Raw genomic sequence first — 109,818 nt, 5'->3', positions numbered from 1 at the left:
GGGTCCAGTCCGGTCATGCCCACGTACACGAAGGGCTTTCCCAACTGCCAGTCGGGGTTGGCGCGGCGAAAGCGCCCGTGGTTCCAGACGCGGTCGTCCAACGCGACCACGTAGACATGGTGGTGGCCTTTGCGGGGCATCAGCCACTCCCCGGCACGCGTCGCCTGCTCAGCCGTTCGAGGGCCGCCCGCTCAGGCCGCGCCGCGGAAGCAGGAGAGGCCCCAGGGTGTCAGCTTTACCGGCAGATGGTAGTGCTGAGTGGGATCGGCGATGCCAAACCGGAAGCACTGGACCTCCATGAAGGCCGGCTCGGGCAGCACCTGTTCACGGCCGCGGTAGTAGTCGCCGACATGCAGCCGCAGCTCGTACACGCCGATGTCGAAGGCCTGCGCGTGCCCTTCGATGCCGCTCACGACGCCGTTGCGGGCCACGCTGCCGGACATCATCGGCACCCATTTCTCGGGCCGTCCCCGCTCGGAACTTTCCTGCCGAAGGATCTCCACCTTCATCCCGGCAGCCACGACGCCATTGGCGACATCGACGACGTGAATCGACACAGCTTGCATCTTTTACCTTTCTTCCTCGCGCATTGGAAATTCTGTGGACGCGGCCGAGGCCTGCTCATCGGCGTGCACGGCCTCGGCCCTGGCCGAGCGGGGCAGGGCCACCCGGACCTCGCTGGCGCGGGCCCGCAGTTGGCCACACCCGCCGTCCACATCCTGTCCGGCCGAGTCGCGCAGCTTGGCCAGGATTCCACGCTGCAGCAGCGTGCGTGCGATCTGCCGGCAGTGTTCCCACGGGGGGCGGCGGAAGTCGGTGCCGTCCACCGTGTTGAAGGGAATCATGTTGAGCACCCCGTACCGTCCGCTCAAGAGCTTCACGATGCCTTCGATCTCGTCAGGCCCGTCGTTCACGCCTTCGAGCAGCGTCCATTGGTACTGCACGGGGTAGCCGGTGGCGCGGGCATAGCGGTCGGCCTCACTCACCAGCTCCTCGGGCGTGAGGCCCGGCGCGCGCGGAAGCAGCGTGCGGCGCAGTGCGGCCCGCGTGGTGTGCAGCGAGAGCGCCAGCGCCGGCCGAACGGCGCCCTGCAGCAGGCGCTCGAACACCCTCGGATCGCCCACGGTGGAGAACACCAGGTTCTTGTGGCCGATATTGCCCGCGGTGCCGAGCAGCTCGATCGCCTCCATCACGTTGTCCAGGTTGTGGGCCGGCTCGCCCATGCCCATGAACACCACCTTGCGTACCGGCCGGCGCCGCCTGGCGAGGGCGACCTGGGCGACGATTTCGCCGCTGGAGACCTGGCGCAGCAATCCGGCGCGGCCGGTCATGCAGAACTGGCAGCCCACCGCGCAGCCCACCTGCGAAGACACGCACAGGCCGTCGCGCGGCAGCAGTACGCTTTCCACCATCTGGCCATCGGCCAGCGCCACCAGGAGGCGCTCGGAACCGTCCGCACCGGGATGGATGGAATGGATGCGCGCCAGGGCCGCCAGTTCGGCTTCGATGGCGGGCAGGGCGGCCAGCAGCGAGGCGGGAAAGAAGCTCTGGGCCGGGCGCTTGCCGCTGTTGCGGGGTAGCGCATGCGACCAAAGGCGCAGCACGCGGTGCTCATGGCTGGGCCCCCCGCCGGCTTCGCGCAGGCGCTGCTTCAGATCGTGGATTCGCATTCAACCGCCTCGGGCAAGGGCGCTGCCGGCTGGGGCGCCGGACGAAGGAATGAAGAGCTCGCGGGGCATCCCCGGATTGTGCCTGCCGCCGAGCGCCGGGACGCCGCCCCAGAGCTCGCTGAAGTCGCTGTCTGTCGGGTGCTCGCGATGCTGCCAGTCCTGGATGAACCGGCGGGTGTTGCAGGCGAGGAGCTCGGCCGCATCGTCGGCCGTCTCGAAGTCGCCGACATCCATTGGCGTTGTTGGGGCGGGGACCGGTCACCGCGTCCCGGCGGAGGTGTGCGCCGAATGGGCGTGGCAATACACCGAGGACACCCAGGTCGGGCTCTTCCATCGGCCGCTACATTCGTCCGAGGTCTCGGAGGTCGGATCGCAGCGCGCTGGCGTCCGAGTGCTGAAGCGGCAGGTTGATCAACAGTTCGAGTCGGCGCTGCAAGGCAAACAGGGTCTGCATCGCAGCGTGCGATGCGCGCGCCGGATCGTCGACGGCAGCCACGTCCTCGAAGGACCACAAGGCCGAGATGGGCTGGCCCGGCCAGCTCGGTTCGCTGGTCAGTACCTTCTCGTCGAGGGTGACGACGAAATCCATGCGCGGCGCGCTCGTGCGCGTGAAGTCGGTCCAGGGCCGAGGCCCCGCCGTCGCCAGGGGAATGCGCGCGTTTTCGAGCGATGCCAGGGCAGCCGGGTGAATCGCCTTCGCCAACTGGCCCGGTTGGCCGCACGATTCGGCGGCGAACAGGTGGCCGCCGATGCGCATGAGGCAAGACTGCGCCAGCACGCTTCGCAGCGAATTGCGCCTGGACACGAACAAGATGCGCTTCAACACTTCCCCACGACTATATCGATCCTGGTGCACGATGGCATGAACGCCATTGCTCCACGAAACGGCTGTTCTGCTTGTGACGTTTTCCGCAAAGAGCCGGGAACGATGCGCTGCCACGTAGCGAAGCATCCGCCTGTGCCATCAGAATCCGCCCAAACGAACACTTTCGGATTCATCCATGGCAACCAAGCGCGCTGTCTTCCTGTTCGCCGCCCTCGGCCTGCTTTCCCTGGCCGGTGCCGTGCTGTCCCTCGTGACGAACCGGCTGGAGGTGGAACAGAAGTATCTGGGGGTGACGCTGGGCCTCTTCCTGGCCCTGCTGAGCGTTGCGAGGGTGCAGGAATTGCGCCGCGCGGTTCAGCGGACGCCGGTGCGGCGCCAGACCTTCAGTTCGACCCGCAAGCCGCAGCTCACGCGGCGCATCGCCAGCCTGGATGACCGGGAAGAGGAAGAGCTGGCGGCCCGGCTCGCGCAATTGCGTGCGCGGGCCCGGCCAGCCTCCCCCGTGCAGCAGCCGGACTTCGACGTGGCCGAAGAAGGTCCGGCCTCGAGCTTCGCGGGACTGGACCCCGTGCCCTCCCGGCTGGACCAGCGCGGCGACGAGTTGCGCGCCGACATCGCGCGCCTGCGCGAAGGCAGCCGCGCAAGGCGGACGCACCCCGAGCCGGCAGCATCGGCCTCGGTCAGCGTGGCGCCACCGGGCTTCCTCGACGAACTCAGCGTGGCGCGGTCCCGCACTGCCGCGCCGGCGCCCCTGACGCCGCAACCCCTGCCGTCGACGCCCAAGCCTGCACCTGCGAGGGAGGTGCAAGACGACCATGGACTGGAAGACCTGTTTCCGCGCACCCAACTGTCCGGGCTGGAAGTGACGCACGTGCAGACGCTGGAAGAGCAGGGCGATCCCTTCGAGAAGACGCAATTCACCGACTTCGGCCATGCCGATCACGAGCAGTTCGCCTCGACGGAGTACCTGGGGCCGGCCGGCCCGCGCAAGTGACCTGCCTCCCTGCGCCCGGGCTGGGCTCGCATCGGTCAGAAGGCCGGATCAATAAGCCGAAAGACAGCTAGGCAGTCCGCCCGCCCGCAGCAACACTTGGCCCCGTCGCGAAAGCAGCAGCGGGAGCGGGCGCATGTCCAAGAACATCGTGTTTTGTGCCGATGGCACCTGGAGCGGCCTGGGCCAGGGGGACGGCGACGACCGCGTGCAGGCGGCAGCCACCAATGTGCTGCGGCTGTTCGCGGCGCTCGACGGGCGCATCACCGAAGATTCGATGCGCAAGCGGGACGAACAGGAAAAGACAGTCACGGGTGAGGCCGGCGAACCGGTGCAGGTAGCGAAGTACCTGCACGGCGTCGGCGATTCGAGCAATGCCATCCGCAAGATCCTGGGCGGCGTGTTCGGCGAGGGCTTCATCGAGCGCATCGTGCGCGGCTACACCTACGTGTCGCGCAACTATGCCGCGGGCGATCGAATCTTCCTGGCCGGGTTCAGCCGCGGTGCCTACACGGTGCGCGCGCTGGCCGGAATGATCACGAAGATGGGGCTGCTGCCAGCGAAGGCGATGCAGGACGAGAGAGGGCAGCACGACCCTGAGCGCGCCTATCGGCTGGGCATTCACGTCTGGGCACGCTATCGCGAGCAGGCAGGCAAGCACAGCACGCTGCTGGGCTACCTGAGCGAGTTCAAGGGCGAGTCGATCGCGCTGGACCAGCTCGTGCGGGACGTGCCGATCGACACCGTCGCGGTGTGGGACACGGTGGGCTCGCTGGGGATTCCAGTGCATGGGGGCAAGGATGCGAACCGCGTCGACATCTTCCAGTTTGCCGACCTGATGCTGTCGCCCCGTGTCGGTGCGGGCTTTCATGCCCTCGCCATCGACGAGCAGCGCGCGGACTTCGCGCCCACGCTGTGGGAGCCGCGCGAGGGCGTGGTGCAGCGGTGGTTCTGCGGCGCGCATTCGGACGTCGGGGGCGGCGGGGCGCCCGGCAGCTTCTTCTCCGTGAACTCGCTGCGCTGGATGATCGCGAAGCTGGCTTCGCGCGGCGTGCTGTTTGCCCAGGCGCAGTTGCAGCCAGCGCTGCCGGCCGGCTTCTGCGCAGTGCATGCCTCGCATCTGGACCCGCCCTTCGACCTGCTGCCCCACGCGCTGCGCCAGTTCCCGCCCGATGCGCTCTTCCACCCGAGCGTGCAGGTCTTCCTCAGCAACTTTCCCGCGTATTCGACGGAGGCGCTCGAGGCCTGGCTGCAAGGCGGCGGCCGGCAGCTGGAGGCGGACAGGCTCAGCGAGTGAGCAGCAAGGCGAGCGCCGTGGGGCGCTTGCGACGGTGCATCTTTCCTGCGCACTAGAATGGCCGAAAACATGGCTGCCGCGTTCCAGGCTTCGCTCGGGACGTTCGGCAAGTCGGGTCAGCAGGGAGAACAAGATGCGAACGACGGTTATCGTCGACGACCACCCGGCCATTCGCCTGGCGGTGCGCTCGGCACTGGAATCCAGCGGTGTGTTCAAGGTGGTGGGCGAGGCCGACAACGGCCCCGCGGCGCTCAGCGTGATCCGCGCGAAGTTGCCCGCGCTGGTCATCCTGGACCTGGACCTTCCCAAGTTGAGCGGCCTGGAACTCATGGGTCGCCTGAGAGTTTCCAACCCGGACATTCATGTGCTGGTGCTGTCTGCCCAGCAGGAGTCCGTCTTCGCTGCGCGCGCGCTCCTGGCCGGTGCCAGCGGCTTTCTGAGCAAGTCGGAAGACCTGTCGGCCATCGTGCAGGCCGCCCGCTCGGTGCTGGCCGGCTACAGCGTCTTTCCGAAATCGGCGCTCTTTGCCGGGCCGCGACCGCCAAGCGGCGCGCAGGCCGGGTTCATCGACTCCTTGTCCGACCGCGAGGTCACCGTGCTGCAGTACCTGGCGCGGGGCCTGAGCAACAAGGAAGTCGGCGAAGCCCTGCAAATCAGCAACAAGACCGTGAGCAGCTGCAAGTCGCGGCTGCTCGAGAAGCTGAAGATCTCCACGATGGTGGAGCTGGTGGACTTCGCGCGCGCCCATCGCCTGGCCCTCTGAGGCTTCAGCTACCCCATGGATGCAAGGCCTGGCGTGCGCCTCAGGCACTGGCGCACGGTTGCGTGGGTTCTGGCAGGCGCCAGCCTGCTGGCAGCGGGCGTGTCCGTTGCCAGCGGCCCCTGGGACGCCTGGGGGCTGGGCGCAGTCTGGCTCGCCGCGGCCCTGGCATGGGCGCTGTGCCTCGCACTGATCGCGGATGGCCGCCAACGGCTGAGCGTCGAGACCGCGCGCCATCATGCGATGAAGATGGCGATGCGGGAGCAGCAGCGCTTCCAGCGTGCGGTACTTGAAGGCATGCCGCACGCCATCGCGGTGCGCGACGCGCAGGCCCGCCTGAGCTTCTGCAACGGCGCCTACCTGAAGCTGCTGGGCGTGTCGTGGCCGATGGTCACCGGAAAAAGCCTGCCCGAAGCCGTTGCCGAAGGCGAGAACGCCGGGCTGGCCCGTGACATTCACCAGGGCTACCTGCATCTGCTCGCCGAGGGCTCGGCGATAAGCGATGACCTGGACCTGCGCGTGGGCGGCGAAATGCGGCGCGTGATCCACTGGGCGTCGCCGATTGCGGTGCGGCCCGATGGCGCGCCGCAGGGCCTGGTGAGCGGTGTGGTCGACATCACCGCGCGCCATCGGCTGGCGCAATTGGTCGAGTCGGCCCGCTCGAAGGCCGAGGCGGCAAGCCGCGCGAAATCGGGCTTTCTGGCCACCATGAGCCACGAGATCCGCACGCCGATGAACGCTGTGCTCGGCGTGCTGGAGTTGCTGCTGCGCGAGGGCCGTCTCGCGCAGCCCGACCGCGACTCGGCCGAACTCGCGCTTGGCGCCGCGCACGCGTTGCTCAGCCTGATCGACGACGCGCTGGATCTCTCGAAGGTGGAAGCCGGGGCGCTGGACCTGGTGGCGCGGCCAATGCGGCTTTCGCGGCTCGTGCGCGAGGTGGCCGACGTGTTCCAGGGCCTGGCGTCGCAGCGGGGGCTTCGCTTCGAAATCGAGATCGACGAATCGCTCCAGGCCTGGCACGAGGCGGATGCAGCGCGGCTGCGTCAGATCCTCAACAACCTCGTGAGCAACGCAATCCGTTTCACCGACGCGGGCGAGGTCGCCATCCGGCTGGCCAGCCAAGGCGTGGCCGGCGGCGCGGAGTCGGTGCTGCTGGAGATCGCCGATACCGGCATCGGAATGGATCCGGAAGACGTCCGAAAGCTGTTCCGCCCCTTTTTCCAGGCGACGGCGGCCGGCGCGCGCACGCAGGGCGGCACCGGCCTGGGCCTGACCATCGCCCAGCGGCTCGTGGAGCGCATGGGCGGGGAGATCGCGGTGGACAGCCGGCGCGACAAGGGGACCAGCATTCGGGTGCGCCTGCCCTTGACCGTGTCGGCCCCGCCGGAACCCGGGGCGGAGACAGACGACGAAGACAGGAGCGGTCCACCTGCGCCCATGCCTGGGCGCCTGCACATCCTCGTGGCCGATGACCATCCGGCCAACCGCCTGCTGCTCCAGCGCCAGCTTGCCTTTCTTGGCTTTGAAGCGGTGGTGGCGGAAGACGGCCGACAGGCCCTGGCCATCTGGCAAGGAGGCGGCATCGATGCCGTCATCGCCGACTGCGCCATGCCGGTGATGGATGGCTACACGCTCGCAGCCCGGATCCGCGCGATCGAACAAGAGCGGGGCGGGCTGCGCTGCCCGATCCTGGGCTGCACCGCCCACGTGCGGGAGCAGGACCGGCACCTGGCGCTCGATGCCGGCATGGACGAATGCCTGGCCAAGCCGCTGGCCCTGGACGAGTTGCGGCGCGCCTTGCAGCGCCGCCTGCTGGATGCGCGGGTCCGAACGGTGCCGCAGCATCCGGCTGCCGACCTCGATGGCGCACTGAGGACCGTCGCGGGCGGCGACCCCGGGGTCGAGGCCGAGTTCCTGGCCACCCTGCTGCATGCTAACGTGGGCGACCTGGTCAGCTTGGCCGGCCTGGTTCGCACCGGCGCGGGGGCGCAGGCTGCGTCCCTGGCGCACCGCATCAAGGGGGCAGCGCGCCTGGTTCGGGCACGGCAGGTGCAGGTCGATTGCGAAGTGCTGGAGGCCGCGGTTCTGGCCGACCGCCGGGATGAAGCGCTGCATGCCCTGGCCGCGCTTCAGGCCAGCGTCGGCGAATTGAACAATGCGATCTCGAAGCGACTGCGGGAGGGCGGGTCGCTGGCACACTAGCCACTGGCCCCACCACACCTGCAGCCATGTACCTGCCACCTCAATTCAATGCCAAGGACCGCGCCGTGGCCGTCGAGCTCATGCGCGCCAACGCCTTCGCCAGCCTGATCACCACCGACGACGAGGGGCTTCCCTTCGTCAGCCATCTTCCGCTGGTGCCGGAAGAGCGCGGCGACGGCGAGCTGGTCCTTTGGGGGCACTGCGCCAAGCCCAACGCGCAATGGCGCCATCTCCAGGCCAGGCCGCAGGCGGTGGTCACCTTCCTCGGGCCGCATGCCTATATGTCGCCCTCGGTTTACCCGGACCTGGCGAGGGTGCCCACCTGGAACTACCTGGCGGTGCACTGCACCGTGCAGGCCCGGCTGGTGGAGACACCGCCGGAAAAGGACGCGCTGCTCAAGCGCCTCATCGGCGAGCACGAGCCGCCCTACGCGCAGCAATGGCGCGACCTGGGCGAGGAGTTCCAGCTGAAGCTGCTGGCCGGCATCGTGGGCTTCGAGCTGCGCGTCACCCAGCTGCAGTGCAAGATCAAGATCAACCAGCACCGTCCGGAATCCCACGTGGCACTGCATGCCCGCTATGCCTCGGGGTCGCCCGACGAGCAGGCACTGGCCGGCTGGATGCGCCGCCTGGGCCTGCAGGTGGACGCGATGCCCTCGCCGAAGGAGCTGGACTCGTGATCCGCATCTTCGGGCTGTTGGGGCTGGTGCTGGCGCTGGTGATCGTCGGCCTGCTGCTCAGGAAGCAGTTGGGCACCACCGTCGCGCCCGCCCTGCCTTCCGCGACGGGGCAGGCAGCGCCGGCGGCGGCAACGTCGAACCCGCGCCAGGTGCAGGAGCAGTTCAAGCAGTCGCTCGACGCCGCCATGCAGCAGCCGCGCGCGCTGCCCGACGAGGCCAAGTGAGCAGCGCAAGCCCTGCCAAGGACGGCAAGGATGCGCACTGGATGGCGCTGGCGCTGGCCGAGGCGCGTGCTGCCATGGACGCGGGCGAGGTTCCGGTTGGCGCAGTGCTGGTCAAGGATGGGGCGGTGCTGGCCACCGGCCGGAACGCGCCGGTGGCCGGGCACGACCCGACCGCACATGCCGAGATCCAGGCCCTGCGTGCCGCCGCCCGGGCGCTGGGCAACTACCGGCTCGACGGCTGCGAGCTCTTCGTCACCCTCGAGCCCTGTGCCATGTGCGCCGGTGCGATGCTGCATGCGCGGCTGTCGCGCGTCGTCTTCGGCGCGGCCGATCCCAGGACCGGGGCGGCCGGCTCGGTGGTGGACCTGTTCGCCCAACCGCAGCTCAACCACCAGACGCAGGTACAGGGCGGCGTGCTGGCCGAGGATTGCGCGCAGCTGCTGCAGGGCTTCTTCCGTGGCCGTCGCGAAGTGGCGAAGGCCGCCGCCCAGCCCCTGCGCGACGATGCCCTGCGCACACCCGAGTCCTGCTTCGACGGCCTGGCACCGTCCCCCTGGACGGAATGCCAGCTCGCGGACCTCGCGGCCTTGCAGGGATTGAGGATGAGCTACCTGGACACAGCACCGGATGCGGCACCCGGTCCGGCCTGCGTCTGCCTGCACGGCGCCGGACTGTGGAGCCACCATGAGCGCGGCCTGATCGAAGCGCTGCTCGCGGCCGGCGTGCCGCGTGTGCTGGCACCTGACCTGGTCGGCTTCGGCAAGAGCGACAAGCCCAAGCGCGAGGCCTTCCACACGGCCGACTGGCACCGGGATGTCCTGCAGCAGTGGCTTGAGCGAGTGGGTGTAGAGCGGGCCGTGCTCGTCGTCGCCGAGAGCATGCGAGGCCTTGGCGAGGCCCTGGCTGCCGCCGCGCCCGGGCGCGTGGCGCAATTGCTGATCGCCCCGGAAAGCCCCGCGCCGGAACTGGAAGACGCCCGGCGCGCGCCATTTCCCGATCGCGGCTACGAGGCCGCCTTGCGTGTCTTCGGCAAGCCCCGCAAGGCGCGGCAGGTCGCGCCCGGGGAAGCGAGGGCGCTGGCCCGGCGCGCAATGGGATACTTCGCCGCGACATGAGCAAGAAAAAGCACATCTACATCTATTCCCCCTCCAGCGCCGTGCGCGACAAGGCGGCATTCAAGCGCGGCGTGAAGCGCCTGAAGGCGCTGGGCCACGAGGTCGAGGTCGACGAGGCCGCACTGAAGAGCCAGCAGCGCTTTGCCGGCGACGACGCCACCCGCCTGGCGGCCATCGGCCGGGCCGCGGCCAGCGGCGCCGACGTGGCGCTCATCTCGCGCGGCGGCTACGGCCTGACCCGCATCCTCGACGCACTGCCCTACAAGGCGGTGGCCAAGGCCATCGACCGCGGCACCGAGTTCGTGGGCCTGTCCGACTTCACTGCCTTCCAGTTGGCCATGCTGGCCAAGACCGGCGCGGTGACCTGGGCGGGTCCGGCGCTGGGCGAGGACTTTGGTGCCGAAGCCGGCGCCGACGACATCATGGAGGCTTGCTTCGACGACCTGCTGCACGGGCAGGGCGAAGGCACCGGCTGGCGCCTGCCGGCGCGCGACGCGGCCGTGGGCGAGAAGCTGCGCGCCATCCATGGCGCCACGCTGTGGGGCGGCAACCTGTGCGTGCTGACGGCCCTGCTGGGCACGCCGTACTTCCCGGCCGTGGACAAGGGCGTGCTGTTCCTGGAGGACGTCAACGAGCACCCCTACCGCGTCGAGCGCATGCTCGACCAACTGCGGCACGCCGGTGTGCTGGCGCGGCAGAAGGCCGTCGTGCTGGGCCAGTTCACGGGCTACAAGAAGGTGCCGCACGACCGGGGCTTCGGCCTGCCGGGCGTGGTGGAGCGGCTGCGTGGCCTGCTGAAAGTGCCGGTGCTGACCGGGCTGCCCTTCGGCCATGTGCCGACCAAGGTGCTGCTGCCCGTCGGCGCCCAGGTCGAGCTCGCGGCGGACGGCCGCGACGTGTTCATGGTCTGGGGCCACCGCCACCATGGCCATGACGACCACGACCACGACCACGCACACCACCATTGAGGCGGCTGATGCCGGCGTGACGGGCTGATCTTGGGGAGGCGGCCTGCCGCGGGCGGGCAGGCGCGATGGGTCAGGAGGGGATGCGCCTATGGGTGCGCGGACCCATGGCATCGGGGAGGCGACCCCGGAACATGCTGTTGATCTGCTTCATCTGGTGGCGGGCCGAGCCTTCGCTGTCGATGTCGCCCAGGGCGGTCATCACGTCCTGGCGCAGGTACCACAGCGCTTCCAGGTCGTCGGCGAATTGCACGCGCTGGGCCACCCGACCGACCGAATGGCCACCGTGCAGGCGCAGCATGTTCAGCATGGCCACGCGGATCTCGCCGGCGCGCCGTTCCTCCGATTGGCGAAGGCCAAAAGTCGGGATCGGCAGAAAGCGAATGAGCTTACGCAGGGTCACCATGTTTACGAACTGTCTAGAGGTCAAACGTCCTGTTGCGTGGTGAACATTAACGGTGGTGGGGTGGCCTAGACAAGATGGTTAACAGTTAATCTTGTTCAAAAACAACATAGTTCACACAAATGCTCATGAGGCTTCAGAGGAAAGCCAACCTTCGTATTACTTTTTCTCGCTATCCCCAACATTGAGGAGAAGTGTTGTGCCAAATCGCCAGAGCGCCACGGTTTCTCGATGTTTTGCAAGCGGGCAGGGCGACATTTCCGTGCGGAATGTGACTATTTGCCATAATCACCCAGGCGATCGCAAGGAAGGGATCGCGAGGAAGCATTACTAATACATGGGCGCTCAAACGACGGTTGTATTTGCCGATCTGACCGGCAGCACGCGCGTATTCGAAGCCATGGGCAATGCGCGGGCTACCGAGACGGTCACGCGGCTGATCCAGTGGATCGGGAGCGTGTGCGAAGCCCACGGTGGCCGGGTCGTGAAGTCGCTTGGTGACGGCGTTTTCGCCGTCTTTACCAGTGGCGGCACCGCCACCGGCGCCGTGCTCGAGCTCCAGCGCAATCACCAGAAGCGCCTCCTGACCTGGCCCGCACCCCTGCGCATGGAGCTGCAGATCGGCGTGGCCAGCGGCGAAGTGGTGGAGGTCGATGGCGACTGCTACGGCGACGCGGTCAACCTGGCTTCCCGCCTGAGCGACCTGGCCGGGCCGAGCCAGATCTGGGCCACCGAGGCAGTGATCGACCAGTTGGGCGGCGTCGACGCGCGCCATCGCAACCTGGGTCCCATCAACATCCGCGGCAAGAACGAGATGCCGGTGGTCTACCGCATCGACTGGCAGGACGAGGTCACGGAGTTCCTCACCATGCCCGCAACCCTGGTGCCACCGCAGCGCGTTCCCGATTCCACCTTCGGCCAGATCGAGCTGAGCTGGCTGGACGTTCGCACGTCCTTCCGGGCCACGCAGCTGCCCATCCACCTGGGGCGGGTGGACGAGGCGCAGTTCGTGGTGAACGATCCGCGGGTTTCACGCCTGCATGCGCGCATCGAGGCGCGCAGCGGCAGCTGCGTACTGGTGGACGTGAGCACCTATGGCACCTGGGTGCGCTTTCATGGCACCGCAGGCGCCAGCGGCGAGATCGCGCTGCGCCGCGAGGAGTGCGTTCTGCACGGCAGCGGCGAGATCGGCCTGGGCGCGCCCTTGAGCGACTTCAGCGCGCCCACCATCTCCTTCAACACCACCGGCGGCAACCTCGACCTGGCCCGGCGCAACGCGCGCTGAACTGCGTCCGCAACCATTTTCAACTGCCGGCCTTGCGCCGGCAGTCGCGCCTCTCAAGGCCGCGTGCCTGGCGCCGTTGGGCCGGGGATTGGAGTCCGTGAATCAGGGTGCCGGTACCACGACGTACTGCACTGCGGTGCCCACGTACTGCGGCTGGTAGTACACGCCGCCACATTGCTGATAGACCACGGCGCCGGCCTGCACCGGAACACAGGCAGGCGGCAGGGTGCGCGTCATCGAGCCGATAACCGCGGCCGTGGTGGCGACGGCGGCAGTGGCCACCGCGGCGGTGGCCACCGGGTGCCAGTTGCGGTCCACATCCACATCGACGTTCACATTGCGGTTCACGTTGGTGTTCACGTTCCGATTGACGTTGGCATTGACGTTTCGGTTGACGTTCGTGTTGGCGGTGGCGCCCACGTTGCGATTGACATTGGCACTGGCACTGCGGTTGACCGAGGTGCGTGTGCCGCCGCTGACCATGCGGTCGGCCATGGCCTCCTCGGCCAGCGACACGAACAGGGCACTGGCCAACAGGGTGGAGAGCAAATAGCGCGTCTTCCAGAGCTTGCGATTCATTTGGCGCTCCCTTTCTTCACTTGGCGGCCGGCTGCTGCTGTGCATTCTTGGGAGCCTGCGTGATGCGCATCGCTCCCTTGGCGGGCGTGTAGGTGAATTCGCCGGGCCGCGGACGGATGCTGGTGTACCAGCTCAGGTTGGCGATGTACTGCGGCTGCTGGACTTCGTCGGTGGTGGTGATGACCAGCTTGCGCGGTAGCGGCTGCTCGCCCTTTTGTATCCACACCTGCCAGTCCACGGCGTCCTGGCGCAAAGCGAAGTGCTCGACTTCCACGCCGTCGATGTAGGCCGGGCCGATCAGGATGGCCGAGGTGAGATTGTTGACGCTGTCCTCGGTGGTGCCCCAGGTGAACAGGTCGCCCAGCGGCATGTCGATGTCGTACTCGTCGAGCATCTTCCTGAGGACGCTGCCCACGGTGCCGGAGGCCGGCATGCTGGCGTAGTAGTTCATTCGCGGCGCCACCTGGGTGAGCGTCTTGCCGTCGTAGTAGAAGTCGCGCCAGACGCGGTCGCTGCGAACGAAGGCGCGCAGCTTGTCGGGTGCCACGAAGCGATAGCCCACCACGCCGCCGAACTGGATCTTCTGGCCCGTGTCCATCACGTCGTCGATGGTGGTCTGCGAAGTCACCTGGAAGGTCTTGAGCGAGCGCAGGTAGGCGCTCATTTCCTTCATCCGGGCGATGACGGCGGGGTTCTTCTCCGGCGCAGGTGTGGCCGCGGCCGGCCTGGCGGCGGCGTCTGCGCTCGTGCTGGAAGCAGCTGGCGCCGCGGTGGGGGCGCCTGGCGTGCTCGAGCAGCCGGCGAGCACCAGGCCGCCGCATACCAGGGCCGCGCAGGCCAGTGGCCGGCGCAAGCGCGCAAGCTGCGCAAAAAGAGATGGCTTCGTCAATTGAACCTCCTTGTTCTTTCATCCAATGACGCGGCGCAGTCTCGCAGTGGCACCTGAGGCTGTCAATCGAACATCCAGTGCAAATTCGTGTCCGATCCCCTGAGCCGGAACCTGAACAGGCAAGTGCGACAAGGGCCGGGTTCGCTCGGCGGTGCAAATCCGAACACCCCCATGCGTCGATTTGCCTAGACTTTGATTCCAAGCATTTGCACGAAGACAACGCCTGGGGACGATCACCATGGATTGGAAGACACACGAGATCAGCAACCAGTTCGACGAACTGTCGGACTACAACCTCTACGGCACCGACGTGGCGCTGCGCGAAGCCATGGAGCGAGGCGGTGCAGACTGGGCCGACGCTTCGCTGGCGGACTATGGCGGCAGGCTGGGCGAGGCGAAGACCTGGGCATGGGCGGCCGAAGCAAACCGGTTCACGCCGGAGTTCGAAGGCTTCGACGCGCGTGGCCGTCGGATCGACCAGGTCCGGTTCCATCCCTCGTGGCACGAACTGATGCGCCTGCACCGCGAGGCCGGCTCCATCTCGACGGCCTTTCGCGATGCACAGCGGCGGGGCCGCTGGACCGCCTGGGCCGCGCACTTCTACATGGAGGGACAGGTCGAGGCCGGAGCCATGTGCCCGCTGTCCATGACGCAGGCCTCCATCCCCGTGCTCAGCAAGGAGCCCGGCCTTTGGGCGCGCTACGGCGACAAGCTGATGAGCGACAGCTACGACCCCCGCGACATCCCCATCGAGCAGAAGTCCTCCATCTGGATCGGCATGGGCATGACCGAGAAGCAGGGCGGATCGGATGTTCGGGCCAACACCACCACCGCCACGCCCGTCGCCGCGGGCGGCCGCGGCGGCGAGTACCTGGTTCGCGGCCACAAGTGGTTCTTCTCGGCGCCCATGTGCGACGCGCACCTGGTGGTGGCACGCACTGCCGAGGGCGGACCCTCCTGCTTCTTCGTGCCCCGCTGGAAGCCTGACGGGAGCAAGAACCCTATCCTCATCCAGCGCCTGAAGGACAAGGTGGGCAACCGCAGCAATTCCAGCAGCGAGGTCGAGTTCCAGGACGCCTGGGGCATCCTCATGGGCGAGGAGGGCCGAGGCATTCCCACCATCATCGAGATGGCGACCTACACGCGGCTGCACTGCGTGCTGGGCAGCGCGGCGATGCTCAGGCAGGCGGCGGTGCAGGCGATTGCGTACGCACGCCAGCGCAAGGCCTTCGGCAACGTGCTGGTGCGCCAGCCGCTGATGCGCGGCGTGCTGGTCGACCTGGCGCTGGAAAGCGAGGCCGCGTTGCAGTTGGCGATGCGACTGGCGCAGGCCTACGAGAACGGCGACGACCCGGCACAGCGCGCATGGAAGCGCGTGATGACGCCGGCGGCCAAGTTCTGGGTCTGCAAGCGCGCGGTCGAGCTCACGGGCGAAGCCATGGAGGTCTTCGGCGGCAACGGCTACGTGGAGAACGGCCCCATGGCGCGCCTGTTCCGCGAGGCGCCGGTCAACTCGATCTGGGAAGGCTCGGGCAACGTGATGTGCCTGGACGTGATGCGTGCCATCGGCCGCGAACCGCAGGCCGCCTTCGAGCTGCTCGATGCGCTGGCGCAAGGTGCGCAGGGTGATGCGCGCATCGTGGGCGAGCTGCAGGCGCTCCGCGAGATGCTCGCCACGCCGCCTGAACAGCTCGAAGGCCTGGGCCGCCGCTTCGCGCAGCGTCTGGTGCTGGCCGCGCAGGCCTCGCTGCTGCGCCAGAATGCGCCGGCCTTCGTGGCCGACGCCTTCGTGGCGACTCGCTTCGACCCGCAGTGGGGCCGTGTGGCGGGGGCCGTCGATACGCGCGGAATCGACATCGACGCGCTGCTGCAGCGGGCCTTGCCGGCTTGATGGAGAAGCGTCGGCGCGCGTCGCGCGCCGGGGTCGTCACCAGGTCGGCTCGCGCTCCGGCGCCGAGGTGATGCGGTGGATCGACAGGTCGGCGCCGGTGTACTCTTCTTCGCTCGAGAGGCGCAGGCCCAGCAGGGTCTTGAGTGCACCGTACACGGCGCCGCCCGCCACCAGTGCCCATGAAACGCCCAGCAGTACGCCGATCAGCTGCGCGGAAAAGCTCACGCCGCCCAGGCCGCCCAGCGCCGTCTGTCCAAAGATGCCGGCGGCAATGCCGCCCCAGGCGCCGCACAGGCCGTGCAGCGGCCACACGCCCAGCACGTCGTCGATCTTCCATTTGTTCTGCGTGAGCGTGAAGGTCCAGACGAAGAGGCCGCCTGCGACCGCGCCCACCACCATGGCGCCCAGGGGGTGCATCAGGTCGGAGCCGGCGCAAACCGCCACCAGGCCGGCCAGCGGGCCGTTGTGGACGAAGCCCGGGTCGTTCTTGCCGATCAACAGCGCGGCCAGCGTGCCGCCGACCATGGCCATGAGCGAGTTCACCGCGACCAGGCCGGAGATCTTGTCGAGGGTCTGCGCGCTCATCACGTTGAAGCCGAACCAGCCCACGGTCAGTACCCAGGCGCCCAGCGCCAGGAAGGGAATGCTGGAGGGCGGATGGGCGCTCAGGGAGCCATCGCCGCGGTAGCGATTGCGCCGGGCACCCAGCAGCAGCACGGCCGGCAATGCCAGCCAGCCGCCCATGGCATGCACCACCACGGAGCCGGCGAAGTCATGGAACTCGTGGCCTGTGAGGCCGGAGATCCAGGCCTGCACGCCGAAGTGCTTGTTCCACGCGATGCCTTCGAAGAAGGGGTAGACGAAGCCGACGATCACGGCCGTGGCGATGAGCTGCGGCCAGAACTTGGCACGCTCGGCGATGCCGCCGGAAATGATGGCGGGGATGGCGGCCGCAAACGTGAGCAGAAAGAAGAACTTCACCAGTTCATAGCCGTTCTGCCTGGCCAGTTCTTCGGCGCCCACGAAGAAGTGCGTGCCGTAGGCGACGCCATAGCCCACCAGGAAATAGACGACGGTGGAGACCGAGAAGTCGACGAGGATCTTCACCAAGGCATTGACCTGATTCTTCTTGCGGACCGTGCCCAGCTCAAGAAAAGCGAAGCCGGCATGCATGGCCAGCACCATGATCGCTCCGAGAAGGATGAATAGCGTGTTTGCGCCCTGAGTTGGTGCGTTCATGAAGTTTGGTGATGAAAATGCTCTTGAATGGTGCGAGACGGTGTCTGCGTCGACGTGAAGCGCCGATTGAAAGCAATATTGGTGCCCAAGGCCCGCGACTGGTGCGCAAGGCTGCTTCCTGGTGCGCACCGGGACGATGCGCTCCGCCGACTCAGCCTGCCCGGCGGAAGCTCAAGTTGATGCGCCGACGGCCGAGCAGCCGATGCTCGCCGTCGCTCACTGTCGCCACGCCGTGATAGCGCAGCCGGGAGGCGCCGCCCCATACGAGCGCGTCCCCGTGCGACAGAGGCACCTTGAGCGTCCTGTCGCCGCGCGCCAGGCCGCCGAGTTGGAACACTGCCGGCAGCCCGAGGGAGAGGGAGACCAGCGGATGGCCGGCCACATCGCGTTCGTCCTTGTCCTGATGCAGGCTCAAGCGTGCGCCGGGCGCATAGACGCTCACCAGGCAGGCGTCCGGCTCGAAGCCTTCGAAGCCGGCGCGCGACGCTGCCGCGCGGGCCAGTCGTGCGAAGCTGTCGGGCAGGGCGGGCCAGGGCCGGCCACTGTCGGGGTCGAGTCGTTCGTAGCGGTAACCGCTGCGGTCGCTCACCCAGCCCAGCCCGCCGCAGTTGCTCACCGCCACCGACATGCGCAGTCCTCCGGGCGTCAGCATGTGCCGCGGCGGCGCCTGCTCCAGCACCTCGTTCAGGGCCTGGACGATGCCTGTCTCGTCATCCAGCGCGGCGCCGGGCAGCAGCACGGCACCAGGCGCCAGCCCGATGCAATCCGGTGAAGGGAACAGCGAAGCCATGCCCAACGCCCTCAGGCGCCACCGGACACCAGATGCCGAAGACGGGCGATCACGCCCGTGGGTTCGTTGGCGCGTGCGCCGATGGCTCGCTGGCGGTAGTACTGGCGCTCCTGCTCGAGCACCGACAGCAGGGCGGCATAGGTGCGCTCGCTGTAGATCCAGACGCCAGACACCGCGAAGTGCCCGGGCTTGGCATCGGACTTGGGCGTCATGTGCACGTCCACTGCGCCGATGCGGCTCATGGTTTCGGAGCGGGACGCGGCCACCTCGGCACCGCCGCCCATCAGGTCGATCTGGCGCGACAGGACGAAGCTGACGGCCTGGATCTGCTGGAAATTCTGGGAAATGAAGTCGCAGATTTCCAGGAAGATCAGGCGCCCCACGTGCCGCGGTTCCTCGCGCACCAGGCGGGTGGGCGCAAAGGCTTCGATGTGCAGCTCGGTGCCGTTCTTGAGCAAGGGCACCGGATCCAGCTTGGCCAGCAGCGCGTTGCCGGCAAACACCCAGATGGGCTGGCCGAGCGAGTAGGGCGCACCGTCGGTGCCAGTGATCGTGAGGATGCCGGAGGTCATGAAGATGCGAAAAGCAGCATTAGCGAAGTGTTGTTGGCGTGTTGTTGTGTTATGAATGCTTTTTAACTACGCATGCGTCGAAACCGGCAAGTATTCGACTATAGGTTCGGCGCTTCGCCGAGTCAGTAACTCGGACTTCGCGCGGTCATCGGTGCAATGGAAGAATTCACGAACCGTGAATCGCAGATTCACGGCTTGCGTTCCCCGCAACCTGTCCCACGGAAGGCTGAACATGGACCCCATCACTTCCATTGATCGCTACGAACCCGACTACACGCGAGAGTGTGAAGTCTGCGGCAGCACCCCGGTTGTCAGTGGCACGCGCGCCGGCAAGACAGTCTACGTCGCCACGATGTGCGGCCCGTGCCTGTGGAGCGAGCCCAAGGCGGGCGATCCAGGTACGTGGAATGCGGCACCTTCGGACGGTGCGGCTTGACGGACGGCAGCATGCGCTTCGGTCTGGTCGCGCATCGCATCCATCGGCAGGACGCCGATGGGGCATTGGCCCGCTGGGCGCGCGGGAGCGAGGCGCAGGTCCGCGCCCTCGGCCTCGGGCTGCATGCGGTGGGCGGCACCTATGACGCGCTTGCGCGCCTGGGCCTGCTGCAGCACGGCGTGCCGACGGTGCGCCTGCCCACGGGCATGCAGGGCGGCGTGATGCGGCTGGCTTCCTGCATCGCCGGCGGGCTGGCGCCCGAGCATGCGCTGGACGGCGTCATCTACTTCGTCGACCCGGTCGATCCCTCGTCCCTGTACCCGGAGACGCTGGCGCTCAAGCGCCAGTGCGTCATCCACGGCAAGCCTTTCGTCTCCACGGCGCGCGGCGCCCAGGAATGGATGGCGGTGGAATGCGTGCACGCCGGGGTGGGCGACGCTGCCGTGCTGTCGCAGGCGCTGGATGGGCAGACCGTGGCGCTGATCGCGCACGATGCGCTCAAGCAGCGGATGGTCGAGTTCGCAGCGAAGCATTTCGAACTGCTCTCGCGCTTTGCATCGCGCGTGGGCACCGGGACCACCGGCAGCCTGCTCAACGAGCTGGCCTGGTCGCGCGGCTGGCCGGCGGGCCAGCCGTGGGTGACGCGCTACCAGAGCGGGCCCATGGGCGGCGACGCGCAGATTGCCGAACTTGTGCTCGACCGGCGCTGCCACAAGACCATCTTCTTCGAAGACCCGCATGTGGCACGCCAGCACGAGGCCGACATCCAGTTGCTGGAGCGGGCGGTGTGCACCGCGACCGAGCACACGAGCTGCTTCAATTCGCCCGCGATGGCCGAGCGCTGGGCCGCAGCGCTCGCGCCCGCGGGCAGCTGAACCCGGAGTTCAGCCCCGGCTGGGGCAGTCGCTGTCGCGCACCGTCACGTTGAGCTCGCGCTCTCCGACCATGTACAGATGGCGGAATGTGATGCCGCGACCCATCATGGCGCGCGTGTTCGGCGTTGCGCAGTTCTTGGCAGTGACTCGATTGCGCAGGGCCGCCGGGTCGAGCCGGGTGGCCTGCATGTAGTGGTAGGTGGCTACGCGGCTGGCCGGCTCGTACTCGGCGCCCACCAGCACCGACTGGTCTTCCATCTGCAGCGGCACGCGCTGCATCACGACCTGCACGCCGCTTTTCATGCCGGCATCGAGCTCGGTCTCGCTCATGGAGGCCAGGCGCTGGGAATCATCGCCGGCCGATGCCAGGGGAAGCGCGCAGAGCAGCACCAGCGCCGCCGGGAGACGGCGAAGCGGCACGGCATAGTGCGTGAGTGATCCCATGGCAGCCCCCTGTTTGCGTTCGCGGGCTACAAAGTATGTCTTTAGTTCTCAAAGGCGTCAACGCGCCGTGAGCCGTCCAAAGGGCGTAGGACGTGGGCAGGCAAGGCCTTCAGTCGTAGGCCACGGTCAGCAGCGCGGCGGCCGGGCCCGGTGCCCGCATCGGCGCCAACGAGAGGCTGCCCCCATCGCGCCCAACTGCGAATTCACCGAGCGGCGCAACGCCGCGCCGGCGGCCACCGCTGTCGGTAAAGGCCATTGCGAGTGGCTGCGCGCCAAGCGACTGGATGGACACCCGCGCGCTGGGCCGGTCGATCCACTGCCGTTCGAACACCACATCGCTGCCCGTTCCGGCATGGATCCGGCCAATCGCCGGCGGCGCCGCGGCATGGGTGATTTCATAAGGCTCGGCCACGATGGCGCCGACGAAGTGGATCGTTCCATCCGCCGCGAGCACTTGCCCGTGCCCTGCGGCAGCGAGCAGAAAGGTAGGTACGGTGAGCGTACGGACCCGGTGAAAAACCGACATCTTCATAGCTGCAACTCCCTGTTGGGGTCCGGTGCGAACCCGGCTTCATGAAAGCACCGGAATGGAAAAAGTGCAACTAGACGTTAGATTGGTTTTTTTGCGTAGCCATTGTCGAAGTGTCAACCGCGCGCCCGGGCACACGCTTTTGCCGCCGTTGCAATTTGCGTCAACGTCCTGCCCAATGCGCTCCTTGCCCGAAGGCCAGGAGGTGCATTCCGATGACGACCACCACGTCCAAGCGTGTCTTCAACTTCAGCGCCGGCCCCGCCACGCTGCCCGAGGCGGTGCTGCGTCAGGCGGCCGACGAGATGCTCGACTGGCATGGCAGCGGCATGTCGGTGATGGAGATGAGCCATCGCGGCAAGGAGTTCATCGCCATCCACGCCGAGGCCGAGAAACTGCTGCGCGAACTGATGGGCGTGCCCTCGAACTACAAGGTGCTGTTCCTGCAGGGCGGGGCGATCGGGCAGAACGCGATCGTGCCGATGAACCTGCTGCGCGGGCATGCCGGCTTCGACGTGGTCGACACCGGCGAGTGGTCGCTCAAGACCATCAAGGAAGGCAAGAAGTACGGCCAGGTGAACATCGCGGCCAGCAGCGCCGCCGACGGCTACAAGCACATCCCGCCGCGCGACAGCTGGAAGCTGGACCCGGGTGCGGCCTACGTGCACATCTGCTCCAACGAGACCATCGGCGGCGTGCAGTACCACGCCGTTCCCGACACCGGCCAGGTGCCGCTGGTGGCCGACATGTCCAGCGACTTCATGTCCCGCCCGGTCGACGTGAGGCGCTACGGCCTCATCTACGCCGGTGCGCAGAAGAACGTGGGGCCGGCGGGCGTGACGATGGTCATCGTTCGCGACGAGCTGATCGGCCAGGCGCTGCCCATCACGCCCTCGGCCTTCGACTACAAGGTGCAGGCGGACGCCGATTCGATGTTCAACACGCCGCCCACCTACACCATCTACATCGTGGGCCTGGTGGTGCGCTGGCTGCAGGCGCAGGGCGGGCTGGCCGCCGTAGAGGCGCGCAACAGGGAGAAGGCGGGGCTGCTCTACCAGTACCTGGAAGGCACGCAGTTCTACTTCAACCCGGTGGCGCCGGCCGACCGCTCGCTGATGAACGTGCCCTTCAAGCTGCGCGACCCCTCGCTGGACGACGCCTTCCTCAAGGGCGCCGAGGAGCGCGGCATGGTGCAGCTCAAGGGACACCGCTCGGTGGGCGGCATGCGTGCCTCGCTCTACAACGCATTGCCGCTGGAGGCCGTGGCCGCGCTGGTGGCCTACATGAAGGAATTCGAGGCCCGCCATGGCTGAGGGAGACGTTGCCGAAGGCAGCCGATTCCAGGTGCTGGTGCTCAACGAGATCGCGCCACGCGGGCTGGCCCGCCTGCCCACGGCGCGCTACTTTGCAGGCAAGGGCGTGCCGGCACCCGATGCGGTGCTGGTGCGCTCGGCCGACATGCATGCCATGGACATTCCCGCCAGCGTGCGCGCCATCGCGCGCGCCGGCGCCGGCACCAACAACATCCCGGTGGCGGCCATGAGCGCGCGCGGCGTGCCGGTGTTCAACGCGCCGGGCGCCAATGCCAACGCGGTCAAGGAACTGGTGCTGGCCGGCATGCTGATGGCCGCGCGCAAGCTGCCGGGCGCGCTGCGCTTCGTCGCCGGAGAACTCGGCGAGCTGCGCGGCGACCTCGACAAGGCGGTGGAGCAGGGCAAGAGCGCCTTCAACGGCTTCGAGCTGGCGGGCCAGACGCTGGGCATCGTGGGCCTGGGCAAGGTCGGCTGCCTGGTGGCCGATGCGGCCATCAAGCTGGGCATGGACGTGCTGGGCTACGACCCCGACATCACGGTCGATGCGGCATGGAGCCTGCCTTCGCAGGTACGGCGTGCCGGCAGCGTGTCGGAGGTGCTGCGCAATGGCCAGTTCGTCACGCTGCACGTGCCGCTGGTCGACGCGACGCGGCACCTGGTCAATGCCGAGAACATCGGCCTGATGCCGCGCGGCGCGGTGCTGCTCAATTTCTCGCGCCAGGGCGTGGTGAGCGACGAGGCGGCGCTGGTCGCGCTGGAAACCGGCGCTTTGGGCTGCTATGTGTGCGACTTTCCCAGCGCGGCCCTGCTGCGCAACGAGCGGGTGATCTGCCTGCCGCACCTGGGCGCGAGCACCCGCGAGGCGGAGGAGAACTGCGCCGTGATGGTGGCTGACCAGCTGCGCGACTTCCTGGAGAACGGGAACATCGCCAATGCGGTCAACTTTCCATCGGTGGGCATGGCGCGCGAGTCGGCCTTCCGCGTGGCCATCGCAAACGCCAACGTGCCGAACATGCTGGGCCAGATCTCCACCGCCATGGCGCAGGCCGGCCTGAACATCCACAACATGGTCAACAAGTCGCGCGGCGACATGGCCTACACGCTGGTGGATGTGGACAGCGGGGTGCGCGAATCGCTGCTGGCCGAGCTGGCCGCCATCGAAGGGGTGCTGTCGGTGCGCTACCTGCCTGGGCCCCGCCGGGACCAGTAGCGGATGCCGCGCCTGGCCAGCCTCGCCATGCTTTCGTAGTGCCGCCAGCACGCTGGCCGCCTGCTGGCCGCACCATCGATCGCGCGCCGCCACTGCGGATCGGCGGCGGCTTCTTCTGCTAGGGTTCGCCCCCGTGACGGAAAGTACTGCCCCCCAACTTCAGGTGGCCGCGCCCCGCCAGGGCTTCACCTGGGTGGACGCGGTGGTGATGCTCGCCCTGGTGGCGCTGTTCTGGAGTGCGCTGCACTTCGGCAAGGGCATGCTGGTTCACTTCGATGCGTCGAAGCAGGAAAGCGTCGACCTCTCGGTCTCCGGGATTCCCTACTACGCCGGGCGCACGCTGCTGCGCATGTGGATCGCCTTCGCCTTCTCGCTGGCCTTCGCGATCTCCGTCGGCTACCTGGCCGCCAAGAGTGCGCGGGCTCGCATGTTCATCCTGCCGGCGCTGGACGTGCTGCAGTCGGTGCCGGTGCTGGGCTTCCTCTCGGCCACGGTCACGGGCTTCATGGCGCTGTTCCCGGGCAGCCTGATGGGGGTGGAGTGCGCGGCCATCTTCGCCATCTTCACCGGCCAGGTGTGGAACATGGCCTTCGGCTTCTACCACTCCATGGTCACGGTGCCCACCGACATGCAGGAGGCCGCCACCACCTACCGCCTGACGCGCTGGCAGCGCTTCAGCACGGTGGAACTGCCGGCCTCCACGCACAGCCTCATCTGGAACTCGATGATGTCCTTCGGCGGCGGCTGGTTCTTCGTGGCGCAGAGCGAAGCCATCTCGGTGATGAACCGCGACATCCAGCTGCCCGGCCTGGGCTCGTACATGGCGCAGGCGCTGAGCCAGGGCGACCACCATGCGGCGCTGTGGGCGGTGATCGCGATGGTGGTGCTGATCCTGGCCAGCGACCAGCTGGTGTGGCGGCCACTGCTGGCCTGGGCCGACCGCTTCAAGATCGAGCTGACGGTCTCGCAGATGCCGGCCACGTCCTGGGTCTACAACCTGCTGCGCGGCGCCTACCTTTTCACCTGGCTGGGCGAGCACGTGTGGCGGCCCCTGGGCGAGCTGGCCGGCAGGCTTGGAAGCCGCGAGCCGCCCCAGGCGCAGCCCCGCCGTGTGCTGCGCCCGGATCGCCTCTGGCGCGGCGTGGCCGTGCTGGTGGTCGGCTGGCTGGTCTACCAGGTTCTCAGCGAGCTGGTCGTGGCCGCCGAAGAGCTGCGCGGCGCGCTGTCGTGGAAGGAGTTCGGGCACATCGCCTGGCTGGGTCTGCTCACCATGCTGCGGGTGCTGGCCATGACGGTGCTGGCCACGCTGATCTGGACGCCCGTGGGCGTGTGGATCGGCTCCAAGCCCAAGGTGGCGCGCCTGGCGCAGCCGCTGGCGCAGATCGGCGCCTCCTTTCCCGTGAACATGACCTTCCCGCTGGTGGTGGGCTGGTTCGCGGCCTCGCACATCTCGCTGGACTGGGGCAGCATCCTGCTGATCGCCATGGGCACGCAGTGGTACATCCTGTTCAACGTGATCGCGGGCGCCATGGCCATTCCCAACGACCTGAAGGAAGCGGCGAAGGTCAACGGCCTGCACGGCTGGCCGCTGTGGCGCACGCTCATCCTGCCGGCCATCTTTCCCTTCTGGGTCACGGGCGCCTGCACGGCGGCCGGCGGGGCCTGGAACGCCAGCATCGTGGCCGAGCTGGCCACCTGGGGCAACACCACGCTGCGCGCCCAGGGCCTGGGTGCCTATATCGCAGACGTCACCCGCAGCGGCGACACGCCGCTGATCATCGCCAGCATCGCCGTGATGTCGCTGTTCGTGGTGCTGATGAACAAATTCATCTGGCGCCCGCTCTACGCCTATGCCGAGCGCCGCTTCCGCCTCGATTGAACGCACTCCCATGAACGACACGCCACCCATCGCCGAACTGAAGGCCGTCTCCAAGTCCTACCGCACCGCGGGCGGGCACGAGCTCAAGGTGCTGGACGACATCGACCTGTCGGTGCACGAGGGCGAACTGCTCGCGCTGCTGGGACAGTCGGGCTCGGGCAAGTCCACCATCCTGCGCTGCCTCACGGGGCTGGTGGAGCCCACCGCCGGCCGAGTGCTCGCCTCGGGCAAGCCGCTGGCGGGTGTGAACAGCGATGCCTCCATCGTGTTCCAGACCTTCGCGCTGTACCCCTGGCTCACGGTGGCGCAGAACGTGGCCGTGGGCCTGATGTCGCGCCGCATGAGCCGGGCCGAACGCGACTCGGCGGTGGAACGCGCCATCGACCTGATCGGCCTGGGCAATTACCACGCGGCCTATCCGCGCGAGCTGTCCGGCGGCATGCGCCAGCGCGTGGGCATGGCGCGGGCGCTGGTGTCGCAGCCGCGCCTGCTGTGCCTGGACGAGGCCTTCAGCGCGCTGGACGTGCTCACGGCGGAGAACCTGCGCCAGGAACTGATCGCGCTGTGGCGCTCCAGGGAGCACGAGCTCAGCTCCATCTTCATGGTGACGCACAACATCGAGGAGGCGGTGGAGATGGCCACGCGCGTGGTCGTGCTCTTCCCGCATCCGGGGCGCCTGGGGCTGGTGCTGGAGATTCCGTTGCCCTACCCGCGCGATACGAAGAGCTCGGAGTTCCAGCGGCTGGTGGGCATCATCCACGAGTGCATCACCACCATGACGCTGCCCGACCTGCCGCCCGAGCCGCCGCCCGCCGCAGGGCAGCCCATCTCGCGGGCGCACACGCGCATGGAGTCCATTCCCTACGTGCCAGTGGCGCAGATCCTGGGCCTGATGAAGATCCTGCACGACTCGCCCGAACTGTCGAACATCTACGAGATCTCCGACGAGATCGGCACCGACTTCGGCGAGACCATCTCCATCGTCAAGGCGGCGGACATCCTGGACCTGGTGGACACGCCCAAGCACGACGTGCTGCTCACCGAGCTGGGCCGGCGCTTCGTGGTGGCGGACAGGGAAGGGCAGCGGCAGATCTTCGCGCAGCAGGTGGACAAGCTTCGCCTCTTCCACATCATCCTGGCGCTGCTGGCCGAGCACGAGGAGGTGGAGGCGGAGCGCATCGTGAAGGACATCGCCACCGCCTTGCCCTACGACAACCCCGACAGGACCTTCGAGACCATGATCGCCTGGGGCCGCTACGCCGGCCTGATGGACCTGAACCCGAAGACGCAGATGGTCTTCGTGCCCCGGGACGAGGAGGCCACCGGCCATGCCGCCGCGAATTGACAGCGCCGAACTGCGGATGCGCGCGCCGCCGGCCGCGGTGTACGCCGCCTTCGCGTCGGCGCAAACGATGCAGGCCTGGCTGCCGCCGGAAGGCATGCGCGGCGAGATGCTGGCCTTCGACTTCCGCGAAGGCGGCGGCTATCGCCTGCGGCTGGTCTACGAGGCGCCCCATCACACGCCCGGCAAGACATCGCAGGATGCCGACGAGGTGCAGGTTCGTTTCTCCACGCTGCAGCAGGACCGACGCATCGTGCAAAACGTCGTCTTCGACAGCGAGGACGCGGCCTTCGCCGGCGAGATGCGCATCACCTGGACCTTCGAGCCCGACGGCGCAGCGCACACGCTTGTCACCGTGCGCTGCGAGAACGTGCCGCCGGGCATCCGGGAGGAAGACCATCAGGCGGGCCTTCGATCGAGCCTGGAGAAGCTCGCTGAGTTCGTCCAGACGCGCTAGGAACGAGCCGGCCGGGCCTGCGAATGCGGGGTGGCGGGCAATGAGGTACAACGCCGGCTTCGCCTCTTCTGCGATGCGCCCCTCACCATGAACACCGGCACCTGGCTCGTCTACTTCCTCGCCACCATCGGCCTGTCGCTTTCGCCCGGGCCCAACGGCCTGCTGGCCCTCACGCATGGCGCCATGCACGGGCGTCGCAAGGCCATGTTCACCATCTTCGGCGGTGCGGCGGGCTTCGTCGTCGTGATCGCGCTGTCGATGTTCGGCATCGGCGCGCTGCTGAAGACCTCACTGGTGTGGCTCACGGTGCTCAAGGTGCTGGGCGGCGCCTACCTGGTGTGGCTGGGCATCCAGGTGTGGCGTGCGCCGCCGCTGGGCGTGGACCCGCAGGTGCAGGCCCCCGCGCGCAGCGGCGCGTCGATGGCGGGGCAGGGTGCGCTGTCGGCGCTGACCAACCCCAAGGCGGTGCTGTTCTTCGCGGCCTTCCTGCCGCAGTTCATCGATCCGGCGCGCAGCCTGCTGCTGCAGTTCGCGATCATGGCCGGCACCTTCGCCTTCATCGAGATCGCGACCGAGTTCCTCATCGCCAGCATGGCGCACCGCATCAGCCCCTGGCTGCGCCGGGTGGGGCGGCGCTTCAACCAGGTGTGCGGCGGCATCTTCATCGGCATCGGCGTGGTGCTGCCGCTGCGCAACTGACAAGGGAACTGGCAAGCCATGGAGATCCTGCAGACTTTCGAAGGCGCGCTCAGCGCCACCACGCTCGCGCTCTTTGCCGTCGTGGCCCTGGTGGCCATCGCCACGCCCGGGCCGACCGTGCTGCTGGCCTTGTCCAACGGCTCGCGCTTCGGCGTGCGGCGCTCGCTGCCCGGCATGCTGGGCGCGGTGCTGTCCGACTTCGTGCTGGTCGGCGCGGTGGCCCTGGGCCTGGGCGCCTTGCTGGCGGCCTCGGAGTTCTGGTTCTCGGTGCTCAAGTGGGTGGGCGCCGCGTACCTGGCCTGGATCGGCTGGCGCATGCTGCGCTCCACCGGCTCGCTCGAGCTGCCGACGGCCGACGCCATGGTAGAAAGCGCGGCGGCCCGGGTCATGGCCAAGAGCTTCCTGGTCGCGGTCACCAACCCCAAGGGCTACCTGTTCTGCTCGGCACTGCTGCCGCAGTTCATCGACCCCTCGGCGGCCCAGTGGCCCCAGTACCTGGCGATCGGCATCGTGTTCGCGCTGCTCGATTTCGGTGTGATGCTGGCCTATGCGCTGGTCGGCGCCCGGGCGGTGCGGCTGCTGCGGCGCCGCACCGTGATGTGGCTGGACAGAACCTGCGGCGCCGCGATGCTGGCGCTGGCGGGCTCGCTGATGTTCTATCGCCGCGCTTCGGCCAGCTAGCAGACCCTGCAGGCTTGTCCGAGGAGCACTTCGCGACGCAACTTTGTCATTGGGGCCAGACTGTGGCGCAAGGGTAGGCCCCGACCCGTGGCAGGCGTTGCTGCAGGACTGGCCGTTTGGATGATCTCCAGTACTCGAAGCCGCCGTCGCACCTGACTTTTGCTCGAGCATCGCCTACTTTCGCAGGGGGAAGGAATTCCAAGTGCCCTAGCGCATCATGGGGACCCACCGGCGTAACATCCATGCCGTCGCCGCTTTGGCCGACGACCGGATTTAGATGATGCCAGGTGCCAGCGGAGTAACGTCTTGCGGCTCACAAAGCGATCGTTCGGGTCTTTCCTGCTGTGCCTCGCGACCCTGTTCGCGTCGACGCTGGCGTGGGCGCAGTCCGGCGGTTTCGTCGGCATCGTCGAGGGCAGTGCCACCCTGATCCGCCAGACCACGCGCTATGCGCTCGCCGAGAGTGTGGCGCTGAACGATCAGGACATCATCGAGACCACGCCCGGCGCCTTCGTCCAGCTCGAGCTCCCCGGGGGTGTTCTTGTCGGCATGGGTGAATCGACGCGCCTGATGCTTCGCCCCCGCGTCGGCAAGGGAATGGCACCGCCGTCGCTCTACCTGCTCCAGGGATGGCTCAAGACCACGGGCGGTGGCACCTTCGGCTACACCAGCCCCGGCTTCGAGATCGCGACACAGGCCGCCAGCACCGTGGTCTACACGAAGGGCGCCCAGTACGAGATCTTCATCGAAAGCGGCAGCGCCAGGCTGACGCTGCGAGACGGCGCCCCAACCGTCTCGCAACTGGCGGCCGGCGATTTTGCGCAGAGGCGCGAAGGCACAACCCCGACGGTCGCGCGGCGCGCCACGCCCGAATTCCTGGCCCGGGTGCCACGCCAGTTCCGCGACCGGCTGCCGGCGCGCGGCGAGCAGTTTGCCAGGCGAAATGCCGCACCCAAGGCGCTGGGCGAGATCGACTATGCCGACGTGGCCGACTGGCTGCGCACCGAACCGGCGCTGCGCCTGCCGCTGCTGCCGCTGTGGAAGGCCCGCGCAGCGGACCTGAACTTCCGCGCGGGGGCGAAGGCCGACCTGGCGCAGCACCCCGAATGGGAGCAGGTTGCGGACCCCGAGGGCTATGCCCGCAAGCTGGCCCTGGAGGCGGAGCGCCGTCGCGCGCGCGAGGCAGCGCGACAGGCGGCCAAGGCAGCTGCTGCTGCCGCTGCGGCAGCGAAAAGCAGCGCCGACCCCGAAACGAAGTGAACCGGCGCGCGTCTTGCCGCAACTCAGGGAAACAGACGGACAGGACTGGAGAACCCCATGCGCCTATTGTTCAAGTTCAACCTGATCTTCCTGGTGGTCTTCGTTGCCGGCGTGCTCGGCGCGGGCAAGATCTCCTATGACCTGCTGCAGAAGAACGCCAAGGAGGAAGTGCTCAACCATGCGCGCCTGACCATGGAGAAGGCGGTGGCCGTGCGCAGCTACACCAACGAGCAGATCCGCCCCTTGCTCGAGACGCAGATGAAGTACACCTTCCTGCCGCAGACGGTCCCGGCCTATTCGGCCACCGAGGTGCTGGCGACCCTGGCCAAGAGCTTCCCGGACTACGCCTACAAGGAAGCGACCCTGAACCCGACCAACCCGCGCGACCGGGCTGCCGACTGGGAAGCCGACATCGTGAACCGCTTTCGCAACCAGGAGGACCAGAAGGAACTCGTGGGCGAGCGCGAGGCGGGCACCGGCCGCTCGCTCTACATCGCACGGCCGCTGCGCATCACGAACGCCGCCTGCCTGGCCTGCCACAGCACCGTCGAGGCGGCGCCCCGCACCCTGATCGACAAGTACGGCCAGGCCAACGGCTTCGGCTGGCAGCTCAACGAGGTGATCGGTGCCCAGGTGGTGTCGGTGCCCATGGCGGTGCCGCTGGCGCGCGCCGAGCGGGCCTTCAAGGTCTTCATGGGATCGCTCATCGGCATCTTCGCGGCCATCGGCATCGTGCTGAACCTGATGCTCTACCTGCTGGTCATCCGGCCCGTGACGAAGCTGTCGAAGCTGGCCAACCGCGTCAGCCTGGGCGAGACCGACGTGCCGGAGTTCGCCTCTGGCGGACGTGACGAGATCGGAACATTGGCCCAGTCGTTTGCGCGCATGCGCCACAGCCTGGATCACGCCATCAAGATGCTCGAGGCCTGAGCCCGACCCACCCATGCCCGCCGCCATCCCACAGCAAGTCGGTCCGTACCCGATCCGCGGGGTGATCGGCTCGGGTGCGATGGGCATGGTGTACCTGGCGCACGACCCGGACATCGACCGCCCGGTGGCAATCAAGACCATCCACCGCCGCCTGCTCGAAACCAGCGACAACGACCCCAGCGTGGCGGCGCGCTTCCGGGTGGAGGCCAAGGCGGCAGGGCGCCTGACACACCGCAACATCGTCCCGGTCTATCAGTTCGGGGAAGACAGTGACTGCGCCTACATCGTCATGGCGTACGTCGCGGGGCGCAACCTGCGCGACTACATCCAGGCACCGCGCAAGCTCGAGGTGCCGCAGGTGCTGTGCCTGATGGCGCAGCTGCTCGACGGCCTGCACTACGCCCACGAGCGCGGCGTGGTGCACCGTGACATCAAGCCGGCGAACCTGCTGATCGCCGACGACGGCAGCCTGAAGATCACCGACTTCGGCATCGCGCGCACCGAGTCGTCGAACCTGACCCGGGGCAGCTGCGTCATCGGCTCGCCCGGCTACATCGCCCCCGAGCAGTACACCGACAGCGATGTCGACCGGCGCGTCGACGTGTTCTCCGCCGGCGTGCTGCTCTACCAGATGCTCAGCGGAGCGACGCCCTTCGTCGGCACGGACGACGCGATCATGTACAAGATCGTCTACGAGCCGCACAAGCCGCTGAGCCAGGTGACCGGCGACCCCGCGCTGGAGCCTTTCGACCGGGTGCTCGACCGGGCGTTGGCCAAGGATCCGGCGCAGCGCTATCCGACTGCGATGGCGATGCGGACCGAACTGCTTGCACTGGCCACGCAGGCCCTGCCGGAGGTGCTTCCCGCGAGCATCGTGCTTGCGCCTCGGCTCGAAGGCCAGGAGGCTTCGCCGCCTGTTGCCAGGGAACGCGGCAGCTCCGCAACGCCGCCCACGCCCTCGAAGCCGCTGCCCGCCACCAGCCCGCCCTCCGTGCCGGTGCCCACCGGATGGGACAGCGCCGCGCTGGCGGAGGTCGAGCGCGAGCTCGCCCAGCATGTGGGCCCGGTGGCACGCGTGCTGGTGCGGCGCAGTGCGCGCGGATTGACTTCGCTGGCGGCAGTGCGACAGGCCGTGGCCGGCGCGATCGTGGACTTCGACGCGCGTGAGCGATTCCTGGCCACGGCGGGTGGCGCGCCGCGCACCGGTGCCGCGTCTCCAGCCACCGCCACGCATTTCCAGGCGGCGCCGGGGTCCACCCAGGTGCCGCTGGGAGCGCCGCTGCGCGAGGGCGATGTCGACAAGGCCGCAGCCGCGCTCCTGTCCTCGCTGGGTCCGATCGCGCGGGTCGTCGCCAGGCGCTGTGCGGCGAAGTCGCAGACCCGCGAGGAATTCGTGGCCAGCGTGCTCGGGCAGCTCACGCCGAGCATGGACGCCCACCGCGTGCAGGCCGACCTGTGGCGGGCCCTCGGCTGAACACGAGCGCACCGTGATCGCGCTGCGTATCACGCGCCGGCCCGGCGCCACCGAACCCGACGAAACGGCGCTCCCCATGCCGCCCGAAGGCCTCACCATCGGCCGGGCGGCCGATTGCACCGTGGTGCTGTCCGATCCGCTGCGCCTGGTGTCGCGCCGGCATGCGGAGGTGTTTGCGTCCGGCACGGACGTGCGCGTGCGCTGCATCAGCGGCAGCGCCCCCCTGTGGGTGAACGGCATGCAGATGGACCCGGGCGGCGAAGGCGTGCTGCTGGTGGGTGACCGTCTGCGCATCGGCGGCTTCGAACTCGCCGTGGAGCCCGTGGCGGCGACGGCCATGCGACGCTCGCGCCTGGACCGGTGGTTCGACCTGGAAGGCGTACCCGATCCGCTCGCCGAACAATCCCCGCTGCCGGCGCTCGCGCATGCCCACGAAGCGGAGGAAGCCAGTGCGGTGGTGTCCTGGCAGACGAGCCTGCACGTGGTGCGCACCGGCGCGCCGGTGGCGCCTATCGCGCCTGTCGCGCCTGTCGCGCCTAGTGCGCCCAGTGCGCCCAGTGCGCCTTTGGTGGCGCCGGCACCGCCACGCGCGCAGTCCGAAGTTCCGACCGTGCCGCTCGTGCGGCCCAAGCCTTCCACTGTTGCTTCGACCACCTCGACAGCGCCTCTTGCCCCGCAGTTGCAGGAACTGGCTGCAGCCTTCGGCCGCGGCGCCCGCCTGGGAGCCGACGTGGCGCCGCTCACGCCCGAAGGGATGGAGCACCTGGGTGCCTTGCTGCGGGCCACGGCCGAAGGCACGCTGGCGCTGCTGCAAAGCCGCGCGGTCGCCAAGCGCCAGATGCGCGCCGAAGGCACCCACATCAATCCGCGCCAGAACAACCCGCTGAAGTTCTCCCCGGACGCCACCGAGGCGCTGACCCGCATGCTCCAGCGCGAGCCCAGCCCCGGCTTCCTGGACCCGGTGGCGGCCTTGAAAGACGCCCACCATGACCTGCTGGTGCACCAGGTGGCGATGGTGGCCGGCATGCGCGCGGCCGTGTTCGAGCTCTTCTCCAGGCTGGGGCCCGAAGCCGCGGAGAACGCGGAGGGGCCGGCCTACGGCGCCGCGCGCCTGCCCCTGCTCCGCGCCGTGGCCCTCTGGAACCGCCACCGCATGCAGCACGCCCAGTTGCTCGAGCACCTGGACGACGACTTCGAGGCCATCTTCGGCCGGGAATTCCTGCGCGCCTACGAAGCCCAGTCGCGCGCCGACCCGGACCCTGCGTCGCCGGAGGCCCAGTGGCCGACCGTGCGCTGACCGTGTCGCTCGCCGCGCTGTCCGAGCCCGGTCGGCGCGCGTGCAACGAGGATGCATTCGGCTACTGGGTAGGCGCAGGCTTTCTCGTCGCAGTGCTGTGCGATGGCGCGGGCGGGCATGGCGGTGGCCAGACGGCGTCGCGCGCCGCCGTGACGCACGTGCTCGAGAGCTTCGCGCCCCGGCCCGAAGTCAGCCTGGAAGCGCTGCAGGGACTGGTCCATGGCGCCAACGAGGCGGTGGTCGCGCAGCAGCTTGCCGGCACGCAGACGGCCGACATGCGCACCACCATCGTCGTGCTGCTGCTCGATCTTCACAGCGGCACGGCGCTGTGGGCTCACGTTGGCGACTCGCGCCTCTACCGCTGGCATGACGACCGCCTGCTCGGGCGCACGCGTGACCAGAGCCTGGAGCAGCGCCTGCTCGACGCCGGGCTGAGTGCGCCGGCCGAGGTCTCCGGTCAGTTGACCTCGGCGCTCGGCTCGCCCGAGGGCTTCGACTTCGAGGTCCTGCAGACGCCCCAGGTGCTGGACTCCGGCGACGTGCTTCTGCTGTGCAGCGACGGCCTGTGGCTGGCCGTCGACGAGCTTGCGATGGCCCGCAGCGTGGCGGGCTGCGGCGGCCCCCACGCCTGGATCGACCGCCTCGATGCGGAAGTCCGCCAGGCCGCCCTCAGCGACCAGGACAACTATTCGGCGCTCGCGGTCTGGTGCGCGGCGGCCTGAATGCCGAGCACTTCGAGCAGCAGGGCCGGCTCCGGCGGCCAGGCCGCGACCCGGGCCGGGAAGTCGATCGTGGCAGCGAGTGGCCACCAGGCGCTGGCCGGCAGCGGTGGCCAGGCCTGGTCCGCCAGAGCTTCACGCGCGGCATGCGGCGGCAGCTGGGCGATTGCAGTCTCGAGCGCCTCGGGACCCTGTGCTGCGGCGTCCAGCAGCGAAGCGAGCCGCGCGGCGATCTCATGCGGCGGCCCGGAAGCTGCGAGCCGTTCGGCCAGCGTGAGCGGAAACGCGCGTCCGACCCGGTCCTGCGAAGGCACGACGATGCCGCACCACAACTCGCCAGGTGTCGGCAGCGCCAAGTAGCGCCACGGTGCGAAGCCGCGCAGTCGCTCGCGCAGCGCAGGTGGGTCCAGCGTGGCCGCGGCCAGTGCGAGGCCGCGCTGCAGCCAGTCGTCCCAGTCGCTGCGCCAGCGCGGCGGCAGGCCGCGGCCGACGAAGTCCCCGCGCGTGGGCAGCTTGCCCCACCAGCAGACGGATCGGGCCGGCGAGTTCACCATGTTGCTTGCGGGCAGCGAAAGCGCGCCAGTTCCCGCAGGGTCCAGATATCGGCTTCGGGCGCGCCGGCGGCACTTGCGTCGACCTCCAGGGTGCGCTTGTCGACGACCAGGCTCAGGCGCGCCGGCGCCCCGTGCTCGCCCTTCCAGTCGGCACGCAGCAGCACCCGAAGCCACGCGAACGGTCCTTCGTGGACCTCGGCGCCCACGCCGGAGGGGCCGGGCGGCAGGATGCGCATCAGCACCTTCTGGGTCGAGGCCGGCCCTGGCCACGCCAGCTCCTTGGCGCGCGGCGGGCCGTTCTCGAAGCGCAGCAGCTGGCCGTCGACATCGATGCTGAACTGCAGCAGGTCGGCATCCATGCGCCGGGGCGTGATGCGCAGCCTGAGTTCCGGCATGGGCGCACCGCCGGGAAAGAACAGGGTGCCGATGGCCGCCGCCTGCTCGAAGGCGGCGGGAAGGCTGGCATCGGCGGGCGTGCCGCGCAGCTTCCACGGACGGCTGGAGGTGTCGACGCGTTCACCGAGCTGGCTGCGCCTGAATTCGTCGAACAGGCCGCCCGGCCCGAACAGCCGCGCGAAGTCGGAGGGCGCCATGTCGCGTGACGCGGCCGAGCCGAGGGGAAAGCGCTCGCGCGTCAGGGCGCTGCAGGTCTGCGCGAGTTCCGCCAGGGCCTGTTCGAAACCGGGCTTGGCGCCGCCGCGCGAGCGGATCGAGCTGCCGAGGCCGACGTAGACCTTGCGCAGCGCGGCGGGCGCGCGGGCTGCCTCTGCACGCAAGGTCGCGTCCAGTTCGGCATTGGCGGCCTCGTCGCGCTTGCCGCTGGACAGGGCGTGAAGGCGGTCCAGTGCCTGCGGCCCGGCGCCTGCTGCGTAGTCGCCCAGGGCACCGAAGCGCGCACGCAGCAGGTCGTTGAAGGCGCCCTCGGCCGGGCTGGCGCCCTGGGGCGTCGCGCTGAACTCGTCGGCCAGCAGCGTGAAGAGACGGCGCAGCGGCGAGTCGGGCGCCGTCAGTTCCGTGGCCTGGCGCGAAGCACCCTGCGCATCGGTGCCGGGCGCCAGCTCCAGCGCGTCGAGCTGGCGCGACCAGGCGTCGATCACCCGCTGCGCATGGCGCTTGCCGACCTGTGCGGCGATCTCGTCGCGCCAGGCGCGGTCCTTCTGCAGGCGGCGCACGTCGCTGCCGATGTCGCCCAGCACCCAGTCCGCCTCGTTCGCCAGTTCGTCCATGGTGGCATCGAGCGCCGTCAGCAGCTTGCGCCGCCAGTCGCCGGCGCTCGAATGCTCCGGCATCGGGCCGGCGCCCGACGCCGCGAATGCGAGCGCGCCGGTCGCGCCCAGGCGCGCCGGCAGGTCCTGCCGCGGCTCGGCGTCGGCAACGCGGCGCAGCAGTCGCTCGTGCACGCGCTGCGCCAGCGGCACCGCGGCAAGGGCGCTGCGCGCGGCCTGCACCCCGGCATCGTCCGGGCGCATCGCCTCGGGCAGGCCGCTGCGCTCGAGCAGGGTTGCCGCGTGGCGCGACCATTCCTCGCGCTCGCCGGCGCCGCTGGCCTGCACCAGCGCCTGGGTCACCCAGGGCTGCAACTCGCCGCGCACCAGCCGCGAGGGCTCGGCGAGCATCAGGGAAGCGCGCAATGCCTCGTAGCGCATGGCGCTGTCGTCGCCCTCGCGCAGGTCGCGCTGCAGACGTGCGACGAGCAGCGGCGCCAGGCTTCGGTCGAGCATCTCCCGGTAGGCCTGTTCCGCCGAGCGCGCCAACCGCGGCCCCTGGAACAGCCCGAAGCCGAAACCGGCAGGCGGCTGCTGCGGATCGATGCCGTCGTTCGCGGCCAGGCGTTCCAGGAGCGAATACAGGGGCAGCACCTGCTCCAGGCTGGCCGATTCCAGCGAGCCGATGCGCTGGCTCAACTGCTCGACGCGCGAGCGCACCGCATCGACGTAGTCCAGGTTGCGCTGGTAGCTCTGCCACCACAGGGCGCAGGCGCCCAGCAGCGCCACGCCGGCAAGGCTTGCAACGGCCATGGCGGCGCGCCGGCGCGAGCGCAGGCGCTGCAGGCGCTGGCCTGCCAGCGGCGCCTCGGGGATGACCAGGCGCTTGAGCACCGAGTTCAGGAAGAAGGACTTGCCACCGGCGTCGGGCCGCGGCAGGGGCTTGAGGGCCAGGTCGTGCAGGCGTGCGAGTTCGCCGATCACCCGGTCGATCGGATTGCCTTCCTGCGTGCCACTGGTCAGCGCGATCGCGCGCAGCTGCTGCGCCGGTTGTGCGGCAATGCCAGCGAAGGCCTTGCGCACGAAGGCGGTGAGCGGAGGAAGCAGGGCGACGAACTGGGCCGCGAAGGTGTAGAGCGGCAGGCGGCGTCGCGCCGTGCGCTCGTTCTGCAGCGCATCGCGGCTGCGCCGCGCGACGCGCTGCGACAGGTCGGCCAGGCCGGTCCCGAGCTCGGGCGGAATGCCGGTGGCATCGGCATCGAACACCAGGCCCCACAGCTGCTCGCGCTGCCCGGCATCGAGGTCGCCGAAGGTTTCCACGAAGCCGGCCAGCAGGTCGGCCTTGGTGACCAGCAGGTAGATCGGGAAGGCGAGCCCGAGGACGCGGCGCAGCTCCTCCAGCCGTGCCGCGACCGCATCCGCCTGGCGGGCGAGTTCGGTGCCGCCTTGCAGGAGATCGGGCACGCTGACGGCCACGAGCACGCCGTTGACCGGCTGCACCGGCCGGTGCCGGCGCAGCAGCGCGAGGAACTGCTGCCATTCGCGGGCGTCGGCCGTGGCGTCGCTGTCCTGCGTCGTGTAGCGGCCTGCCGTGTCGATGAACACGGCGTCCTGGCTGAACCACCAGTCGCATTGGCGCGTGCCGCCGGCGCCCACGATGGGGTCGCGCCCGAGCGCCTCGGCCAGCGGAAAGCGCAGGCCTGAATGCAGCAGCGCGGTGGTCTTGCCGCCTCCCGGCGCGCCGATGATCAGGTACCAGGGCAGCTGCTGCACCTGCCGGCGGCCTTGCCACCAGCGTTGCTTCGCCCGCGTCTTCACCCCCTTGCGCAGCATCGCGAGCGCCTGGCGGAAGCGCTCGCCCAGTTCGGAGTTGCCATCGCCGGACTCCAGGCTCTGGAGCAGTCGCTCGTTGCGCCGCCGGGCCAGCAGCACCCGCAGCCAGCGTTGGCCCACCAGCAGGAGCACGGCCAGCACCAGCAGGGCCCCGCGTGCGCGCAGGTCGTCGAAGGGATGCCAGCCGCGCACCACGAGCAGGGGCGCCGCGAACCACAGCAGGGCGGCTGCCGCGCCGAGGTTCACGGCGCCCTGCACGAAGCGGGTTGGCACCTTCATTGCGGGAACAGGACGATCTCGACCCGGCGCAGCGGCTTGCCGGCCGTGGGCTCGACGCGGGCCTCGACCGCCAGCCGGGCGTCCCCCAGCTTCGGCCGCAGGATGTCGGCGGTGCCGCGCGACCATTCCATGGCCTGGTGCCAGGCGGATGGCGTGCGGGCCGTCGGGGGATCGCTGCCGTCGGTGTAGCCGACGACGAGGACCTTGCCCGGCACCTCGGCCAAGGCGGCGCCTACGCGCTTCAGCGGGGCGGTGGCGCTGCCCAGCGCGTCGGCATCGAGCACGACGACGCTGCGCAGCGCTTCGTCGCGGACCAGCAGGCGCCCGGCATCGATGTCCTCGCGCAGCTTCGAGGCCAGCCTGGGTGGCGGCGCCGGCGTATCCGCCGCCGGGGTCGCCCTGGCGGTGCCGACGGGCACGACTTGCTGGAGGGACGCCAGCACGCCATCGACCCGGGCCGCCAGATGCAGCTGCGTGGCGCTGTAGACAGCCACCGCGAGCACGCCCATCAGCAGCACCGCGGGCAATGCCAGACGCGGCGCCCGTGGCAGCCTGGCAGCGGCTGCGGCGCACTGCCAGCGGGCCACCAGCGGCGGAACCGGTGCCACCTGCTGCAGCGCGAGGTACACGCGCGTGCGCAGGGTTTCGTGCTCGCGAATGTCGAAGGCCGTGCGCGTGCACATCCCCAGGCTCAGGCAGGTGTGGAACAGCTCCAGCAGCGTGCGGTGCTCCTGCGGCTTCTCGGCCAGCCGGGCCAGCAGGCGCAGCAGCTTGCCGCTGCCAGGGGCTTCGCCGTGGAATCGCTGCAGCAGCCCGGCGCCTTCCGCGCCACCCCAGGGCGCAGCGGCGAACTGCTCGTCGCCCCAGGCGCACAGCACGTAGCTCGCGGCCGCGACGGTGGGCTCGTCGATGCCGGCCGCGCGTGCATCCGCCTCGAAGCGGTTCACCGCGGCGGCCAGCGTGCGGCGCAATGCAGCCGGGTCGGCCGGCGTCGCGTCCCGCAGGCCTGCCATCAATGCGACCAGGGGAAGCACCTGGACGCGCAGCGCTCGGGCCGCGGCCGGTTCTCCGACATCCTCCGATCCGCCGTCGGGCTGTTTCACCGCGCCCACCCCATCTGCACCTGGCGTGCCTGTGCGTCGATGCGTGCGCGCGGCGCCAGGCTACCAGCGGGCAAGGGCAGGGTGGCGCGCCACTGCGAATGCTCGATCTCCCGGAAGGCACCGAACACGGCCACGGCGCGTGCGTCGCTGCTCAGCTCCAGGGCGAGCTCGCGTGCTTCGCCGGGACGCAGGTGCAGGCTCTCGCGAACCAGCACGTTGGCGCCCAGCGTGGCCTCGTCGTCGTCGTAGAGGCTGTCGAAACTGGCTTTCTCGAAGCCGCTGGCATCGCGCAGCACATAGACCCGCAGTGCCAGCGAGGCCGAGGCGTTGCGCGCATCGGTGTTCAGGCTGCGCTGCGCCTGCACCAGCAGTTGCAGGCTGCGCTTCGGCCCCGCCAGGGCCGTCGCCGGGGTCGCGCCGGGGTTGAACATGAAGTTCACCACCATCGAGGTGTTGACCCAGGGGATCTGGCGCTGCGCGGTGTCGCGCAGCACCTTGATGCGCACCGACTTCATCATGTCCTCGACCTCGACGCCCACCGAACGCAGCTCGGTCGCGAGGTGACGCGTGTAGACGCTGTTGCCGCCCAGGGGGCCGTCCTCGGCGACCCCGCCGGGGGCGGCGGAAAAGGCGATGAGGGCACCGGGCGCGGCCATCTCGGCCAGGCCGTTGACGTTGCGCCCCGCGCCCTTGCGCGCGGCGAAGGGGTCGTTGCGGCAGGCGTCGATGATGAAGATGCGCGCGCGCGGCCGCACCCGGTCGACATGCGAGAGCAGTGCCTCCTGGACGTCGATGGCCTCGTCGCGCACCTCGGCCTCGTCGCGCAGCGCGATGTCGACCGGCAGCAGGTAGTTGCGACCGCCGATCTGCACCCCGTGGCCGGCGTAGTAGAAGACCGAGGCGACCTGGTCGTCGTCCATCCGCTTTGCAAATTCCCGCAGCACGCGCTTGAAGTCACGGGCGCTGAGATTGAGGTACTCGCCGACTTCGAAGTCCAGGCCGCGCAAGGTCCGTGCGACCAGCCGGGCGTCGTGCTCCGGGTTGTTCAGCGGCATCTCGGGGTAGCGGCCATTGCCGATCACGAGTGCGATCCGGCGTTGCCTGGGCGCTTCGGCCTTCGGCTGGGTCTGCGCGGTGCAGATGCCGCTCAGGACCACCGGTGCGAGGCCGAGGCTGGCAATCAGGCGGCGGCGGCAGGAGAAGATGCTGCGCACCGGCGAGGGGAGAGAAACAGGTTTCGACACAGTGTGAAGCTCTCCACCGGCGATCGCGTCCCATTCTCGGCGCTGCTCGGCGGTGGCACAAGAGGAGGGCGCCGCCCCGGGGCAGGGCGGCATCGGCTCAGGCACCGTGGAACTGCACCCGGCGGTTCACCGCGGCGTTGGGGTTGGCGCCTTCGAGCGGATGGCCTTTGCCGTAGCCGACCGTCTTCAGATGCGCGCGGTCCAGGCCGTGGTAGAGCACCAGGTAGTCGGTCACCGCACGGGCGCGGCCGCGCGACAGCTGCAGGTTGTACTCATCGCTGCCGACGGCATCGGTATGGCCCTCGACGGTGACGATGCTTCCCGGCGGCAGCAGCTTGATGCCTTCTGCCAGCGCGTCGAGCTGTGTGCGTGCGGCTGGAAGGATCTCGGTGGAGTCGAAGGCGAAGCGCACCGGCAGGGACAGGGCCGATGCGTCGGCGACCGTGTCTTCGGGTGCCACCGGCGCGGGCCGCGAGGGGCGCGCAGGCTCGGTCGCCGGGGGAGGCGCAGGCCGGGGAGGGCGCGCCGCGACCTTGGCCATCGACACCGGCGCGGGGGCGGTGGCCTTCGCCGGAATGGCTGCGGGCGCGTCATCGAGCAGGCGGATGCCGCGCGTCCTGCCGAGCACGTCCGCCACGTCCTGCGGGTCCACGACCTGGCCTTCGCGGTAGATGAGCACTTTCTCGGCCTTCACCTGGGGGGCGAGCAGGGCCGCGGCAAGCGCGAGGACGAGGGTGCTGAGGTAGCGGAACATGTCGAACTCCTTGGGCGTTGGCGTTGGCATTGGCGTTGAGGTCGTCGGTAGCCATGGGTTGCGCGAGTCGCCCGGCCGGTTCAATCTTTCTCGACCGAACCGATGCCGCGGATGGAACGCGTCACCGACGGGTCGCCGCGGTAGCGCACATGGCCGACGCCGCCGATGCGCACCGCCAGGGCGGTGCTGGCGGCAAGCTGCACGTCGCCGCTTCCGTCGATGGCCACCTCGGCGCGCTCGCTGGCCAGGCCGGGGGCGACGTAGTTGCCCGAGCCGGTGATGGCCAGCTGCTGCACCGCGACCTTGCCCCCGGCGACCGCGATGTCGCCCGCGCCGCTGATGCGCACGTCCAGGCTGCGCGCGTTGTCCAGGCGGTCGAGGCGCATCGCACCGCCGCCGGCCAGCACCAGGGCGAGCGTGTCGCAGCGCAGCGCCCCGATGCGGATCACGCCGGCGGTGCGCGATTCGAAGGCGCGCAGGTTCTGCACGCCCAGCTTCATCCGGATGGGCTCCTGGGTTTCGATGCGGCCTGGCGCCATTCCGATAAACAGGCGCCGATCGCGAATCTCGGTCGTGATCTTGCGCAGCACCGCCGGCTCGGCCTCGACAGTCAGCGTCTCGCGGCTGCCCTGCTCGATGCTCACTTCGCCGGCGAGGGCGAACACGACTTCGTCGAAATCGGCGACGTGGCGGGTTTCGGTGGCTGCCTGGGCCGGTCCGCAAAGGGCGGCGGCCAGGGCCACGGCGCAGCCGGTGGCCGGCACGCGAGAGAAGCATTTCATGGCGCATCTCCTGGTTTTGCGGCGCGGCCCTCAGCGGGGCAGCGCGAGGTTGGGAGGCGGCGGCGAGGGCCGCGCCAGGCAGGTGGTCCAACCGGCGTCGGAGACGATCAGCGTGCCCCCGTGCCGGTCGAAGGCCACCAGCCTGGCGCCCTGGCGTGTCTCGGGGCTCAGCGTGACCGGGCCCTCGTCGAAAAGCAATCGGCCGTATTGCCAGCAGCGCAATTGGTAGGTGCCCTGCGACTTCTGGCCAGGTGCGGGGTTCTGAGGTGCCACCCGCGGCGCGACTCGGTCGTCGACACCGGTGGCGACACCTGCGGTGGCGCCCTGGGGCAGTTGCAGCAGCACGAGGACGCCGGCGGCCAGGCCGAGCCCGGTCACGGCGGCCAGGCGCAGGCCCAGGCGCTTCGCATGGGCGGGTCGGGATTCATTTGGCTTGTACACGGAGGTTCTCCTGGGCGAGCGTGCCGCCGCTGGCTTTGACGAAGGCGGCGCGGATCACATCGAGCGAGGCGCCGGGCAAGGGTTCGAAGTCGGTGCCCACCAGGGCCTGCGGCAGCGAAGCCACCACGTCACGGGGCGTCGCGAAGCAGGCGATGGTCTCGGAGCCGCCCTTCGAATTCATCGAGAGCTGGAAGCGCATGTCGCCGGGCAGTGCGAGCGTCTGGGACGCGGCGATACGCGAGTCGCGGGCAAAGCGGTTGGGGAAGAAGCGGACCACCTTGGCGTCCTCGTCCTGCAGGTAGCAGTAGACATGCGCGTCCTGGGACGGCGCGAGCGAGAGATTGATCGGCTCCCCGCGGGCAAAGCGCGTCTGCTGCTTCGAGGTCGCTAGCGTCAACTTCAGCGGCGTGGCCGCCGGTGCCGCGGGGCCGGCAGTGGCTGGCGCCGCCGCCGCAGTTGCGGTGGCCGTGGGTGCCGCCGCCGCAGGCGCTGGCGCGGCCGCCGCCACCTGGGCCGGCCCTGCGAAGCGAGCCGGCTGCGCCGGTCGCGGGATCTTCGTGTGGTCGGCGGCCAGGAAGGCGTAGAAGAAGTCCTCGTTGAGCACGGCCTCCCGGCTCAGGCCCAGCGCCGCGCGGTAGTTGGCGATGGCCTCGTCGATGGCTGGATTGAACTCGCCGTCGATCGGGCCGTCGTAGAAGCCGCGGCGGCGCAGCTGGTTCTGGAAATAGGCGATCAGCTCGATGCGCGTCGCGGCCATCGAGTGGTACCAGTCGAACATCTCCAGGCGCGTTTCGTCGTTCGCCTTGGGGTCGGTCACGCCCAGGCAGGTCCAGTAAGGGGTCTTGGTCAGCTTGCCGACGAGTTCGACCGCCGCCAGCTCGACCAGACCGCGCAGCGCCTGCGACTGTCCCTCGGAGCGCGCCAGGGCCATGCTGTAGTTGATGCCGAACTTGTGATACGCGGCATCGCCATCGAAGCCGCTGCCCTGCTTGAGGATCACCACCGAGTTGCGCGAGGTCACGCCGGGCAGCACGGCCATGTCGCTGGTGGTCATCACGCTCAGGTCCAGGGCCAGCATGCTGGAGGCGGCATCCTTGGCGACGCCCAGGTTGAGGTAGGGGAAGATGCCGAAGCCCATGTCCTTCTGGTTCTTGATCAGGTTCTCGTCGAACTGGGAGACGGAGCCCTTGATGTCGTACAGCGGGATCGCCTGGTAGGCCGACGCGCTCTGGGCCGAGGCCAGGAAGGTGACGACGTTCAGCGTGTCCTTGCCGAAGGCCACCAGCCGCACCGCGCGGCTGCGGCGCGACAGGTCCGACACCGAGGTGATCAGCATGTCGCGCGTTCCGGCGTTGAGCTTCTTGGTCTCGTCGGTGATTTCCTCGGTGAGCATGGTCACGTCGCGCACGCCGTAGTCCAGCAGCAGCGTGTCCATGCAACGCAGCGCCTGCGAAAAGCCCGTGATCGAGCGCTGGGGCCGGCTTTCAGGGCCCTTGCGGACTTCCTGGGTCTGCTCGACCGTCGGCTTCTTGACTTCAAGCGTCTGGCAGCCGGTCGCGAGTGCCGCAACAGCGGCAAGGGCAAGGCAGCGCGCGATGGGGGTCGAGTTCATGACTGCTCCGTTGTGCAAGGACTTGGGGCTGTTAGCGGCAGCTGCCGCGGCCGACGATGTTGATGGCATTGGGTGCGAACACGAACACTTCGCGCGGTGCGGCGCCGATGCGCCCGCCGGTGTCGACGTTGCCGATGCTCTGGCTGCCGCAGCTGGACTGGTCGGAGGTGCCCGGCTGCACGCCGAGCTTGCGTTCCTGCTCGTCGGCCTTTCGCTCCTGCGCGGCGATGCGGATCTTCTCCTTGGCGATCCGCGCGCGGAAGTTGGCATCGACGCCAAGCAACTCCTGCCCGGCGAATGCATGGGCGCCGCTGCCCAGGGAGCTGGCGGCGAAGACGATGCGGGCGGCAATGAAGCTGATGCGGGTGGCGCGGACGAGGGTGGCGTTCATGGCGGGGCTCCTGGCTGGAAAGGGTTGCCAGTGCCGGGATGCGCGCTGGCGGTAGGACGTCGATGACTTGCCTTCCGTTCCATGGGTTGCCGCGCGCGGCCGAACGGTTCAAACGAAATTTCGTGTGCAGGCACACTTTTCGAAGCCCATGAAAAAACCCGCCGGCGCGGGTGCGCGGGCGGGTTCGGGGTGAGGCCTGAACGAAGCAGGCTGCAGCAACTTACTTGGCAACGCCAACGGCCTGGTCGGAGCTGGACAGGAAGCCGCTGGCCGAGTTGTTCGAGCCGGTCGCGATCACCGTCGAGTTCTTCAGCACGCCATTGCCTTGCGCGCCGCCGAGTTGCTGGTTCGCCGAGGACAGGAAGCCGCTGGCCGTGTTGTTGGCGCCATTGGCGATCACGGTCGAATTCTCCACCTTGCCGTTGTTCTTGGCGAAACCCACTTCCTGGTTGGCCGAGCTGAGGAAGCCCGAAGCGCGGTTGTTCAGGTTGGTGCCGATGACCGTGCTGTTCTTGATCTGGCCGTTCTGCGTGGCGCGACCGACGCTCTGGTTGGCCGAGGACAGGAAGCCCGAAGCGCTGTTGTTGGCGTTGGTGGAGATCACGGTGCTGTTGGTGATCTTGGCGTTTTGCTCGGCCACGCCGATGTTCTGCTTCGAGCTGGACAGGAAGCCAGACGCGCTGTTGTTGGCACCGTTGGACAGCACGGTCGAGCCCGTGATTTCGCCGGCCATGCAGGCACCGAAGGCGAGACCCAGAGCGACGAAGACGGAAGCTTTGCGAACGACTTGCATGATGAACTCCTCGATGTGGTGACAGGGTTGAGGTGGGGCTTGCGGAATTGCTTGCCTTCCCGCTCAATGGGTTGCGGCGAGTTCGGAATCGGTTCAAACGATTTCTCGGTTGCGTTGAAAAAAATTTCCAGAGAGTCGATGGACCGGAACAGTGCTCGAGGCGCAAAAGAAAAACCCGCCGGCGCGAGTGCGCGGGCGGGTCGGGTGTCTCCCTGAATGGGGAAGGGCAGTACAAGACTTACTTGGCAACGCCGATGCTTTGCTCGGCGGTGGAGAGGAAGCCGCTCGCGGTGTTGGACGAGTTCGTGGCGATCACCGTCGAGTTCCGGAGCACGCCATTGCCTTGCGCGCCGCCGATCTGCTGGTTGGCGGTGGACAGGAAGCCGGAGGCGCGGTTGGTGGCGCCGTTGGCGATCACCGTCGAGTTCTCCACCTTGCCGTTGCCCTTGGCAAAACCCACTTCCTGGTTGGCCGTGCTGAGGAAGCCTGATGCGGCGTTGGTCAGGTTGGTGCCGATGACCGTGCTGTTCTTGATCTCGCCGTTCTGCGTGGCGCGGCCGACGCTCTGGTTGGCCGTCGACAGGAAGCCGGAGGCGCTGTTGCTGGCGTTGGTGGCGATCACGGTGCTGTTGGTGATCTTGCCGTTCTGCTCCGCCACGCCGATGTTCTGGCGCGCCGTTGCCAGGAAGCCGGAGGCGGTGTTGGTCGAGCCGTTGGAAATCACGGTGGAACCCACGATTTCGCCGGCCATGGAGGCAGCGCAGGCGAGACCGAGAGCGACGAGGACGGAAGCTTTGCGAACGACTTGCATGATGAACTCCTTGCGGTGGGTGACAGGGTCTTGGGTGAGGCCCGCGGGATTGCTTGCCTTCCGCCCCATGGGTTGCAACTGGTTCAAAACCGGTTCAAGTTGATTTCGTGCAGGCAGCGCCCCGGCGTAGCATTCGCACGCGATGCCTGAGACTTCGCCCCCTCCACCACGCCTGACGGGCTTGCGTGGCGCATGGAAAGCGCTGCGCAATTTCGGGTTGGTGAGCCTCGGCACGACGGGCACGGCCGAACACGACAGCTTCACGGCCAGCGACGGCCAGGTGGTTCCGGTGTATGTGCTCGGCAAGGGGCCGCCATTGGTGCTGGTGCATGGCGTGGGCTGCTCGCATCGCGACTGGATGCCGGTGGCGCGTCAACTGGCGCGGCGCCACTGCGTGCTGGCCTGGGACGCACGCGGCCATGGCAGCTGCCGGCCGGTGCTCGGCGGCATCACGCTTGCGCGCCTGGCGACCGACCTGGCCGAGATGCTCGACCACTTCGGGCTGCAGCGTTCGGTGCTGGTGGGGCACTCCATGGGGGCGCTCACGCTGATGCAGTATCTGCACCTCTACGGCACGCAACGGGTGGCGGCCGTCGCGCTGGTGGACCAGTCCCCGCGCATCGTGACCGACGAGGAATGGCGCCTGGGGCTCTTTGGCGGCTGCAGCGCGGCGATGCTGTCGGGCCTGATCGCAGGCGCGCGCCGCGACCTGGCCGAGACGCTGCTCAACGAAGTCGGTGCGCTCGGTGGCGATTGGCTCAGGCGGCAGCTGGGAGACCATGCGCCGCTCGGGCGAATGCTGCGCCGGCGCCTGGGCCGCATCGATTTGCAACCGTTGCTGGACCTTGCCGAGTCGATGGCGCAGGCCGACTTCCGCGTCTCGCTGTCGCGCATGGACGCGCCGCTGCTCGTGGTGCTTGGGGCACGCAGCCCGCACTACGCCGGCCTGCCCCTGGACGCCTGGTATCGCGACACCGTGAAGCACGCGCAAGTCCTGGTCTACGCCCATGCGGGCCATTCGCCGCATGTCAGCGAACCCCTGCGCTTCGCGCGCGAGTTGGAGCTTTTCCTGGGCGATCACGCCTGAGCGGCGTCGTCGCTCCGGGCGGCTGCCTATCCGCAGCGCCCCTTGTCGTCCGTCTTGAAGCAGAACTCGGCCGTCAGGCTTGAAGACTCCCAGGGCACCTGGACGCGCCCCGTGTCTTCGGCCACGCCGATGCGCACCCGCTTGAACAGCTGTTCGATCTGCAGCCCTGGCGTCGACAGGTTGGCCAGCAGGTGGCGCGCATAGACGCTGTGCTCGCCGCTGGCACCGTCCAGCGCCACGCCGTTGGGCGCGGTCGAGAAGGCCACCAGCGTGCCCACGGGTGCATCGAGCGTCGCCAGGCCAGCGCGTGTCGCGCCGCGGAATTTCAGGCGGCGCCCGTCCGGCCCCACGATGACGCCGCCGGCAAAGGGGTTCACCCGGCAGGCGTCGAGCACCACGATGTTGACGCCGGAGTTGATGGCACTGAGCCGGTCGACGAACTCGCCGACGTCCGCGCTCTGCCGCTGGATTTCCTCTTCCGACTGCGGATCGGCGTCGATCGGCACCAGGTAGTTGCGGCCTTTGACCTGCACCCCGTGGCCGGCATAGAACAGCAGGCGGACCGAGGCCTTGCGCGCGCGCAGGGAGAACTCGCGCAGCGACTCGATCAGGTCGGGCAGCCGGGTGTTCTGCCGCAGCGTCACGTCGTAGCCCAGGGCGCGCAGCGCCGACGACACCGCGGCAGCGTCACCGGGGGGGTTCTTCAGCGGCGCGGTGCGATAGGCGCCGTTGCCGATCACCAGGGCGATGCGCGATTCGTTGTCGCCGGGAGCGCTGAAGGCGGGCGCGAATCGCAGTGCCGCAGCGCCCATGGTGCAGCGCAGCAGTGCGCGGCGGCTGAGCAGGGTGGCCATGGAAGCTACTCCCGGGGCGGCACGCCCGGCGACAGCGAGGCGGCCTGGACGATGGGGGCGGCCTGGACATGGGCGAGGGCGGCCGCTTCGCTGCCGGCCGGTACGCGCAGGTAGTAGTCGCCAAGCTGGCCCGGGCCGCCAGCCAGTTCGCCCTGGACCTGGACCAGCAGCATGCGGATGTCGGCTTCCTTGGCTTCGGGCGCGAAGCTGACCTTGAGCATCGGCGCTTCCTTGACGGCCACCGCGTGCAGGGCGCGGATCTCGTCGGCGTCCTCGCGGGCGCTGTTCAGGAGGTTCAGGATCACGCCACCCTGGACGGCCACGATCGCCAGCCCGGCGAGCGCATAGGCCGGCCGCATGCCGAAGTTGCCGAAGAAGGCGCCTACGCGCTCGGCAAAGGTCGGGCGATCGCCCTGGATCAGGCGCATGGTGCGCGCCAGGCCGATGGTTGCCGGCACGGGCGGGGTGTTTTCCTGTACGCGCGCCTGCAGCGAGCGGAACCAGTCCAGTTCGCTGCGGGCCTCGGGATTCTGCGCCAGGTAGGCGTCGACCCATGCCTTGTCCTCGGTACCCAGCGAGCCGTTCACGTACCAGGGAAGCAGCTCTTCGAAGCGCTTGTTCATGATGCCTGCGCTCCCGGGTAGAAGGTCGCACCGCCTGGGTGCGCAAACGAAGAAGAGATCTCGACCATGGTGACCACCAGAATTCCTCGGCTCGTGCGAGCCTGTGACTGACTCGACCGGTGTGCGAAACCCCGGTCGACCTGCACGGGACGACATGCCCGTGTCGCGTCTGTGTTGCACGAGAGCGGTGGATGGTTCACATTATTTTTGTGCGCTGGGAACATGAAGCGCAAGCCTCAGGATGCGAACGCACCCTTGGCGTCGGAGGCTGAGCCCTCGCTGCGCAGCAGGGACTCCAGGCATTTCTTGATCTTCTGGCGGGCGTGGAAGAGGCGCGTCTTGACGGTGCCTTCGGGGCAGTTCTGCACCTCGGCCACCTCGGCCAGGCCCATGCCCTCGTAGAACACCAGGTGCATGCATTCCCGATGCTCGTCCGAGAGCTTGCCCATGCAGTGCTGCACGCCTTCGCGCCGCTGCTTGTCCGCGAGCTCCGCATAGGCGTCCGGCGTGTCCGAGGCGGTGGTCTCGGCGATGTCGTCGAGGTCCGCATGCACCTCGTCGGGCCGGCGCGCGCGGTAGACCATCAGGGCCTTGCGCCGCGCGATCCCGATGAGCCAGGTGGAGAACTGCGACTCGCCGCGAAAGCGCTGGGGGAAGCGCCAGACCTCGTACAGGGTGTCCGCCAGGACTTCCTCGGCCCGCGCGTGGTCGTTGAGCATGTTGAGAACGTAGGCGTAGACCCGCTGGCTGAACGCCTTGTACAGCTGGCGAAACGCCGCCTGGTCTTCGCGGCCAATGCGTTCGAGCAGCTTTTTGACCTCGTCGTTGTCCATGCGGGCGGTGGGGGTGACGTGGAGGTCACGCAATATAGCGCCCGGACCCGCGGTGCGGCGATCTCCGTTTGCCGGGATGAGCCACAGCGCGGACCGACCCGCGCCTCGGCAAGCTAGCAAACCCGCACGCGGCCTGTGTTCGGATGTTGCTCGCGTGAGCAACCGTGCCGGGCCTTGCGACAGCCGGCGCCTGGGTCTAAAAAGGGGTTCGATCAGAGGAAGGATCTCGAACATGTCCATGGACTACGCACTGGCACCCGCGGTGCTCGAAAACCCGGGTGGCCTGATGCTGTCGCCGCTGCTGGCCTGGCAATCGGCCGGCGTCTCGATGGCCCTGGAGGCGCAGCAGATGCAGTGGCAGATGATGCTGGGCTGGCAGGACGCGTTCAGCACCATGCAGCGCGACTGGTGGGACGGCTGGATCGCCCGTTTCGGTGGCGGCGTGCCGCTGGACGCCTGACTCACTGACAGCAAGAAAGAAGGCCCCTCGACAGAGGGTGGCGCCCGGTGCGCCGGGTCTTTTCGTGCGCTGCTGGCGGCGATGCCGGCCAGGCCGCATCATGGGTGCTTGTCCGGCCCTGCGCAGGAAGGCTTCATGACGACCGATTCGCTCCGCTCGAACAGGAAGAAGCAGCCCCAGGACGCGGCGGCAACCCGGCCCGCTGCGGGTGAGACCGCCGTGCTGCCTCCGCAGCCCATCAGCCAGGCCGTGCTGCTGGAAAAGTACGCCAAGGGCGACGAACGCAGCGTCGATGACGTGCAGCGGCGCCTGGCGCGTGCCATTGCGCAGGTGGAAGAGCCCTCGCAGCACGTCCACTGGGAAGCACGCTACCTCGAAGCGCTGCAGGCCGGCTTCCTGCCCGCGGGCCGCATCCAGTCGGCGGCCGGCACCGACCTGAGCGCAACACTCATCAACTGCTTCGTGCAGCCGGTGGGCGATTCCATCGCGGCCGAGGAAGACGGCCACCCCGGCATCTACGTGGCGTTGAAGGAAGCGGCCGAGACCATGCGGCGCGGCGGCGGCGTGGGCTACGACTTCTCGCGCATCCGCCCGCGCGGCGCCTGGGTGGCGGCCACGCGCTCCAGCGCCTCCGGGCCGGTGTCGTACATGCGGGTGTTCGACCGCTCCTGCGAGACGGTGGAATCGGCCGGCGCACGCCGCGGCGCGCAGATGGGCGTGCTGCGCTGCGACCACCCGGACATCGAGGAATTCATCCATGCCAAGGATGCCGGCGACCTGGCCAACTTCAACATCTCGGTGGGCCTGACCGATGCCTTCATGCAGGCGGTGCAGGACGATGCGCAGGTGGAACTGCTGCACCGCGCAGCACCCGGCCCGCGCCTGTCCGGTGCGCGCCAGCGAAGCGATGGCATGTGGGTCTACCGGACGCTGCCTGCGCGCGAGCTGTGGGAGCAGATCATGCATTCCACCTACGACCACGCCGAGCCGGGCGTGCTCTTCCTGGACCGCATCAACGTCGACAACAACCTGTCGTACTGCGAGACCATCGCCGCCACCAACCCCTGCGGCGAGCAGCCGCTGCCGCCTTACGGCTGCTGCTGCCTGGGCTCCATCGACCTGACGCGATTCGTTCGACATCCCTTCGACGACGAAGGCGCGGCGAGCTTCGACGAGGAAGGCTTCGGCGCGCTGGTGCAGGTGGCAGTGCGCATGCTCGACAACGTGCTGGAACTCAGCGTCTGGCCGCTCCCGCAGCAGCTGGAAGAGGCGCAGCGCAAGCGCCGCATCGGCCTGGGCTTCACCGGCCTGGGCGACGCGCTGGTGATGCTGGGCCTGCACTACGACAGTGACGAGGCGCGTGCCATGGCGCGGCGCATTGCCGAACGCATGCGCGACGCGGCCTACGGCGCCTCGGTGACGCTGGCCGAGGAGCGGGGCGCCTTCCCGCTCTTCAATGCCGACCTGCTGCTGAGCCGCGGCACTTTCGCATCGCGGCTGCCGGCTTCGCTGAAGGAACGCATCCGCGCCAAGGGCCTGCGCAACTCGCACCTGCTGTCGATCGCCCCCACCGGCACCATCAGCCTGGCCTTCGCGGACAACGCCAGCAACGGCATCGAGCCCGCCTTCTCCTGGACCTACACCCGGCGCAAGCGCGAGGCCGATGGCCGCTTCGAGGAATACCCTGTGGAAGACCACGCATGGCGCCTGTATCGGCAGATGAAGGGCGAGGGCGCGCCGCTCACGCCCGCCTTCGTCACCGCGCTGGAGCTGAGCACCGATGCGCACGAGCAGATGGTGGCCGCGGTGGCGCCGTGCATCGACACCGCAATCAGCAAGACCGTGAACGTGCCGGTCGACTACCCCTACGAGGAGTTCAAGGACCTGTACCTGCGTGCCTGGCGCTCGGGCCTGAAGGGCCTGTCGACCTACCGGCCCAACCCGGTGCTGGGCTCCGTGCTGGTGGCCTCGCAGCCGCAGGCCGGTGGAACGCCGCCGCAGCAGCAGGCCGACGCGCTGACACTGGACGCCGGCGTGGCCGGGTTGCTCAACGAGCGCCTGCTGCTGGACCGTGCGCCGCAGCCTGTGCTGGCCTCGCTGCGCTGGCCGGGCCGGCCGGATCTGCCCGGCGGGAATGCCGCCTGGAGCTTCATGATCCGCCATCCCTTTGGCGAGTTCGCGCTATTCGTAGGCGAATTGCCTGAATCGGACGGCCGCCTGGCGCCCTTCGAGGTGTGGTTCAACGGGGCCGAGCAGCCGCGCGGGCTGGGCGCGCTGGCCAAGACCCTGTCGATGGACCTGCGCGCCAAGGATCCGGCCTGGATGCGCCAGAAACTGGACCTGCTGGCCACGGTGCAGGAAGAGCGCGCCTTCGAGATGCCCTTTCCGCCACACGGTGAACTGCGGCGCTTTCCTGGCGTGGTGGCCGCCACTGCGGCCGTGATCCGCTGGCGTTGCGAGCAGTTAGGCCTGTGGCAGGGCGGCGAGGCCGCACCCACGCCGGTGATCGATGCGCTCTTCAGCCGCGCGGAGCCCGAGACCGGTCCCAACGGCACGCTGGCCTGGGCCGTGGACATCCACAACCCGGCCAGCGACGAAGCCTTCACCCTCACGCTCAAGGAGGTGCTGCTGCCCGACGGCCGCGGCGGACGCGTGGCGCGCCCCTGCGCGGTGGGGCTGTCGGGCAATCATCCGCGTGCGCTCGATGGCCTGGCGCGCATCCTCTCGCTGGACATGCGGGTACTGGACCCGGCCTGGATCGGCATGAAGCTGCGCAAGCTGCTCAACTACGCCGAGCCGCTGGGCCACTTCATGGCCTTCGTGCCGGGCCTGCCGCCGGGGCAACGGCGCCAGCAGATGTGGCCCTCCACCGTGGCCTACATGGCGCAGCTGATGATCCACCGCTATGCCATGCTGGGCGTGCTCGATGCCAACGGCTACCCGGTGACACCCATGGGCATCCTGCAGGTGCCCGGCGATGCCTCCGAAGGCGGGGCGGGCGACGCCGTGCAGGCCCTGCCGCCGATGGCCGGCGTGCGCTGTCCTGAATGCGGCAACGCCAGCGTGATCCGCAAGGACGGCTGCGACTTCTGCACCGCGTGCGGGTATGTCGGGGCCTGTGGCTGAAGGGGAAAGCAATGTTGACCGGACGCGGGCGTGACGGCAGCTGGGACGGGCACACCCGCCGCATCGGCTTCAACGCGAGGATCCTGGAGGGCGTGGTCGCGGCCGACCTGCCGGTTCAGGAGATCGACGGCAGGCACCTGTGGTGAGTGGCGTGCGCGACGCCACTCGTCGCGATCACTTGCCGAACAGCCGCAGCACGCGCTGCCACGTGCGCAGCATGAAGCCCGCGCGCTCCACGTCCGCCTGGGCCACCAGCGGCGCTTCGCCGACCTGCTTGCCGTTCGAGGTCGCGATCACCTTGCCGATCACCGCACCCTTGGCCACCGGCGCTTCCAGGTCGGGCTTGATCTGCGCCGAGGTCTGCACCTGCTGGCCGCGCGGCACCGTCAGCGCCCAGGGCGATCCGAGCCCCGCGGGCACGGTGTCGGCCTTGCCGAAGATGACCTTGGCCGTCGAGACGACGGTGTTCGGCTGGATGGGGGTGGCCTTCTCGAAATTGGCAAAGCCCCAACCCAGCAGCGTGCGCGACTGGTCGGCGCGCGCCTGCGCGCTGTTGGTGTTGAGGATGACCGTGATCAGGCGCATGCCGTTGCGCTTGGACGAGGTGACCAGGCAGTAGCCGGCATCCTGCGTGTGGCCGGTCTTCAGGCCGTCGACCGTGGGGTCGGTGTAGAGCAGGGCGTTGCGGTTGCCCTGCTTGATGCCGTTGTACTTGAACTCGCGCTCGGCGTAGATGGGGTAGTAGTCGGAGCTGTCACGGATGATCGCGCGCGCCAGGATCGCGAGGTCGCGCGCCGAGGCCTTGTGCTGCGGGTCGGGCAGGCCCGTGGCGTTGACGAAGTTGGTCTGCGTCATGCCCAGGCGCTTGGCCTCGGCGTTCATCAGCTTGGCGAAGCCTTCTTCGGAGCCGGCCATGTGCTCGGCGATTGCCTTCGACGCGTCGTTGCCCGACTGCACGATGATGCCGCGCAGGATGTCGATGACCGTGGCCTGGCTGTTGAGCGGCAGGTACATGCACGACTCGGTGCTCGAGCCGCGGCACCAGGCGTTCTGGCTGACCGAAACGAGGTCTTCCTTCTTGAGCTTGCCGGAGCGTAGCGCCTGTTCGACCAGGAAGCTGGTCATCATCTTGGTCAGCGATGCGGGGGGCAGCGGCTCGTCGGCGTTGGACGAGGCGAGCACCTCGCCCGAGTCGAAGTCCATCAGCAGCCATGCCTTGGCGGCAAGGGCCGGCGCGCCGCCGGCTACCGCGGTCTGTCCGGCCGCTGGCGCCGGGGCGGGCGCCTCGGCTGCGGGCTTCTTCTGGGCTGCATGCTTGGGAGGGGCTGCAAAAGACACCGATTGGGGAACGAGGGCGCCCGTGGCAATGGCGAAGGCGACGGGGAGAAGGGAGAAAGTGTTGAATTGCATGGGCGTTCAGGGGCAGAACCGAAATTGTGGCATCTCAATTGCCGATTTCCGGGAATGCAGGGAGGGATCGGGAAACGCATTGCAAGTTCAGCCGGCCAGCCGGGCTTTTTTTCGCAAAGGCCCGGGCGGTCAGTGCTCCTGCGGCGGCACGGTCACGGTGGCGCCCGTCTTCACACGGTCCAGGGCCACGAGGCTGCGGTAGCTCTTGACGGCCTCGTTCTCGGCGAACAGGCGCCGGGTGAGACGCTCGTAGCTGCGCATGTCGGTGGCGACGATGACCAGCACGAAGCTGGTTCCCCCGGTCACGTAGTAGCACTGCTGGACCTCGGGCGCGTCGCGGAACAGGGCCTTCGCGGCGTCGACGGTCGCGGCGCGCTCATCGTGCAGGTGGACCTCGACGATCGAGGTGATGGTGGCGGACAGGGCCTCGGGGTCGACCAGGGCGACGTTGGCCAGGATGACGCCAGCCGATTCCATGGCCGCGATCCGCCGCTGCACCGCCGCGGTGGACAGCGCCACCGCCTCGGCGATGAGCCGTTGGGGCATCTTGTTGTCCTGCTGTACCAGTTGGAGGATGGCCTTGTCGAACCGGTCCAGGGCGAACGAGGGTGCAGGGCGCTTCTTCGGCATGGCGAGTAATTTGTGCGTTTGGAATCGGAATTTCGAGGAAATTGCACCCTCTGCCGAGAATAGCATTCAGGCCATGAGTTCGAATCCAGCCCTGGTTGCCTCCGGCGCGCCGACTTCCGCCCGGACGCTTTCCGGCATTGGCTACGGCGCCGGCGCAGGAGCCCTGTGGGGATTCGTCTTCCTCGCGCCGGAACTGGTGGGCGATTTCGGCCCGCTCCAGTTGAGCGCGGGCCGCTACTTCTTCTACGGGCTCATCTCGGTGCTGCTGATCGCGCCGCGGTGGCGCAACCTGCGCGCGCTGGTGTCCCGCAGCCATTGGCGCAGCCTGTTCTGGCTCGCGCTGGCGGGCAACACGCTGTACTACGTGCTGCTGTCCGCCGCGGTCCAGATGGGCGGAATCACGATGACCTCGCTGGTGATCGGCTTCCTGCCGGTGGCCGTGACGGTCATCGGCAGCCGCGACCGTGGCGCTGTGCCGCTCAGGCGGTTGATGCCATCGCTGCTGTTGTGCGTTCTGGGGACCGCGTGCATCGGCTGGCAGTCGCTCGTGGCGCCCGTCCCGGACGCGAACGGCCACCCGTTGCTGGGCCTGGTCTGTGCCATCGGCGCGCTGATCTCCTGGACCGCCTACGCCGTGGGCAACGCGCGCTGCCTGGCCCGCCTGCAGCAGGTGTCCGCGCACGAGTGGAACCTGTTGACGGGGCTCATGACCGGTGCCCAGAGCCTGGTGCTGATTCCGCTGGCCTTCGCGCTGGAGGGATCGTCCCACGGCGCCGACGCATGGATGCGCTTCGCCGGCGTGTCGGCCGCGCTGGCCCTGCTGGCCTCCCTAGTGGGCAACGCCTGCTGGAACCGGATGAGCCGCCTGCTGCCCCTGACCCTGGTGGGCCAGATGATCCTGTTCGAGACGGCCTTCGCGTTGCTCTACGGATTCCTGTGGGAGCAGCGCATGCCCACGCCGGCCGAGATGGCCGCGCTCGGGTGCGTGGTCATGGGCGTGCTGACCTGCCTCAGGGCGCACCGGCGCGTCGCCCTGGCCTGAACCCGGGCCGCGCTTCTCCGGTGCCCACCCCTGGCCCATGGTCTCGATGAGCAAGGACTGGATCAGCGCGCGCAGATGCGCCTGGCGCCATGGCAATCGCCGGGTTACCGTCCATTCACACGCCATTTACCCGTTGTGACCCAAGGGGCCTGGAATGTCGTCGAACTGCAGAGGTGGCTTTCTACGCTCGCTCCAAACGAGGAGCCCTTCATGCAAGTCCACAGCGACGCCCCCGCGAATCCCAGCCAACACAGCGCCGCCTTCGACGTGCGCGGCATCACCGAGACGCTGCGCCTGCTGCAGCAGCACCTGCCGGTCCAGCGCCGGCTGGTGCACGCCGGCGACGTGGTGTGCCAGGTGGGCCAGAAGTTCAACTGCCTCTACGTGGTCAATTCCGGTTTCTTCAAGTTGGTGAACCTGTCGGCCGAAGGGCGCGGGCAGGTGGTGGGCCTGCATTTCCGCGGCGACTGGATGGGGCTGGAAGGCATTGCCGACGGCCACTACGGCTGCGACGCGGTGGCCATGGACACGGGCGAGGTCTGGGCCATCCCCTACGACGCGCTGCTGCAGTCCGGCCTGCGCACGCCGGCCCTGTTGGCCGCGTTGCACGGCGCCATGAGCCGTGAACTCAAGCGCGACCGCGACTGCCTGATGTCGCTGTGCACGCTGCCGGTCGATGCGCGGGTGGCGGGCTTCCTCCGCTACTGGGCCGATGCGCTGGATGCGCGCGGCTTGCGCACCGACCAGTTCACGCTGCGCATGACCCGGGCCGAAATCGGCAACTACCTGGGCATGACGCTGGAATCGGTCAGCCGCGCACTCTCGCGCATGGCGCGTGGCGAGGTGATCGCCTTCACCGACAAGGCGCGGCGCGACATCCAGATCCCGCGCGTGGACGCGCTGACCAGCTTCATCCAGTCGGTGTGCGCGCCCGAGCCGCAGGCCACCCACTGAGCAGGCCGCATCAGGACGAAGCCGCGGCCAGCGCGCGCAACAAAGCCTGTTCCAGCTCGCCGCTGGTGAAGGGCTTGGACAGCAGCTCCCAGGCGCTGGCTTCGTCCACGAGGCCGCTGGTGTAGCCCGACATCAGCAGCACCGGCAGGCCCGGCAACTGAGCGCGGGCCACCTCCGCCAGTTCGGTGCCTCGCATGCCGGGGCCCAGCACCACGTCGGACAGCAGCAGGTCGACCGCCTCGTCGGAATCGAGCACCGCCAGCGCCTCCTCCGCGGTGGCGCAGCCATGCAGCTCGCAATTCAGCGACACCAGGAATCCTTCGACCACGCGGCGGACTTCGGCATCGTCTTCCACCAGCAGCACGTGCAGGCCCGGGGGCAGCTTCGCCGGCTTGCCGGCCGGCGGTTCAGGAGCGGGCGACCTCGCGACGGGCAGCGTGCGCGGCAGGTACAGCGTGACCGTGGTACCGGCGCCCGGTGCGCTGTCGATGTCCACGCCGCCACGCGACTGCCTGGCAAAGCCGTACACGGTGGACAGCCCGAGCCCCGTGCCTCGCCCGGCTTCCTTGGTGGTGAAGAAGGGCTCGAAGGCGCGCTCGCGGACCTCCTCGCTCATGCCGCTTCCATCGTCCGTGATGGCGATGGCCACGTAGCCTTGTGTGGGTGACGTGGCACCGTCTTCCTCCGATGCCAGCGCGGCCGGCAGCACCTGCGCCGGGCGGCAGGAGAACGCCAGGCGACCACCCTGCGGCATGGCATCGCGCGCATTGATGGCGATGTTCAGCAGCGCCGATTCCAGCTGCATCGGGTCGGCCAGGCAGTGCATCGCCTGCGCGTCCAGCGCGATGGACACCCGCTGGTCCAGCGTACGGCGCAGCATGTCGGTGAGCGAGCGCAGCAGCGCGGCGACGTCCACCGTGCTGGGCTGCAGCACCTGCCTGCGCGAGAAGGCCAGCAGCTTGGCGGTCAGTTCCGCGCCGCGTCGCGTGGCCCGCATCGCGCTGGCGACGCTTTGCGCGAGTGCCGGCTCGCTGTCGTGCACGGGCAGGTCTTCCAGCACCTGCAGGTTGCCCGAGATCACGGTGAGCAGGTTGTTGAAGTCGTGCGCCACGCCGCCGGTGAGCTGGCCCACCGATTCGAGCCGCTGCGCATGGTGCAGCGCTTCCTCGGTGCTGCTTCGCTGCAGCACGGTGGCCAGCAGGCTGGCCAGTGATTCGAGGAAGCGCGACTCCTCGTCGCCGAAGCGGCCTGCCGCCTGCGAGCGCGCCACCATGAGGCCGATGCGGCGCCCGCGGTCGGTGAGCGGCACGCTAAGTTCGGCCTGCAGTCCCTCGGTGCGGTGCGGCGGCGACAGGCCCGCAGCATCCACGCGCACCGGGCTGCCGCTGGCGATGACCTCCGCTGCGGCGGAGCCGGCCTCCAGCCGCAGGCGCTTGCCCGGCCCCTCGTGCGGCAGCAGGCCGACACCGGCGCGCACCTGCAGGTCCTGCCCGTCATGACCCAGCAGCAGGATCGCGACCGATTCCACTTGCAGCGCCTGCGCCGCGATGGCCGGCACGCGTTCCAGCAGGGGCTGCGCGTCGCGCGCATCCACGGCCAGGCGGCCGAATTGCGCCAGGTGCTCCGCGTAGCGGGCGCGCTGCAGGGCCTGCTTCACGCGCGGGTACTCGGCCACGCCGCGCATGGCGGCCACCACGTAGGGCAGGCCATGGTCCTGCAGCGGACTGAGGGCGATCTCCACCATCACCTCGCTGCCGTCGCGCCGGCGCGCCACCAGCTCCATCTGCGTGCCCATGGGCCGCGCGCGCGGCGCCTTGGCATAGGCTTCGCGGTAGGCGGCGTGGCGCGGGCGGATGGCGTCGGGCACCAGTGGCTCCACCGGCACGCCGGCGAGCTGGCCGGGCTCGTAGCCGAGCAGGGCACAGGCCGCCGGGTTGGCCAGGCGGATCACGCCCTGCAGGTCGACCAGCAGGAGGCCGTCGGGATAGGCGCCGAAGAGCGAGCGGTAGACCGCACCGTCCTCCAGCCCCGGCAGCGCGCCGGTCGGGGGCGCGGAATTCATGCGCCGGCCTCGACCCTGGGCACCAGGATGTAGCCCGCGCCCCGCACCGACTTGATGATCTGCGGGTTGTTGGGGTCGGCTTCCACCTTGCGCCGCAACCGGCCGATCTGCACGTCGATGGTGCGGTCGAAGGGGCCGCCGTCGCGCCCGCGCGTGTGCTCCAGCAGGAAGTCGCGCGACAGCACGCGGCCCGGGTGCGTGGCCAGGGCGCAGAGCAGGTCGAACTCGCCGGTGGTCAGCGGCACCTCCTCGCCCTGAGCATCCAGCAGGCGGCGCGCGGCGGTGTCCAGCGACCAGTTGGCGAAGCGCAGGATGTTGCGCGCCGGCTCCGGGGCTACCGTGTTCGAGCTCGCCGGCGGCGCAATGCGGCGCAGCACGGCCTTCACGCGAGCCAGCAGCTCGCGCAGGTCGAAGGGCTTGGTCACGTAGTCGTCCGCGCCCACCTCCAGGCCCACCACCTTGTCCACCGGGTCGCCCCGGCCGGTGACGATCACCAGCCCGCAATGCCAGTGCTCGCGCAACTGGCGGGCGATGGCGAAGCCGTCGTCGCCGGGCAGGCCCAGGTCGAGCAGCACAAGTTGCGGCGTGTCGTCGGCCATGAGGTCCATCAGCGCCGAGCGCGTGTGCAACTGGCTGACCCGGAAGCCGTGGCCGCCGAAGTAGCTGGCCAGGAGCTGGGTGATGTCGGATTCGTCGTCGAGGACTGCGATGTGCGTGGGGAGGGTGCTCACGCGGTCGATGGTAGTCGGGGCCTCGCACCCCTTCAACGGAGGACGGCCCCGGCGGGCTTGATCCCCGTCAAGACCTGAGGGGCGCCACGGGCGCACCATGCGCGAGACGGCGCAATCGCGCATCGCCTGGAGCCGGCCATGAGCTACAAGACCATCCTCGTGCACCTGGACACCTCGCACCGCTGCACCGCGCGCGTGGGGCTGGCGGCGGCCTGGGCGCGGCTTCATGGCGCACATCTGAGCGGCCTGCTACCCAGCGGGCTTTACGACGGCCGCATGCCGGCCGATGCCATCGCGCCCGGCGGCGCGGGTTTCATCCGGCAATCGGCCCATTACCTGCGTGAGCGAGCCGAGCGCGTGGGACGGGCCTTCCACCGCCAGCTCGACGTGCCCGACGGTCCGCCGCACGAGCTCTTCGTGGTCGACGGTGCGGCAGCCGATTCACTGGTGCTGCACGGACGCAGTGCCGACCTGGTGGTGCTGGGCCAGTACGACAGCCGCGACACCGGCGACATGGAGCCGGTGGACCTGCCGCAGCGCGTGCTGATGGACGTGGGCCGGCCGATCCTGCTGGTGCCGCATGCGGGCCAGTTCCGCGCGGTGCCGCGGCACGCGCTGGCGGCCTGGGACGGCTCGCGCGAATCGGCGGTGGCGCTGCACGCGGCCCTGCCCGCACTGGCGCACGCGCAGAAGGTGACGCTGATCCATTGCCGCCCGGCCAGGACCGCGGCCGAGCCCGGCCTGCAGCTCACCTTGCCCGAGGTGCTCACCTACCTGCGCCGCCATGGCGTGCCGGCCGAGGCCGAGGACGCGGTCGGCAACCGCGGCGTGGCCGACACCCTGCTCTCGCACGTGGCCGACCTGGACGTGGACCTGCTGGTGATGGGCGGCTACGGCCACTCGCGCCTGCGCGAGCTGGTGCTGGGCGGCACCACCCGCAGCATCCTGCGCCAGATGACCGTGCCGGTGCTCATGGCGCACTGAGCGCCATGGCAAGGCGGGCTTTCAGGAGGAGCGTTCGATCGACAGGGCGCCCGAGGGCAGGCTGACGCGCTCGTGCTGCGCACCGGCCTCACCGGCCTTTTGCGCAACGGCCTCCTCGGCCGGTCGCACCAGCAGCACCGGCACCGGGGCCGAGCGCAGGATGTTCTCCGCGCCGCTGCCCAGCACCAGCCGGCCGAAGCCGCGGCGACCGTGCGTGCCCACCACGATCAGCTCGGCGGGCCAGCGGCGGGCCTCGGCCGCGACCGCATCGGGCAGCTTGTCGTTGTAGCTCTGGTGCAGCACCACGCTCACTTTGACGCCCGCGGCTTCGGCGATGCGCCGGCCTTCCTCCAGCAGCCTCGCGCCGGTCTCGCGCAGGGTGCCGATCCAGTCGGCGGCCTGGCCGGCGTAGGCGTCCATGGCGAGGGCGAAGGAGAGGTCGTCGATGACGTGGAAGAGGCGCAGCTCTCCCTGCGTCGTCTGCGCCAGGCGAATGGCTTCCTGCAGACCCAGTTGCGAGGTCTCGCTGCCATCGAGCGGAACAAGGATTCGTTGGTAGATCGGCATGGCACTCCTCTCGGGGTTGGATGAAGGATGACCCAGTATCAGCACATAGTATGGGCGCCGGTTTGATGTGGCGCAAAGTCCGCAGGCGCGGTTCGGGCAACACTGGCGGCCCACCACGGAGCGCGCCATGCAAGAGACCATCCAGATCATCCGCAACGAACACGCGGCCCTCTCGGCCATGCTGCGTTCCATCCGGATGCTGCTGGCCGAGCACCGGCGCAAGGGCAGCCTGCCGGACTTCGCGGCCCTGCGCGCGATGCTGTTCTACGTGGACGAGTTTCCCGAGAAGCGGCACCACCGCAAGGAATCGGAGCTGCTCTTTCCCAAGCTGCGCGCGCGCACGCCGATTTCACGCGAGCTGCTGGACCGGCTGGACGACGACCACGACCGTGGCGAGCGCAAGATCCGCAACGTGGAGCACGCGCTGCTGGCCTTCGAGATCATGGGCGAATCGCGCCGCGAGGCCTTCGAGGCGGCGATGGAGCGATACGTCGACTTCTACCTGGCGCACATGGCGCTGGAGGAGCGGGAGATCCTGCCGCTGGCCATGCGGGTGCTCACGCACGATGACTGGGACGAGCTCGACGCCGCCTTCAGCACCAACCGCGACGCGCTGGCCGGGGCCGAGCCGGAGGAGGCATACCGGCAGCTGTTCAGCCGCATCGTCAACCAGGTGCCGGCGCCCATCGGCCTGGGGCCGGAAGTGCCGGCCTGAGGCTCAGCCGCGCCGGGCTGCCCAGCGCCCGCCGAACATCACCGCCAGCAGGGCCGCAACGACGAAGCCGATGCCGGCCCATTGCCAGGTGCTGATCTGCTCGCCCAGCAGCCCCATGCCCGCCGCCAGCCCGACGATGGGCACGCCCAGGCTGAAGGGTGCCACGCGATTGGCAGGGTGCCGCTTGAACAGGCCCGTCCACATCGCGTAGGCCAGCACGGTGGCCAGCCAGGCCAGGTAGGCCGCGCCGGCCCAACTGCCCGCGCCGGCATGCATCCACTGCCAGCGCGTGGCCGGCGGATCGAACAGGAAGCTCATCAGGATGAAGGGCACGATGGGCACCAGGCTGCTCCACACCACGAACTGCAGCGCATCGAAGTGCGGATGCGCCTGCTGCGCCTTGCGCGCGATGATGTTCGAGCTGGCCCACATGGCCGCGGCGCCGAGGTTGAGCGCCAGCCCCAGCGCGGTGGTGGCGCCGCCGCTGCCCGCCACGTAGTTGATGGCGAAGCAGCCCAGGCCCAGCGCGGCCAGCGCGAGGCCGGCGCGCAGCGGGCCGGCGATGCGCTCGTGCAGCAGGGCCATGCCCAGCAGCGCCGTGAAGAAGACCTGCGTCTGCATCACCACCGAGGCCAGCGCCGCCGTCATGCCTGCCTGCAGGGCCGTGAAGAGCAGGCCGAACTGGCCCACGCCCTGCGCCAGCCCGTAGTAGACCAGCCAGCGCATCGGCAGCTGCGGCCGCCGGATGAAGAACACCAGCGGAAAAGCCGCCAGCAGGTAGCGCGCCGCGCCCAATTGGAAGGGCGTGAAGTCGTGCAGCGACACCTTCATCGCCACGAAATTCAGGCCCCAGATCAGCACCACGCCCAGGGCGGAGGCCAGGTCGATGCCGGCCAGCGGCGCGGCGGTGCCGCGCGTTGCGCTCGCGGCGCTCACGCGGGGACCTTGTGCCGGCGGGTCGGGGAGGGGAGTCGGAACGGGAAAGCGGTGCTGAGGGCGGTCATGGGCGCGGGGATTCCGGGGAGCCCGCGATTGTGGCCGCTCGGTAGGTCCGCATTCCGGGACTTGCCCGGGCGTGGGCAGTTCAGGCGCGGCGGCGTGCCGTCGCAGCCCTGGACTTGGATGCAGGCGCGCTGCGATGGGCCGCGGCCAGGGCGTCCAGGCCGGCCATGACGTAGCGGATCAGGTCTTCCTGCAGGCCCTGCGGGTCCTGCGCCAGGGCCGGCAGCACGCGCAGCAGGCTTTCTCGCGGCGCCACCAGCATCATGATCGCGGGCAGCACCACGAAGGCCACGCCGCGCTGCACGGCCGGGTGCGTGTCGGGCAGGCCCAGCACCTGCGCCATCAGCCCGCGCATCGCCGCGGCCTTGGGCCGCACGGCCTTCTCCACCATCACCGGCAGCAGGGCCGAGGGCGAGAACACCTCGCGCACCATCACGCGGTAGCCCCAGGGCACGCCGCGTCCGGCGGACATGCCCAGCACGCGGCCGAGCACCGTGCGCAGCTTGTCGTGCGGCGTGGCGTCCGGGTTCTGCGTGACGGCCAGCAGTTCGTCCAGGCTGAGGATCTGGCGATGCGCCTCGATGAGCACCGCCTCGTACAGACCTTCGCGGCTGCCGAAGTGGTAGTTGATGGAGGCCATGGGCGTGCCGGCCCGTTGGGCGATTTCCTTGGTGGTGCCTTCGGCGAGGCCGCGCTCGGCGAAGACCTGGCCGGCCGTCTCCAGCAGGTGCTGGCGCGTGGCCTGGCCGCCGGGGCGCGGGCTGCGGGCCGGCGCGGCGGATGCTTGCGCCTTCTTCGCCGGTGCGCGCTTCTTGGGAGGGATGGCGGGTTTCATCTGACTGCGAGAAATTTATTTGAATTTGAATTCAGATTCGATATCATGCAGTCTATCGCTTCCAAACTTCGCCCACAACCGGCGCCAGGCAAATCCAGCATGCAAGGCTGGGACACAGACGAAACCGGTGATGACGCGCAGTCCCCAAGATGGAAGCCCCCGGCATCCAGCTTGCGCGCCCGAGCGGACTGGCCATCGCATCTCCCAGGCGCATCTCTTCAGGATCAATCGAATGAACAAGAAGCCTCTGATCGCCGGTGCCGTCATCCTCCTGGCCGGTGCCGCCGCCCTGGCCTGGTGGCTGCAGCGTGAGCCGGCCGCGCGCAGCGAGATCGTGCTGTTCGGTAACGTCGACCTGCGGCAGGTGTCGCTGGCCTTCAACGGCAGCGAACGCATCGCCCGGCTGGCGGTGGAGGAGGGCGACCATGTGAAGGCCGGGCAGGTGCTGGGCGAGCTGGACGTGCGCACCCTCCAGCTGCGCGCCGACCAGGCGCGGGCGCAGATCGGCGTCAGCCAGCAGGCGCTGGACCGCCTCAAGACCGGCAGCCGCCCCGAGGAAATCGCCCAGGCCCGCGCCCAGGTGGCCGGCGCCGAAGCCGATGCGCGGCTGGCGCAGCAGCAGGTCGAGCGCCTGCAGTCCATCGGCCAGAGCACCGGCGGGCGCGGCATCAGCCAGCAGGACACGGACGCTGCGCTGGCCCGGCGCAAGGTGGCGCAGGCGCAGCTGGAGAACGCCCGCAAGGCGGCGCAACTGGTGGTGACCGGCCCGCGCAAGGAAGACATCGCGCAGGCGCAGGCGCAGCTTGAATCCTCGCGTGCCGGGCTGGCCCTGCTGGAGCACCAGATCGCCGAGTCGACCCTGAAGGCGCCCATCGACGCCGTGGTGCGCGCGCGCCTGCTGGAGCAGGGCGACATGGCCTCGCCACAGCGGCCGGTCTACACGCTGGCCATCACCGACCCCAAGTGGGTGCGGGCCTATGTGTCCGAGCCGGACCTGGGGCGCATCCGCTCGGGCATGGCGGCCCGCATCAGCACCGACAGCGCGCCGGGCCAGCCCATCGAGGGGCGCATCGGCTTCATCTCCTCGGTGGCCGAGTTCACGCCCAAGACGGTGCAGACCGAGGAACTGCGCAGCAGCCTGGTCTACGAGGTGCGCGTGCTCGCGCAGGACACCGGTGACCGCCTGCGCCTTGGCATGCCCGCGACCGTGCGCATCGCGCTCGACGCGCAGCAGCGGCCCCAGGCGAAGACCGAAAGCCGCCCATGAACGGCACGCCCGCGCTGGTGGCCCAGGGGCTGCACAAGCGCTTCGAGGTCAAGGGCAAGCCCGCGCCGGTGGTGGCGTTGCACGATGTGAGCCTCATGGTGCCCGCCGGGGCGCTGACGGCCTTCGTCGGCCCGGACGGTGCCGGCAAGACCACGCTGTTGCGCCTGGCAGCCGGCTTGCTGCGCTCCAGCAAGGGCAGTCTTGCGGTGCTGGGCATCGACGTGGCGAGGGATCCGCAGGCAGTCCAGGACCGCATCAGCTACATGCCGCAGCGCTTCGGCCTTTATGAGGACCTGAGCGTGCAGGAAAACCTCGACCTGTACGCCGACCTGCACGGCGTGCCTGCCGACATGCGCCGCGAGCGCTATGCGCGCCTGCTGGAGATGACCGACCTGGGCCGCTTCACCGCGCGCCCCGCCGGCAAGCTCTCGGGCGGCATGAAGCAGAAGCTGGGGCTGGCCTGCACGCTGGTGCGCTCCCCGCAGCTGCTGCTGCTGGACGAGCCCACCGTGGGCGTGGACCCGCTCTCGCGCCGGGAGCTTTGGGAAATCGTCGAGCAGCTGGTGCAGCAGGAACACCTCAGCGTGATCGTCAGCACCGCCTACCTGGACGAAGCCGAGCGTTGCGCCCAGGTCTTCGTGATGCACGAGGGCAGGTTGCTGGCCGAGGGCCCGCCGGCGCAGCTTCGCGAGCGGGCGCGTGACCTGTGCTTCGTCGCACGGGCGCCCGTGGGCGTCGCGGCGCGCACGCTGCAGGCACGGCTGCTGGATGCGCCCTCCGTCGTGATCGACGCGGTGCCCGAGGGCGGCGACGTCCGATTCATCCGCCACCCGCAGACCGATGCCGCGGCGCTCGATGCATTGCTGCAGGGCGCGCCGGCCGAGCCGGTGCCTGCTCGACTGGAGGACGGCTTCATGGTGCTCTTGCGCGCGCAGCGCGCGGTGCCCCAAGCTCCCCCTGCGCAGGCTGCACCCCTGGAGGCGCCCAAGCCCGGCGAGGTGATGATCGAGGTGCGCGACCTGGTGCGGCGCTTCGGTGACTTCACCGCCGTGGCCAGCACCAGCTTCCAGGTGCGGCGCGGCGAGATCTTCGGCCTGCTGGGGCCCAACGGCGCCGGCAAGACCACCACCTTCCGCATGCTGTGCGGCCTGCTGCCGGCCAGCAGCGGCTTCCTGCAGGTGGCGGGCGTCAACCTGCGCCATGCGCGGGCGCAGGCGCGCAGCCGCATCGGCTACGTGTCGCAGAAGTTCGCGCTATACGGCAACCTCACGGTGATCGAGAACCTGTCCTTCTTCGGCAGTGCCTACGGCCTGCGTGGCGAGCGGCTGAAGACGCGCATGCGCGCGGTGCTCGACGAGTTCGACCTGAAGGGCCAGGAGGAAGCCACCAGCGGGCAGCTGCCCGGCGGCTTCAAGCAGCGGCTGGCGATGGCGGCCGGCCTGCTGCACGAGCCTGAGATCCTGTTCCTGGACGAGCCCACCAGCGGCACCGATGCGCTGGCGCGGCGCGAGTTCTGGCGCCGCATCACCGCGCTGGCCGCGGCGGGCGTGACCATCATCATCACCACGCACTTCATGGAAGAGGCGGAGTACTGCGACCGCATCGTGATCCAGGATGCCGGCAAGCTGCTGGCCATCGGCACGCCGCAGCAGGTGCGCGAGAAGGCGCTGCCCACCGAAGGCCGCCGCGCCAACATGGAAGACGCCTTCATCGGCATCGTGAGCCAGGCGCGCGCGCAGGCGACGGCACCCGCGGACGGGCAGGGGGCTGCGGCATGAGCGAACAGGGCACTTCCTCTCACGCGCTGGCGCGGCTGGTGGCGCTCACGCGCAAGGAAACGCGGCAGTTGCTGCGCGACCCCAGCAGCCTGGCCATCGGCATCCTGCTGCCCATCCTGTTGATCCTGCTGTTCGGCTACGGCCTGTCGCTGGACGTGAAGAACGCGCCGCTCGCCCTGGTGATGGAAGACAGCTCGCCCACCGCCACTCAGGCGGTGGCCGGGCTCTCGCTCACGCCCTACATCTCGCCGGTTCCGCTGGTCTCGATGCAGGAGGCCGAGGCGCTGCTGCGCGCGCACAAGGTGGACGGCATCGTGCGGGTGCCAGGCGATTTCTCCAGCCGGCTGGCCGAAGGCAACGCGCGCATCCAGATCGTGGTGAACGGCGCCGATGCGAACAAGGCCAACACCATCCTGCGCTACGCCGGTGCGGCCCTGGGCAGCAACCCGCAGCGGCTGGCAGACCGCGCGGGCGCGGCGGGGCAGGGCCTGCCCAATGCCAACGGCATCGGCTCGGTGAGCGTGGAGCCGCGCTTGTGGTTCAACAGCGCCAACAACAGCACCTGGTACCTGGTGCCCGGGCTGGTGGTGCTCATCATGACGCTGGTGGGCGCCTTCCTCACCGCCCTGGTGATGGCACGCGAGTGGGAGCGGGGCACCCTGGAGGCGCTGTTCGTCACGCCGGTGCGGCCGGGCGAGATCCTGGTGGCCAAGATCATTCCCTACTTCGGCATCGGCATGGCCGGCCTGGCGCTGTGCCTGGTGGCGGCGCGCTTCCTGTTCAACGTGCCGATGGTGGGTTCGCTCTTCCTGCTGGTGTTCGCCTCGATGCTCTACCTGATCGTGGCGGTGGGCATCGGCCTGGTGATCTCTTCTGTCACCCGCAACCAGTTCCTGGCCAGCCAGGTGGCGCTGCTGTCGAGCTTCCTGCCGGCCATGCTGCTGTCGGGCTTTTTGTTCGACCTGCGCAACGTGCCGTGGGTGGTCTACGTCGTCGGCCACATCCTGCCGGCCACCTATTTCATGGAGCTGATCCGCGCGCTCTTCCTGGCCGGCAACATCTGGCCCCTGGTGATCAAGAACTGCCTGATCCTCATGGCCTATGCGGTGGGCCTGCTGTGCGTGGCGCGGGCGGTGACGCAAAAGCGTTTGGACTGAAGGACGCACACGCCATGCGCACCCTCATTGCCGAGTTCCTCTTCCGTGTGGCGCAGCTGTGCCGCAAGGAACTGCTGGTCATCCTCAAGGACCCGACCAGCCGGGTGATCCTGATCGTGCCGGCGATCATGCAGAGCCTGATCTTCGGCTACGCCGCCACCTACGACCTGCAGCGCGTGGACTACGCATTGCTGGACCAGAGCCGCGGTGCCGCCTCGCAGGAATTGGTGGCCCGGCTGGAAGGCGGCGGCGTGTTCCGCCGCGCGATGACGCTGCGCTCGCCGGCCGACATCCAGGCGCCGATCGACACGCAGAAGGTGCTGCTGGTGCTGCACATCGGCCCGCGCTTCGAGCAGCAGCTGATGGCCGGCGAAGCCACGCCTGTGCAGGTGATCGTGGACGCGCGCAACTCCACCACCGCCGGCGCGGCGGTGGGCTACGTCACCGAGGTGGTGAACGGCTTCAACGCCCGCTGGAGCGAGCGCCACGGCGGCCAGCCGGCGCCGCTCCAGATCGAGCAGCGCGCCTGGTTCAACCCCAACCTGGAAACGCGCTGGAACTTCATGCCGGGCCTGGTGGCGGCGCTGAGCATGCTGCAGACCCTGCTGCTCACCGCGCTCTCGGTGGCGCGCGAGCGGGAGCAGGGCACCTTCGACCAGCTGCTGGTCACGCCGCTCACGCCCACGCAGATCATGATCGGCAAGGCCATCCCGCCGGTGCTGGTGGGGCTGGTGCAGTCCACGCTGATCCTGCTGGTGACGCTGCTGTGGTTCCGCATCCCCATGGCGGGGTCGCTGGCCACGCTGTACGCAGGGCTGCTCTTCTTCACGGTGGCCAGCGTGGGCATCGGCCTGTCGATCTCGGCGGTGTCGGCCAACATGCAGCAGGCCATGCTCTACACCTTCGTGCTGATCATGCCGATGATGCTGCTCTCGGGCCTGACCACGCCGGTGAGCAACATGCCCGAGGCGCTGCAGGTCGCGACCTGGATCAATCCGCTGCGCTTCGCCATCGACCTGGTGCAGCGGGTCTACCTGGAGGGCGTGGGCTTCGGCACGGTGTGGCTCAACCTGGTGCCGCTGACCCTCATCGCGGTGGTCACGCTGCCGCTGGCCACCTGGCTGTTCCGCCACCGTCTCGTATGAACCCCCTTTCATCGAAGAAGAGGTCCGTCATGACTTCCCTGAATCTTCATCGCCCGACCTTGCTGGCGCTGATCGCCTGCGCGCTGGTGGCCGGCTGCGCCGTCGGCCCCGACTTCCAGGCGCCGGCCGACCCGGCGCCGGGCGATTTCGCAAGCTGGCACGGTGGCGCCGCCGAACTGGTCCCCGATGCGGCCCGTGCCGGTGGCGTGGCGGTCTCGCCCGTCGGCTGGCAATCCTTCTCCGACCCGGTGCTCGCGCAATTGCAGGCCAGGGCGGTGCAGGCCAATCCAGACCTGCAGACCGCCGTGCTGCGCTTCGCCCAGAGCCGCGCCCAGGGCCAGGCAGTGCGCTCGCAAGGCATGCCGCAGCTCAACGCCAGCGGCTCGGCGCTGCGGCTGCGCGAGAGCGAGGACGGCGACTTCGCCCGCGTCATCGGCGCCATCAACCCGGCCAGCAAGGACGCGGTGGTCAAGGTGCTGAGCGAGCCGCACGACATGTTCCAGGCCGGCTTCGACGCCTCGTGGGAGCTGGACCTGTGGGGCCGCGTGCGCCGTTCCATCGAGGCCTCCGACGCCGACGAGGCCGCGGCCCGCGCCATGCTGGCCCAGGTGCAGCTGAGCGTGCAGGCCGAGGTGGCGCGCCGCTATTTCGAGTTGCGCTCGACGCAGACGCAGATCCGCATCGCCCGTGCCGACATCCTGGCCGGCGAGGAAACGCGCTCGCTGGTGCAGGCGCGCACCAGCGGCGGCCTGACCACCGGCCTGGACCTGAGCCGGCAGGACGCGCAGCTGGCCGACGTGCGCGCCCGACTTCCGCAGCTGCTGGGGCGGGAAGCGCAGGCCATCAACCAGATCACGCTGCTGCTGGGCGTACGTCCTGGCGCGCTGGCGTCGGAGCTGGCCCCGCAGATGCCGGCCCAGGCGGCAGCCTTGCCCGACCTGTCGCTGGGCCTGCCTTCGGAGGTGGCGCTGCGCCGCCCCGACATCCAGCGGGCGCAAGCGCAACTGCACGCGGCCACGGCGGGCATCGGCGTGGCGGTGGCCGACCTGTACCCGCGCATCACCATCGGCGCGCGATTCGGCTTCGAGTCGGTGGACGCCAGCACCTTCGGCGAATGGGGGAGCCGAGCCTGGTCGATCGGGCCCAGCCTGCAACTGCCGATCTTCGACGGCGGCCGCCGCCGCGCCACCGTGACGCTGCGCAAGCTGCAGGAGCAGGAGGCCGCGGTGGCCTACCAGCAGACTGTGCTGAAGGCCTGGCACGAGATCGACGACGCCCTGAGCGCCTACACCTCGGAGCGCCAGCGCAACGTGCAGCTGGCCGCGATGGAAGTGGCCAGCCGCGACGCCTGGGACCTGGCCCGCGTGCGCTACGAGCACGGCATGACCGACTTCCTGGTGGCCCTGGACGCGCAGCGCACCCTGCTGCAGGCCCAGCGCGCGCATGCCGACAGCAATGCCCGCCTGGCGCTGAACCTGGTCGTGGTGGCCAAGGCACTGGGCGTGCAGCCGGCCCCGGCGGCGTGAAGAATCGCCGAAAGTCTGCCAGCCGAAGATCTCGGCCCAGGAGGAACGCGGCGCGCAGCGCCTTTATTCCACCTTGAGACCCAGCCGCTGCACCAACGCCCGGTTGCGCTGCAACTGGCTGCCGATCATCTGCACGAAGGCCGGCTCGTCCGCGATCGCGATGCTGGCCCCGAGTTCGCGCATGCGCGCTTGGACGGCCGGTTCCTGCACGGCCTTCAGCGCGGCCGTGCGGATCTTCTCGACCACCGCCGGCGGCGTCTTCGCCGGGACCACCAGGCCGAACCAGGTGTCGAGGATGTCGCTGAGATCCGGATAGCCCAGTTCGGCAAAGGTGGGCACCTGGGGCAGTTCAGGCGAGCGCTTGTCCCCGCCAATGGCGATGGGCAGGAGCTTGCCGGACCTCAGGTGCTGCAGCACCGAGGGCAACTGGTCGCCCAGGATCAGCTGGGTGCCGGCCAATGCGTCGACCAGGGCCGGTCCCATGCCGCGGTAGGGCACGGGCACCAGGCTGACGCCCAGCTTCTCGTTCATCATGCCCACCGTCAGGTCGCCCAGGCCACCAGCGCCCGGCGTGGGGTAGTTGTAGGCGCCCGGCCGGCGCTTGAGTTCTGCCACGAAGCCGGTGAAGTCCCTGACCTGCATGCTTGGATGCACCGAGATGACCGCCGGCACATTGACCAGCTTGACCAAGGGCCGCAGCTGCTGGTTGGCCTTGGCGGCGCGCGTGAAGAAGGCCGGGTTGGCCGCCATCGTGCTGCCGGTGGCCATGCCCAGTGTGTAGCCATCGGGCTCGGCCAGCGAGATGGCCTCGGTGCCCACCATGCCGCCGGCGCCCGCGCGGTTGTCCACCACCACAGGCTGGCCCAGCGCCTTGGCCATCGGCTCGGCGATGACGCGGGCGACCAGATCGGTGGAGCCGCCCGCGGCAAACGGCACGATGAGGCGGATGGGCTTCTGGGGATAAGGCGACTGCGCCGAGGCAGCGCAGGCGGCTGCGATGGCCAGGACAAGGCTCGCGCAACGTGCGGCAAGCCGGGACATGGGGCAAGGGAACATGCGGACTCCGGAAGGCGGGAGATGAAGGGGATTCAGCGCTGGAAGGGCAGTGCGACGTCGTCCGGGATCGGGCAGACGTAGGGCTTGCCGCCGCGCCGCTCCTGCAGTTCGGCCTGGGCTCGGACCAGCAGATCGGGCGATCCCAGCAGCTCGATGGCGCAACCGGCCAGCGTCCGGGCCGCCTGCAGCATCCCCTTGTGGGCCAGCGGGCTCTTGCCCTGCGCCACCCATTGCCAGCTGTGGGGCGCGGTGCCGAAGGCGTAGCAGGCGGTGAAACACTGGGCAGTGGGCGTGATCCAGCTGACGTCGCCCACGTCGGTGGAGCCGTAGATCGCGTCCTGCTGGCCGGGCAAATAGGGCCGGATGTGGTCGAACAGCGGCTTGGGGTCGCGCCAGCTCTGGCCGAGCGTACGGCCGGCGCTTTCGAGATGCTCGGCCGTCAGGGTCTGCTGGTAGGCCGCTGCCAGCCGCGTGTCCGCCTCGTCGGCCGGCGGCGCGCCCACGGCCTGCAGGTGCCGGTGCACCAGGGTGTTGAGCACCGTGTTCTCCAGCAGGTTGGAGCAGGCCTTGTCGAACACCACGTCCATCTGGCAGTCGGTCATCAGGGCCGCGCCGCGGGCAACGTTCTTCACGCGTTCGTAGAGCACGGCCGCCAGCTCGTTGCGCGGCGCACGGACCAGGTAGAGCACCTCGGCATAGGCCTGGACCACGTTGGGCGACATGCCGCCGGCGTTGGTGATCGCGTAGTGCACCCTGGAGTCGGAGGGCATGTGCTCGCGCAGGAAGTTCACGCCGACGTTCATCAGCTCGACCGCATCGAGGGCGCTGCGGCCCAGGTGCGGCGAGTCCGCCGCATGGGCCGCCTTGCCCCGGAAGCGGAAGTAGGCCTGGACGTTGGCCAGCGACTGGCCCGGGAAGATCCCGGTGTACATGTGCGGATGCCAGGACAGCGCCGCGTCCAGGTCGTCGAACAGGCCCGCGCGCGCCATGAAGGTCTTGCCGGAGCCGCCTTCCTCGGCCGGGCAGCCGTAGAAGCGCACGGTGCCGCCCTGGCCGGTGCGTTCCAGGTGGTCCTTGACGGCTGCGGCCGCCAAATGCGCCGCGGTGCCCAGCAGGTGGTGGCCGCAGCCGTGGCCGTTGCCGTTGACGATCTCGCCCGAGGGTGCGCAGCTGAGGGCGCCTGCTTCCTGGCTCATGCCGGAGAGCGCGTCGTATTCGCCCAGGATGCCGATCACCGGGCCACCGCTGCCTGCCTCGGCGACGAAGGCGGTCGGAATGCCGGCGACGCCGGAAGTCACCGTAAAGCCTTCGGCCTCCAGCATGCGTACATGCAGTTGCGCCGACGTGAACTCCTCATAACGCAGCTCGGCCAACCGCCAGATCTGGTCGGAAAGGTCGATGAATCGGGGGCTGAGGCGCGCGATGAATTCGTCGGCCGCCTGGGTGCAGGTGCTTGTCAATGAAGTCTCCGAAGGGCGAAGGAAGCGGACGCCACGCGCAAGGCGGCGCGGGAAGGCGTTTGTCGCACTGAAGCCGGTGCGTCCTGGTCGAGAAAGGGGGCGGTGTGTACCGCCGTGCGCGGCTCGCAGTGCGCCGCGGTCGTGGCGGCTAACCGGTTGCCGAAGGCAGGGCCAGTACGGCGTGACGGGGTGCGTGGTGTGACAGCGTTCTCATGGAATGGCGCGATCCTTCCTTATTCGAGAGGGATTCGCTTCTTGTATTTGGGATCAGGCGCATCGATCGTATCGGCGCACCAATAATCCGGATACGCACAAATTCTTATCGCGATGCCTGACGCTGATCGGCAGTCGCCCCAGGTTTCCAGTTCTTCACCCCCGCTCCATGAAGCTTCACCAACTTCGCGCCCTGGTGGCCGCGGCCCGTGCCGGCAGCATCCATGAAGCCGCTCGGAGCCTGCACCTGACCCAGCCGGCGGTCACGCGCGCGATCCGCGACCTGGAAGACGAGCTGGGTCTGACTTTGGTTGTCCGCACGTCCACCGGCGTGTCGCTCACCGGCGAGGGGCGGGCGATGCTGCGCCATGCGGAGCTGGTGGTGCACGAGGTGACGCGCACCGAAGAGGAAATGGCGCGGCTGCGCGGCTCGCAACTGGGACGCGTGTCCATCGGCGTGACGCCTCTGGCCAGCTCGACCGTGCTGCCGCTGGCTTACCAGCGCTTTCGCGAAGCCATGCCCGACGTGCAACTGGACTTTGCCGAGTTCAGCCCCGCCCAGCTGGCAGATCAGCTCAAGAACGGCGCCCTGGATTTCGCGCTGGGCTCCAGCATGGACCCGCGCGACTTCACTTCCTTGCGGCTGGAGTTGCTGGCGACCTTTCCCATGTGGTTCGCAGTGAGCCGGCACGGGCCGCTGTCGGGTGCCAGTACCCTGGCGCAGCTGCAGGACGCCGAGTGGCTGCACACCGGGCAGAAGGAGGAGTTCCTCGCGCTTCTGTCGCAGCTGTTTGGCCGGGCGGGCCTTGCGCCGCCGCGACGCATCACGCGCTGTGCGTCGCAGACGCTGTTCTATGGTCTCGCGGTGAATGGCGACGTGGTGACCTCGTGGACCGAACTGGCGCTGCACGGTGCGCGCGAATCGCATGACCTGCTGCCGTTGCACCTGCTGGAGCGGCCCCCCGCTCGAAAACTCTACCTGCTCTACCGGGAAAGCGCCGTGCTGACAGCGCCGGCCGGGTACTTCGTGCACTGCATCAAGACCGCCGTGCGGCAGCAGCAGTCCGGCTGATCGCCGATGCAGGCGATGCCCGTAGCACGCTTCAGTGCATCAGGCTTTGGACCCGCGGCCAGGACGTTTCGCGGCCCATCATCGCGCGGGCATACAGGTAGTTCTGCAGGGCCCGCTCGCTCAGGCCGTCCATGTCCACCTGCCCCTGCGCGTCGCAGGGAAAGGCGTAGCCGCGGCGGCCCGTGAAGAGCGGGTCGAAGCGAAGCTCCCAGCCGCCGCTGGCTGCGTTGATGGCGGTGGATGACGTGTACAACATGGTGATGCTCCTCGGCGCATTCCCCCTGCACCTGGGTGGGAAGACTGCCACCGGGCTCCTGGCAATTCTTCCCTCCATGAGAGGACGAGCAAGGCATTCAGCCTTTCAAGCCGATGTCCATAGGTCGTAGGTTTCGCTGCGCGGGCGCACCGAAGGTGATGTCAAGCCAGCCGATCAGCCGGCCCCGCCGCGCGAGGAGAGCGCCGGTCGGGTGGGTGCGGCCGTGCGGCGATCAAACGCCCAGGTAGGCGCGCGCGATCTCGCTGCGCGCGAGCAGTTCCCGAGGCGTTCCCTCGGCCACCATCCGGCCTTCTTCCAGCACGTAGGCGCGGTGCGACACCTCCATGGCCATCGCCACGTTCTGCTCGACCAGGAGCACCGAGGTGCCGACGGCATTGATGTGCCGGATGGCGGCGAACAGGTCGTGCACGATCAGCGGCGAGAGGCCCAGCGAGGGCTCGTCCAGCAGCAGCAGGCGCGGCCGGGCCATCAACGCCCGGGCAATCGCCACCATCTGCTGCTGGCCGCCGGAGAGCTCACCGGCGGGGCTGGCCAGCTTCTCGCGGATCACCGGAAAGAGCTCGATCACCTGCTCCAGCGTCTCGCGCCGCTGCGCCTTCGAGCGTGCCAGATAGCTGCCGAGCTCCAGGTTCTCCAGCACGGTCATGCCGGTGAACAGGCGCCGGCCCTCGGGCACCAGCGCGATGCCGGCGTCGCAGAAGCGGTGCGGCGCCAGCATAGTCACGTCCCGGCCCTCGAACACGAGCTGCCCCTCGCGGGCACGCAGGAGCCCGGCCAGGGCGTTGATCAGGGTCGTCTTGCCGGCGCCGTTGGGGCCGACCACGCACAGCAGTTCGCCCTGCCGCACCGTGAGCGACACGCCCCACAGCGCGCGCGCCGCGCCATAGGCCACCTGCAGGTCACGCACTTCAAGCATGAGTCTTTCCCAGGTAGGCGGTCATCACTTCGGGGCGCTGCATCACGTCGTTGGCCGTGCCCTCGGCCAGCAGTTCGCCATGGTTGAACACCACGATGCGGTCCGTCAGCGCCATCACCGCGCGCATCACGTGTTCGACGAAGACGATGCTCGAGCCCTGGTCGCGGATGCGGCGGATCAGCGCCACTGCGTCGTCGATTTCGCTGGGCGTCAGGCCGCAGAGCACCTCGTCCAGCAGCACCAGGCGCGGGCGCGAGGCCAATGCGCGCGCCAGTTCCAGGAACTTGCGCTGGTGCAGGTTCAGCTCGTCGGGCCGGGCATCGCGCTTGTCCGCGAGGCCGGTGAACTCCAGCCACTTCATCGCCTGCCGGTTGGCCGCGGCCGGGTCGCCGACAGCACCTCCGAACATGGTGGCAATGGCCACGTTCTGCAGCACGCTCAAGTGCGCGAAGGGCCGCGGAATCTGGTAAGTGCGCGCAATCCCGCTGCCCGCGACGCGGTGCGCCGGCAGGCCGTTCAGGCAGCGTCCCTCGAACCAGACCGTGCCGCCGCTGGCGGCATGGTGACCGCTGACCACGTTGATGAAGGTGGACTTGCCCGAGCCGTTCGGCCCCAGCAGCCCGAGGATCTCGCCGCGCCGAACTTCCACGTCCACCCCGGCCAGCGCGCGCACGCCCTTGAAGGATTTGCTGAGGTCCTTCACGCGCAGCAGCACCTCGTCCTGTCCGCTTGCCCAGGCACCGGACGGTGCGCGCTGCGCCGGCCCGGCGGTCGCCGCCGGCGTGATGGCCGGCGTCGTCGAAGTCTCTGGATTTCGCCGCCACAGCCTCCTGACGCGTTCCAGGATGCCGTCCGGCATGAACAGGATCGCCGCGATGAGGATCGCACCGATCGCCGCCTTCCCCGCCACCGCATGGTCGGCCGCGGTGAAGCTGTAGAGCAGCGCGGTGATGGCCAATGCGCCGACGGCCGGGCCCGCCCAGTGCCGCGTGCCGCCCAGCACGCTCATCAGCACCACCGTCAGCGGCACCGTGATGGTGAAGACGTCGCCGGCCGTCACGTACGACAGGAAGAGTGCATGGATGCCGCCCGCCAGCCCGGCCAGCGCGCAGGACACAGCCAGCGCATACAGCTTGTAGCGGTAGGTCGGCACGCCCATCACCTCGGCGGCGTCCTCGTCGTCGTGAATGGCGAACAGCCCGGCACCGAACTTCGACACCTGGATGCCCCAGGCGATCAGCAGGGTCGCGACCGCGGCTGCCAGCGCCAGCAGGTAGAAGGTCGAGGAGGGCGAGGGCCCGATCCTGGGCACCACGATCGCCGCCAGCGAGACACCGTTGCCGCCGTCCAGCGGCGTGTTGACCACGATGGTGCCGATCACGAAGGTGACCGCCAGGGTCAGGAGCGCGAACACCTCGCCGCGCACGCCCTTCACGCGGAACACGATGGCCCCCAGCGTCACCCCGAGCAGCGCCGCCACCAGCGCCGCCGCCGGCAAGGTCCAGAGAAAGGGCCAGTCGTAGTGCGCCATCAGGTTCGCGCTGGTGTAGATGCCGGTGCCGAAGAAGGCGCCGTGGCCGAAGGAGAAATAGCCCGAGTAGCCCGACAGGATGTTCCACGAAGTCGCCAGCACCACCCAGTGCAGCGCGAGGTAGAGCAGCGAGTCGTAGAAGGGCGGCAGGCCCAGTTGGGGCAGCAGCCCCAGCGCGGCACCGGCGGCGAGAATGGCCAGGGGCGTACGCCGGCTCCTCATGCGGGCCTCCCTGGCCGCAGCAGCAGGATCAGGATCAGCAAGGTGAACGAGACGATCGGCGCCCACGAAGGCGCGAACACCGCCATCGTGATGGCCTCGCTCACGCCGATCACGGTGCCGGCCAGCAGGGGGCCCAGCGCGCTGCCCAGACCGCCCAGCATCACCGCGGCAAAGACCACGCCGACCCAGGCGTACATCTGCGAGGGCGCCAGCGTGAAGCTGAGCGCGATGCACACGCCCGCCACGCTGGCCAGCGCCGAGCAGACGCCGGCGAGCAACAGGCCCAGCGCCTTCTCGTTGACGCCGAAGGCGGCGGCGATCGGCGCGTCCTGTGCGGCGGCACGCATCGCCTTGCCGATGTCCGTATAGCGCAGCACCGCCCACACTGCGAAGCAAAGGCCCACCGCCAGCACCAGGGTGATCAGCTCCGGCACCGGCACGAAGAGATGGCCGAGCTTGAACTTCATGTGCGCATAGCTCGACTCCAGCTTGCGGAAGTCCGCTGTCCACACCGCCTGGATCAGGCTCTCGACAATGCCCATGAGCCCGAAGGACAGCAGCAGCGAATTGAAGGGCGACACCGAGAAGCGCGCCATCACCCAATGCAGGCCGGCACCCACCAGGAAGAACAGGGGCACGATCAAGCCGAGGGTCAGCAACGGGTTCATGCCCTTGCTTGCCAGTTGGTAGCACAGGTAGGCCGCAAGGAAGGCGAAGGCGAAGTGCGCCAGGTTGATCAGGCGCAAGAGGCCCCAGCTCAGGCTGAGGCCCAGGCCCATCAGGCCGTACAGCGCGCCGACAAAGATGCCCGAGAGGATGGACTGGGACAGCAGCGAGAAGCTCGGCATTGCCGTCAGGGCGCGAGCAGTTTCGCGCCGCCGGCCGTGACCTCCTTGGGCCACACCACGACCCACTTGCCGTCCTGGATCTGCTTGATGCGCATCAGGTCGTCGCCGAAGTTGCCGACGCCGTCGAAGCGCAGCTTGCCTTGCACCGTCTCGACCTTGTGCGTCTTCAGGTAGTCGGCAATCTTCTTGTCGTCCAGGCTCTTGGTGTTGACCACGCCGGCCTCCAGGATCTGCCAGGCGGTGTACGAGGCCGCGGCCTGCGTCTCGACCGACGTGTCCGAAAAACCGGCCTTGGCGGCGCGCTCGGCATAGATCTTCACGAACTCGGCGGCTCCCAGGTTCGAAGTGAAGGGCGGCTGCGCCTCGAAGATGGTGGCCGACAGTGCTCCCTTGGCATCCGGCGAGGCCAGCAGCGGCCCGGGCGCGGGGTACAGGTAGAAGTGCTGCGGCGGCGTGTAGTCGATCTTCTTCATCGCCTCCAGCAGCAGGTTGCCGTCCAGCCCGATGGCTCCGACCCACACGAAATCGGGATTGGCGTCTTTCACGCGGTTGGCAATCGGACCGAAGTCGCGGTTGCCGAAGTCCCATTCCAGGAACAGCACCTCGCTCAGGCCGCGCTTCTTCAGCACTTCGCGCGCGCCCGCGCTCATGAACTGGATCGAGGGGAACTTGCTGGTCACCACCGCCACCGTCTTGGGTGGCTTGGGGCCGGCGGCGAGTGCATCGAACAAGGTATTGGGCACGGTGTTGGCCGGGTCGGAGCCGAGCGACCAGGCCGGGAACGACATGTCGTACTTGGCCAGCGAGGGGATGCCCATCGTGTGATGTACCAGCACCTTGTTGTAGCGCTGCGCCACGCCCATGGCGGAAAGGATGGCGCCGGTGGCATAGGGGCCCATCAGCAGGTCGACCTTGTCGGCCGTCACCAGCTGCTCGTACAGGGTGCGCGCCAGGTCCGGCTTGGACTGGTCGTCCTTCACCACCCACTCGACCGGACGGCCCAGCAGGCCACCGCGCTTGTTGAGCTGCTCGATGTAGATGTCACCCACCAGCTTGTGCACCTGCGCCGTGGCCGAGAGCGGCCCGGTCAGCGCCAGGGTGCTGCCGATGCGTATCGGCGTGCCAGAGGGCTGCTGCGCCAGCGCCATGCCCGCGGCCGCCAGTGCAATGGCCGTGACGGCGGTGCGCCGCCCGATGCGGTGCGAGTTCTGCATCTTCATGGTCCTTGTCTCCTCGTTGCTTGGTTGTCGGTCTTGCGCAAACACCGCACTTCGGCGCGGATCTCGTCGTTGTGTTCGCCCAGCGTGGGGGGAGGGCGCACCTGCAGCGCGCGTTCGCCGTCGAAGCTCACCGGGGAGCGCACTGTGCGGAACAGTCCCATCACCGGGTGCACGGCCGAGGCGGTGAGCTCCAGGTGCCGCGCCTGCGGGTCGTCCAGCGCTTCGCTGGCGTCGTACATCGGGGCGTGGGGCACGTCTTCGCGCTGCAGGCGCCGGCACCATTCGTCGCGCGGCTGGGTGAGAAAGCGCTCGCCGAGCAGTTCGATCAGGACCTCGTGATGCGCGATGCGCGCCTCGCGCGTGGCAAAACGCGCATCCTCGAAGAGCCGGGGTCGTTCGACGGCCGCGGCCAGGCCGCGCCAGAATTTCTCCGGCGAGGACATGTGCAGCGCGATCCAGAACTCGTCCGCGCAGCGCAGAACGTAGGACTGCGATACGCGCGGCCGGCTGTAGGGCCCCATGACCTCGCCCACCTGGAAGAAGTGCGTGAAGGCGTCGAGATTGAAATGCGCCATCGCCTCCAGCATCGACACCTCGACCTTGCGGCCGACGCCCGTGCGCTGGCGCTCGAACAGGGCGCCCAGCACGCCGTAGGTGGCGTAGTAGCCGGTCAGCGCATCGGCGATGGCCGGGCCGACGACTCGCGGGTTCTGCGGATTGACCAGCAGGTTCAGGAAGCCGGCGGCCGCCTGCGCCACGGTGTCGTAGGCTGGCCGGTTCACGGCCGGCCCGCTGCCGCCAAAACCGCTGATGGCGCAGTAGACGAGCTTCGGGTTCAGGCCCTGCAGCCGCTGCGCACCCACGCCCAGTTTTTCAGCCACGCCGGGCCGGAAGTTCTGGATGTAGACATCTGCATCTGCGATGAGTGCGTCCAGCACCTCGAGGTCCGCGGCCTTCGTCGTGTCCAGCTCGATGCTGCGCTTGTTGCGGTTGTAGGTCTGGTAGTGCGGGCTGTACAGGCCGTTCTTGAAGGCGCGGAAGGGGTCGCCGGTCTTCGGCTGCTCGACCTTGATGACGTCCGCACCCAGGTCGCCCAGGAGCATGCCGGCTGCCGGCCCCGTGATGAAGGTGCCCTGCTCGATGACCTTGAGGCCTAGCAATACGGGGATCATTCATGCATTCCCGGAATGCGGCGGCGTCGGCGCGTCGTTGCGATCCATCGAACGGGGGGACGTACTCCCCCGGCCTGTCAGACGCGGATCACGAGCTGCGGCAAAGGCCCGGAGCACGTCCCGGATGATCGCGTCCCCTTGAGAGTCGGGCATGGGCTTGTCTCCTGCACGCCTGTCGATGGATGTGCACCATAGGCCCCGATACATTGGGTTGCAAATGATGAATTTCCATAGATACCATCGACGGCATCAATCATTTGCGGGGGTTTTCATGGGGTGAAGCTTCGCCGCCGCCGAAGCTCCGCCGGCTCGGCGAGGGGGAGGGCGGGGTGCCGCGTTGAATCACCGCCGAGCATTCCGGCACCAAGGCCGCTGCCCAGACCGGGGCCGGGACCGGCGGTCAACCGCGGTGCTGCGCCGCTCGACGCTTTGAATTCCCTCAAGAACGGCGTGCTTTACTCGAAGCGGTAGGCGTAGCGAAGCTGCACAAAGTTCTGGCCCGGATTCGGATGCTTGATGCCTGCGTTGGAGAAATGCTCCACGCGAACGGCCAACTCGTGCTCCTGCCTCGCCCCGAAGTTCCGGCCCACGCCCAGGTGGCTGCCGAAGTTGAAACTGGTCGAGAATTGCTTGTCGGTGCTGTGGTAGATCGACGAGGTGAAGCTCAGTCCCACTCCGGCCTCGAAGAACCACGGCGACGCGCCGCCGGCCCCGCGCCAGCGCAGCGATGGCGTCATGGCCAGCTGCGTCAGATGGTCCTTGCCGACTGGCGTGGACGCGTCGTAGCGCCACTGCGACAGCATGACCTCGATGTAGGGACGCAGTTCGCCGGGTCCGAGCGTCCACCTGGTGTTCCAGTCCCAGGACAGGCCCACTGCCAGCGTTTGCGTGCCCTGCGCGCCGCCTGCCTGCACGTAGAAGGCGTCGGGTGCGAAGGAGGAGGGCAGTTCCGCCCGCGCCGCCTGTCCGACGCCGAGCGATGCAGCGCCGGCACCGATGCACAACAGCCAGCGGATGCCGCCGGACTTGTACCTGTGTGCCGTGGCGGTCGTTCGATCATCATGAGTCATGCCCCATTGAACGGCCAAGAGGCCATCGGCTCAATCCGACGGAGGACGGATCTCCGTTCCCCCCCAATGGCCATGAGCGGCGGGGGGAGGGCCTGGGTGTCGGGCTGACCGCCGCCATTCGCCAGCGCAGCGCTGCCACGCGTTGAGGGCCTGGCGGCCAGTCGCCGTGGCGCACGTGTGCGCGATCCAGGCAAATCTGACGGCAACGTTTTCAACCGCACGCGAAGCGCCTCGCGACCTACGCGAAGTCGGAAGCGCATTGCAGGCTGAACTGTTGTCGTCCTACGGGTCCGTGGCCGCGGGCGGCGTAGTTTCCTTTCTTCCCTCGTCTCCACCCTTTCGTCCCCACCTCACCCGGATCATCATGACAAAGAAGCAAACCTCCCAGGCCGTCACTGCAGCCGAAGCAGACGCAGCGCGCGCTGCAGCACGAAACACCGACAGCGGGCCGGCTCAGCCGGCGCCGCCCGCCGCCGTCAAGGGCGACTTGCCCGCCCAGAAGATGGCCGACGCGCAGAAGCTGGCCGCCGGCATGCCGGCCAATGCGAACAAGGCGGCAGAGCATGGCGAAGCCAACGCGCTGTCCACGCCCGCTGGGCAGACCGTCTCGCCGCCATCCCGCCTGCCCACGGGCAGCACCCTGTCCGAGGAGAACGTGTCTGGCAAGACCGGCGCGCCGGCGCAGGACGGGGTCAACGCCACCATCGCGCCGCTGGAGCGCGTGCGAGCGGACGGCAGCGCACAGGTCCTGACGACCAACCAGGGCGTGCGGGTCGCCGACAACCAGAACTCGCTGAAGGCCGGTGCGCGCGGTCCGGTCCTGCTCGAGGACTTCATCCTGCGCGAGAAGATCACGCACTTCGACCATGAACGCATCCCGGAGCGCATCGTGCATGCGCGCGGGTCGGGTGCGCATGGCTTCTTCGAGTGCTACGAGCCGATGACCAAGTACACGAAGGCCGCACCGTTCCAGGAGGCCGGCAAGGTCACGCCGGTGTTCGTGCGCTTCTCCACGGTGGCCGGCGAGCGCGGCTCCAAGGACACGGCACGCGACGTGCGCGGCTTTGCGGTCAAGTTCTACACCGACGAGGGCAACTGGGACCTGGTGGGCAACAACATGCCGGTGTTCTTCATCCAGGACGCGATGAAGTTTCCCGACCTGGTCCACGCCGTCAAGCCCGAGCCCCACCACCAGATGCCGCAGGCGGCCAGTGCCCACGACACCTTCTGGGATTTCGTGTCGCTCATGCCGGAGTCCACGCACATGCTCATGTGGCAGATGTCGGACCGTGCCATTCCGCGCAGCTACCGGATGATGCAGGGCTTTGGCGTGCACACCTTCCGGCTGGTGAACGAGGCCGGCGAATCGTGCCTGGTGAAGTTCCACTGGCAGCCGAAGCTGGGAACGCACTCGCTGGTCTGGGAGGAAGCGGTCAAGATCTCTGGCGCCGATCCCGACTTCCACCGCCGCGACCTGTGGGAGGCGATCGAGGCGGGCGAGTATCCGGAGTGGGAACTGGGCCTGCAGATCTTCACCGAGGAGCAGGCCGAGCAGTTCAGCTTCGACATCCTGGACGCCACCAAGATCGTGCCGGAGGAACTGGTGCCCATCCAGATCGTGGGCCGCATGGTGCTCAACCGCAATCCGGACAACTTCTTCGCCGAGACGGAGCAGGTGGCCTTCTGCGCCGCGCACGTCGTGCCCGGCATCGACTTCACGAACGACCCGCTGCTCGCCGGCCGCATCCACTCCTACGTCGACACGCAGATCAGCCGGCTGGGCGGACCCAACTTCCACGAGATTCCGATCAACGCACCGGTCGTGCAGGTCCATAACAACCAGCGCGACGGCATGCACCGCCAGGCCATCCACCGTGGCCGCGTGGCCTACGAGCCCAATTCGCTGGCGGGAGGCTGCCCCTTCCAGGCCGGCGCCGCGCAGGGCTTCACCAGCGTGGCCCGGCGACTGGATGCCAAGGACAGCGCGGACAAGGTGCGCATCAAGCCCGAGAAGTTTGCCGACCACTACACGCAGGCACGGCTGTTCTACGAGAGCCAGACCGAGGTGGAGCAGGCGCACATCGGCAATGCCTTCCGCTTCGAGCTGTCGAAGGTGACGGTGCCCGCGGTCAGGGAGAGGATGGTCGCCAGCCTGCGGAATGCTTCACCGGCATTGGCCGAGCGGCTGGCGCAGGACCTCGGAATGGACCTGCCCGCGGCGCTGCCCAAGGCCCTGGAGAATCCCGCGCCGCCGGAGGTCGAGCAATCGCCCGCGCTGTCGCTGATGGCCAGGCCCGGCGATGGTGGAATCCGCACGCGCAAGGTGGCCGTGCTGGTCGCCAACGGCGTCGAGGGTGCTTCTTTGGGCAAGGTGGTGTCGATGCTCGTCGCGGCCGGTGCCGTTCCGAGGCTGGTGGGCGCACGGCTTGGCAACTACGTGGGCCAGGCGGGCGAGAAGTTCGCTGCCGATGCGACCATGGAGAACTCGCCCGGCTTCCTGTTCGACGCCCTGGTGCTGCCCGACGGCGAAGCCGCGGTGGCCGAACTGGACGCGGATGCGCACACGCTCGAGTTCCTGCGCGACCAGTACTGGCACTGCAAGACCATCCTGGCGTTCGGCGCATCGCAGGCCTTGCTGGCCGAGGCGCAGATACCCATGACGATGGCCGACGGAAGCCCTGACACGGGACTGGTGCTGGCAGACGCGGCCGATGCGGATGAGGCGATCGCCGACTTCATCGCGGCGATGGGTGTCCACCGGCACTACGGTCGCGAAAACGATCCGCCCAAGGCCTGAGCAGGCAGCGAGCGTTCGCGGGGCCACGTCTTCGGGCCCCGCGTGAGTATCACCAATAGGAGTGACGAATGAGCAATTCAAGCATGAAGCCGATAACGGCTCCACCCGGCTTCCAGGAAGTCAGCGGTGGCGACCGGGGTGACGCAGGTTCGGTGAACATGGAGCAAAGCCGCGCCATCGGCCAGGACGACCCCTCCGAGGGCAGCCGGATGGGACGGGAAGCGAACAAGCCTTCCGGCTATCCGGGCAGCGAGGCGCGCAGGGACCCCAAGCTTGCGCGCGACGAGGCCATCCGCCAAGCGGCCTACGAGGCGTACCTGCGGCGTGGGGGCAATGCAGGCAGCGACGTCGACGATTGGCTGGAGGCCGAGCGCGCCTTCGACCAGGGTGAGGGAAGGGCGGACGCGCAGCGTTAGCGGCTCGCGCTATCCGGAAACGAGCGCCACCAGCGATCGCCCTGTGACGACGTACTCCTTCGACACCGCCGGTGAGTCTGCGCCGAGGGCAGGGTCGGTGGTGTCCAGGCGCAGCCGCCAGTCGCCTGCAGGTGCTGCAGGCAGCGTGAACGAGATCGCTTCGTGCCACGCGTTGAACAGGATCAGGACGCTGGGGTCCTGCGCGAGCGCCGAGATCGCCGAGGCGGGTGCCCGGCCTTCCAGTAGCAAGGCAAAGGAGCGGGTCTGCGGATCCTGCCATTGCTCGGGCCCGATCTCCTGGGCGGCAGGCGTCAACCATTGGCAGTCCTTGCGCCCCAGCTCGTCGAAGTACCGGCCCGTCAGGAAGCGGTTGCGACGCAGGACCGGCTGGCTGGCGCGCAGCGCCAGCAGCCGCGCCGTGAAGTCGCCCAGGCTGCGTCCCGCGTCCGATTGCGCGAGGTCCCAATCCACCCAGGAGATCTCGTTGTCCTGGCAATAGGCGTTGTTGTTGCCGCCCTGGGTGCGTCCGAATTCGTCGCCCGCGAGCAGCATGGGCGTGCCTTGCGACAGGATGAGCGTCGCCAGCAGATTTCGACGCTGGCGGGCCCTCAGTTCGAGAACTGCCGGATCGTCGGTCGGACCTTCGACGCCGCAGTTCCAGGAGCGGTTGTCCGAGTGCCCGTCGCGGTTGTCTTCTCCGTTGGCCTCGTTGTGCTTGTCGTTGTAGCTCGTCGTGTCCGCGAGCGTGAAGCCGTCGTGCGCGCTGATGAAATTGACGCTGGCCCAGGGCCGACGACCGCGCTGGTCGAAGCGCTCAGCGCTGGCGGTGAGGCGCTGCGCCAGGGCGGCCGCCTGTCCCTCGTCGCCTTTCCAGAAGGCCCGGACGGTGTCGCGGAACTGGTCGTTCCACTCGGCCCAGCCCGGCGGGAAGCCACCGACCTGGTAGCCGCCCGGCCCGATGTCCCAGGGCTCGGCGATGAGCTTGACGCTGGACAGCACGGGGTCCTGGCGGCAACTCTTGAGGAAGCCGCCGCCTTCGTCGAAGCCGTCGGGCTCGCGCGCCAGGATGGTGGCCAGGTCGAAGCGGAAGCCGTCGACCTTCATCTCGCTGACCCAGTAGCGCAGGCTGTCCATCACCATCTGCAGGACGCGCGGATGGCTGAGGTTCACCGTGTTGCCGGTGCCCGTGTCGTTGATGTAGTAGCGAGGGCCACTGCCTTCGCCCGGCGGCATCAGGCGGTAGTAGCTGGCGTTGTCGATGCCCTTGAAGGACAGCGTGGGACCCAACTCGTTGCCCTCGGGCGTGTGGTTGTAGACCACGTCCAGGATCACTTCGAGCCCGTGCGCATGGATGCGGTCGACCAGGTGCTTGAACTCGTCGATGTGGGGCCCGTCCATGTAGCGCTGCTCCAGCGCGAAGAAGCCCAGGGTGTCGTAGCCCCAGTAGTTGGTGAGCCCTTTTTCCGCAAGACTGGCCTGCGTCACGAACATCTGCACCGGCAGCAGCTCGATGCTCGTGGCGCCCAGGCGCCGGATCGGCTCGAGCACCTCGTCGCGGGCCATGCCCGCAAAGGTCCCGCGAAATGGCTCGGGGACCTGCGGATGCCCCATGGTGAAGCCGCGCACGTGGGTCTCGTAGAGAACGGTGCGGTCCCAGGGCACGCGCAGGCGATCGGTCTGGGTCCACTCGAAGCGCGAGTCGACCACCACGCACTTGGGAACGAAGGGAGCGCTGTCGCGCTCGTCGAAGCTCAGGTCGCCGTCGGGATGGCCCACGGTGTAGCCGAACAGTTCGGGGCACCATTTCAACTCGCCCATGTGGGCCCGCGCATAGGGGTCGAGCAGCAGCTTGTGATGGTTGAAGCGATGCCCCTTCTCGGGCTCGTAGGGGCCGTGCACGCGAAGCCCGTAGCGAGCGCCGGGCTGGATCCCCGGCACGAAGCCGTGCCACACCTCGTCGGTGTATTCGGGCAGCGTGAAGCACGCGAGCTGGGTGGCTCCGGCGTCGTCGAAGATGCAGACATCCACGCGGGTGGCATGCGCCGAGAAGACCGCGAAATTGACGCCGTCGCCCGTGAACGTCGCGCCCAGCGGTTGGGGAGAACCTTCTCGTATGAGGTGAATGGTGGGGTCTTGGGTTGGCATGCGGCGCGCTCGCGGAGGATGGAGGCGAGAGCGTCCATTGAACGGCTGGCGCCGCGCAGCGGACTGCCTGCCGCAACTCGGTAGGAAAGCGCCCCGTCCTGCTTCCGGGGAGGGTGAGGTCGCCGGCAGGCGGGTCGGGAAACGCAAAGGCGGTCCATCGGCGCGACCGGAGCATTCACGCCCTTGTCCGACAAGTGGGCGGAGATGTACGGCACATGCTGCGGGCTTCACATTCAGGAGACCACCATGGGCATTCTCAGCAACATCCTCGGAAAGATCTTTCCCTCCTCGCATGCGGCGCCTGCGCCCGGCGCGGCCACACCGGCAGGGGCCCCGGCTGCCTCGGCCCCCAGCGCGCCGGCCTCGACGGGCGCTGCAGCGCCAGCGGCCCTGTCGCAGGTCGATGTCGAAAAAGTGCTGGATGACATGGCGGCCAAGGCCGGACAGCAACTCAACTGGAAAACGTCCATCGTCGATCTGATGAAGCTGCTGGGCCTGGACAGCTCGCTCGCCGCGCGAAAGGAACTCACGAAGGAATTGAATTACTCGGGAGACGCCGCGGATTCAGCCACGATGAACGTTTGGCTTCATCGTCAGGTCATGAACAAGGTCGCTGCGAATGGCGGGAAGGTTCCCGCCGACCTCAAAGACTGAGCATCGGGTCGGCGCGGTCGGGTGGCGTGGATGCACCGCCCGATTGCCCGCGCAACTTCAGGAGTCGGCCGATCAGCCGCGCACTTCCCCGCAAGGCAGCGGTCACGGCAAGACTCAATGCCAGGGTCAGCAGGCTTAGCAGAAGAATGAACTCGGTCATGGCGCGTTGGCAAAGGCTTTTGAAAATGTCGGGAGGCTCGCGCGGGAGAAGCCTGCGCAATACGTGAAGGATGACGCACGACAAGCTGCCGCCATGTCGGCGCGAAGCTCGTTGCGCATCGGAATAATCCTCTCAGTCCCGGTAGGCCCAGGTACGCGACATTCGATCGAATGCAGATGCAGAGCCCTGCCTACCGACATCAGGGGCATGCGCTGACGGGGCGCTTCCAACTCCCGTCGATAGTGCATGGATCACTCCAAGCTTCAGGCTTCCAAGGCTCTCAAATGATCGGTGTAGTCGTCCCCGCGCACAACGAGCAGGACCTCCTGGTTTCCTGTATCGCAAGCATCCGAGAAGCTGCTTTGAGCCCCCAGCTCAATGGCGGGCTCGTCGAAATCCTGGTGGTGGCCGATGCCTGCACGGACCGAACCGAAGCACTGGCAGTGCAGACAGGGGCTCGGCTCCTGCCGGTCGCTTTCAGGAATGTGGGCGCGGCGCGCGCTGCCGGAGCCCAGTGGCTCCTGGATCGGGGCGCGCGATGGCTGGCTTTCACGGATGCCGACACGCGGGTGTCGCCCGATTGGCTGGCAGACCAGCTCGCCCTTGATGCGGACGCCGTCTGCGGCACCGTCGAAGTCGCCGACTGGACCCCCCATGCGCACGATGCCGAATGGCTGAGACTGCATTTCTCCCGCACCTACTTTGATGTGGACGGCCACCGGCATGTTCACGGTGCCAACCTCGGGGTGTCCGCCGAGGCCTACCGCCGTGCAGGCGGCTTTCGCGCATCGGCCTGCAGCGAAGATGTGGAACTGGTGCGGGCATTGGAGCGTTCAGGAGCCCGAATCGCCTGGAGCTCCCGTCCGCGCGTCACCACCAGTGCGAGGCGCCTTGTCAGGGCCGCGGGAGGTTTCGGCGACGCGCTGATCCAGGCCGTCGTTCAGCGTGTGCCCGATGCCGCGTCGCTCGGGGCGCTTGGAACACTTGGGGTGGAGGGCGCGTCGTGAGCGACTTGCTGGAGCTCTTTGGTCGCGAGTTTCCAATCTGGCACATGGTGGTGCGCGGAACGGTCGTGTATTGGTTCCTGCTGCTGGTGTTCCGCTTCGTGCTGCGTCGCGATGTCGGATCGCTGGGTGTCGCGGATCTGCTCTTCGTCGTGCTGGTGGCCGACGCGGCCAGCAACGCCATGCAGGGCGAATACAAGTCGATTGGAGACGGGTTGGTGCTGGTCGGCACCCTTGTCGTCTGGAATTTCGGCTTGGACTGGCTGAGCTATCGGTACGAACCGGTGGCCAGATTCCTCGAGCCCCTTCCGGAGGTCCTCGTTCGGCACGGACGGATCAACCGCAAGGCGCTGAAGCGGGAAATGATCACCGTGGAGGAACTCGAGGGCAAGTTGCGGGAGGCCGGCGTGGAGGCGCTCGAGGAGGTGCGGATTGCGCGGATGGAGCAAGACGGGCAACTCAGCGTCTTCCGGCGCGACGAGCGTCCTGCCCGACGCGTCGACGACGCCAGCTCCTTCAAGTAGGACGCGACCTTCGCGGTCGGGACAGCGGCGCGGGCCGTTGTCCGACTGTGGCGTCCTTGATCGAGGCAGCTAATGGCGTATTCGTCTTTGCAGTCATGTTCAAGGAGATCAACATGGAAATCGCATCGCGCCCGTTGGCGCTGGTTACCGGCGCCTCGTCCGGCATCGGGTTTCATCTGGCCCGTCTCGCCGCGCAGCGGGGCTACGAGGCGGACGTGGTGGCGGGCCTGAAGAACAAGATGGCCGTGGCCATCCTAGGGTTGCCCTCGCAGGTGACGGCCGAGCAGCATCGCAAGCTGGCCGAGCCTGGCACCGCCAGGAACTAGGCGGGGCTCGGCCATGAAAGCACTTACCTACCAGGGCGCCAAGAAGGTCAGCGTCGACACGGTGCCCGACCCCGTGCTGCTCGCTGACGATGACATCGTGCTGCGCGTGACGGCGACCGCCATTTGCGGCTCGGACCTGCACATCTACCGCGGCAAGATTCCCGCCATGAAGGACGGGGACATTCTCGGCCATGAGTTCATGGGCGTGGTAGAGGAAACCGGACGCGCCGTGAGCAGCTTGCGCAAGGGCGACCGTGTCGTGGTGCCCTTCGTCATAGCCTGCGGCCAGTGCTTCTACTGCACCAAGTCCTTGTTCGCCGCTTGCGAGCAAACCAACGACGGGCGCGGCGCCATCCTGAACAAGAAGGTGTCGACAGCGGGCGCCGGCCTGTTCGGCTACAGCCACCTGTACGGCGGCTATGCCGGCGGACAGGCAGAGTACGTTCGCGTACCCAAGGCGGACGTAGGGCCGATCAAGATTCCCGATGCGCTGTCGGACGATCAGGTCCTGTTCCTCTCGGACATCCTGCCCACGGGATACCAGGCCGCGGTGAATGCCCAGATCGAGCCGGGTTCCAGCGTGGCCATCTTCGGCGCCGGCCCAGTGGGCCTCATGGCGGCGCTTTCGGCCCGCTTCCTGGGTGCCGAGAAGATCTTCATGGTGGACCACCATCCCTATCGACTGCGCTTCGCGCAGCAGACCTACGGCGTCGTTCCCATCAACTTCGACGAGGACGACGATCCGGCCGAGAGCATCCTCAAGGCCACCCAGAACCACGGGGTGGACGCCAGCATCGACGCGGTGGGTTTCGAGGCCAAGGGCAGTCTTCTGGAAACCACACTCGCCGCCCTGAAGCTCGAGGGCTCCAGCGGCAAGGCCCTCCGTCAGGCCATGGCGGCCACGCGCCGTGGCGGCATTGTCAGCGTTCCGGGGGTCTATGCGGGCTTCATCCACGGCTTTCTCTTTGGCGATGCCTTCGAGAAGGGACTGACCTTCAAGATGGGGCAGACCCATGCGCAGCGCTTCATGCCGGAGCTCCTGGGCCATATCGGCGAAGGCAAGATGAAGCCCGAGGTCATCGTCTCCCACCGGATGAACCTCGCCGATGCGGCCAAGGGCTACCAGATCTTCAACGACAAGGAAGACGAGTGCCGAAAGGTGATCCTCACGCCTTAGGCAACAACAGGACGGGACAGGTGCTGGCACCCGATTCGGCGATTCAGCGCTTTCGGTCGCGACTTGATTTCACGCATCGACGGAGCCGGTAGCTGCGACGCCGTCCTACCGCAGCAGGCGGTTGCTGCTTGCGGATCGCTGCGTGTGCGTTGACGCATGCTCACCGCGCCACCCCGCTTGTCTGCAGAAGCAGGCAGTGGAACCTGAATCCATCGATACACAAGTTCAAGGAGAACCGTCGTGCAATCCATCATTCTCAAGCGTCGCCAACTGATCAAGTCTGCCGCTGCCCTGGGCGGCGTCCTCGTGCTCCAGGCCTGCGGCGGCGGGGGTAACGACACCAACCTGAGTGACCGCAAGAACCTGATGGAACTTGCCGAATCGAAGCAGGAACTGAGCGTGTTCGTCGAAGCCGTCAATGCGGCCGGCCTGCGCGAGACCCTCCAGGCTGCGGGCTCCAACACGGTCTTCGCGCCCAACAACGACGCATTCACTGCGCTCTTGGGAGAACTGGGAACCACCAAGGACGCGCTTTTCGCCAACAAGCCCTTGCTGACCGCGGTGCTCAAGTTCCACATCCTGGGCAAGGTGATGTCGCGCGACACGATTCCCGAGGGCAAGGCCATCGAACCCATCGGTGGCGGCTTCTTCAAGATCGACGGCCTCAACAACGTCTACACCTTCACCGACGGGCGCAACCGCAACGGCAAGGTGGTGAGCTTCGATTCGCTCTCGCTCAACGGGCCGCTGCACGTGCTCGACCGCGTGATGCTTCCGGCCGACAAGAACATCACGCAGACGGTGCAGTCCCGCGCAGATCTCGCAACCCTGACGCTGGCCCTGGCAGCCACGGGCGCCGGCGATACGCTGCAGGGGAGCGGCCCCTTCACCCTGTTAGCACCGAACAACTCGGCCTTTGCAGCGTTGGCTGTCGAGCTCGGTGTGACCCAGGCGGCGTTGCTCGCCGACACGGCGCAGCTGCGCAACATCCTCAATTACCACGTGCTCCAGTCTCGCAAGCTGCGCAAGGAAATCGACAACGACTCCGCGCTCGGCACGCTGCAGGGCGGCAGCGTCCGCATCAATTCGAGCAACCAGGTCACCGATGCGCGCGGTCGTATCTCCACGGTGACCACCATCGACATCATCAGCTCCAACGGCGTGATCCATGTTGTGGACAAGGTACTGCTGCCGGCTTGATCCGCATGACGGACCTGCGCATCGGCACGGCTGGGTGGAGCATTCCGCGTGCCGTGGCCGGGCGCTTCGAGGGCGAAGGCAGCCACCTGGCGCGCTACGCCCGCGTGCTGAACTGCGCGGAGATCAACACTTCCTTCTACCGCAGCCACAAGCCGGAGGTCTATGCCCGGTGGGCCGCGCAGACGCCTCCAGGCTTCAGATTCGCCATCAAGCTGCCTCGTGAGATCACGCATGAGCGTCGGCTTCGTGCCGCCCGACTCGCCTTGGAGCGCTTCATGTCGGAAGTCTCCGGCCTGGGGGATCGCTTGGGTGTGCTGCTCGTCCAGTTGCCGCCGTCGCTCATCTTCGAGGCCAGACCCGTGCGCAACTTCTTCGGTCTGCTCGGCAGCATGTTCGACGGTGCGGTGGTGTGCGAGCCTCGGCATGGCAGCTGGTTCGAAGCACCCGCCGAGCGCCTGCTCGTGAAAATGCGCGTGGGCCGCGTCGCTGCGGACCCCGCCCGCCATGCCGCGGCGGCAGTCCCCGGCGGCTGGATGGGACCGGCGGGCGATGGGGCGGGCGCCGTCGTCTACCAACGGTGGCACGGCTCGCCGCGCACGTACTACTCCGCTTATGAAGCCGACTGGTTGCAGGCACGTGCCCTTGAGCTCCAGCGGTGGCCTGCGGCTGCCGCCTGCTGGTGCATCTTCGACAACACCGCGTCTGGGGCGGCAGCCTCGAACGCGTTGAGCCTGCGCGCCTTGCTGTAATCGCATTCGCTTTGGGATGATTGAAATAAAGTTCCACTCGCGTTCCGCTCTCCCGCAGCCGCCTGCCTGCAACGGACACGCAACATTTCCAAGGTCGCGCCTTGCACGCGTCAAGGGCGAGTCGGACGCCCGCTCGCCGCGCGGCCAGCTGGGCATGGACCACGTGGCTACGGCTACCGTAATCTGGCCGAGCTGATGGACAAGTACGTGGAGCTGCGGGCGCATGGCGTGATGCTTGGCAAACTGCGCGCCGGTGTTCCAGAGTCGGCTCTGCTGCCTCGGGCGTCCAACTGCCGTTGTCAGTGATTCGGGGTTCGCTATTGAGCTAGGGGTCTCGAGGGGGAGGGCAGGGCAGAGACGGCCCACACGGGGTAGCGATCGGCCGTGATCACTGCGCTCTCCAGCAGTTGGATATCGGCTTCGTGCTGCCGGGCAACATGAGGGTCCTTGAAGAAGACCACTTTTTTGGCAGCGACCCTCCAGTACCAGCTCAGAGATCTGAGCGTCGCAGCCCATCGGCCCGCTTTGAAATGGATGGACCCAGGGGCAGATCTCCTGACCAGCCGCGCGACCAGGCAAGCTCATTCCGCAGGGCGCCCGTACTACCTATTGCGACTCGGCACGCAAACCGCGAGAGCCAGGTCAAAGTGCGAGCCGGCGAAGCCAACCCCGTGCCGCCATCTGCCTTGAATGGACAGAATGCTCAAGGCGGCAATCATTTAACATAATACACATTGTATTATTTATGAGGCTGGGGCAGCTCGGACTCATCCGGCAGCGCAAGGCATTGTCCAAGCGCAAATTGACCGGTTCTAGATAACGGAGACCGGCACTGTCGGATTTGAACCGCGCGCCGGCCTGCCGATCGCCTCAACTCACCACTTGCCGTCCGCCGGCCGCTTCGGCGCTGCCGCCTGCGAGCGCGACAGCAGCTCCACCGAATCCCCGCGGTTGCCGCGCTTGGCGAAGTCCAGCGCCGTCATGCCTTGCTGGTTCTTCATGGACTGGTCCGCGCCCTCGTCGATCAGCAGCTTCACCGCCGCGGCGCTGCCGTACATGGCGGCCATCATCAGCGGCGTGGTGCCGTTGGGCGACTGCGCGTCGATGAAGGCAAAGTTCTCCAGCAGCACCTTCATGATCGCGACCTGCCCGCTGGTGGCTGCGTAATGCAGAGGCGCCCAACCGGTCTTGTTGACGGCGGCGTCGCGAGCGATGAGCTTGGCCACCAGTTCGTCCTGGCCCTTGAGCGCGGCCATCATCAGCGGGCTTTCGTCGGCGCTGTTGACCACGTTCACGTCGACCTTGGGCGACGCCAAGAGCACCTCGATCACCTTGGGCGACGGCTCGCGGATCGCGATCATGAAGCCGGTCTGTCCGCGATCGTCCTTGAGGTTGGGATTGACGCCGCTTTCGATCAGGCTGCGCACGCCGCTGGCGTTGTCGGCCCGCACGGCGCGGAAGTAGTCCAGTTGCGCGTCCGCATGGGCATTCAATGAAAACCCAAGGGCGACAAGAAGATAGATGAATATATTTAAGTATTTTGTCATGCTGCTTTAAGGTCGTGGAACAGCATTTCGAAGTTGTTACTTGTAACTTCGGCGATCTGCTCGACTGGCAGGTTTCGGATATCGGCGATCTGCCGGGCCACGTAAGGCACCAGCGCCGGGCTGTTGGTCTTGCCCCGGAAAGGCACCGGGGCCAGGTAGGGGCTGTCGGTCTCGATCAGCATGCGGTCCAGCGGCACGAAGGCGGCCACCTGGCGCAGGTCCTCGGCCTTCTTGAAGGTCAGGATGCCCGAGAAGGAGATGTAGAAGCCCAGGTCCAGGGCGGCACGGGCCACCTCCGCGGTCTCGGTGAAGCAGTGGAAGACGCCGCCGGCGGCCTTGCCGGCGCCGGTCTCGCCCTCCTCCTTCAGGATCGAAATGGTGTCGGCCGAAGCGTCGCGGGTGTGGATCACCAGCGGCTTGCGCACCTGCTGGGCCGCTCGGATGTGGGTGCGGAAGCGATCGCGCTGCCACTCCATGTCGACTATGCTGCGGCCGCCCTTGCGCTCGTCCATCTGGTAGTAGTCCAGGCCGGTCTCGCCAATGGCCACCACCTTGGGACGCGCCGAGAGCTGCACCAGGCGCTCCACCGTGGGTTCCTCGATGTCCTCGTTGTCCGGGTGCACGCCTACGCTGGCCCAGAAGTTGTCGTAGCGGGCCGCCAGGCCCTGCACGGCGTCGAATTCCTCCAGCGTGGTGCAGATGCACAGCGCCCGGTCAACCTGGGCGGCGGCCATGGCGGCGCGAACCTCGTCCATCCGCTCGGTGAAGTCGGGAAAGCTCAGGTGGCAGTGGGAGTCGGTGAACATGGATGCAGCAATGAAGGCGGTGCGGGCCTCTCAAGGAGGCCCGCCGAAATTGGAGAGCGGAACTCGCCCGCTCAGATGGTCTGCGTCGGCCGGTCCGAGGCGATGGTCCCGCCCAGGGCATCCTCGATTTTCGCCTTGAGCTGGCGCGACTTCTCGTCGGAGGGGAATCGGATGCCCACGCCGGGCGCCCGGTTGCCGGCGGCGCGCTCGGGCGTGATCCAGGCCACCTTGCCGGCCACCGGGTAGCGCGTGGGGTCGTCGGGCAGCGTCAGCAGCACGTAGACGTCGTCGCCCAGGCGGTATTCGCGCGAGGTGGGAATGAAGATGCCGCCCTCTGCGAACAGCGGGATGTAGGCTGCGTAGAGGGCGCCCTTTTCCTTGATCGCCAGCTGGATGACGCTGGGACGTGGCGTGGCGCCGGGTGCGGGGTGGGTGGTGCTCATGGACGGGTTGGCTTGCCGGCGGAGTTTAGGTGGACTTTTGCCTCGCTCACAAGCGCTTCGAGCATCAAACCGGCATTGAAGGGATGTTCTGCGGTTTTTGCCGCACTTGCCAGCGATCGGGACCAAGCCGAAAGGTTTCGTATGGGCGGCGGCGCCGGCAGGTCGGCGGCCTCGAAGAAGCGCGGCTGTGCGCCGACACCGGTGGCCAGCAGGTCGTGGCAGATCTTCTGCAGCACGTCGATGGCCTGGGCCGGGCTGCGGTCGGTCAGCGAGGCCACTTCGCCTCGCCGGATGGCCTGCGGCAGCCGGGACCAGGTCTGGGCCGTGAGGCCGGCGCGGGCCAGCCGCAGGGCATCGTTGGGCCGCCCGCCGGCCGCGCGCAACAGGGGCTCGGCCTCGGCCTTCGGCACGCCCTGCTCCACCAGCCAGGCCTGCGCCTGCGCTGCGTCCGGCCAGGGCATGGTGTAGCCCAGGCAGCGGCTGCGGATGGTGGGCAGGAGCTGCCAGGCGGCCTCGCTGGCCAGCACGAAGCGCACGTCGCCCACCGGCTCTTCCAACGTCTTGAGCAGGGTGTTGGCGGTGACGTTGTTCATCCGCTCGGCCGGGTACACCAGCACCACCTTGCCCCGGCCGCGCGCGTTGGTGCGCTGGGCGAAGGCCACGGCATCGCGCATGGCCTCCACGCGGATCTCCTTGCTGGGCTTGCGCTTCTTGTCGTCCAGGTCGGCCTGCGTCTTCTCGTCCAGCGGCCAGCCCAGCTCGAGCATGGCCACCTCGGGCATCAGCACGCACAGGTCGGCATGGGTGCGCACGTCGATGGCGTGGCAGCTCGCGCACTTGCCGCATGCGCCATGGGGCGTGGGGTCCTCGCAGAGCCAGGCAGAGGCCAGCGCCAGGGCCAGCTCGTACTGGCCCAGGCCCGAGGGGCCCTGCAGCAGCCAGGCATGGCCGCGCTGGCGCAGCAGTTCCTGCAGCGGCGCTGCCAGCCAGCTCGATGCAGCTATCGTGCTCATGCCGACAGGCCCCGCGCCTGCAGCGCCTGCTCCACCTGTTCCCAGACCTGTTCCCGGGTGCGGTTGGCGTCGATCCGCACGAAGCGCGCCGGATCGGCCTCGGCCCGCTTCGCATAGCCAGCGGCCACGCGGCGGAAGAAATCGGCCGACTGCGCCTCGAACTTGTCGGGCGTGCGCGCATCGGCCAGCCGCGCGGCGGCCACTTCGGGCGGCAGGTCGAACCACAGGGTGATGTCGGGCTGCAGCAGGCCGCCGGCCTCGGGCCGTTCCTGCGCCCATTGCTCCAGCGTGGCGAGCACCTGGACATCGAAGCCGCGGCCGCCGCCCTGGTAGGCGAAGGTGGCGTCAGTGAAGCGGTCGGACAGCACCACCTCGCCCCGGGCCAGCGCCGGCGCAATCACCTGGACGATGTGGTCGCGCCGCGCGGCGAAGACCAGCAGCGATTCGGTCAGCGGGTCCATGGGCTGGTTCAGGATCATCCCGCGCAGTTGCTCGGCCAGCGGCGTGCCGCCGGGTTCGCGGGTACGGGTCACCACCCTTCCCTGCTTGCGCAACAGCGCCTCGATCGCATCGAGGTGGCTGGACTTGCCGGCGCCGTCGATGCCTTCCAGGCTCAGGAACAGGGCACTCATGAGCTGCGGGTCCTCGCGCCTTCGGGCGGCCGTGCGGCGATCATTTGTTGCCTCTCTGGTAGCGGTTGACCGCCCGGTTGTGCTCGTCGAGCGAACTGGAGAAATGGCTGGTGCCGTCCCCGCGCGACACGAAGTAAAGCGACTTGCTCTGCGCCGGCTGCACCGCCGCCAGCAGCGCCGCCTTGCCCGGCATCGAGATGGGCGTGGGCGGCAGGCCGCCGCGGGTGTAGGTGTTCCAGGGGGTGTCGGCCTGCAGGTCCCGCTTGCGGAGGTTGCCGTCGAAGCTGGCGCCCAGGCCGTAGATCACCGTCGGATCGGTCTGCAGCGGCATGCCTACGCGCAGCCGGTTGATGAAGACGGCCGCGATCTCGGCGCGATCGGAGGGCTTTCCTGTCTCCTTCTCGACAATGCTGGCCAGGATCAGCGCCTGTTCGGGCGTCTTGAGCGGCAGGTCGGAGGCACGGGCGGTCCAGGCGGCGTCCAGGTGCCGGTCCATGGCCCGCATGGCGCGCTGCAGCACCGCCACGTCGGTAGAGCCCTTGGAATAGGTATAGGTGTCGGGGAAGAAGCGCCCCTCGGGATGCACCCCGGGCCGGCCCAGCTTGGCCATGAGGGCTTCTTCGGTGTCGCCCACGGTGTCGGGCTTGAGCTGGTCGGCCTTGGCCAGGGCGGCACGCACCTGCCGGATGTTCCAGCCTTCCACCAGCACCACGCTGCGGGTGGCTTCCTCGCCGCGCACCAGCACGGCCAGCAGGCTCTTGGGCGTGACGCCGCGCTCCAGCTCGTAGCTGCCGGCGCGGATCTGACGGTCCTGCCCCGAGATGCGGAACCACCAGTACAAGAGCGGCGGCGACACGTCCACGCCGGCATCGGCCACCAGCTGGGCGACGCCGCGCGGGGTGGTGCCGGGCTCGACCGGCAGGTCGGCGGTTGCGGCCTTCATGGGCAGCGGCTGGTGCACCCACCACAAACCCCAGGCGCCCACGCCCAGGGCCACGAAGGATGCGAGAAGGAAGATGGTGAGGAAGAAGCGGCGCACGTCTGCGAAAGCGGGTGTCGAGCGGGTGTCGGAAAGGGCTGCGGCCGGAAGGCCCTGCGCCCCGGACGGTGGCGGGTGGGCCATGATAATTCAGGCAATGACCCTTCCTGTTTCGCTTCCCAGCGGGGCTTGTGCCCTCCCCCATCTTTGCGTGATCGCCGCCGAAGGCCCGGATGCCGCCAGCTTCCTGCACGGCCAGCTGACCCAGGACTTCTCGCTGCTAGACGGCACGCAGGCACGCCTGGCGGCGCTGTGCACCGCCAAGGGCCGGATGATCGCCAGCTTCGTCGGCATCCGGCCGCAGCCGGAGACCATCCTGCTGGTGTGCAGCCAGGACATCCTGGCCGCCACGCTCAAGCGGCTGTCCATGTACGTGCTGCGGGCCAAGGCCAAGCTGCGCGACGCCAGCGCTGAATTCATGCTGTACGGCCTGGCCGGCGATGCACTGGCCGCCAACGGCATCGACGCCGCCGCCGCGCCCTGGCAGCGCAGCGCCAAGGGCGCGGCCAGCGTGGTGTCGCTCTACCCGGCCGACGGCGTGCCGCGTGCCCTGTGGATCGCCCCGGCGGGCACGCCGGCGCCGGTCGGGGCCGAACTGGACCTGGCCGCCTGGCAATGGGGCGAGGTGCGCAGCGCGGTCGCCACGCTGACCACGCCGGTGCTGGATGCCTTCGTGCCGCAGATGCTCAACTACGAGTCCATCGGCGGCGTGAACTTCAAGAAAGGTTGCTACCCCGGCCAGGAGGTGGTGGCGCGCAGCCAGTTCCGCGGCACGCTCAAGCGCCGGGCCTACGTGGTCGGTGCGAGCGCGCCCTTGGTGGCCGGGCAGGAAGTGTTCGGCGCCAACGATGCGGAACAGCCGGTGGGCACGGTCGTGCAGGTTGCCACCGCGCCCGACGGCTCCTCGGCCGCACTGGTCTCGATGCAGATCGCCGCGCTCGAGGCCGGTGGCCTGCATGCCGGCAGCGCGGACGGCCCGGCCCTCAAGGTCGAGCCCCTCCCCTACGCGCTCCTGGCCGACATCTAAAGGCTTCTTGGTCTCAGCAGCAGCGGCCGCGCCCGCTGCCGTAGCGGGCCTCCTGCCGCTCGCGGAAGAAGGCTTCGTAGCTCATCGGCGCCTGCTCCGGATGGGTGCGCTCCATGTGCGTCAGGTAGGCGTCGTAGTCGGGCAGGCCCACCATGAGGCGCAGCGACTGCGCCAGCGAGCGGGTGAGGTAGCGCCCGGCCTCGGGCAAGGATGAACCTAGGCTCATCGGAAAAGCTCCGTGCGGGCCTTCGTCGGGGCGGCCTGGCATGCGTTCATGACGCGGCCACCGGTTCGAAGGGCGTCTCGTGCGTCGTCGGCTTGTTCGAGGCCCGCGCTGCCAGCACGCTGCGCACCGTGTAGAGCAGCACGCTCAGCACCACGAAGATGAAGAGCCCGCACAGCGCCGCGTCCAGCCGGTCGTTGAAGACGATGCGCGACATCGCCTCGGGCGTCTTGGCCGGCGCGAGCAGCACGCCCTTCTCCAGCGCCTCGGCGTACTTCGCGGCATGCGAAAGGAAGCCCACCTTGGGGTCGTCCGAGAAGATCTTCAGCCAGCCGCCGGTCAGCGTGCACACCAGCAGCCAGGCGGCCGGCGCGATCGCCACCCAGGCATAGCGCTCGCGCTTCATGCGGTAGAGCACCACCACGCCCAGCATCAGCGCCACCGCGGCCAGCATCTGGTTGGAGATGCCGAACAACGGCCACAGCGTGTTGATGCCGCCCAGCGGATCGACCACGCCCTGGTAGAGGAAGTAGCCCCAGGCCGCCACGCACAGGAAGGTGGCCAGCAGGTTGGCCGCGAAGGAATCGGTGCGCTTGAGCGCCGGCACGAAGCTGCCCATCAGGTCCTGCAGCATGAAGCGCCCGGCGCGCGTGCCGGCATCGACCGCGGTGAGGATGAACAGTGCCTCGAACAGGATCGCGAAGTGGTACCAGAAGGCCATCATGGCCTGCCCGCCGATGGCCTGGTGCAGGATGTGGGCCATGCCCACCGCCAGCGTGGGCGCGCCGCCCGCGCGGCCGAGGATGGTGCTTTCACCCACGTCCTTGGCGGTCTGCACCAGCATCTCGGGCGTGACCACGAAGCCCCAGCTGGAGATGGTCTGCGCAACCGCCGCCGGCGTGCTGCCCACCAGCGCGGCCGGGCTGTTCATCGCGAAGTACACGCCCGGCTCGATGCAGGCCGCGGCCACCAGCGCCATCACGGCGACGAAGGACTCGGCCAGCATGCCGCCGTAGCCGATGAAGCGGGCATTGCGTTCGTTGTCCAGCATCTTGGGCGTGGTGCCCGACGCAATCAGCGCATGGAAGCCCGACACCGCGCCGCAGGCGATGGTGATGAACAGGAAGGGAAAGAGGCTGCCCGACCACACCGGCCCGTTGCCCTGCGCGAACTGCGTGATGGCCGGCATCTGCAGCGTGGGCGCGACGAACACGATGCCGATGGCCAGCGCGACGATGGTGCCGATCTTCAGGAAGGTGGAGAGGTAGTCGCGCGGCGCCAGCAGCAGCCACACCGGCAGGCTGGCAGCGATGAAGCCGTAGCCCACCAGCATCCAGGTCAGCGTCTTGCCGTCGAAGGTGAACATCGGGCCCCAGGTCGGGCTGGCGGCCACCGCCTGGCCACCGAAGATGGCCAGCATCAGCAGCACGAAGCCGATCACCGAGATCTCGCCGATGCGCCCCGGGCGGATATAGCGCAGGTACACGCCCATGAAGACCGCCACCGGAATCGTCGCGGCCACCGTGAAGGTGCCCCAGGGCGACTCGGCCAGCGCCTTCACCACGATCAGGGCCAGCACGGCCAGGATGATGATCATGATCATGAAGGTGCCGAACAGCGCGATCATGCCGGGCACCGGCCCCATCTCCTGCTTGATCAGGTCGCCCAGCGAGCGCCCGTCGCGTCGCGTGGAGATGAACAGCACGATGAAGTCCTGCACCGCGCCGGCGAAGACCACGCCGGCCAGGATCCACAGCAGGCCGGGCAGGTAGCCCATCTGCGCCGCCAGCACCGGCCCGACCAGCGGGCCCGCACCCGCGATGGCCGCGAAGTGGTGGCCGAACAGCACGTTCTTGTCGGTCGGCACGTAGTCCAGGCCGTCGTTGTGGCGGTGGGCCGGCGTCTTGCGGCTGCCGTCCAGGCCCAGCACCCGGTCGGCGATGAACAGGCTGTAGTAGCGGTAGGCGATCAGGTAGGTGCAGACCGCGGCGGCCACCACCCACAGGGCGCTGACGGCTTCGCCGCGCGCCAGGGCCACCGTGCCGAGCGCGAAGGCGCCGACGATGGCCACGAGGAACCACACCAGGTGGCGACGGATGTTGTGCATTTGGATGTCTCCTTGGGACGCGAACCCGGGGAGTGTCGCGAGCCAGGCCCGCGCCGGCATCCGTCGCACCGCGCGGTTCGACCGCGCGGCATTGCCTAAGGGATAACCCTGAACCTAGTTGGCGTCGAAACGCCGCGCATGCTCGACGGCGTACTTGATGAGCTCCGCCTGCCCCTCGATGCCCAGCCGCCGCTTGATGCTCTGGCGGTGCGCCTCGATGGTCCGCACGCTCAGGCCGAGGGTGCGCGCGATCTGCTTGCTCGATTCGCCGCGCCCGAGGGCCGAGAGGATCTCGCTCTCGCGTGGCGTGAGCAGGGGCCGCGGCGCCTGGTTACGGAACAAGCGTTGGGACACTGCAGGGCTGAGGAAGGTTCCGCCGGCCGCCACCGCCTCGATGGCCGCCACGATCTCTGCGGCGGGCGCGTCCTTGAGCACGTAGCCGCGCGCGCCGGCCTGCAGCGCCTGCTGCACGTACTCGGGGTTGTCGTACATGCTGAGCATGACCACGCGCACGTCGGCGTGCTGCGCGTGCAGCGCGGCGGCCAGTTCGATGCCGTTCATGTCCTTCATGCCCACGTCGGCCAGCACCAGGTGGGGCTTGAGCGCCGGAATGGCCGCCAGCGCCTCGGCGCCGCTGCCGGCCTCGCCCACGATCTCGATGCCTGGCAGCGGATCCAGCCGCGCGCGCAGGCCGTCGCGCACCAGCGGATGGTCGTCGACCAGGAAGATGCGAACCACCGCTGTCGTCATGCCTTCTCCAGGCTCTTCGCCGGAACCGCCGCGACGATGGTGGTGCCGCCACCCGGCTTCGAGCGGACGGAAAGACGGCCGCCGATGGATGCGATTCGCTCGCGCATGTTGCGCAGGCCGATGCCGCGCTGCGGATCGAGCTGCGTGGCCTCGACGTCGAAGCCCGTGCCGTCGTCGCCCACCTCCAGCCGCACGCCGCGCTCGTCGAAGGCCAGGCCGATGCGCACCTGCCGCGCCTGCGAATGCTTGCGCACGTTGGTCAGGGCCTCCTGCGTCACGCGAAAAAGCGCGGTCTTCACGTCTTCCGGCAGCTCGCGCGACTCGCCCAGCATGGAGACCGAAACGGCCGCACCGCCCTCCTCCCCGAATTCGTCGCCCAGCCGCTCCAGCGCCGCCGGCAGCCCCAGCGTGTCGAGCAGGGCCGGCCGCAGGCGATGCGAGATGCGCCGCACCTCGGCCAGCGACTGGTTCAGCCGTGCCAGCGCCTTGCCCAGGGCCGGCGGCGCGGGCTGCCGGTCGCGCTCCAGCGCGTCCACCGCCGATTCGATGAGCAGCTTGGTCGACACCAGCGTCTGGCTGGTGCCGTCGTGCAATTCGCGCGCGAGGTGGCCGCGCTCTTCCTCCTGTGACTGCACCACCTGGCGGGCGAGCAGCCGCAGCTTGCCCTCGGCCACGCGGTGCTCGCTGAGGTTGAGCAGGACGCCCCCAGCGCTCACCACTCCCAGGCCCAACGCGGCGATGCCGGCGATCCACAGCATGGTGGTCGCCACGTTCGAGTTCATCTGGCGGTCCAGCGTCTTCATGACCACCTGGATGTCGTCCAGGTACAGGCCAGTGCCCACCATCCAGTTCCAGCGCGGGAGCGCGATCACGTAGCCGAGCTTGGGGGCAGTCTGCGCGCTGGAGGGCTTGCGCCACTGGTACTCGACATAGCCACCGCCGGCGTTGGCGCGGGCGATCAGGTCCTGGATGGTGAAGCGGCCATCCTTGTCGCGCAGCTCCCACAGGTTCTGCCCCACCAGCTCGGGTTGGCGCGAGTGCATCAGGGACCGGCCCTGCAGGTCGTAGACGAAGAAGTAGCCGTCGTTGCCGTAATCCAGGGCGGCCAGCCGCCGCAGTGCCTCGGCGCGGGTGGTCTCGTCGTCCAGGCCCGCGTCGTACAACGGGCGCACCGTGCTGAGCGCCAGTTCGACATAGCTGCGCAGCTCGTTGCGGCGCTGCGCCATGTAGGCGTCCTCGAACAGGGCCTGCTCGCGCCGGGCCAGGTCGCGCTCCTGGTGGCGCACGGCCAGCGCCACGAGCACCAGTGCCATCAGCAGGGGCGCGACGGCCAGGGCGACGATCTTGGTGCGCAGGTTCATGGGGATGGCAAGCCTAGCAGGCGACCGCGCCTTCGACTGCAGCGCGCCGCCGGCGCACTCCGGGTCGCTAGAGCGTGCGCCGCATCTCGATGTGGGCGATGCCCGCTTCCTCGAAGGCCTCGCCGTGTGGCTGGTAGCCCAGGCGCTGGTAGAAGCCCTCGGCGCTGCGCTGCGCATGCAGGCCCACCTCGCGGTCGCCGCGGGCGCGGGCAGCGTCTTCCAGCGCGCGCAGCATGGCCGCGCCCCAGCCGCCGCCGCGCAGCACGCGGTGAACGGCCATGCGTCCGATGCGGGCCATGCCGGGGTAGGCAGGGTCGTGCAGCAGGCGGCCCGTGGCCACGACCTGGCCCAGCCGGTTGCGCACCACGCCATGCACGGCCGTGGCGTCGGCGTCGTCCCATTCCATCTCGGCGGGAATGGACTGCTCCTCGATGAAGACCGTGCGACGCAGGGCCGAGGCGCCCTCGCCCAGTTCGTCCCAGCCGCCGGTCTTGAGCTCGCACATGGTCTCGCCCTGCTCGAAGCCTTCGAGCGTGCGGCGCAGTGCCGCGGGCACCGGCCGCGAGGTCTGCGTGGCCGGGTCGGCGAACACGTAGAGCAGGTCGCAGCCCACCAGGAACTGGTCGCCGCGGAACAGCCCGCCTTCGAACAGCATGGACGAATTGCCGATGCGCGCGCAGCGCATGGCCACGTCGAGCACGTCGTCGACGCGTGCCGAGGCGTGGAAGTCCACCGTGGCCTTGCGCACGTAGAGGTCGCCTTCCAGTGCGTGCATCGACTCCTCGTAGGGCAAGGCCAGCGCGCGCCAGTAGTCGGCGATGGCGGTGTCGAAGTACATGAGGTAGTGGGCGTTGAAGACGATCTTCTGCATGTCCACCTCGGCCCAGCGCACGCGCAGGCGGTGGAAGAAGCGGAAGTCGGCGCGCCGGCGGGGCGCGTTGGGCTCGAAGGCTTGCATGGCTTGTCTCTTGTCGTTTATCAGGGGGCCGTCAGCGCATCGGCCAGCGCGCGGGCGGCGTCGGCGTGCGCCTGCAGGGCCTCGGGAATGGCGCGGCCCATCTTCACGAATTCATGGGTCACGCCGCGGTAGATCTCCAGGTCCACCGGCACGCCGGCGGCGCGCAGCTTGTCGGCGTAGGCAATGCCCTCGTCGATGAGCGGATCGACCTCGGCCAGGCCGAGCCAGGCGGGCGCGACGCCCTCCACGTCATCGGCCAGCAAGGGGGCGAAGCGCCAATCCTCGCGGTCGGCGTGGCTGGGGATGTACTGGCCGAAGAAGTAGTCGACCATCGGCTTGGGCAGGAGCGGCACGTCCTGCAGCAGGCGGTGCGACTCGGTGTCCTGGAGCGCCGTGGTGCCGGGATAGATGAGCAGCTGCAGGGCCAGCGGCAGGCCCGCGTCGCGCGCCTGGATGGCGCAGGCCGCGGCCAGGGTGCCACCGGCGCTGTCGCCGCCCACGGCCAGGCGCGATACGTCCAGGCCCAGTTCGCCGCCGCCCTGCTTCGCCAGCCAGGCCAGCGCGTCCCAGGCGTCGTCGTGGGCGGTGGGAAAGCGGTGCGCCGGCGCCAGGCGGTAGTCCAGCGACACGACCGCGCAGCCCGACTTCTGCGACAGCACGCGGCACAGCGTGTCGTGCGTGGCGATGCTGCCCACGGTGAAGCCGCCGCCATGGAAGTACAGCAGCACCGGCAGGCGCTCGCGCGACGGCGCGTACAGGCGTGCAGGCAGCGAATGCCCGTCGCGGGCGGGAATGGCGAAGTCCTCCACGCGATCGAGCTGCGGCTTGGGCACTTCGAGCACGCCGGCGCCGCGTTCGTAGGCGGCGCGCGCTTCGTCGGGGCTCAGCGTGTAGAGGGGCGGATGGCCGGCGCGCTCCATGCGCTCGACCACGTTCGCCATCTTGGGCGTCAACTGGGGGAGTTTCACTGCAGGCAGGCCACCGGGCCGCGGCTGTCGCACTTGCGACCCCGGGTGCACGTGGCAAGGGTTTTGTTCATGCGGGGGGAATGCCGAATTTGCTAGATTGGGCGCCCCGCATCGTAGCCGCTTCGACGAAGACTCCACCATGGCGCTCATCCAATACCTGACCCAAGTCCAGTTCGAATTCGGTGCCATTCGCCTGCTCAGCAGCGAATGCGCACGCGTGGGCATCAACCGCCCGCTGATCGTGACCGATGCCGGCGTGCGTGCCGCCGGCGTCTTGCAGAAGGCGCTGGATGCGCTGGCCGACCTGGAAGTGGCGGTGTTCGACCAGACGCCGTCCAACCCCACCGAGGCCGCGGTGCGCGCCGCCGTCGAGGTCTACCGCACCCAGCGCTGCGACGGCCTGGTGGCGGTCGGCGGCGGCTCGGCCATCGACTGCGCCAAGGGCGTGGCCATCGCCGCCACGCACGAGGGGCCGCTCAAGACCTACGCCACCATCGAGGGCGGCTCGCCCAAGATCACCGAGCGCGCCGCGCCGCTGATCGCCGTGCCCACCACCGCCGGCACCGGCAGCGAGGTGGCGCGCGGCGCCATCGTCATCGTGGACGACCACCGCAAGCTGGGCTTCCACAGCTGGAACCTGATGCCCAAGGCCGCCGTCTGCGACCCCGAGCTCACCCTCGGGCTGCCGCCGCGCCTGACGGCCGCCACCGGCATGGACGCGATCGCGCACTGCATGGAGACCTTCATGTCGGCCGCCTTCAACCCGCCGGCCGACGGCATCGCGCTGGACGGCCTGGAGCGCGCCTGGGGCCACATCGAGCGCGCCACCCGCGACGGCCAGGACCGCGAGGCCCGCCTGAACCTGATGAGCGCCTCGATGCAGGGCGCCATGGCCTTCCAGAAGGGCCTGGGCTGTGTGCATTCGCTCAGCCACAGCCTGGGCGGCATCGATCCCCGCCTGCACCACGGCACCCTCAACGCCATGTTCCTGCCGGCCGTGATTGCCTTCAACAGCCAGGCCGAGTCGGTGCGCAAGGACCAGCGCCTGGCGCGCATGGCGCAGGCCATGCACCTGGACACCGCCGCCGACCTCGGGCCGGCCATCCGGGACATGAACGCCCGCCTGGGCCTGCCCACGGGCCTGGCCGAGTTGGGCGTGAAGCCGGATATGTTCGACGACATCATCAAGGGCGCACTGGCCGACCACTGCCACAAGACCAACCCGCGCGAGGCGTCGCGCGAGGACTACGTGCAGATGCTCGAAGCGTCGATGTGAACGCCTGCGTGACGCAGGAGCCGGGTGCAGCGGGTCGGGATGCCCTGTCTAGCTGGCGCCCGGCCTGGAGGCATTAGTCCGCCTTCACGCCGGCGGTGCGGATCACATCGCCCCACTTGCGCGTCTCGGCGGCGATGAAGGCATCGAACTCCTGCGGCGTGCTTCCCGCCGCGAAGGTGCCCATGGCATCGAGCTTGGCACGTGTCTCTTCGCTGCGGATGATGCGAGCGACCTCCTCCGACATGCGCTGGACGATGTCCCGCGGCGTGCCCGCCGGCGCCAGCATGCCCGCCCAGGTGCTGCCGGTGAAGTTGGCAAAGCCCTGCTCGACGAAGGTGGGCACATCGGGCAGCACAGGCAGGCGGCGCTCGCTGGCCACCCCGATGAGGCGGACCTTGCCGGCCTTGCCCTGGTTGATGAGCCCCGTGGGCGCATCGAAGAAAAGCTGGATCTGCCCGCCCAGCAGGTCGGTCAGCGCGGGCACCGCGCCGCGGTACGGAACGTGGACCATGTAGGTGCGGGTCTGCGCCTTCCACAGCTCGGTCGTGAGGTGCGCGGCCGAGCCGTTGCCGGATGAACCGAAGCTCACCTTGCCGGGGTTGGCACGCGCGTAGTCGATCAGTTCCTTCGCGGTCTTGAAGGGCGCGTTGTTGTTGACCGCCGCCAGCAGCGGCGATACGCCCATCAGCGACACGCCCACCAGGTCCTTCGCAGGGTCGTAGGGCAGTTTCGGGTACAGCGTGGTGTTGGCCGCATACGCCGCGATCACCACCCCGAAGGTGCTGCCGTCCGGCGGCGCCTTGGCCACCGCATCGACGCCGATCAGGCTGTTCGCGCCCGGCTTGTTGTCGATGACCACGGGTTGCCCGAGGCGTGCCTGCAGGCCCGGCTGCACCAGCCGCGCCATCTGGTCGGTGAAGCCGCCCGGCGTGTAGGGCACGACGATGCGGATGGGCCTGGCGGGCCATGCGCCCTGCCCGAGCGCCGGCGCGCACACCGCGGCGGCGCCGGCTGCGAGCGACAGGTTGAAGTGGCGGCGCGAGATGCGTGATTGGCTCATCGGGGGAAAGTCTCCAAGCAAGGCATGCAGGAGATTCTGTGAGCGCCTCCCACGGCGCATGACAGGGTTTGCCCGTGCGGGCTAGCATGTCGGCATGGCGCACGACCACGAACACCATCACGATCACGATCACGGCCACGGCCACGGCCACGACGGCGATCATGACCACGAGCACAGCGAACTCGGCCCCATGGACCTTCGCGTGCGCGCGCTGGAAAGCGTGCTCACGCAAAAGGGCTACGTCGACCCGGCGGCGCTCGATGCGCTGATCGACACCTACCAGACGAAGATCGGCCCGCGCAACGGCGCGCGCGTTGTGGCCAAGGCCTGGAGCGATCCGCAGTTTGCCGACTGGCTGGCAAGCGACGCCACGGCTGCGATCGCCTCCCTGGGCTTCACCGGCCGCCAGGGCGAGCACATGGTGGCGGTGTTCAACGACGCGGACCAGCACCACATGGTCGTCTGCACCCTGTGCAGCTGCTACCCCTGGCCGGTGCTGGGCCTGCCGCCCACCTGGTACAAGAGCGCGCCCTACCGCTCGCGGGCCGTGCGCGATCCGCGCGGCGTGCTGGCGGAGTTCGGCGTGACACTGCCAGACACCACCGCGATCCGCGTGTGGGACTCGACCGCCGAGCTGCGCTACCTGGTGATCCCCCGGCGCCCCGCTGGCACTGATGGCTGGAGCGAAGACAAGCTCGCCGATCTGGTGACGCGCGACTCCATGATCGGCACCGGCCTCGCCCGCCAGCCCGGGAGCGCGTCATGAGCTACCAGAGCCACGCCGACCTGGGCGGCCGCGACATGCCCGGCGCGATCGTGCCGGAGCCCGAAGGCGAGCTCTTCCATGGCGACTGGGAGCCGCGCGCCCTCGCCCTCACCCTGGCCATGGGCGCCACCGGCAGCTGGAACATCGACGCCAGCCGCAGCGTTCGCGAGTCCCTGCCGGACTACGCGCAACTGAGCTACTACCAGATCTGGCTCGCCGCCCTTGAAAAGCTGATGCTGGAGCGAGGCCAGGTCCAGGCGGACGAGATCGAGTCGGGCCGCATGCTGCATGCGCCGGCACCTGTGAAGCGCGTGCTGAAGGCGGCCGACGTGCCGCAGGTGCTGGCCAAGGGCTCGCCCACCGAGCGACCGGCGACGGCGCCTGCGCGCTTCGCCGTCGGCCAGCAGGTGCGCGCGCGAGCCGCCCGCGTGGACCACCACACCCGCCTGCCCGGCTACGCGCAGGGCAAGCTCGGCCGCATCGAGCGAGTCAATGGCATGCACGTGTTCGCCGATGCGAACGCGCAGGGCCAGGGTGAGGCGCCGCAGTGGCTGTACACCGTGTGCTTCGATGGCCAGGCCCTGTGGGGCGACGAGGCGAAGCCCGGCCTCACCGTGTCCATCGACGCCTGGGAAAGCTACCTGGAGGCCGTGCCCGCATGAGCTTTCCTTCCGACCTCTTCGCCGGCATGCCGCGCGATGGCAGCGAGCCGGTCTTCCGCGAGCCCTGGGAGGCGCATGCCTTCGCGATGGCGGTGTCGCTTCATGCCAAGGGCCTGTTCACCTGGCCCGAATGGGCGCAAGCGCTGGCCGCGCAGATCAGCAAGGCCCAGGCCGAAGGCGACGCCGACGTAGGCGACACCTACTACCACCACTGGCTGGCCACGCTGGAGGCGCTGGTCGCACGCAAGGGCGCGAGCGATGCGTCGGAGCCGGCGAAATACCGCGACGCCTGGCACAGCGCGGCGCATCGCACGCCGCACGGCAAGCCGATCGAGCTGCTAGCGCAGGACTTCGCCGGCTAGCTGTGATGTCTCAATAGGTTGTTCACCCGGAAGAGTCTGGGAGACTGGAGTTACGACGCTTCAGAACTTTCCAGAAGGAACAACCGGGTGAACAGC

110 protein-coding genes and 1 pseudogene (1 of these 111 only partly in view) are annotated in these 109,818 nt (G+C 68.6%); 52 read left to right on the top strand and 59 right to left on the bottom strand.

The features are described from left to right. From BM345_RS13860 to BM345_RS13840, 5 genes are all read right to left on the bottom strand, one after another. On the bottom strand, nucleotides 1-140 hold the beginning of the coding sequence (locus tag BM345_RS13860; protein WP_093380366.1) for a hypothetical protein. Its footprint begins 187 nt before the window's first position; 140 of the gene's 327 nt are visible here — the first part of the coding sequence; its start codon is at nucleotides 138-140; its stop codon lies off the left edge, out of view. 51 nt (nucleotides 141-191) lie between these two features. Continuing rightward, nucleotides 192-566: a hydroxyisourate hydrolase gene (locus BM345_RS13855; RefSeq protein ID WP_093380364.1), complete on the bottom strand. Its 375-nt coding sequence runs from the start codon at nucleotides 564-566 to the stop codon at nucleotides 192-194. 3 nt (nucleotides 567-569) lie between these two features. Further along, nucleotides 570-1,670 carry an RNA methyltransferase gene (locus BM345_RS13850; RefSeq protein ID WP_093380362.1) on the bottom strand — a complete coding sequence of 367 codons (1,101 nt, stop codon included), beginning with the start codon at nucleotides 1,668-1,670 and terminating at the stop codon, nucleotides 570-572. Next, nucleotides 1,671-1,904 carry a hypothetical protein gene (locus BM345_RS13845; protein WP_093380361.1) on the bottom strand — a complete coding sequence of 78 codons (234 nt, stop codon included), beginning with the start codon at nucleotides 1,902-1,904 and terminating at the stop codon, nucleotides 1,671-1,673. Nucleotides 1,905-2,010: 106 nt separating this feature from the next. Further along, the gene (locus BM345_RS13840) at nucleotides 2,011-2,622 is read right to left on the bottom strand and encodes an arsenate-mycothiol transferase ArsC (protein WP_254789726.1); all 612 of its coding nucleotides are present in this window, start codon (nucleotides 2,620-2,622) and stop codon (nucleotides 2,011-2,013) included. Nucleotides 2,623-2,671: 49 nt separating this feature from the next. On the opposite strand from BM345_RS13840, the gene BM345_RS13835 reads away from it, so the two are divergent. From BM345_RS13835 to BM345_RS13800, 8 genes are all read left to right on the top strand, one after another. Then, on the top strand, nucleotides 2,672-3,490 hold the full coding sequence (locus BM345_RS13835; RefSeq protein ID WP_093380357.1) for a hypothetical protein: 819 nt from the start codon (nucleotides 2,672-2,674) through the stop codon (nucleotides 3,488-3,490). 133 nt (nucleotides 3,491-3,623) lie between these two features. Beyond that, nucleotides 3,624-4,784: a DUF2235 domain-containing protein gene (locus BM345_RS13830; RefSeq protein ID WP_093380355.1), complete on the top strand. Its 1,161-nt coding sequence runs from the start codon at nucleotides 3,624-3,626 to the stop codon at nucleotides 4,782-4,784. A 133-nt stretch (nucleotides 4,785-4,917) separates the two neighbouring features. Continuing rightward, a complete protein-coding gene (locus BM345_RS13825; protein WP_093380353.1) occupies nucleotides 4,918-5,547 on the top strand; it encodes a response regulator transcription factor in 630 nt (209 codons plus the stop codon). 99 nt (nucleotides 5,548-5,646) lie between these two features. Next, nucleotides 5,647-7,746: an ATP-binding protein gene (locus BM345_RS13820; protein WP_175545006.1), complete on the top strand. Its 2,100-nt coding sequence runs from the start codon at nucleotides 5,647-5,649 to the stop codon at nucleotides 7,744-7,746. A gap of 26 nt (nucleotides 7,747-7,772) precedes the next feature. Continuing rightward, nucleotides 7,773-8,426 (top strand): FMN-binding negative transcriptional regulator, encoded by a 654-nt coding sequence (locus tag BM345_RS13815; RefSeq protein ID WP_093380349.1) that lies wholly within the window; start codon nucleotides 7,773-7,775, stop codon nucleotides 8,424-8,426. Further along, nucleotides 8,423-8,650: a hypothetical protein gene (locus tag BM345_RS30405; protein WP_368086481.1), complete on the top strand. Its 228-nt coding sequence runs from the start codon at nucleotides 8,423-8,425 to the stop codon at nucleotides 8,648-8,650. Before BM345_RS13815 ends, BM345_RS30405 begins: the two co-directional genes overlap by 4 nt. Beyond that, on the top strand, nucleotides 8,647-9,765 hold the full coding sequence (gene tadA, locus BM345_RS13805) for a tRNA adenosine(34) deaminase TadA (protein ID WP_302847539.1): 1,119 nt from the start codon (nucleotides 8,647-8,649) through the stop codon (nucleotides 9,763-9,765). The genes BM345_RS30405 and tadA overlap by 4 nt, the downstream gene beginning before the upstream one ends. After that, nucleotides 9,762-10,733, top strand: a complete 972-nt coding sequence (locus BM345_RS13800) for an LD-carboxypeptidase (protein ID WP_093380347.1) — start codon at nucleotides 9,762-9,764, stop codon at nucleotides 10,731-10,733. The genes tadA and BM345_RS13800 overlap by 4 nt, the downstream gene beginning before the upstream one ends. A gap of 70 nt (nucleotides 10,734-10,803) precedes the next feature. On the opposite strand, the gene BM345_RS13795 is transcribed toward BM345_RS13800, so the two are convergent. Next, entirely contained in the window at nucleotides 10,804-11,136 is a 333-nt protein-coding gene (locus BM345_RS13795) for a hypothetical protein (RefSeq protein WP_093380345.1), read from the bottom strand. Between the two features lie 334 nt (nucleotides 11,137-11,470). On the opposite strand from BM345_RS13795, the gene BM345_RS13790 reads away from it, so the two are divergent. Then, on the top strand, nucleotides 11,471-12,418 hold the full coding sequence (locus tag BM345_RS13790) for an adenylate/guanylate cyclase domain-containing protein (RefSeq protein WP_093380343.1): 948 nt from the start codon (nucleotides 11,471-11,473) through the stop codon (nucleotides 12,416-12,418). A 102-nt stretch (nucleotides 12,419-12,520) separates the two neighbouring features. Here the strand turns inward: BM345_RS13790 and BM345_RS13785 are convergent, their stop codons facing one another. Both BM345_RS13785 and BM345_RS13780 read right to left on the bottom strand, forming a co-directional pair. Next, nucleotides 12,521-12,997 carry a hypothetical protein gene (locus BM345_RS13785; protein ID WP_093380342.1) on the bottom strand — a complete coding sequence of 159 codons (477 nt, stop codon included), beginning with the start codon at nucleotides 12,995-12,997 and terminating at the stop codon, nucleotides 12,521-12,523. Between the two features lie 16 nt (nucleotides 12,998-13,013). Then, nucleotides 13,014-13,886, bottom strand: a complete 873-nt coding sequence (locus tag BM345_RS13780; RefSeq protein WP_139237519.1) for a DUF2092 domain-containing protein — start codon at nucleotides 13,884-13,886, stop codon at nucleotides 13,014-13,016. A gap of 238 nt (nucleotides 13,887-14,124) precedes the next feature. On the opposite strand from BM345_RS13780, the gene BM345_RS13775 reads away from it, so the two are divergent. Then, nucleotides 14,125-15,777 carry an acyl-CoA dehydrogenase family protein gene (locus BM345_RS13775; protein ID WP_093380338.1) on the top strand — a complete coding sequence of 551 codons (1,653 nt, stop codon included), beginning with the start codon at nucleotides 14,125-14,127 and terminating at the stop codon, nucleotides 15,775-15,777. 36 nt (nucleotides 15,778-15,813) lie between these two features. Here the strand turns inward: BM345_RS13775 and BM345_RS13770 are convergent, their stop codons facing one another. The 3 genes from BM345_RS13770 to BM345_RS13760 form a co-directional block, all read right to left on the bottom strand. After that, nucleotides 15,814-17,016: an ammonium transporter gene (locus tag BM345_RS13770; RefSeq protein ID WP_093380336.1), complete on the bottom strand. Its 1,203-nt coding sequence runs from the start codon at nucleotides 17,014-17,016 to the stop codon at nucleotides 15,814-15,816. A gap of 151 nt (nucleotides 17,017-17,167) precedes the next feature. Further along, nucleotides 17,168-17,806: a DNA oxidative demethylase AlkB gene (alkB, locus tag BM345_RS13765; protein WP_093380334.1), complete on the bottom strand. Its 639-nt coding sequence runs from the start codon at nucleotides 17,804-17,806 to the stop codon at nucleotides 17,168-17,170. Nucleotides 17,807-17,817: 11 nt separating this feature from the next. Further along, the gene (locus tag BM345_RS13760) at nucleotides 17,818-18,378 is read right to left on the bottom strand and encodes a hypothetical protein (protein ID WP_093380332.1); all 561 of its coding nucleotides are present in this window, start codon (nucleotides 18,376-18,378) and stop codon (nucleotides 17,818-17,820) included. 232 nt (nucleotides 18,379-18,610) lie between these two features. On the opposite strand from BM345_RS13760, the gene BM345_RS29710 reads away from it, so the two are divergent. Together BM345_RS29710 and BM345_RS13755 are read left to right on the top strand one after the other, a co-directional pair. Continuing rightward, entirely contained in the window at nucleotides 18,611-18,814 is a 204-nt protein-coding gene (locus tag BM345_RS29710) for a hypothetical protein (protein ID WP_139237518.1), read from the top strand. Between the two features lie 11 nt (nucleotides 18,815-18,825). Further along, nucleotides 18,826-19,689: a methylglyoxal synthase gene (locus tag BM345_RS13755; RefSeq protein ID WP_093380721.1), complete on the top strand. Its 864-nt coding sequence runs from the start codon at nucleotides 18,826-18,828 to the stop codon at nucleotides 19,687-19,689. Between the two features lie 9 nt (nucleotides 19,690-19,698). Here the strand turns inward: BM345_RS13755 and BM345_RS13750 are convergent, their stop codons facing one another. Both BM345_RS13750 and BM345_RS13745 read right to left on the bottom strand, forming a co-directional pair. Beyond that, complete coding sequence (locus BM345_RS13750; protein WP_093380330.1) at nucleotides 19,699-20,133, bottom strand: hypothetical protein; 435 nt, start codon at nucleotides 20,131-20,133, stop codon at nucleotides 19,699-19,701. 109 nt (nucleotides 20,134-20,242) lie between these two features. Further along, a complete protein-coding gene (locus BM345_RS13745; RefSeq protein ID WP_093380329.1) occupies nucleotides 20,243-20,665 on the bottom strand; it encodes a hypothetical protein in 423 nt (140 codons plus the stop codon). A 212-nt stretch (nucleotides 20,666-20,877) separates the two neighbouring features. On the opposite strand from BM345_RS13745, the gene serC reads away from it, so the two are divergent. The 12 genes from serC (at nucleotide 20,878) to BM345_RS13685 (ending at nucleotide 33,926) form a co-directional block, all read left to right on the top strand. Continuing rightward, the gene (gene serC, locus BM345_RS13740; RefSeq protein ID WP_093380327.1) at nucleotides 20,878-21,975 is read left to right on the top strand and encodes a 3-phosphoserine/phosphohydroxythreonine transaminase; all 1,098 of its coding nucleotides are present in this window, start codon (nucleotides 20,878-20,880) and stop codon (nucleotides 21,973-21,975) included. After that, on the top strand, nucleotides 21,968-23,185 hold the full coding sequence (locus BM345_RS13735) for a phosphoglycerate dehydrogenase (protein ID WP_093380325.1): 1,218 nt from the start codon (nucleotides 21,968-21,970) through the stop codon (nucleotides 23,183-23,185). The genes serC and BM345_RS13735 overlap by 8 nt, the downstream gene beginning before the upstream one ends. A gap of 133 nt (nucleotides 23,186-23,318) precedes the next feature. Next, a complete protein-coding gene (locus BM345_RS13730; protein ID WP_254789725.1) occupies nucleotides 23,319-25,064 on the top strand; it encodes an ABC transporter permease in 1,746 nt (581 codons plus the stop codon). A gap of 10 nt (nucleotides 25,065-25,074) precedes the next feature. Continuing rightward, the gene (locus BM345_RS13725; RefSeq protein WP_093380323.1) at nucleotides 25,075-26,409 is read left to right on the top strand and encodes an ABC transporter ATP-binding protein; all 1,335 of its coding nucleotides are present in this window, start codon (nucleotides 25,075-25,077) and stop codon (nucleotides 26,407-26,409) included. Beyond that, entirely contained in the window at nucleotides 26,393-26,863 is a 471-nt protein-coding gene (locus BM345_RS13720; RefSeq protein WP_093380321.1) for an SRPBCC domain-containing protein, read from the top strand. Before BM345_RS13725 ends, BM345_RS13720 begins: the two co-directional genes overlap by 17 nt. Nucleotides 26,864-26,950: 87 nt before the next feature. Continuing rightward, complete coding sequence (locus BM345_RS13715) at nucleotides 26,951-27,562, top strand: LysE family translocator (protein WP_093380320.1); 612 nt, start codon at nucleotides 26,951-26,953, stop codon at nucleotides 27,560-27,562. A gap of 18 nt (nucleotides 27,563-27,580) precedes the next feature. Beyond that, entirely contained in the window at nucleotides 27,581-28,243 is a 663-nt protein-coding gene (locus tag BM345_RS13710) for a LysE family translocator (protein WP_093380318.1), read from the top strand. A gap of 306 nt (nucleotides 28,244-28,549) precedes the next feature. Beyond that, nucleotides 28,550-29,503: a FecR family protein gene (locus tag BM345_RS13705; RefSeq protein WP_093380317.1), complete on the top strand. Its 954-nt coding sequence runs from the start codon at nucleotides 28,550-28,552 to the stop codon at nucleotides 29,501-29,503. 57 nt (nucleotides 29,504-29,560) lie between these two features. Beyond that, nucleotides 29,561-30,433, top strand: a complete 873-nt coding sequence (locus tag BM345_RS13700; RefSeq protein WP_093380315.1) for a Tll0287-like domain-containing protein — start codon at nucleotides 29,561-29,563, stop codon at nucleotides 30,431-30,433. Between the two features lie 13 nt (nucleotides 30,434-30,446). Beyond that, a complete protein-coding gene (locus BM345_RS13695; RefSeq protein ID WP_093380314.1) occupies nucleotides 30,447-31,907 on the top strand; it encodes a serine/threonine-protein kinase in 1,461 nt (486 codons plus the stop codon). A gap of 13 nt (nucleotides 31,908-31,920) precedes the next feature. Next, nucleotides 31,921-33,204 (top strand): type VI secretion system-associated FHA domain protein TagH, encoded by a 1,284-nt coding sequence (gene tagH, locus BM345_RS13690; RefSeq protein ID WP_175545005.1) that lies wholly within the window; start codon nucleotides 31,921-31,923, stop codon nucleotides 33,202-33,204. Continuing rightward, complete coding sequence (locus BM345_RS13685; RefSeq protein ID WP_175545004.1) at nucleotides 33,186-33,926, top strand: PP2C family protein-serine/threonine phosphatase; 741 nt, start codon at nucleotides 33,186-33,188, stop codon at nucleotides 33,924-33,926. Before tagH ends, BM345_RS13685 begins: the two co-directional genes overlap by 19 nt. Here the strand turns inward: BM345_RS13685 and tagF are convergent. The 11 genes from tagF to BM345_RS13635 all read right to left on the bottom strand — a co-directional run bounded on the left by tagF (nucleotide 33,890) and on the right by BM345_RS13635 (nucleotide 45,725). Further along, a complete protein-coding gene (gene tagF / locus BM345_RS13680) occupies nucleotides 33,890-34,477 on the bottom strand; it encodes a type VI secretion system-associated protein TagF (protein WP_093380309.1) in 588 nt (195 codons plus the stop codon). The two genes, BM345_RS13685 and tagF, sit on opposite strands and share 37 nt — an antisense overlap. Further along, entirely contained in the window at nucleotides 34,471-37,794 is a 3,324-nt protein-coding gene (gene tssM, locus BM345_RS13675) for a type VI secretion system membrane subunit TssM (protein WP_175545003.1), read from the bottom strand. The genes tagF and tssM overlap by 7 nt, the downstream gene beginning before the upstream one ends. Next, nucleotides 37,791-38,828, bottom strand: coding sequence for a DotU/TssL family secretion system protein (locus BM345_RS13670; protein ID WP_302847551.1), 1,038 nt, complete (start codon nucleotides 38,826-38,828; stop codon nucleotides 37,791-37,793). Before BM345_RS13670 ends, tssM begins: the two co-directional genes overlap by 4 nt. Before the next feature lie 65 nt (nucleotides 38,829-38,893). Beyond that, nucleotides 38,894-40,111 carry a type VI secretion system lipoprotein TssJ gene (gene tssJ, locus BM345_RS13665; RefSeq protein WP_175545002.1) on the bottom strand — a complete coding sequence of 406 codons (1,218 nt, stop codon included), beginning with the start codon at nucleotides 40,109-40,111 and terminating at the stop codon, nucleotides 38,894-38,896. A gap of 127 nt (nucleotides 40,112-40,238) precedes the next feature. Further along, complete coding sequence (locus tag BM345_RS13660) at nucleotides 40,239-40,895, bottom strand: OmpA family protein (RefSeq protein ID WP_139237516.1); 657 nt, start codon at nucleotides 40,893-40,895, stop codon at nucleotides 40,239-40,241. Nucleotides 40,896-40,975: 80 nt separating this feature from the next. After that, entirely contained in the window at nucleotides 40,976-41,677 is a 702-nt protein-coding gene (locus tag BM345_RS13655; protein WP_093380301.1) for a head GIN domain-containing protein, read from the bottom strand. 30 nt (nucleotides 41,678-41,707) lie between these two features. Next, nucleotides 41,708-42,118, bottom strand: a complete 411-nt coding sequence (locus tag BM345_RS13650; RefSeq protein WP_093380299.1) for a hypothetical protein — start codon at nucleotides 42,116-42,118, stop codon at nucleotides 41,708-41,710. Then, on the bottom strand, nucleotides 42,102-43,730 hold the full coding sequence (locus BM345_RS13645) for a DUF4384 domain-containing protein (protein ID WP_139237515.1): 1,629 nt from the start codon (nucleotides 43,728-43,730) through the stop codon (nucleotides 42,102-42,104). The genes BM345_RS13650 and BM345_RS13645 overlap by 17 nt, the downstream gene beginning before the upstream one ends. Nucleotides 43,731-43,761: 31 nt before the next feature. Then, entirely contained in the window at nucleotides 43,762-44,121 is a 360-nt protein-coding gene (locus BM345_RS29705) for a hypothetical protein (protein ID WP_139237514.1), read from the bottom strand. Between the two features lie 220 nt (nucleotides 44,122-44,341). Then, the gene (locus tag BM345_RS13640; RefSeq protein WP_093380296.1) at nucleotides 44,342-44,914 is read right to left on the bottom strand and encodes a hypothetical protein; all 573 of its coding nucleotides are present in this window, start codon (nucleotides 44,912-44,914) and stop codon (nucleotides 44,342-44,344) included. A gap of 238 nt (nucleotides 44,915-45,152) precedes the next feature. Then, entirely contained in the window at nucleotides 45,153-45,725 is a 573-nt protein-coding gene (locus BM345_RS13635) for a hypothetical protein (protein ID WP_139237513.1), read from the bottom strand. Nucleotides 45,726-45,945: 220 nt separating this feature from the next. On the opposite strand from BM345_RS13635, the gene BM345_RS13630 reads away from it, so the two are divergent. Beyond that, nucleotides 45,946-46,812 (top strand): alpha/beta fold hydrolase, encoded by an 867-nt coding sequence (locus BM345_RS13630; protein ID WP_175545001.1) that lies wholly within the window; start codon nucleotides 45,946-45,948, stop codon nucleotides 46,810-46,812. A 26-nt stretch (nucleotides 46,813-46,838) separates the two neighbouring features. On the opposite strand, the gene BM345_RS30120 is transcribed toward BM345_RS13630, so the two are convergent. From BM345_RS30120 to BM345_RS13620, 3 genes are all read right to left on the bottom strand, one after another. After that, nucleotides 46,839-47,666 (bottom strand): caspase family protein, encoded by an 828-nt coding sequence (locus tag BM345_RS30120; RefSeq protein ID WP_175545000.1) that lies wholly within the window; start codon nucleotides 47,664-47,666, stop codon nucleotides 46,839-46,841. 5 nt (nucleotides 47,667-47,671) lie between these two features. Next, a complete protein-coding gene (locus BM345_RS30115) occupies nucleotides 47,672-48,289 on the bottom strand; it encodes an anti-sigma factor family protein (RefSeq protein WP_175544999.1) in 618 nt (205 codons plus the stop codon). A 236-nt stretch (nucleotides 48,290-48,525) separates the two neighbouring features. After that, the gene (locus tag BM345_RS13620) at nucleotides 48,526-49,122 is read right to left on the bottom strand and encodes an RNA polymerase sigma factor (RefSeq protein ID WP_175544998.1); all 597 of its coding nucleotides are present in this window, start codon (nucleotides 49,120-49,122) and stop codon (nucleotides 48,526-48,528) included. A gap of 232 nt (nucleotides 49,123-49,354) precedes the next feature. Here BM345_RS13620 and BM345_RS13615 point away from each other — a divergent pair, with 232 nt between their 5' ends. The 3 genes from BM345_RS13615 (at nucleotide 49,355) to BM345_RS30750 (ending at nucleotide 52,854) form a co-directional block, all read left to right on the top strand. After that, nucleotides 49,355-49,582, top strand: coding sequence for a hypothetical protein (locus BM345_RS13615; protein WP_254789724.1), 228 nt, complete (start codon nucleotides 49,355-49,357; stop codon nucleotides 49,580-49,582). Nucleotides 49,583-49,717: 135 nt separating this feature from the next. Continuing rightward, a complete protein-coding gene (locus BM345_RS13610; protein WP_093380287.1) occupies nucleotides 49,718-52,708 on the top strand; it encodes an adenosylcobalamin-dependent ribonucleoside-diphosphate reductase in 2,991 nt (996 codons plus the stop codon). 11 nt (nucleotides 52,709-52,719) lie between these two features. Next, entirely contained in the window at nucleotides 52,720-52,854 is a 135-nt protein-coding gene (locus BM345_RS30750) for a hypothetical protein (RefSeq protein ID WP_302847538.1), read from the top strand. 28 nt (nucleotides 52,855-52,882) lie between these two features. Here the strand turns inward: BM345_RS30750 and BM345_RS13605 are convergent, their stop codons facing one another. Then, nucleotides 52,883-54,118 (bottom strand): D-alanyl-D-alanine carboxypeptidase family protein, encoded by a 1,236-nt coding sequence (locus BM345_RS13605; RefSeq protein WP_093380286.1) that lies wholly within the window; start codon nucleotides 54,116-54,118, stop codon nucleotides 52,883-52,885. 129 nt (nucleotides 54,119-54,247) lie between these two features. After that, nucleotides 54,248-54,748 carry an Lrp/AsnC family transcriptional regulator gene (locus BM345_RS13600; protein ID WP_093380284.1) on the bottom strand — a complete coding sequence of 167 codons (501 nt, stop codon included), beginning with the start codon at nucleotides 54,746-54,748 and terminating at the stop codon, nucleotides 54,248-54,250. Nucleotides 54,749-54,821: 73 nt separating this feature from the next. On the opposite strand from BM345_RS13600, the gene BM345_RS13595 reads away from it, so the two are divergent. Both BM345_RS13595 and BM345_RS13590 read left to right on the top strand, forming a co-directional pair. Further along, on the top strand, nucleotides 54,822-55,790 hold the full coding sequence (locus BM345_RS13595; protein WP_093380283.1) for a DMT family transporter: 969 nt from the start codon (nucleotides 54,822-54,824) through the stop codon (nucleotides 55,788-55,790). A 210-nt stretch (nucleotides 55,791-56,000) separates the two neighbouring features. Then, on the top strand, nucleotides 56,001-56,744 hold the full coding sequence (locus BM345_RS13590) for a Crp/Fnr family transcriptional regulator (protein WP_093380281.1): 744 nt from the start codon (nucleotides 56,001-56,003) through the stop codon (nucleotides 56,742-56,744). 10 nt (nucleotides 56,745-56,754) lie between these two features. Here BM345_RS13590 and BM345_RS13585 read toward each other — a convergent pair whose 3' ends face one another. Then, nucleotides 56,755-58,806: an ATP-binding protein gene (locus BM345_RS13585; protein WP_093380280.1), complete on the bottom strand. Its 2,052-nt coding sequence runs from the start codon at nucleotides 58,804-58,806 to the stop codon at nucleotides 56,755-56,757. Further along, complete coding sequence (locus BM345_RS13580) at nucleotides 58,803-59,537, bottom strand: winged helix-turn-helix domain-containing protein (RefSeq protein WP_254789723.1); 735 nt, start codon at nucleotides 59,535-59,537, stop codon at nucleotides 58,803-58,805. The genes BM345_RS13585 and BM345_RS13580 overlap by 4 nt, the downstream gene beginning before the upstream one ends. A 138-nt stretch (nucleotides 59,538-59,675) precedes the next feature. On the opposite strand from BM345_RS13580, the gene BM345_RS13575 reads away from it, so the two are divergent. After that, entirely contained in the window at nucleotides 59,676-60,521 is an 846-nt protein-coding gene (locus BM345_RS13575) for a universal stress protein (RefSeq protein WP_093380278.1), read from the top strand. 21 nt (nucleotides 60,522-60,542) lie between these two features. Here BM345_RS13575 and BM345_RS13570 read toward each other — a convergent pair whose 3' ends face one another. Continuing rightward, nucleotides 60,543-61,088 (bottom strand): universal stress protein, encoded by a 546-nt coding sequence (locus BM345_RS13570; protein ID WP_254789722.1) that lies wholly within the window; start codon nucleotides 61,086-61,088, stop codon nucleotides 60,543-60,545. Nucleotides 61,089-61,215: 127 nt separating this feature from the next. Here BM345_RS13570 and BM345_RS13565 point away from each other — a divergent pair, with 127 nt between their 5' ends. Next, nucleotides 61,216-61,803: a hemerythrin domain-containing protein gene (locus BM345_RS13565; RefSeq protein WP_093380277.1), complete on the top strand. Its 588-nt coding sequence runs from the start codon at nucleotides 61,216-61,218 to the stop codon at nucleotides 61,801-61,803. 3 nt (nucleotides 61,804-61,806) lie between these two features. On the opposite strand, the gene BM345_RS13560 is transcribed toward BM345_RS13565, so the two are convergent. Together BM345_RS13560 and BM345_RS13555 are read right to left on the bottom strand one after the other, a co-directional pair. Continuing rightward, a complete protein-coding gene (locus BM345_RS13560; protein ID WP_254789721.1) occupies nucleotides 61,807-62,739 on the bottom strand; it encodes an EamA family transporter in 933 nt (310 codons plus the stop codon). Between the two features lie 148 nt (nucleotides 62,740-62,887). After that, complete coding sequence (locus BM345_RS13555) at nucleotides 62,888-63,640, bottom strand: CerR family C-terminal domain-containing protein (protein WP_093380275.1); 753 nt, start codon at nucleotides 63,638-63,640, stop codon at nucleotides 62,888-62,890. 232 nt (nucleotides 63,641-63,872) lie between these two features. Between BM345_RS13555 and BM345_RS13550 the strand changes: the two genes are divergently transcribed. From BM345_RS13550 to BM345_RS13530, 5 genes are read left to right on the top strand one after another with little or no spacing between them, the layout of a single operon-like run. After that, nucleotides 63,873-64,907 (top strand): HlyD family secretion protein, encoded by a 1,035-nt coding sequence (locus tag BM345_RS13550; RefSeq protein WP_093380274.1) that lies wholly within the window; start codon nucleotides 63,873-63,875, stop codon nucleotides 64,905-64,907. Continuing rightward, entirely contained in the window at nucleotides 64,904-66,685 is a 1,782-nt protein-coding gene (locus BM345_RS13545; RefSeq protein WP_093380272.1) for an ATP-binding cassette domain-containing protein, read from the top strand. The genes BM345_RS13550 and BM345_RS13545 overlap by 4 nt, the downstream gene beginning before the upstream one ends. Next, on the top strand, nucleotides 66,682-67,842 hold the full coding sequence (locus tag BM345_RS13540) for an ABC transporter permease (RefSeq protein WP_093380270.1): 1,161 nt from the start codon (nucleotides 66,682-66,684) through the stop codon (nucleotides 67,840-67,842). The genes BM345_RS13545 and BM345_RS13540 overlap by 4 nt, the downstream gene beginning before the upstream one ends. A 14-nt stretch (nucleotides 67,843-67,856) precedes the next feature. Further along, nucleotides 67,857-68,987 (top strand): ABC transporter permease, encoded by a 1,131-nt coding sequence (locus BM345_RS13535; RefSeq protein ID WP_175544997.1) that lies wholly within the window; start codon nucleotides 67,857-67,859, stop codon nucleotides 68,985-68,987. 29 nt (nucleotides 68,988-69,016) lie between these two features. Further along, complete coding sequence (locus tag BM345_RS13530; protein WP_093380268.1) at nucleotides 69,017-70,513, top strand: efflux transporter outer membrane subunit; 1,497 nt, start codon at nucleotides 69,017-69,019, stop codon at nucleotides 70,511-70,513. 63 nt (nucleotides 70,514-70,576) lie between these two features. Here BM345_RS13530 and BM345_RS13525 read toward each other — a convergent pair whose 3' ends face one another. Together BM345_RS13525 and BM345_RS13520 are read right to left on the bottom strand one after the other, a co-directional pair. Then, nucleotides 70,577-71,554: a tripartite tricarboxylate transporter substrate-binding protein gene (locus BM345_RS13525; protein ID WP_254789720.1), complete on the bottom strand. Its 978-nt coding sequence runs from the start codon at nucleotides 71,552-71,554 to the stop codon at nucleotides 70,577-70,579. 47 nt (nucleotides 71,555-71,601) lie between these two features. Then, nucleotides 71,602-72,993 (bottom strand): M20 family metallopeptidase, encoded by a 1,392-nt coding sequence (locus tag BM345_RS13520; protein ID WP_093380712.1) that lies wholly within the window; start codon nucleotides 72,991-72,993, stop codon nucleotides 71,602-71,604. A 418-nt stretch (nucleotides 72,994-73,411) separates the two neighbouring features. Here BM345_RS13520 and BM345_RS13515 point away from each other — a divergent pair, with 418 nt between their 5' ends. Beyond that, entirely contained in the window at nucleotides 73,412-74,314 is a 903-nt protein-coding gene (locus BM345_RS13515; RefSeq protein ID WP_175544995.1) for a LysR family transcriptional regulator, read from the top strand. 31 nt (nucleotides 74,315-74,345) lie between these two features. Here BM345_RS13515 and BM345_RS13510 read toward each other — a convergent pair whose 3' ends face one another. The 7 genes from BM345_RS13510 to BM345_RS13480 all read right to left on the bottom strand — a co-directional run bounded on the left by BM345_RS13510 (nucleotide 74,346) and on the right by BM345_RS13480 (nucleotide 81,570). Continuing rightward, the gene (locus BM345_RS13510) at nucleotides 74,346-74,570 is read right to left on the bottom strand and encodes a hypothetical protein (RefSeq protein WP_093380263.1); all 225 of its coding nucleotides are present in this window, start codon (nucleotides 74,568-74,570) and stop codon (nucleotides 74,346-74,348) included. A gap of 232 nt (nucleotides 74,571-74,802) precedes the next feature. Then, nucleotides 74,803-75,507, bottom strand: a complete 705-nt coding sequence (locus BM345_RS13505) for an ABC transporter ATP-binding protein (protein WP_093380261.1) — start codon at nucleotides 75,505-75,507, stop codon at nucleotides 74,803-74,805. Next, on the bottom strand, nucleotides 75,500-77,260 hold the full coding sequence (locus tag BM345_RS13500) for a branched-chain amino acid ABC transporter ATP-binding protein/permease (RefSeq protein ID WP_093380260.1): 1,761 nt from the start codon (nucleotides 77,258-77,260) through the stop codon (nucleotides 75,500-75,502). The genes BM345_RS13505 and BM345_RS13500 overlap by 8 nt, the downstream gene beginning before the upstream one ends. Beyond that, nucleotides 77,257-78,108 carry a branched-chain amino acid ABC transporter permease gene (locus BM345_RS13495; RefSeq protein WP_093380258.1) on the bottom strand — a complete coding sequence of 284 codons (852 nt, stop codon included), beginning with the start codon at nucleotides 78,106-78,108 and terminating at the stop codon, nucleotides 77,257-77,259. The genes BM345_RS13500 and BM345_RS13495 overlap by 4 nt, the downstream gene beginning before the upstream one ends. A 5-nt stretch (nucleotides 78,109-78,113) precedes the next feature. Continuing rightward, complete coding sequence (locus BM345_RS13490; RefSeq protein WP_217653986.1) at nucleotides 78,114-79,328, bottom strand: amino acid ABC transporter substrate-binding protein; 1,215 nt, start codon at nucleotides 79,326-79,328, stop codon at nucleotides 78,114-78,116. Further along, nucleotides 79,325-80,500, bottom strand: a complete 1,176-nt coding sequence (locus tag BM345_RS13485) for a CaiB/BaiF CoA transferase family protein (protein WP_093380257.1) — start codon at nucleotides 80,498-80,500, stop codon at nucleotides 79,325-79,327. The genes BM345_RS13490 and BM345_RS13485 overlap by 4 nt, the downstream gene beginning before the upstream one ends. 455 nt (nucleotides 80,501-80,955) lie before the next feature. Then, complete coding sequence (locus tag BM345_RS13480; protein WP_093380255.1) at nucleotides 80,956-81,570, bottom strand: acyloxyacyl hydrolase; 615 nt, start codon at nucleotides 81,568-81,570, stop codon at nucleotides 80,956-80,958. 364 nt (nucleotides 81,571-81,934) lie between these two features. Here BM345_RS13480 and BM345_RS13475 point away from each other — a divergent pair, with 364 nt between their 5' ends. Together BM345_RS13475 and BM345_RS30400 are read left to right on the top strand one after the other, a co-directional pair. Next, nucleotides 81,935-84,367: a catalase gene (locus BM345_RS13475; protein WP_093380254.1), complete on the top strand. Its 2,433-nt coding sequence runs from the start codon at nucleotides 81,935-81,937 to the stop codon at nucleotides 84,365-84,367. A 68-nt stretch (nucleotides 84,368-84,435) separates the two neighbouring features. After that, nucleotides 84,436-84,783 carry a DUF2934 domain-containing protein gene (locus tag BM345_RS30400; RefSeq protein WP_093380252.1) on the top strand — a complete coding sequence of 116 codons (348 nt, stop codon included), beginning with the start codon at nucleotides 84,436-84,438 and terminating at the stop codon, nucleotides 84,781-84,783. Between the two features lie 9 nt (nucleotides 84,784-84,792). Here the strand turns inward: BM345_RS30400 and glgX are convergent, their stop codons facing one another. After that, complete coding sequence (gene glgX / locus BM345_RS13465) at nucleotides 84,793-86,928, bottom strand: glycogen debranching protein GlgX (protein WP_093380251.1); 2,136 nt, start codon at nucleotides 86,926-86,928, stop codon at nucleotides 84,793-84,795. 246 nt (nucleotides 86,929-87,174) lie between these two features. Between glgX and BM345_RS13460 the strand changes: the two genes are divergently transcribed. Next, nucleotides 87,175-87,582 (top strand): DUF3597 domain-containing protein, encoded by a 408-nt coding sequence (locus BM345_RS13460; protein ID WP_093380709.1) that lies wholly within the window; start codon nucleotides 87,175-87,177, stop codon nucleotides 87,580-87,582. On the opposite strand, the gene BM345_RS30110 is transcribed toward BM345_RS13460, so the two are convergent. Next, nucleotides 87,572-87,742: a hypothetical protein gene (locus BM345_RS30110; RefSeq protein WP_175544994.1), complete on the bottom strand. Its 171-nt coding sequence runs from the start codon at nucleotides 87,740-87,742 to the stop codon at nucleotides 87,572-87,574. The genes BM345_RS13460 and BM345_RS30110 overlap by 11 nt on opposite strands. A gap of 284 nt (nucleotides 87,743-88,026) precedes the next feature. On the opposite strand from BM345_RS30110, the gene BM345_RS13455 reads away from it, so the two are divergent. The 6 genes from BM345_RS13455 to BM345_RS13430 all read left to right on the top strand — a co-directional run bounded on the left by BM345_RS13455 (nucleotide 88,027) and on the right by BM345_RS13430 (nucleotide 92,722). Further along, a complete protein-coding gene (locus BM345_RS13455) occupies nucleotides 88,027-88,749 on the top strand; it encodes a glycosyltransferase family 2 protein (RefSeq protein ID WP_093380249.1) in 723 nt (240 codons plus the stop codon). Further along, nucleotides 88,746-89,270: a DUF421 domain-containing protein gene (locus BM345_RS13450; protein ID WP_093380248.1), complete on the top strand. Its 525-nt coding sequence runs from the start codon at nucleotides 88,746-88,748 to the stop codon at nucleotides 89,268-89,270. Before BM345_RS13455 ends, BM345_RS13450 begins: the two co-directional genes overlap by 4 nt. Nucleotides 89,271-89,383: 113 nt before the next feature. Continuing rightward, entirely contained in the window at nucleotides 89,384-89,596 is a 213-nt protein-coding gene (locus BM345_RS13445) for a hypothetical protein (protein WP_139237512.1), read from the top strand. A 13-nt stretch (nucleotides 89,597-89,609) separates the two neighbouring features. Then, nucleotides 89,610-90,773 carry a zinc-dependent alcohol dehydrogenase gene (locus BM345_RS13440; RefSeq protein WP_093380245.1) on the top strand — a complete coding sequence of 388 codons (1,164 nt, stop codon included), beginning with the start codon at nucleotides 89,610-89,612 and terminating at the stop codon, nucleotides 90,771-90,773. 240 nt (nucleotides 90,774-91,013) lie between these two features. Then, entirely contained in the window at nucleotides 91,014-91,973 is a 960-nt protein-coding gene (locus BM345_RS13435; protein WP_254789719.1) for a fasciclin domain-containing protein, read from the top strand. A 5-nt stretch (nucleotides 91,974-91,978) separates the two neighbouring features. Continuing rightward, nucleotides 91,979-92,722, top strand: coding sequence for a DUF72 domain-containing protein (locus BM345_RS13430; RefSeq protein WP_093380243.1), 744 nt, complete (start codon nucleotides 91,979-91,981; stop codon nucleotides 92,720-92,722). Nucleotides 92,723-93,039: 317 nt separating this feature from the next. On the opposite strand, the pseudogene BM345_RS30530 reads toward BM345_RS13430, so the two are convergent. The 7 genes and pseudogenes from BM345_RS30530 to mltG all read right to left on the bottom strand — a co-directional run. Continuing rightward, a pseudogene (locus BM345_RS30530) lies at nucleotides 93,040-93,390 on the bottom strand (methylglyoxal synthase); the annotation flags it as partial. Between the two features lie 207 nt (nucleotides 93,391-93,597). Further along, nucleotides 93,598-94,269, bottom strand: a complete 672-nt coding sequence (locus BM345_RS13420; RefSeq protein ID WP_093380242.1) for an ankyrin repeat domain-containing protein — start codon at nucleotides 94,267-94,269, stop codon at nucleotides 93,598-93,600. Then, nucleotides 94,266-95,075: a TatD family hydrolase gene (locus BM345_RS13415; protein ID WP_093380240.1), complete on the bottom strand. Its 810-nt coding sequence runs from the start codon at nucleotides 95,073-95,075 to the stop codon at nucleotides 94,266-94,268. Before BM345_RS13415 ends, BM345_RS13420 begins: the two co-directional genes overlap by 4 nt. A gap of 71 nt (nucleotides 95,076-95,146) precedes the next feature. Further along, nucleotides 95,147-95,518 (bottom strand): PilZ domain-containing protein, encoded by a 372-nt coding sequence (locus BM345_RS13410; protein WP_093380239.1) that lies wholly within the window; start codon nucleotides 95,516-95,518, stop codon nucleotides 95,147-95,149. Beyond that, a complete protein-coding gene (locus BM345_RS13405; RefSeq protein ID WP_093380237.1) occupies nucleotides 95,515-96,531 on the bottom strand; it encodes a DNA polymerase III subunit delta' in 1,017 nt (338 codons plus the stop codon). The genes BM345_RS13410 and BM345_RS13405 overlap by 4 nt, the downstream gene beginning before the upstream one ends. Beyond that, nucleotides 96,528-97,163 carry a dTMP kinase gene (gene tmk, locus BM345_RS13400; RefSeq protein WP_093380236.1) on the bottom strand — a complete coding sequence of 212 codons (636 nt, stop codon included), beginning with the start codon at nucleotides 97,161-97,163 and terminating at the stop codon, nucleotides 96,528-96,530. The genes BM345_RS13405 and tmk overlap by 4 nt, the downstream gene beginning before the upstream one ends. Before the next feature lie 40 nt (nucleotides 97,164-97,203). Then, on the bottom strand, nucleotides 97,204-98,202 hold the full coding sequence (gene mltG, locus BM345_RS13395; RefSeq protein ID WP_093380706.1) for an endolytic transglycosylase MltG: 999 nt from the start codon (nucleotides 98,200-98,202) through the stop codon (nucleotides 97,204-97,206). 97 nt (nucleotides 98,203-98,299) lie between these two features. Between mltG and BM345_RS13390 the strand changes: the two genes are divergently transcribed. Then, complete coding sequence (locus BM345_RS13390; protein WP_093380234.1) at nucleotides 98,300-99,229, top strand: CAF17-like 4Fe-4S cluster assembly/insertion protein YgfZ; 930 nt, start codon at nucleotides 98,300-98,302, stop codon at nucleotides 99,227-99,229. Between the two features lie 13 nt (nucleotides 99,230-99,242). On the opposite strand, the gene BM345_RS13385 is transcribed toward BM345_RS13390, so the two are convergent. The 6 genes from BM345_RS13385 to BM345_RS13360 form a co-directional block, all read right to left on the bottom strand. After that, nucleotides 99,243-99,455, bottom strand: a complete 213-nt coding sequence (locus BM345_RS13385) for a YbdD/YjiX family protein (protein ID WP_093380233.1) — start codon at nucleotides 99,453-99,455, stop codon at nucleotides 99,243-99,245. A 46-nt stretch (nucleotides 99,456-99,501) separates the two neighbouring features. Further along, nucleotides 99,502-101,559, bottom strand: a complete 2,058-nt coding sequence (locus BM345_RS13380; RefSeq protein WP_093380231.1) for a carbon starvation CstA family protein — start codon at nucleotides 101,557-101,559, stop codon at nucleotides 99,502-99,504. A gap of 114 nt (nucleotides 101,560-101,673) precedes the next feature. Further along, nucleotides 101,674-102,309, bottom strand: coding sequence for a response regulator transcription factor (locus BM345_RS13375; RefSeq protein ID WP_093380229.1), 636 nt, complete (start codon nucleotides 102,307-102,309; stop codon nucleotides 101,674-101,676). After that, the gene (locus tag BM345_RS13370; RefSeq protein WP_093380228.1) at nucleotides 102,306-103,670 is read right to left on the bottom strand and encodes a cache domain-containing protein; all 1,365 of its coding nucleotides are present in this window, start codon (nucleotides 103,668-103,670) and stop codon (nucleotides 102,306-102,308) included. The genes BM345_RS13375 and BM345_RS13370 overlap by 4 nt, the downstream gene beginning before the upstream one ends. 67 nt (nucleotides 103,671-103,737) lie before the next feature. Continuing rightward, complete coding sequence (locus BM345_RS13365; protein WP_093380226.1) at nucleotides 103,738-104,628, bottom strand: YbgC/FadM family acyl-CoA thioesterase; 891 nt, start codon at nucleotides 104,626-104,628, stop codon at nucleotides 103,738-103,740. Between the two features lie 20 nt (nucleotides 104,629-104,648). Next, nucleotides 104,649-105,569 carry an alpha/beta hydrolase gene (locus tag BM345_RS13360; protein ID WP_093380704.1) on the bottom strand — a complete coding sequence of 307 codons (921 nt, stop codon included), beginning with the start codon at nucleotides 105,567-105,569 and terminating at the stop codon, nucleotides 104,649-104,651. A gap of 166 nt (nucleotides 105,570-105,735) precedes the next feature. Here BM345_RS13360 and BM345_RS13355 point away from each other — a divergent pair, with 166 nt between their 5' ends. After that, nucleotides 105,736-106,872, top strand: a complete 1,137-nt coding sequence (locus tag BM345_RS13355) for an iron-containing alcohol dehydrogenase (RefSeq protein ID WP_093380225.1) — start codon at nucleotides 105,736-105,738, stop codon at nucleotides 106,870-106,872. A 73-nt stretch (nucleotides 106,873-106,945) separates the two neighbouring features. Here BM345_RS13355 and BM345_RS13350 read toward each other — a convergent pair whose 3' ends face one another. Continuing rightward, nucleotides 106,946-107,932, bottom strand: a complete 987-nt coding sequence (locus BM345_RS13350; RefSeq protein WP_093380223.1) for a tripartite tricarboxylate transporter substrate binding protein — start codon at nucleotides 107,930-107,932, stop codon at nucleotides 106,946-106,948. A gap of 94 nt (nucleotides 107,933-108,026) precedes the next feature. On the opposite strand from BM345_RS13350, the gene nthA reads away from it, so the two are divergent. From nthA to BM345_RS13335, 3 genes are read left to right on the top strand one after another with little or no spacing between them, the layout of a single operon-like run. Then, the gene (gene nthA / locus BM345_RS13345) at nucleotides 108,027-108,698 is read left to right on the top strand and encodes a nitrile hydratase subunit alpha (RefSeq protein ID WP_093380222.1); all 672 of its coding nucleotides are present in this window, start codon (nucleotides 108,027-108,029) and stop codon (nucleotides 108,696-108,698) included. Beyond that, a complete protein-coding gene (nthB, locus tag BM345_RS13340) occupies nucleotides 108,695-109,360 on the top strand; it encodes a nitrile hydratase subunit beta (protein ID WP_093380220.1) in 666 nt (221 codons plus the stop codon). The genes nthA and nthB overlap by 4 nt, the downstream gene beginning before the upstream one ends. Beyond that, nucleotides 109,357-109,722: a nitrile hydratase accessory protein gene (locus BM345_RS13335; protein WP_093380219.1), complete on the top strand. Its 366-nt coding sequence runs from the start codon at nucleotides 109,357-109,359 to the stop codon at nucleotides 109,720-109,722. The genes nthB and BM345_RS13335 overlap by 4 nt, the downstream gene beginning before the upstream one ends. The last annotated feature ends 96 nt before the right edge of the window (nucleotides 109,723-109,818 follow it).

The organism is Variovorax sp. OV329 (assembly GCF_900114785.1).
In the GTDB taxonomy this organism is placed as follows: Bacteria; Pseudomonadota; Gammaproteobacteria; order Burkholderiales; family Burkholderiaceae_C; genus Variovorax.
The sequence above is the reverse complement of the archived record's forward strand: the minus strand, read 5'-3'. Positions and strand labels throughout refer to the sequence as shown.

Excerpts from the sequence above, each read along its gene's own strand:
- BM345_RS13795 (WP_093380345.1), bottom strand. The coding sequence starts at position 11,136 with ATGGTGACCCTGCGTAAGCTCATTCGCTTTCTGCCGATCCCGACTTTT.
- BM345_RS13600 (WP_093380284.1), bottom strand. The coding sequence starts at position 54,748 with ATGCCGAAGAAGCGCCCTGCACCCTCGTTCGCCCTGGACCGGTTCGAC.
- tmk (WP_093380236.1), bottom strand. The coding sequence starts at position 97,163 with ATGAGTGCCCTGTTCCTGAGCCTGGAAGGCATCGACGGCGCCGGCAAG.
- BM345_RS30120 (WP_175545000.1), bottom strand. The coding sequence starts at position 47,666 with ATGGCCACCCTGCTCAGCCGCCGCGCACTGCTGCGCTGCACCATGGGC.
- BM345_RS13375 (WP_093380229.1), bottom strand. The coding sequence starts at position 102,309 with ATGACGACAGCGGTGGTTCGCATCTTCCTGGTCGACGACCATCCGCTG.
- BM345_RS13480 (WP_093380255.1), bottom strand. The coding sequence starts at position 81,570 with ATGACTCATGATGATCGAACGACCGCCACGGCACACAGGTACAAGTCC.
- BM345_RS13490 (WP_217653986.1), bottom strand. The coding sequence starts at position 79,328 with ATGAAGATGCAGAACTCGCACCGCATCGGGCGGCGCACCGCCGTCACG.
- BM345_RS13335 (WP_093380219.1), top strand. The coding sequence starts at position 109,357 with ATGAGCTTTCCTTCCGACCTCTTCGCCGGCATGCCGCGCGATGGCAGC.
- BM345_RS29710 (WP_139237518.1), top strand. The coding sequence starts at position 18,611 with ATGGACCCCATCACTTCCATTGATCGCTACGAACCCGACTACACGCGA.
- BM345_RS13385 (WP_093380233.1), bottom strand. The coding sequence starts at position 99,455 with ATGAGCCTAGGTTCATCCTTGCCCGAGGCCGGGCGCTACCTCACCCGC.
- BM345_RS13620 (WP_175544998.1), bottom strand. The coding sequence starts at position 49,122 with ATGGACAACGACGAGGTCAAAAAGCTGCTCGAACGCATTGGCCGCGAA.
- BM345_RS13845 (WP_093380361.1), bottom strand. The coding sequence starts at position 1,904 with ATGGATGTCGGCGACTTCGAGACGGCCGACGATGCGGCCGAGCTCCTC.
- BM345_RS13785 (WP_093380342.1), bottom strand. The coding sequence starts at position 12,997 with ATGAATCGCAAGCTCTGGAAGACGCGCTATTTGCTCTCCACCCTGTTG.
- BM345_RS13790 (WP_093380343.1), top strand. The coding sequence starts at position 11,471 with ATGGGCGCTCAAACGACGGTTGTATTTGCCGATCTGACCGGCAGCACG.
- BM345_RS30750 (WP_302847538.1), top strand. The coding sequence starts at position 52,720 with ATGTTGACCGGACGCGGGCGTGACGGCAGCTGGGACGGGCACACCCGC.
- BM345_RS13415 (WP_093380240.1), bottom strand. The coding sequence starts at position 95,075 with ATGTTCACCGACTCCCACTGCCACCTGAGCTTTCCCGACTTCACCGAG.
- tssM (WP_175545003.1), bottom strand. The coding sequence starts at position 37,794 with ATGAAGGTGCCAACCCGCTTCGTGCAGGGCGCCGTGAACCTCGGCGCG.
- BM345_RS13840 (WP_254789726.1), bottom strand. The coding sequence starts at position 2,622 with ATGCTTCGCTACGTGGCAGCGCATCGTTCCCGGCTCTTTGCGGAAAAC.
- BM345_RS13735 (WP_093380325.1), top strand. The coding sequence starts at position 21,968 with ATGGCTGAGGGAGACGTTGCCGAAGGCAGCCGATTCCAGGTGCTGGTG.
- BM345_RS13645 (WP_139237515.1), bottom strand. The coding sequence starts at position 43,730 with ATGAACTCGACCCCCATCGCGCGCTGCCTTGCCCTTGCCGCTGTTGCG.
- BM345_RS13390 (WP_093380234.1), top strand. The coding sequence starts at position 98,300 with ATGACCCTTCCTGTTTCGCTTCCCAGCGGGGCTTGTGCCCTCCCCCAT.
- BM345_RS13755 (WP_093380721.1), top strand. The coding sequence starts at position 18,826 with ATGCGCTTCGGTCTGGTCGCGCATCGCATCCATCGGCAGGACGCCGAT.
- BM345_RS13835 (WP_093380357.1), top strand. The coding sequence starts at position 2,672 with ATGGCAACCAAGCGCGCTGTCTTCCTGTTCGCCGCCCTCGGCCTGCTT.
- BM345_RS13445 (WP_139237512.1), top strand. The coding sequence starts at position 89,384 with ATGGAAATCGCATCGCGCCCGTTGGCGCTGGTTACCGGCGCCTCGTCC.
- BM345_RS13615 (WP_254789724.1), top strand. The coding sequence starts at position 49,355 with ATGTCCATGGACTACGCACTGGCACCCGCGGTGCTCGAAAACCCGGGT.
- BM345_RS13530 (WP_093380268.1), top strand. The coding sequence starts at position 69,017 with ATGACTTCCCTGAATCTTCATCGCCCGACCTTGCTGGCGCTGATCGCC.
- BM345_RS13565 (WP_093380277.1), top strand. The coding sequence starts at position 61,216 with ATGCAAGAGACCATCCAGATCATCCGCAACGAACACGCGGCCCTCTCG.
- alkB (WP_093380334.1), bottom strand. The coding sequence starts at position 17,806 with ATGGCTTCGCTGTTCCCTTCACCGGATTGCATCGGGCTGGCGCCTGGT.
- serC (WP_093380327.1), top strand. The coding sequence starts at position 20,878 with ATGACGACCACCACGTCCAAGCGTGTCTTCAACTTCAGCGCCGGCCCC.
- BM345_RS13380 (WP_093380231.1), bottom strand. The coding sequence starts at position 101,559 with ATGCACAACATCCGTCGCCACCTGGTGTGGTTCCTCGTGGCCATCGTC.
- BM345_RS13485 (WP_093380257.1), bottom strand. The coding sequence starts at position 80,500 with ATGATCCCCGTATTGCTAGGCCTCAAGGTCATCGAGCAGGGCACCTTC.
- BM345_RS13710 (WP_093380318.1), top strand. The coding sequence starts at position 27,581 with ATGGAGATCCTGCAGACTTTCGAAGGCGCGCTCAGCGCCACCACGCTC.
- BM345_RS13505 (WP_093380261.1), bottom strand. The coding sequence starts at position 75,507 with ATGCTTGAAGTGCGTGACCTGCAGGTGGCCTATGGCGCGGCGCGCGCG.
- BM345_RS13855 (WP_093380364.1), bottom strand. The coding sequence starts at position 566 with ATGCAAGCTGTGTCGATTCACGTCGTCGATGTCGCCAATGGCGTCGTG.
- BM345_RS13460 (WP_093380709.1), top strand. The coding sequence starts at position 87,175 with ATGGGCATTCTCAGCAACATCCTCGGAAAGATCTTTCCCTCCTCGCAT.
- nthB (WP_093380220.1), top strand. The coding sequence starts at position 108,695 with ATGAGCTACCAGAGCCACGCCGACCTGGGCGGCCGCGACATGCCCGGC.
- BM345_RS13590 (WP_093380281.1), top strand. The coding sequence starts at position 56,001 with ATGCAAGTCCACAGCGACGCCCCCGCGAATCCCAGCCAACACAGCGCC.
- BM345_RS13365 (WP_093380226.1), bottom strand. The coding sequence starts at position 104,628 with ATGCAAGCCTTCGAGCCCAACGCGCCCCGCCGGCGCGCCGACTTCCGC.
- BM345_RS13440 (WP_093380245.1), top strand. The coding sequence starts at position 89,610 with ATGAAAGCACTTACCTACCAGGGCGCCAAGAAGGTCAGCGTCGACACG.
- BM345_RS13635 (WP_139237513.1), bottom strand. The coding sequence starts at position 45,725 with ATGCAAGTCGTTCGCAAAGCTTCCGTCCTCGTCGCTCTCGGTCTCGCC.
- BM345_RS13605 (WP_093380286.1), bottom strand. The coding sequence starts at position 54,118 with ATGCAATTCAACACTTTCTCCCTTCTCCCCGTCGCCTTCGCCATTGCC.
- BM345_RS30110 (WP_175544994.1), bottom strand. The coding sequence starts at position 87,742 with ATGACCGAGTTCATTCTTCTGCTAAGCCTGCTGACCCTGGCATTGAGT.
- BM345_RS13745 (WP_093380329.1), bottom strand. The coding sequence starts at position 20,665 with ATGAAGATGTCGGTTTTTCACCGGGTCCGTACGCTCACCGTACCTACC.
- BM345_RS13815 (WP_093380349.1), top strand. The coding sequence starts at position 7,773 with ATGTACCTGCCACCTCAATTCAATGCCAAGGACCGCGCCGTGGCCGTC.
- BM345_RS13405 (WP_093380237.1), bottom strand. The coding sequence starts at position 96,531 with ATGAGCACGATAGCTGCATCGAGCTGGCTGGCAGCGCCGCTGCAGGAA.
- BM345_RS13850 (WP_093380362.1), bottom strand. The coding sequence starts at position 1,670 with ATGCGAATCCACGATCTGAAGCAGCGCCTGCGCGAAGCCGGCGGGGGG.
- BM345_RS13515 (WP_175544995.1), top strand. The coding sequence starts at position 73,412 with ATGAAGCTTCACCAACTTCGCGCCCTGGTGGCCGCGGCCCGTGCCGGC.
- BM345_RS13510 (WP_093380263.1), bottom strand. The coding sequence starts at position 74,570 with ATGTTGTACACGTCATCCACCGCCATCAACGCAGCCAGCGGCGGCTGG.
- BM345_RS13370 (WP_093380228.1), bottom strand. The coding sequence starts at position 103,670 with ATGAACCTGCGCACCAAGATCGTCGCCCTGGCCGTCGCGCCCCTGCTG.
- BM345_RS13695 (WP_093380314.1), top strand. The coding sequence starts at position 30,447 with ATGCCCGCCGCCATCCCACAGCAAGTCGGTCCGTACCCGATCCGCGGG.
- BM345_RS13570 (WP_254789722.1), bottom strand. The coding sequence starts at position 61,088 with ATGCCGATCTACCAACGAATCCTTGTTCCGCTCGATGGCAGCGAGACC.
- BM345_RS13830 (WP_093380355.1), top strand. The coding sequence starts at position 3,624 with ATGTCCAAGAACATCGTGTTTTGTGCCGATGGCACCTGGAGCGGCCTG.
- BM345_RS13700 (WP_093380315.1), top strand. The coding sequence starts at position 29,561 with ATGCGCCTATTGTTCAAGTTCAACCTGATCTTCCTGGTGGTCTTCGTT.
- BM345_RS13770 (WP_093380336.1), bottom strand. The coding sequence starts at position 17,016 with ATGAACGCACCAACTCAGGGCGCAAACACGCTATTCATCCTTCTCGGA.
- nthA (WP_093380222.1), top strand. The coding sequence starts at position 108,027 with ATGGCGCACGACCACGAACACCATCACGATCACGATCACGGCCACGGC.
- BM345_RS13750 (WP_093380330.1), bottom strand. The coding sequence starts at position 20,133 with ATGGGATCACTCACGCACTATGCCGTGCCGCTTCGCCGTCTCCCGGCG.
- BM345_RS13655 (WP_093380301.1), bottom strand. The coding sequence starts at position 41,677 with ATGAAATGCTTCTCTCGCGTGCCGGCCACCGGCTGCGCCGTGGCCCTG.
- BM345_RS13585 (WP_093380280.1), bottom strand. The coding sequence starts at position 58,806 with ATGAATTCCGCGCCCCCGACCGGCGCGCTGCCGGGGCTGGAGGACGGT.
- BM345_RS29705 (WP_139237514.1), bottom strand. The coding sequence starts at position 44,121 with ATGAACGCCACCCTCGTCCGCGCCACCCGCATCAGCTTCATTGCCGCC.
- BM345_RS13420 (WP_093380242.1), bottom strand. The coding sequence starts at position 94,269 with ATGACAAAATACTTAAATATATTCATCTATCTTCTTGTCGCCCTTGGG.
- BM345_RS13540 (WP_093380270.1), top strand. The coding sequence starts at position 66,682 with ATGAGCGAACAGGGCACTTCCTCTCACGCGCTGGCGCGGCTGGTGGCG.
- BM345_RS13610 (WP_093380287.1), top strand. The coding sequence starts at position 49,718 with ATGACGACCGATTCGCTCCGCTCGAACAGGAAGAAGCAGCCCCAGGAC.
- BM345_RS13360 (WP_093380704.1), bottom strand. The coding sequence starts at position 105,569 with ATGGCGAACGTGGTCGAGCGCATGGAGCGCGCCGGCCATCCGCCCCTC.
- BM345_RS13475 (WP_093380254.1), top strand. The coding sequence starts at position 81,935 with ATGACAAAGAAGCAAACCTCCCAGGCCGTCACTGCAGCCGAAGCAGAC.
- BM345_RS13775 (WP_093380338.1), top strand. The coding sequence starts at position 14,125 with ATGGATTGGAAGACACACGAGATCAGCAACCAGTTCGACGAACTGTCG.
- BM345_RS13595 (WP_093380283.1), top strand. The coding sequence starts at position 54,822 with ATGAGTTCGAATCCAGCCCTGGTTGCCTCCGGCGCGCCGACTTCCGCC.
- BM345_RS13545 (WP_093380272.1), top strand. The coding sequence starts at position 64,904 with ATGAACGGCACGCCCGCGCTGGTGGCCCAGGGGCTGCACAAGCGCTTC.
- BM345_RS13715 (WP_093380320.1), top strand. The coding sequence starts at position 26,951 with ATGAACACCGGCACCTGGCTCGTCTACTTCCTCGCCACCATCGGCCTG.
- BM345_RS13525 (WP_254789720.1), bottom strand. The coding sequence starts at position 71,554 with ATGTCCCGGCTTGCCGCACGTTGCGCGAGCCTTGTCCTGGCCATCGCA.
- BM345_RS13660 (WP_139237516.1), bottom strand. The coding sequence starts at position 40,895 with ATGTTCCGCTACCTCAGCACCCTCGTCCTCGCGCTTGCCGCGGCCCTG.
- BM345_RS13575 (WP_093380278.1), top strand. The coding sequence starts at position 59,676 with ATGAGCTACAAGACCATCCTCGTGCACCTGGACACCTCGCACCGCTGC.
- BM345_RS13455 (WP_093380249.1), top strand. The coding sequence starts at position 88,027 with ATGATCGGTGTAGTCGTCCCCGCGCACAACGAGCAGGACCTCCTGGTT.
- BM345_RS13640 (WP_093380296.1), bottom strand. The coding sequence starts at position 44,914 with ATGCAAGTCGTTCGCAAAGCTTCCGTCTTCGTCGCTCTGGGTCTCGCC.
- BM345_RS13720 (WP_093380321.1), top strand. The coding sequence starts at position 26,393 with ATGCCGCCGCGAATTGACAGCGCCGAACTGCGGATGCGCGCGCCGCCG.
- BM345_RS13760 (WP_093380332.1), bottom strand. The coding sequence starts at position 18,378 with ATGACCTCCGGCATCCTCACGATCACTGGCACCGACGGTGCGCCCTAC.
- tagF (WP_093380309.1), bottom strand. The coding sequence starts at position 34,477 with ATGGTGAACTCGCCGGCCCGATCCGTCTGCTGGTGGGGCAAGCTGCCC.
- BM345_RS13500 (WP_093380260.1), bottom strand. The coding sequence starts at position 77,260 with ATGAGGAGCCGGCGTACGCCCCTGGCCATTCTCGCCGCCGGTGCCGCG.
- BM345_RS13350 (WP_093380223.1), bottom strand. The coding sequence starts at position 107,932 with ATGAGCCAATCACGCATCTCGCGCCGCCACTTCAACCTGTCGCTCGCA.
- BM345_RS13410 (WP_093380239.1), bottom strand. The coding sequence starts at position 95,518 with ATGAGCACCACCCACCCCGCACCCGGCGCCACGCCACGTCCCAGCGTC.
- BM345_RS13555 (WP_093380275.1), bottom strand. The coding sequence starts at position 63,640 with ATGAAACCCGCCATCCCTCCCAAGAAGCGCGCACCGGCGAAGAAGGCG.
- BM345_RS13800 (WP_093380347.1), top strand. The coding sequence starts at position 9,762 with ATGAGCAAGAAAAAGCACATCTACATCTATTCCCCCTCCAGCGCCGTG.
- BM345_RS30115 (WP_175544999.1), bottom strand. The coding sequence starts at position 48,289 with ATGAACAAGCGCTTCGAAGAGCTGCTTCCCTGGTACGTGAACGGCTCG.
- BM345_RS13825 (WP_093380353.1), top strand. The coding sequence starts at position 4,918 with ATGCGAACGACGGTTATCGTCGACGACCACCCGGCCATTCGCCTGGCG.
- BM345_RS13355 (WP_093380225.1), top strand. The coding sequence starts at position 105,736 with ATGGCGCTCATCCAATACCTGACCCAAGTCCAGTTCGAATTCGGTGCC.
- BM345_RS13535 (WP_175544997.1), top strand. The coding sequence starts at position 67,857 with ATGCGCACCCTCATTGCCGAGTTCCTCTTCCGTGTGGCGCAGCTGTGC.
- BM345_RS13725 (WP_093380323.1), top strand. The coding sequence starts at position 25,075 with ATGAACGACACGCCACCCATCGCCGAACTGAAGGCCGTCTCCAAGTCC.
- BM345_RS13550 (WP_093380274.1), top strand. The coding sequence starts at position 63,873 with ATGAACAAGAAGCCTCTGATCGCCGGTGCCGTCATCCTCCTGGCCGGT.
- BM345_RS13430 (WP_093380243.1), top strand. The coding sequence starts at position 91,979 with ATGACGGACCTGCGCATCGGCACGGCTGGGTGGAGCATTCCGCGTGCC.
- glgX (WP_093380251.1), bottom strand. The coding sequence starts at position 86,928 with ATGCCAACCCAAGACCCCACCATTCACCTCATACGAGAAGGTTCTCCC.
- BM345_RS30400 (WP_093380252.1), top strand. The coding sequence starts at position 84,436 with ATGAGCAATTCAAGCATGAAGCCGATAACGGCTCCACCCGGCTTCCAG.
- BM345_RS13495 (WP_093380258.1), bottom strand. The coding sequence starts at position 78,108 with ATGCCGAGCTTCTCGCTGCTGTCCCAGTCCATCCTCTCGGGCATCTTT.